Annotated in this window: 103 protein-coding genes (2 of these 103 only partly in view); 49 read left to right on the top strand and 54 right to left on the bottom strand. The window is 48.4% G+C overall.

The genetic code is table 11. The annotated features are described in order from the left end of the window. The 3 genes in view from mobA to ubiU are tightly spaced (at most 18 nt apart) and all read right to left on the bottom strand, a layout consistent with a single transcriptional unit that may run on beyond the window. Positions 1-429: the 5' portion of a molybdenum cofactor guanylyltransferase MobA gene (mobA, locus tag AC0KUT_RS18655; RefSeq protein ID WP_488831913.1), read on the bottom strand. It extends 207 nt beyond the left edge of the window; the window shows 429 of its 636 coding nt (coding positions 1-429); the start codon lies at positions 427-429; the stop codon falls past the left edge of the window. After that, the gene (locus tag AC0KUT_RS18650; protein WP_488831912.1) at positions 429-1,322 is read right to left on the bottom strand and encodes a U32 family peptidase; all 894 of its coding nucleotides are present in this window, start codon (positions 1,320-1,322) and stop codon (positions 429-431) included. Before AC0KUT_RS18650 ends, mobA begins: the two co-directional genes overlap by 1 nt. 18 nt (positions 1,323-1,340) lie before the next feature. Then, entirely contained in the window at positions 1,341-2,348 is a 1,008-nt protein-coding gene (gene ubiU, locus AC0KUT_RS18645) for a ubiquinone anaerobic biosynthesis protein UbiU (protein WP_488831910.1), read from the bottom strand. 99 nt (positions 2,349-2,447) lie between these two features. On the opposite strand from ubiU, the gene ubiT reads away from it, so the two are divergent. Continuing rightward, entirely contained in the window at positions 2,448-2,987 is a 540-nt protein-coding gene (gene ubiT, locus AC0KUT_RS18640; RefSeq protein WP_488831909.1) for a ubiquinone anaerobic biosynthesis accessory factor UbiT, read from the top strand. Positions 2,988-3,071: 84 nt separating this feature from the next. Here the strand turns inward: ubiT and nrdD are convergent, their stop codons facing one another. Together nrdD and nrdG are read right to left on the bottom strand one after the other, a co-directional pair. Next, entirely contained in the window at positions 3,072-4,916 is a 1,845-nt protein-coding gene (gene nrdD, locus AC0KUT_RS18635; protein WP_488831908.1) for an anaerobic ribonucleoside-triphosphate reductase, read from the bottom strand. Beyond that, positions 4,903-5,403: an anaerobic ribonucleoside-triphosphate reductase activating protein gene (gene nrdG / locus AC0KUT_RS18630; RefSeq protein WP_488831907.1), complete on the bottom strand. Its 501-nt coding sequence runs from the start codon at positions 5,401-5,403 to the stop codon at positions 4,903-4,905. The genes nrdD and nrdG overlap by 14 nt, the downstream gene beginning before the upstream one ends. Before the next feature lie 339 nt (positions 5,404-5,742). On the opposite strand from nrdG, the gene AC0KUT_RS18625 reads away from it, so the two are divergent. Continuing rightward, entirely contained in the window at positions 5,743-6,126 is a 384-nt protein-coding gene (locus AC0KUT_RS18625; protein ID WP_488831905.1) for a ribonucleotide reductase subunit alpha, read from the top strand. A 37-nt stretch (positions 6,127-6,163) separates the two neighbouring features. Here AC0KUT_RS18625 and AC0KUT_RS18620 read toward each other — a convergent pair whose 3' ends face one another. The 8 genes from AC0KUT_RS18620 to AC0KUT_RS18585 form a co-directional block, all read right to left on the bottom strand. Further along, complete coding sequence (locus AC0KUT_RS18620) at positions 6,164-6,430, bottom strand: hypothetical protein (RefSeq protein ID WP_488831904.1); 267 nt, start codon at positions 6,428-6,430, stop codon at positions 6,164-6,166. A gap of 3 nt (positions 6,431-6,433) precedes the next feature. Continuing rightward, positions 6,434-7,156 (bottom strand): iron-sulfur cluster repair protein YtfE, encoded by a 723-nt coding sequence (ytfE, locus tag AC0KUT_RS18615; RefSeq protein WP_488831903.1) that lies wholly within the window; start codon positions 7,154-7,156, stop codon positions 6,434-6,436. A 46-nt stretch (positions 7,157-7,202) separates the two neighbouring features. Continuing rightward, positions 7,203-7,970, bottom strand: coding sequence for a peptidylprolyl isomerase (locus AC0KUT_RS18610; protein WP_488831902.1), 768 nt, complete (start codon positions 7,968-7,970; stop codon positions 7,203-7,205). A 72-nt stretch (positions 7,971-8,042) separates the two neighbouring features. Then, positions 8,043-8,732: a respiratory nitrate reductase subunit gamma gene (gene narI, locus AC0KUT_RS18605; protein ID WP_488831900.1), complete on the bottom strand. Its 690-nt coding sequence runs from the start codon at positions 8,730-8,732 to the stop codon at positions 8,043-8,045. Positions 8,733-8,740: 8 nt separating this feature from the next. Next, the gene (gene narJ / locus AC0KUT_RS18600; protein ID WP_488831899.1) at positions 8,741-9,481 is read right to left on the bottom strand and encodes a nitrate reductase molybdenum cofactor assembly chaperone; all 741 of its coding nucleotides are present in this window, start codon (positions 9,479-9,481) and stop codon (positions 8,741-8,743) included. Positions 9,482-9,486: 5 nt separating this feature from the next. Then, entirely contained in the window at positions 9,487-11,022 is a 1,536-nt protein-coding gene (gene narH / locus AC0KUT_RS18595) for a nitrate reductase subunit beta (RefSeq protein ID WP_488831898.1), read from the bottom strand. 51 nt (positions 11,023-11,073) lie between these two features. Continuing rightward, positions 11,074-14,796, bottom strand: a complete 3,723-nt coding sequence (locus AC0KUT_RS18590; RefSeq protein WP_488831896.1) for a nitrate reductase subunit alpha — start codon at positions 14,794-14,796, stop codon at positions 11,074-11,076. Between the two features lie 338 nt (positions 14,797-15,134). After that, the gene (locus AC0KUT_RS18585; protein WP_488831895.1) at positions 15,135-15,623 is read right to left on the bottom strand and encodes a CBS domain-containing protein; all 489 of its coding nucleotides are present in this window, start codon (positions 15,621-15,623) and stop codon (positions 15,135-15,137) included. A gap of 145 nt (positions 15,624-15,768) precedes the next feature. Here AC0KUT_RS18585 and AC0KUT_RS18580 point away from each other — a divergent pair, with 145 nt between their 5' ends. Next, complete coding sequence (locus AC0KUT_RS18580; protein WP_488831893.1) at positions 15,769-17,640, top strand: histidine kinase; 1,872 nt, start codon at positions 15,769-15,771, stop codon at positions 17,638-17,640. 7 nt (positions 17,641-17,647) lie between these two features. On the opposite strand, the gene AC0KUT_RS18575 is transcribed toward AC0KUT_RS18580, so the two are convergent. The 3 genes from AC0KUT_RS18575 to AC0KUT_RS18565 are packed head-to-tail and all read right to left on the bottom strand — an operon-like array spanning position 17,648 to position 19,778. Then, complete coding sequence (locus AC0KUT_RS18575; RefSeq protein WP_488831892.1) at positions 17,648-18,085, bottom strand: Rrf2 family transcriptional regulator; 438 nt, start codon at positions 18,083-18,085, stop codon at positions 17,648-17,650. A gap of 12 nt (positions 18,086-18,097) precedes the next feature. Continuing rightward, complete coding sequence (locus AC0KUT_RS18570; protein WP_488831891.1) at positions 18,098-19,282, bottom strand: NnrS family protein; 1,185 nt, start codon at positions 19,280-19,282, stop codon at positions 18,098-18,100. Further along, positions 19,275-19,778 carry a YbaN family protein gene (locus AC0KUT_RS18565; protein WP_488831889.1) on the bottom strand — a complete coding sequence of 168 codons (504 nt, stop codon included), beginning with the start codon at positions 19,776-19,778 and terminating at the stop codon, positions 19,275-19,277. Before AC0KUT_RS18565 ends, AC0KUT_RS18570 begins: the two co-directional genes overlap by 8 nt. A 162-nt stretch (positions 19,779-19,940) precedes the next feature. On the opposite strand from AC0KUT_RS18565, the gene ytfE (AC0KUT_RS18560) reads away from it, so the two are divergent. Both ytfE (AC0KUT_RS18560) and AC0KUT_RS18555 read left to right on the top strand, forming a co-directional pair. Continuing rightward, a complete protein-coding gene (ytfE, locus tag AC0KUT_RS18560) occupies positions 19,941-20,621 on the top strand; it encodes an iron-sulfur cluster repair protein YtfE (RefSeq protein WP_488831887.1) in 681 nt (226 codons plus the stop codon). Further along, complete coding sequence (locus AC0KUT_RS18555) at positions 20,614-22,932, top strand: nitric-oxide reductase large subunit (protein ID WP_488831885.1); 2,319 nt, start codon at positions 20,614-20,616, stop codon at positions 22,930-22,932. The genes ytfE (AC0KUT_RS18560) and AC0KUT_RS18555 overlap by 8 nt, the downstream gene beginning before the upstream one ends. A gap of 157 nt (positions 22,933-23,089) precedes the next feature. Here the strand turns inward: AC0KUT_RS18555 and AC0KUT_RS18550 are convergent, their stop codons facing one another. After that, complete coding sequence (locus AC0KUT_RS18550) at positions 23,090-23,350, bottom strand: helix-turn-helix domain-containing protein (protein WP_488831884.1); 261 nt, start codon at positions 23,348-23,350, stop codon at positions 23,090-23,092. 63 nt (positions 23,351-23,413) lie between these two features. Here AC0KUT_RS18550 and AC0KUT_RS18545 point away from each other — a divergent pair, with 63 nt between their 5' ends. Beyond that, on the top strand, positions 23,414-23,932 hold the full coding sequence (locus tag AC0KUT_RS18545; RefSeq protein WP_488831883.1) for a hypothetical protein: 519 nt from the start codon (positions 23,414-23,416) through the stop codon (positions 23,930-23,932). A gap of 4 nt (positions 23,933-23,936) precedes the next feature. After that, positions 23,937-25,343 carry a DEAD/DEAH box helicase gene (locus AC0KUT_RS18540; protein WP_488831882.1) on the top strand — a complete coding sequence of 469 codons (1,407 nt, stop codon included), beginning with the start codon at positions 23,937-23,939 and terminating at the stop codon, positions 25,341-25,343. Between the two features lie 213 nt (positions 25,344-25,556). Here the strand turns inward: AC0KUT_RS18540 and AC0KUT_RS18535 are convergent, their stop codons facing one another. The 6 genes from AC0KUT_RS18535 to AC0KUT_RS18510 are packed head-to-tail and all read right to left on the bottom strand — an operon-like array spanning position 25,557 to position 32,712. Further along, positions 25,557-26,549: a serine/threonine protein kinase gene (locus AC0KUT_RS18535; RefSeq protein WP_488831881.1), complete on the bottom strand. Its 993-nt coding sequence runs from the start codon at positions 26,547-26,549 to the stop codon at positions 25,557-25,559. 12 nt (positions 26,550-26,561) lie between these two features. After that, on the bottom strand, positions 26,562-26,987 hold the full coding sequence (locus AC0KUT_RS18530; protein ID WP_488831880.1) for a hypothetical protein: 426 nt from the start codon (positions 26,985-26,987) through the stop codon (positions 26,562-26,564). Further along, positions 26,984-29,083, bottom strand: coding sequence for a hypothetical protein (locus tag AC0KUT_RS18525; protein ID WP_488831879.1), 2,100 nt, complete (start codon positions 29,081-29,083; stop codon positions 26,984-26,986). Before AC0KUT_RS18525 ends, AC0KUT_RS18530 begins: the two co-directional genes overlap by 4 nt. 1 nt (position 29,084) lies before the next feature. Further along, positions 29,085-31,043, bottom strand: a complete 1,959-nt coding sequence (locus AC0KUT_RS18520) for a hypothetical protein (protein ID WP_488831878.1) — start codon at positions 31,041-31,043, stop codon at positions 29,085-29,087. Beyond that, the gene (locus tag AC0KUT_RS18515) at positions 31,040-32,521 is read right to left on the bottom strand and encodes a tyrosine-type recombinase/integrase (RefSeq protein ID WP_488831877.1); all 1,482 of its coding nucleotides are present in this window, start codon (positions 32,519-32,521) and stop codon (positions 31,040-31,042) included. Before AC0KUT_RS18515 ends, AC0KUT_RS18520 begins: the two co-directional genes overlap by 4 nt. A gap of 44 nt (positions 32,522-32,565) precedes the next feature. Continuing rightward, positions 32,566-32,712, bottom strand: coding sequence for a hypothetical protein (locus AC0KUT_RS18510; RefSeq protein ID WP_488831876.1), 147 nt, complete (start codon positions 32,710-32,712; stop codon positions 32,566-32,568). A gap of 188 nt (positions 32,713-32,900) precedes the next feature. Here AC0KUT_RS18510 and AC0KUT_RS18505 point away from each other — a divergent pair, with 188 nt between their 5' ends. Together AC0KUT_RS18505 and AC0KUT_RS18500 are read left to right on the top strand one after the other, a co-directional pair. Beyond that, on the top strand, positions 32,901-33,716 hold the full coding sequence (locus AC0KUT_RS18505) for a ParA family protein (RefSeq protein WP_488831875.1): 816 nt from the start codon (positions 32,901-32,903) through the stop codon (positions 33,714-33,716). Positions 33,717-33,768: 52 nt separating this feature from the next. After that, positions 33,769-34,230, top strand: coding sequence for a tetratricopeptide repeat protein (locus AC0KUT_RS18500; protein ID WP_488831874.1), 462 nt, complete (start codon positions 33,769-33,771; stop codon positions 34,228-34,230). 101 nt (positions 34,231-34,331) lie between these two features. Here the strand turns inward: AC0KUT_RS18500 and AC0KUT_RS18495 are convergent, their stop codons facing one another. The 3 genes from AC0KUT_RS18495 to AC0KUT_RS18485 are packed head-to-tail and all read right to left on the bottom strand — an operon-like array spanning position 34,332 to position 36,042. Next, the gene (locus AC0KUT_RS18495) at positions 34,332-34,997 is read right to left on the bottom strand and encodes a DUF799 domain-containing protein (RefSeq protein WP_488831873.1); all 666 of its coding nucleotides are present in this window, start codon (positions 34,995-34,997) and stop codon (positions 34,332-34,334) included. Then, the gene (locus AC0KUT_RS18490; protein WP_488831872.1) at positions 34,994-35,368 is read right to left on the bottom strand and encodes a DUF4810 domain-containing protein; all 375 of its coding nucleotides are present in this window, start codon (positions 35,366-35,368) and stop codon (positions 34,994-34,996) included. The genes AC0KUT_RS18495 and AC0KUT_RS18490 overlap by 4 nt, the downstream gene beginning before the upstream one ends. 8 nt (positions 35,369-35,376) lie before the next feature. Further along, on the bottom strand, positions 35,377-36,042 hold the full coding sequence (locus tag AC0KUT_RS18485; RefSeq protein ID WP_488831871.1) for a CsgG/HfaB family protein: 666 nt from the start codon (positions 36,040-36,042) through the stop codon (positions 35,377-35,379). Between the two features lie 427 nt (positions 36,043-36,469). On the opposite strand from AC0KUT_RS18485, the gene AC0KUT_RS18480 reads away from it, so the two are divergent. Continuing rightward, positions 36,470-37,081: a PEP-CTERM sorting domain-containing protein gene (locus AC0KUT_RS18480; protein ID WP_488831870.1), complete on the top strand. Its 612-nt coding sequence runs from the start codon at positions 36,470-36,472 to the stop codon at positions 37,079-37,081. Between the two features lie 158 nt (positions 37,082-37,239). On the opposite strand, the gene AC0KUT_RS18475 is transcribed toward AC0KUT_RS18480, so the two are convergent. Continuing rightward, on the bottom strand, positions 37,240-37,638 hold the full coding sequence (locus tag AC0KUT_RS18475; protein WP_488831869.1) for a VOC family protein: 399 nt from the start codon (positions 37,636-37,638) through the stop codon (positions 37,240-37,242). A 109-nt stretch (positions 37,639-37,747) separates the two neighbouring features. Next, positions 37,748-38,749, bottom strand: coding sequence for an adenosine kinase (locus AC0KUT_RS18470; RefSeq protein ID WP_488831868.1), 1,002 nt, complete (start codon positions 38,747-38,749; stop codon positions 37,748-37,750). 271 nt (positions 38,750-39,020) lie between these two features. On the opposite strand from AC0KUT_RS18470, the gene mrcB reads away from it, so the two are divergent. The 9 genes from mrcB to AC0KUT_RS18425 all read left to right on the top strand — a co-directional run bounded on the left by mrcB (position 39,021) and on the right by AC0KUT_RS18425 (position 48,334). Continuing rightward, positions 39,021-41,372, top strand: coding sequence for a penicillin-binding protein 1B (gene mrcB / locus AC0KUT_RS18465; RefSeq protein ID WP_488831867.1), 2,352 nt, complete (start codon positions 39,021-39,023; stop codon positions 41,370-41,372). 338 nt (positions 41,373-41,710) lie between these two features. Then, complete coding sequence (locus tag AC0KUT_RS18460; RefSeq protein ID WP_488831866.1) at positions 41,711-42,406, top strand: DUF6249 domain-containing protein; 696 nt, start codon at positions 41,711-41,713, stop codon at positions 42,404-42,406. A 5-nt stretch (positions 42,407-42,411) separates the two neighbouring features. Next, positions 42,412-42,960, top strand: coding sequence for an RNA polymerase sigma factor (locus tag AC0KUT_RS18455; RefSeq protein WP_488831865.1), 549 nt, complete (start codon positions 42,412-42,414; stop codon positions 42,958-42,960). A 16-nt stretch (positions 42,961-42,976) separates the two neighbouring features. Continuing rightward, on the top strand, positions 42,977-43,345 hold the full coding sequence (locus AC0KUT_RS18450) for a hypothetical protein (RefSeq protein WP_488831864.1): 369 nt from the start codon (positions 42,977-42,979) through the stop codon (positions 43,343-43,345). Between the two features lie 377 nt (positions 43,346-43,722). After that, the gene (locus AC0KUT_RS18445) at positions 43,723-45,333 is read left to right on the top strand and encodes a methyl-accepting chemotaxis protein (RefSeq protein ID WP_488831863.1); all 1,611 of its coding nucleotides are present in this window, start codon (positions 43,723-43,725) and stop codon (positions 45,331-45,333) included. 121 nt (positions 45,334-45,454) lie between these two features. Next, positions 45,455-46,654 carry a DNA topoisomerase IV gene (locus tag AC0KUT_RS18440; RefSeq protein ID WP_488831862.1) on the top strand — a complete coding sequence of 400 codons (1,200 nt, stop codon included), beginning with the start codon at positions 45,455-45,457 and terminating at the stop codon, positions 46,652-46,654. Between the two features lie 14 nt (positions 46,655-46,668). Next, positions 46,669-47,094 carry a type 2 periplasmic-binding domain-containing protein gene (locus AC0KUT_RS18435; RefSeq protein ID WP_488831861.1) on the top strand — a complete coding sequence of 142 codons (426 nt, stop codon included), beginning with the start codon at positions 46,669-46,671 and terminating at the stop codon, positions 47,092-47,094. Between the two features lie 295 nt (positions 47,095-47,389). After that, on the top strand, positions 47,390-48,019 hold the full coding sequence (locus tag AC0KUT_RS18430) for a tetratricopeptide repeat protein (protein ID WP_488831860.1): 630 nt from the start codon (positions 47,390-47,392) through the stop codon (positions 48,017-48,019). Between the two features lie 66 nt (positions 48,020-48,085). Beyond that, a complete protein-coding gene (locus AC0KUT_RS18425) occupies positions 48,086-48,334 on the top strand; it encodes a tetratricopeptide repeat protein (protein ID WP_488831859.1) in 249 nt (82 codons plus the stop codon). A 27-nt stretch (positions 48,335-48,361) separates the two neighbouring features. Here AC0KUT_RS18425 and AC0KUT_RS18420 read toward each other — a convergent pair whose 3' ends face one another. The 3 genes from AC0KUT_RS18420 to AC0KUT_RS18410 form a co-directional block, all read right to left on the bottom strand. Continuing rightward, the gene (locus AC0KUT_RS18420; protein ID WP_488831858.1) at positions 48,362-49,225 is read right to left on the bottom strand and encodes a substrate-binding periplasmic protein; all 864 of its coding nucleotides are present in this window, start codon (positions 49,223-49,225) and stop codon (positions 48,362-48,364) included. Between the two features lie 96 nt (positions 49,226-49,321). After that, positions 49,322-49,663 carry a zinc ribbon domain-containing protein YjdM gene (locus AC0KUT_RS18415; RefSeq protein ID WP_488831857.1) on the bottom strand — a complete coding sequence of 114 codons (342 nt, stop codon included), beginning with the start codon at positions 49,661-49,663 and terminating at the stop codon, positions 49,322-49,324. 114 nt (positions 49,664-49,777) lie between these two features. Further along, positions 49,778-52,117 (bottom strand): Tex family protein, encoded by a 2,340-nt coding sequence (locus AC0KUT_RS18410; RefSeq protein ID WP_488831856.1) that lies wholly within the window; start codon positions 52,115-52,117, stop codon positions 49,778-49,780. 348 nt (positions 52,118-52,465) lie between these two features. On the opposite strand from AC0KUT_RS18410, the gene AC0KUT_RS18405 reads away from it, so the two are divergent. The 12 genes from AC0KUT_RS18405 to AC0KUT_RS18350 all read left to right on the top strand — a co-directional run bounded on the left by AC0KUT_RS18405 (position 52,466) and on the right by AC0KUT_RS18350 (position 64,436). After that, positions 52,466-53,287, top strand: a complete 822-nt coding sequence (locus AC0KUT_RS18405) for a DUF2884 family protein (protein WP_488831855.1) — start codon at positions 52,466-52,468, stop codon at positions 53,285-53,287. A gap of 52 nt (positions 53,288-53,339) precedes the next feature. Beyond that, positions 53,340-54,131, top strand: coding sequence for a GIN domain-containing protein (locus AC0KUT_RS18400; protein WP_488831854.1), 792 nt, complete (start codon positions 53,340-53,342; stop codon positions 54,129-54,131). Between the two features lie 188 nt (positions 54,132-54,319). Beyond that, on the top strand, positions 54,320-54,853 hold the full coding sequence (locus tag AC0KUT_RS18395; protein WP_488831853.1) for an RNA polymerase sigma factor: 534 nt from the start codon (positions 54,320-54,322) through the stop codon (positions 54,851-54,853). Between the two features lie 36 nt (positions 54,854-54,889). Further along, complete coding sequence (locus AC0KUT_RS18390; protein ID WP_488831852.1) at positions 54,890-55,252, top strand: GntR family transcriptional regulator; 363 nt, start codon at positions 54,890-54,892, stop codon at positions 55,250-55,252. 30 nt (positions 55,253-55,282) lie between these two features. After that, positions 55,283-56,167, top strand: coding sequence for an ABC transporter ATP-binding protein (locus AC0KUT_RS18385; protein ID WP_488831851.1), 885 nt, complete (start codon positions 55,283-55,285; stop codon positions 56,165-56,167). 7 nt (positions 56,168-56,174) lie between these two features. Next, a complete protein-coding gene (locus AC0KUT_RS18380; RefSeq protein ID WP_488831850.1) occupies positions 56,175-57,110 on the top strand; it encodes a hypothetical protein in 936 nt (311 codons plus the stop codon). 169 nt (positions 57,111-57,279) lie between these two features. Continuing rightward, a complete protein-coding gene (locus tag AC0KUT_RS18375) occupies positions 57,280-58,089 on the top strand; it encodes a hypothetical protein (protein WP_488831849.1) in 810 nt (269 codons plus the stop codon). Between the two features lie 158 nt (positions 58,090-58,247). Further along, the gene (locus tag AC0KUT_RS18370; RefSeq protein ID WP_488831848.1) at positions 58,248-61,085 is read left to right on the top strand and encodes an insulinase family protein; all 2,838 of its coding nucleotides are present in this window, start codon (positions 58,248-58,250) and stop codon (positions 61,083-61,085) included. Positions 61,086-61,161: 76 nt separating this feature from the next. Continuing rightward, a complete protein-coding gene (lepB, locus tag AC0KUT_RS18365) occupies positions 61,162-61,812 on the top strand; it encodes a signal peptidase I (RefSeq protein ID WP_488831847.1) in 651 nt (216 codons plus the stop codon). 77 nt (positions 61,813-61,889) lie between these two features. Further along, positions 61,890-62,225, top strand: coding sequence for a hypothetical protein (locus AC0KUT_RS18360; protein ID WP_488831846.1), 336 nt, complete (start codon positions 61,890-61,892; stop codon positions 62,223-62,225). 103 nt (positions 62,226-62,328) lie between these two features. Next, on the top strand, positions 62,329-63,102 hold the full coding sequence (locus tag AC0KUT_RS18355; protein ID WP_488831845.1) for an SIMPL domain-containing protein: 774 nt from the start codon (positions 62,329-62,331) through the stop codon (positions 63,100-63,102). A 68-nt stretch (positions 63,103-63,170) separates the two neighbouring features. Next, complete coding sequence (locus tag AC0KUT_RS18350; RefSeq protein ID WP_488831844.1) at positions 63,171-64,436, top strand: cellulase family glycosylhydrolase; 1,266 nt, start codon at positions 63,171-63,173, stop codon at positions 64,434-64,436. A gap of 8 nt (positions 64,437-64,444) precedes the next feature. On the opposite strand, the gene AC0KUT_RS18345 is transcribed toward AC0KUT_RS18350, so the two are convergent. After that, complete coding sequence (locus AC0KUT_RS18345; protein ID WP_488831843.1) at positions 64,445-65,092, bottom strand: sulfotransferase family protein; 648 nt, start codon at positions 65,090-65,092, stop codon at positions 64,445-64,447. Between the two features lie 221 nt (positions 65,093-65,313). On the opposite strand from AC0KUT_RS18345, the gene AC0KUT_RS18340 reads away from it, so the two are divergent. The 6 genes from AC0KUT_RS18340 to AC0KUT_RS18315 all read left to right on the top strand — a co-directional run bounded on the left by AC0KUT_RS18340 (position 65,314) and on the right by AC0KUT_RS18315 (position 74,697). Then, the gene (locus tag AC0KUT_RS18340; RefSeq protein ID WP_488831842.1) at positions 65,314-66,612 is read left to right on the top strand and encodes an efflux RND transporter periplasmic adaptor subunit; all 1,299 of its coding nucleotides are present in this window, start codon (positions 65,314-65,316) and stop codon (positions 66,610-66,612) included. Next, on the top strand, positions 66,609-69,725 hold the full coding sequence (locus AC0KUT_RS18335) for an efflux RND transporter permease subunit (protein WP_488831841.1): 3,117 nt from the start codon (positions 66,609-66,611) through the stop codon (positions 69,723-69,725). Before AC0KUT_RS18340 ends, AC0KUT_RS18335 begins: the two co-directional genes overlap by 4 nt. Positions 69,726-69,727: 2 nt before the next feature. Continuing rightward, a complete protein-coding gene (locus AC0KUT_RS18330) occupies positions 69,728-70,201 on the top strand; it encodes a DUF7684 family protein (RefSeq protein ID WP_488831840.1) in 474 nt (157 codons plus the stop codon). Between the two features lie 116 nt (positions 70,202-70,317). Beyond that, positions 70,318-70,626, top strand: a complete 309-nt coding sequence (locus AC0KUT_RS18325) for a DUF3144 domain-containing protein (RefSeq protein WP_488831839.1) — start codon at positions 70,318-70,320, stop codon at positions 70,624-70,626. Between the two features lie 928 nt (positions 70,627-71,554). After that, positions 71,555-73,705: a cache domain-containing protein gene (locus AC0KUT_RS18320; RefSeq protein WP_488831838.1), complete on the top strand. Its 2,151-nt coding sequence runs from the start codon at positions 71,555-71,557 to the stop codon at positions 73,703-73,705. A 2-nt stretch (positions 73,706-73,707) separates the two neighbouring features. Beyond that, positions 73,708-74,697: a ligand-gated ion channel gene (locus tag AC0KUT_RS18315; RefSeq protein ID WP_488831837.1), complete on the top strand. Its 990-nt coding sequence runs from the start codon at positions 73,708-73,710 to the stop codon at positions 74,695-74,697. Between the two features lie 176 nt (positions 74,698-74,873). Here the strand turns inward: AC0KUT_RS18315 and AC0KUT_RS18310 are convergent, their stop codons facing one another. Together AC0KUT_RS18310 and AC0KUT_RS18305 are read right to left on the bottom strand one after the other, a co-directional pair. Continuing rightward, entirely contained in the window at positions 74,874-75,977 is a 1,104-nt protein-coding gene (locus AC0KUT_RS18310) for an OmpA family protein (protein ID WP_488831836.1), read from the bottom strand. Positions 75,978-76,052: 75 nt separating this feature from the next. Beyond that, positions 76,053-78,335 carry an Ig-like domain-containing protein gene (locus AC0KUT_RS18305; RefSeq protein ID WP_488831835.1) on the bottom strand — a complete coding sequence of 761 codons (2,283 nt, stop codon included), beginning with the start codon at positions 78,333-78,335 and terminating at the stop codon, positions 76,053-76,055. Positions 78,336-78,840: 505 nt separating this feature from the next. On the opposite strand from AC0KUT_RS18305, the gene AC0KUT_RS18300 reads away from it, so the two are divergent. Together AC0KUT_RS18300 and AC0KUT_RS18295 are read left to right on the top strand one after the other, a co-directional pair. Beyond that, positions 78,841-79,263, top strand: a complete 423-nt coding sequence (locus AC0KUT_RS18300; protein ID WP_488831834.1) for a hypothetical protein — start codon at positions 78,841-78,843, stop codon at positions 79,261-79,263. 163 nt (positions 79,264-79,426) lie between these two features. Further along, positions 79,427-79,837 (top strand): VOC family protein, encoded by a 411-nt coding sequence (locus tag AC0KUT_RS18295; protein ID WP_488831833.1) that lies wholly within the window; start codon positions 79,427-79,429, stop codon positions 79,835-79,837. Between the two features lie 60 nt (positions 79,838-79,897). Here AC0KUT_RS18295 and AC0KUT_RS18290 read toward each other — a convergent pair whose 3' ends face one another. From AC0KUT_RS18290 to AC0KUT_RS18280, 3 genes are all read right to left on the bottom strand, one after another. After that, positions 79,898-82,972 (bottom strand): efflux RND transporter permease subunit, encoded by a 3,075-nt coding sequence (locus AC0KUT_RS18290; protein WP_488831832.1) that lies wholly within the window; start codon positions 82,970-82,972, stop codon positions 79,898-79,900. A gap of 209 nt (positions 82,973-83,181) precedes the next feature. Continuing rightward, the gene (locus AC0KUT_RS18285) at positions 83,182-86,265 is read right to left on the bottom strand and encodes a multidrug efflux RND transporter permease subunit (protein WP_488831831.1); all 3,084 of its coding nucleotides are present in this window, start codon (positions 86,263-86,265) and stop codon (positions 83,182-83,184) included. A gap of 132 nt (positions 86,266-86,397) precedes the next feature. Then, positions 86,398-87,657 carry an efflux RND transporter periplasmic adaptor subunit gene (locus AC0KUT_RS18280; RefSeq protein WP_488831830.1) on the bottom strand — a complete coding sequence of 420 codons (1,260 nt, stop codon included), beginning with the start codon at positions 87,655-87,657 and terminating at the stop codon, positions 86,398-86,400. A gap of 411 nt (positions 87,658-88,068) precedes the next feature. Here AC0KUT_RS18280 and ahpC point away from each other — a divergent pair, with 411 nt between their 5' ends. Further along, positions 88,069-88,632 (top strand): alkyl hydroperoxide reductase subunit C, encoded by a 564-nt coding sequence (gene ahpC / locus AC0KUT_RS18275; protein ID WP_488831829.1) that lies wholly within the window; start codon positions 88,069-88,071, stop codon positions 88,630-88,632. 144 nt (positions 88,633-88,776) lie between these two features. Next, entirely contained in the window at positions 88,777-90,333 is a 1,557-nt protein-coding gene (gene ahpF / locus AC0KUT_RS18270) for an alkyl hydroperoxide reductase subunit F (RefSeq protein WP_488831828.1), read from the top strand. 78 nt (positions 90,334-90,411) lie between these two features. Here ahpF and AC0KUT_RS18265 read toward each other — a convergent pair whose 3' ends face one another. Beyond that, positions 90,412-91,026 carry a LysE family translocator gene (locus AC0KUT_RS18265; RefSeq protein ID WP_488831827.1) on the bottom strand — a complete coding sequence of 205 codons (615 nt, stop codon included), beginning with the start codon at positions 91,024-91,026 and terminating at the stop codon, positions 90,412-90,414. Positions 91,027-91,171: 145 nt separating this feature from the next. Here AC0KUT_RS18265 and AC0KUT_RS18260 point away from each other — a divergent pair, with 145 nt between their 5' ends. Continuing rightward, on the top strand, positions 91,172-91,501 hold the full coding sequence (locus AC0KUT_RS18260; RefSeq protein ID WP_488831826.1) for a hypothetical protein: 330 nt from the start codon (positions 91,172-91,174) through the stop codon (positions 91,499-91,501). A gap of 389 nt (positions 91,502-91,890) precedes the next feature. Here the strand turns inward: AC0KUT_RS18260 and panB are convergent, their stop codons facing one another. From panB to dksA, 9 genes are all read right to left on the bottom strand, one after another. After that, complete coding sequence (gene panB / locus AC0KUT_RS18255) at positions 91,891-92,730, bottom strand: 3-methyl-2-oxobutanoate hydroxymethyltransferase (RefSeq protein ID WP_488831825.1); 840 nt, start codon at positions 92,728-92,730, stop codon at positions 91,891-91,893. Between the two features lie 18 nt (positions 92,731-92,748). Then, positions 92,749-93,432 (bottom strand): deoxynucleoside kinase, encoded by a 684-nt coding sequence (locus tag AC0KUT_RS18250; RefSeq protein WP_488831824.1) that lies wholly within the window; start codon positions 93,430-93,432, stop codon positions 92,749-92,751. Positions 93,433-93,481: 49 nt separating this feature from the next. Then, on the bottom strand, positions 93,482-93,967 hold the full coding sequence (gene folK, locus AC0KUT_RS18245) for a 2-amino-4-hydroxy-6-hydroxymethyldihydropteridine diphosphokinase (RefSeq protein WP_488831823.1): 486 nt from the start codon (positions 93,965-93,967) through the stop codon (positions 93,482-93,484). A 4-nt stretch (positions 93,968-93,971) separates the two neighbouring features. Beyond that, entirely contained in the window at positions 93,972-95,345 is a 1,374-nt protein-coding gene (gene pcnB, locus AC0KUT_RS18240; RefSeq protein ID WP_488831822.1) for a polynucleotide adenylyltransferase PcnB, read from the bottom strand. Positions 95,346-96,272: 927 nt separating this feature from the next. After that, positions 96,273-97,694: a sigma-54-dependent transcriptional regulator gene (locus AC0KUT_RS18235; protein WP_488831821.1), complete on the bottom strand. Its 1,422-nt coding sequence runs from the start codon at positions 97,692-97,694 to the stop codon at positions 96,273-96,275. Between the two features lie 94 nt (positions 97,695-97,788). Then, on the bottom strand, positions 97,789-100,761 hold the full coding sequence (locus tag AC0KUT_RS18230) for an ATP-binding protein (protein WP_488831820.1): 2,973 nt from the start codon (positions 100,759-100,761) through the stop codon (positions 97,789-97,791). A gap of 64 nt (positions 100,762-100,825) precedes the next feature. Next, positions 100,826-101,008: a hypothetical protein gene (locus AC0KUT_RS18225; RefSeq protein WP_488831819.1), complete on the bottom strand. Its 183-nt coding sequence runs from the start codon at positions 101,006-101,008 to the stop codon at positions 100,826-100,828. Between the two features lie 130 nt (positions 101,009-101,138). Further along, on the bottom strand, positions 101,139-102,110 hold the full coding sequence (gene gluQRS, locus AC0KUT_RS18220; protein WP_488831818.1) for a tRNA glutamyl-Q(34) synthetase GluQRS: 972 nt from the start codon (positions 102,108-102,110) through the stop codon (positions 101,139-101,141). Positions 102,111-102,154: 44 nt separating this feature from the next. Further along, on the bottom strand, positions 102,155-102,598 hold the full coding sequence (gene dksA / locus AC0KUT_RS18215; protein ID WP_488831817.1) for an RNA polymerase-binding protein DksA: 444 nt from the start codon (positions 102,596-102,598) through the stop codon (positions 102,155-102,157). Between the two features lie 294 nt (positions 102,599-102,892). Here dksA and sfsA point away from each other — a divergent pair, with 294 nt between their 5' ends. Further along, complete coding sequence (gene sfsA, locus AC0KUT_RS18210) at positions 102,893-103,612, top strand: DNA/RNA nuclease SfsA (protein WP_488831816.1); 720 nt, start codon at positions 102,893-102,895, stop codon at positions 103,610-103,612. 16 nt (positions 103,613-103,628) lie between these two features. Here sfsA and AC0KUT_RS18205 read toward each other — a convergent pair whose 3' ends face one another. Then, positions 103,629-104,186, bottom strand: coding sequence for a DUF4136 domain-containing protein (locus AC0KUT_RS18205; protein ID WP_488831815.1), 558 nt, complete (start codon positions 104,184-104,186; stop codon positions 103,629-103,631). A 204-nt stretch (positions 104,187-104,390) separates the two neighbouring features. On the opposite strand from AC0KUT_RS18205, the gene AC0KUT_RS18200 reads away from it, so the two are divergent. From AC0KUT_RS18200 to AC0KUT_RS18190, 3 genes are all read left to right on the top strand, one after another. Further along, complete coding sequence (locus AC0KUT_RS18200) at positions 104,391-104,828, top strand: ion channel (RefSeq protein WP_488831814.1); 438 nt, start codon at positions 104,391-104,393, stop codon at positions 104,826-104,828. Between the two features lie 111 nt (positions 104,829-104,939). After that, on the top strand, positions 104,940-105,764 hold the full coding sequence (locus AC0KUT_RS18195; RefSeq protein WP_488831813.1) for an undecaprenyl-diphosphate phosphatase: 825 nt from the start codon (positions 104,940-104,942) through the stop codon (positions 105,762-105,764). Positions 105,765-105,915: 151 nt separating this feature from the next. Beyond that, positions 105,916-106,527 (top strand): hypothetical protein, encoded by a 612-nt coding sequence (locus AC0KUT_RS18190; RefSeq protein WP_488831812.1) that lies wholly within the window; start codon positions 105,916-105,918, stop codon positions 106,525-106,527. Between the two features lie 36 nt (positions 106,528-106,563). Here AC0KUT_RS18190 and AC0KUT_RS18185 read toward each other — a convergent pair whose 3' ends face one another. The 5 genes from AC0KUT_RS18185 to AC0KUT_RS18165 form a co-directional block, all read right to left on the bottom strand. Next, a complete protein-coding gene (locus AC0KUT_RS18185) occupies positions 106,564-106,947 on the bottom strand; it encodes a gamma-butyrobetaine hydroxylase family protein (protein WP_488831811.1) in 384 nt (127 codons plus the stop codon). A gap of 78 nt (positions 106,948-107,025) precedes the next feature. Further along, positions 107,026-108,348, bottom strand: a complete 1,323-nt coding sequence (gene hslU, locus AC0KUT_RS18180; protein WP_488831810.1) for an ATP-dependent protease ATPase subunit HslU — start codon at positions 108,346-108,348, stop codon at positions 107,026-107,028. 43 nt (positions 108,349-108,391) lie between these two features. Then, entirely contained in the window at positions 108,392-108,916 is a 525-nt protein-coding gene (gene hslV / locus AC0KUT_RS18175; RefSeq protein WP_488831809.1) for an ATP-dependent protease subunit HslV, read from the bottom strand. 254 nt (positions 108,917-109,170) lie between these two features. Next, positions 109,171-109,722, bottom strand: coding sequence for an SPOR domain-containing protein (locus tag AC0KUT_RS18170; RefSeq protein ID WP_488831808.1), 552 nt, complete (start codon positions 109,720-109,722; stop codon positions 109,171-109,173). 72 nt (positions 109,723-109,794) lie between these two features. After that, on the bottom strand, positions 109,795-112,026 hold the full coding sequence (locus AC0KUT_RS18165) for a primosomal protein N' (protein ID WP_488831807.1): 2,232 nt from the start codon (positions 112,024-112,026) through the stop codon (positions 109,795-109,797). A gap of 333 nt (positions 112,027-112,359) precedes the next feature. Between AC0KUT_RS18165 and AC0KUT_RS18160 the strand changes: the two genes are divergently transcribed. The 3 genes from AC0KUT_RS18160 to AC0KUT_RS18150 all read left to right on the top strand — a co-directional run bounded on the left by AC0KUT_RS18160 (position 112,360) and on the right by AC0KUT_RS18150 (position 113,915). Then, positions 112,360-112,647: a high-potential iron-sulfur protein gene (locus AC0KUT_RS18160; protein ID WP_488831806.1), complete on the top strand. Its 288-nt coding sequence runs from the start codon at positions 112,360-112,362 to the stop codon at positions 112,645-112,647. A 178-nt stretch (positions 112,648-112,825) separates the two neighbouring features. Continuing rightward, on the top strand, positions 112,826-113,050 hold the full coding sequence (gene rpmE, locus AC0KUT_RS18155) for a 50S ribosomal protein L31 (protein ID WP_488831805.1): 225 nt from the start codon (positions 112,826-112,828) through the stop codon (positions 113,048-113,050). 13 nt (positions 113,051-113,063) lie between these two features. Beyond that, positions 113,064-113,915 (top strand): thermonuclease family protein, encoded by an 852-nt coding sequence (locus AC0KUT_RS18150; RefSeq protein ID WP_488831804.1) that lies wholly within the window; start codon positions 113,064-113,066, stop codon positions 113,913-113,915. A gap of 8 nt (positions 113,916-113,923) precedes the next feature. On the opposite strand, the gene AC0KUT_RS18145 is transcribed toward AC0KUT_RS18150, so the two are convergent. After that, positions 113,924-115,343, bottom strand: partial view of a penicillin-binding protein 1A gene (locus AC0KUT_RS18145; RefSeq protein WP_488831803.1) — the 3' portion only. 1,007 nt of this gene lie beyond the right edge of the window; the window shows 1,420 of its 2,427 coding nt (coding positions 1,008-2,427); the start codon falls outside the window, past its right edge; it ends in the stop codon at positions 113,924-113,926.

Genomic DNA, 115,343 nt, shown 5'->3' with positions numbered 1-115,343 from the left:
TTGATGGTTGTGTTGCGCGACGTAAATGGAATGTTCGCTGTGTTGTGCTGCGTGTAACAATTGCTTGTATAAATCCGCAGGGATAAATGGCGTATCGGAAGCAACACTGAGCAACCAGCGCGCAGTGGGATAATGCGTGCGCATGTACTGCATGCTACTGGCGATACCCGCAAGTGGCCCCAGAAAATCGCGGTATGTGTCTTCAACGACATGAATTTGCGCAGGATCAATGTGCGATTGGGTAAAAATAGCCTCGCGCAGTGTTGAGCCAGGTGCGACATTTAAAATGATGTCATCCACTTGTGGGGCAAGTCGGGTTAATAGGGCATCGATGATGCGCGCTTTGCCTAAAGGGCAGAGGCATTTCGGTTCGCCACCCATTCTGCTTGAGCGACCACCGGCCAGCACCACGGCAATGGTTTGGTCCATTAATCTGCTCCGCTGCTGGCGATGATTAATGCTTTGCCCGCTTGGTCATGCCAAAAACCATTGCAGTCAGGTTTTTGTAGCGGAAACAGGGTTGGGTTTTGTATTTGCTGTTGAAAACGTTCGAGCCATACAAAAGTGCCATTGGCTTGCGGGCTTAAACGAATAATATCCACGCTATTGTGCAGCGCTGGTAAATCGTTAATGAGATTGTGGCGATAACCGGATTGGGTTTGAATACCATTCAAGGTAAATAATATCTCGCCCTCCTGACTGGTTACGGTGCGCCCCGCCGGATATTTATTGCAGCATAAATCGCATTGGTCTTTGGGTTTTCCCTCGGCGCGCGCGGTAAAACAGCGCGCCGACCAAGCGAGCGGCATGTGGCCAAAGGCAAATAACTCAGTAGTAAAACATTCGCGCACATCGTTTATTTCGCTGCTGGCCAACATGGCATTGATCCAGCGCAGCGGTAACTCCACCGGAATTACCCAGCGCTGCATGCCCATTTTCATTAAGTAGCGCAAACTGTGTTGGTTGTAACAGTTGAGTGTATTGCCTGCTACAAACGGCAGCCCTCGCTCATTTAGCAAACCTACAGCGCCCACATCATTGGCTTCAATTAAAAAATCGCCATTGTCGCAATAGCGGTTCAGCTCGCGTAAATCGGCGGGAGATTCCAGTAGTGTCATGCTGGAGAGTACAACTTCTTTACCGGCCTCGCGCAATTGGTGGGCAATGGCGAGGTAATCTTCCAAACGCAATTCGCGTCGCTTGGGGCATACAGTCTCACCTAAATAAATAATATCCACTGTGGATTCAGCGGCAGAGCGATAAAAATCCAATACGCTATTTTTATCCCAAAAATATAAAATTGGGCCGAGTGAAAATTTCATAATCGCAACCTTTTACTTTTATCGCCACTGCCGCTCATAGGCGCCCAGTGTAGTTTGGCTACCTTCGGCCAGTTGCGCGAGGGCAGCTTGCCATTCTGCTTTCACTAAAAATTTTTCAGGGTCGGCGCGGCAGCAATCAATCGCTGCACGCCATGCACGGGTAACCTGCGCGACATAGGCGGCGCTGCGCTGACGCCCTTCAATTTTTAATGAGCGAATTCCCAGTGCTAACAATTCGGGCAGCAGCTCCATGGTATTTAAACTGGTTGGTTCTTCTAATGCGTGATAAGGCGCTTTTTCGGGTTCATCCGTTAGATTAAAGCGACCTTTACAAAGTGTGGGATAGCCTGCCGTTTCAGTTGTACCAAAACGATCAATTAATACATCGTTCAAACGCGAGGTTAAAACACCGTCAGTATTTTCCCAGCGCACAAATTCAGCCGGTGAGCAGGCGCCAGCCGTATTGGGCGATTGGCCCGTTAAATATGAACTTAAATAGCAGCGCCCCTCGGCCATAATGCACAGGCTACCAAAAGCAAAAACCTCTAAGGGGGTAGTGCAGGAACGAGCAATATTTTTTACTTGCGCGAGTGACAGTACGCGCGGCAAAACCACCCGCTGCACATTAAATTGCTGCGCGTAAAAATCTATCGCGGCGGCATTGGTGGCCGAGGCCTGCACCGACAAGTGTAATTCCGCGTGGGGGTAGCGCTCACTCGCGTAATGTAAAATACTCAGGTCGGCAATAATTAATGCATCAACGCCGCAGGCGATAGCTTCATCCACTGCCGCCGTCCAGTCGTCCCAGCTATCGGGGTGGGCAAAGGTATTAATCGCCACATGGACTTTGCAGCCATGTTGATGCGCATAAATCACCGCTTCTTTTAATTTCAGTGCATCTAAATTGAGCCCCACAAAATGGCGCGCATTAGTATTGTTGCGCAAGCCGACATAAACAGCGTCAGCACCATTTTCGATAGCGGCTTTCAGAGCGGGAATATTTCCGGCGGGGCATAAAAGTTCCATCACCTACCTCCAAAGGTTTATAGCCAGCATTCACCTGCCTTGTCATCATATGAAATGCGAGTTGTGCAATAGCCATATTGTCGATCATGAGGTAACAAAATGTTATACCAACAAAGGGTAAATAAAGAGGTAGAGCGGCTGACACACCAAACCGCAGAAGCATTATCGAAAGTGCTGGTGCATAAGCTGCCATGGGTGATGAGCTGGCTCGCACGCAAGTCGCCGAATGTGTTGCAGCAATATGCGTTACAGCGGTCACTGAACTATGCCTTTAAAAAGAATAGTGCGGCGGGTGAGTTGGATTTCTTTAATGACAAGCATCTAACCATTGCCATTACCGATATAGACCTTGAGTTCACCCTAACTTATCGCGCGCGCACGTTGCTAGTAAGTGCAACACGTCCTCATGTCGATGTGCGTTTTGCAGCCAGCAGTTATGATTTGTTATTAATCGCCACGCAAAAACTCGATCCCGACATGTTGTTTTTTCAGCGCCGTTTAGAAATGAGTGGCGATACAGAATTGGGTTTGGGCATTAAAAATCTCTTGGCGAGCATTGAGTTGCCACAACAAGTGAATGTGCGCCTTGCGCGTGCGCTCTTACAGTTTGCGGACATGGTGGAGCAGTATCGCATTTAGGTTTGATGTAGATATAAAAAACTGCACACCGGCTAAGGGGCGCCGGGTGCAGAAATTGAGGATGAGTTTTTTAGAATTATAGAGTTACGCGCTGAGTGCGACAATTTCGGTATAAGTGCGATTGATTGTGACGGCAGCTTCGACCGGTTTGTTTTTTTGTAAATGATAGTGACGCAGTTTGTGCTCTTTACGGCGCCCAGCGCTAAATGAGGAGATACGTTTTAGGTAGCCAATCACCCGTGTGCCATAGTCAACATCGCTTGAGTTGCAGACTGAACACTGGTGTAGGGTGCGTTTATCGATGTGCTCACAGCTGTTGCAAATAGTAATTTTTACGTTGATACAAAAATAATTGCAGCCGGTTTTAGCGGCAATATTAATCAGACGAGTATAGGCTTCAGCGGTTAAGGCCTCGTCCAAATTCAAGTGCAGGGCGGAGCCACCATCCAAATAATCAATCAGCTCTCTGCCATGTAACTTAAATTTATCCAGTGGGTTGGTCATTTCATCTTCCACTACATAAAAATAGGAGTTGTAACAATCGCGGTTAACCTTATAGCCATCGGCTTTATCCCACTTCGCATTTTTAATGCCGAGGTTCTCGGCAGGTACAAATTCAGTATTAAATAGATAGCCGTATTCTGTTTTTGCGGCGCGGTTGGCGTTGTAGATTACCTTTAAATGCGCTTGTACAAAGGCGATATAGTCGGGGTTGTTGCTCGCTTTAATACCGTGAAATTCAGCGGCCTCGGCCATGCCATTAATGCCGATTGTGAGAAATTGTTTTTCCAAGCTGATAAAACCGGCGGAGTAAACATTTAACATGCCCGCCGCTAAATACTCTTCCATTAGCGTGCGATAGGCCACTTGATAGCAGTGAATTTTTTTCACCTCCGCTAATAAATCGCGCCCATCTTGCACCAGCCGGTTCATATTGATAGTGATGACGTTAATGGAGCCGGTGGCAACTCCGCCTGCGCCGAGGGTGTAAGAAAAGGTGTGGTCGCTAATTTCGTTGCGCAGGCGACAGCAGGAGGCAAGTGAATCGGCGTTGTCGGACAAGTACATAAAAAATGCACTGCCTTGTGATAATTGTGTGCCAATCTCTTCGGCAAAGGCTTGGTCTTTGCACTGCCCTTTATCGGTCAGCATAGCGACTGTCACCACGGGGAAGGTCAATAATGTTTTGCTGCGTTCGGCATTAAACCAACTCATAAAAAATTGTTGCAGCGGCGCCACTGTGTGCCAGTTGGCTTTACTAAAGTCAGGGAAGACAAAGCTGCCAAACATAGAATCAAAATAATGTTGATCGTAAATAGAGATATTCCAAAACACACTTTGATAACCGCGCGCCGCCGCCGGTTGGTTGAGCGCATAAACCACATGCTGCAAATGGTTTTCAATCACTTTGGTATGGGTGGTTAAATAATCATCGCCAAAATCACGCCGCGCAAAATAATCAAAGTAGGTTAAAAACTCTACCGTGGCGATCGCTCCTGCAAACTGCGCGCTCACCGCAAAAACAAAATTGACAAAGGTGCCACAAAAAGATTCTAAATGCTGTGGTGCTTTAGATTCGCCGCCGAGCTTGGTTAATCCATCTAATAAAAACGGGTACATGGTGAGAGAGGCGCAGTAGGGCTTTAAGCTGGTTTCATCGTGCACATAGATTTCGTGCTGTTCAATTTGGCGAATATATTCTCTGCCCATCGGCTCGCCAAATAACTCGCTGATTTTGCGGCTGACTTGCGAGCGATTCACCTGAATAAAAAAGTCTTTCATCATTTCCGCTTCTAGTGTCGCCATATTTTTTTGCGTCACATTGGCGTTGGCATCCATTGCGGAGCCATCGGCGGCGTTTTCAGCCTGCAAGTAATTTTCAATAAATTGTAATTTTGCATCGAGCTGTTCGGGATTAAGTCGTAGCATGAGTTGCTCCTTGTAGTGACGCCTGTGCGGGTTTATGAAACTTATGATTTAATAATTGTTGGTTGCGTAAATCGATAAAGAGTTGATTGGTATTTGGGTTGTCCAAACCGCCGCGTGCCATATCCCATGCTCCGGTTTTTAAATAAGTCAGGTGTGGTAGCAGGCGCGAGTTAACCGATTCAAAACCACTATAAAGGCAGGTGTGCAATTGTTCGGCCCGCGCCATTTCTAAAAAAGGCAGTAATAATTCTGGCTGCCACTCGCCACCTAAAAACAACACACAACTAATTAGCCCGCGATAATCGACCAAACGCTGCGCAAAATACGTTTGGCTTAATTGCTCGCCCACGTTGGCATTGCGGTACTCACTACTATGGCAACCTTCACAGCGCAGCGGGCAACCGGTAATGGTGTAGGCCAAGGCCGTTTCGCCGGGCACCTCTTGCCAGACAATTTGCTCATTAATGTAATTCAGATAATTCTGCATAAACCACCACATGTAGTGTTATTTTTTATATTAAATCTATATGTTGTGTAGGTTAGGCTCTGGAATTAGCCTTGTGAATACCCCTAATGGGGTAATTGGCCGTATTTGTGAACTGCAGCGTAGGTTGTGAGTGGTGTACCAGGGGTGCAGTTGCCATGCTAAGCCTGTAGTAACCAATAACTTTGCAGGAACAACTAGGGCTTAGGTATTGGGTAGGGTTTAGGTATTGGGCTGGTATTACACCTTTGTAGGTATTTAATTCGGCGCAGCGATTGCGTAAATTGCACTTATGTTGAGTAGTTATTAAATAAATACTGGCGATTAATTCAGAGGCAATTTATGGAAACGTTTGATGATTTTTTAGCAGTCGCGCGCGCGCAAACCGATGCGCAGCGTATTTTATTGGTGTTTACCCAAATTGATGATGTGGCAGAAGGTGGGGCAACCGAGGGCGGTTTTTTAACCCCCAAAATGTGCGTCGATAAAACGCCGAACGAAATTACTTCGTTTCAGGATTTAATCGCCGAGGCGAGTAATACTGGGCAGGAATGGTCCATCGTATTTGTTGCGAGCCTCGCAGGAAAAGGCGACCATGTACCCAGCAGTGAAGACGCAAACAAACCGCTCGATGCCATGATCGCCGGTATCAACACTGGCATGGTGCACAATTATTTGGTGTTTGATAAAAGTGGTGACATTCTTAGCTTAACCACGCAGGAATAGATTTTATTGTATGAGCTTTGATAGCTGTCTCCTTGCCTTAGAGGATTTTATTAAGCTGTAATACCTTATAAATTTTTTTACCCGAGCGCGCCAGCTTTTGAATGTCTCCTAAACTGGGCGTTTCACCTAAGGTAAGCTGGGTTTCCCAGTATTCCACTTCTTGTTCCAAATATTCCAATAATTTTTTTGAGCAGCCAATACACAATCCGGCACAGACTCGCACATCATTCATTTCATCAAAAGGGATGGCGCGGCGAATGTCTTGCGTTAAGTTGCGCATTGCATCTACCGTGTTGGCTTTCATGGGTTAGCCACCGCAGCCGCTGGTTTTTCCCTGGGCTTGAATGCGATAGAAATCTTCTTCCAGCTTGCTGAATAACACATTATTTTCCAGATGGATGTGCTCCACCAGTTCTTGTTTTAATTTATCCAACCCTAAATAGAGTGCACGCCAGGTATTGCAGGCGCCGAGTGGCGGTTTGATATTATTGGTTAGACGATCCAGTTCCTGCAGCGCGGCACCATGGTCGTCGTGTTCGTGACGCATCACGCTAATGGGGCCAAGCACGATGGTGCCAGAACCCTGTTTGATCATGGGGAAGAGAATGTTTTCTTCTTTTTGCATGTGCGCTTCTAGTTCTTGCGCCATGTGTGTTAAGTGCGCCGTTAAACCCGTGGGGCATTCTTCTTTGTTGCCGTGTACCCGCTCCACTTTTTCAGCTAAACGAATGAGTTCGGGTAAGTCTAGGCGGTGTACAGCGTGATAATTTTCTAAAATATAATCAATTAGTTCGTGCAGCGGCATGGTTTCAGTGGCAGGCAGTTGTGTACCCGTAACTAAACTTAATAGGCGCTGCTCAAGTTGCTGAGCATTGATATTTTTTTGTTCTGCGGCGGTGCGCAAACTTTTATTGCCGCCACAGCAAAAATCCAACTCCATTTCATGAAACACTGCGGTAGCGCCGGGAATATTGCGTGCTAATTGTCCTAGGCTGCGCTCAAGTAAATCATTGGTGCTGGGTTGAGCCATGATTCTATCCTCGGTGATTATTGCTAAGTGATTACTGCTTCAATGGTTATTGCATCAAGGGTGAAGCGGCGACACTAAAATCATAACCCTCGATTTTTGCATCGCTAATCAGGTTTTGAATATATTGTGCAATCGCTTTGTGACGTACGCGCTCTTGTAAAAAATCGGCAATTTTTTCTTTTACATCATCAAACTGCAGTGCATGCCCTGGAGTGATACGGCCGACTTTAATGATGTGATAACCGTAGCGGCTCTCGATAGGTTGGTGATGTAAACCCACGGGCAACAATAATAATTGCCGTTCAAATTCGGGAACCGTTTGCCCTCGACTGATCACACCTAAATCACCGCCTTCGGCTTTAGACGGGCAGTCGGAGTGCGCAAGTGCTAATTGTGCAAAGTCTTGCCCGAGTTGTAATTTAATCAGCAACGCTTCGGCATCTTGTTTGGCGGTAATGCGCGCGCTTTCATCGGTTGGGTCCGCCGCACATAAAATATGTTGCAGTTCAATTAGGGGTGAGCTGGTGAAGCGTTTTGCATTGGTTAAAAAATAATGCTGACACTCTTGCTCGCCAGCTCTGGGCAGATTCACTTCTTGAGCAAACAACGCTTCTAGAAAGTCATCATCCGAGGCGGCACTGTCATCGCTGCCGACAACTAACCCCAGCTCAGCAGCGCGCTGACGCAGCAATTCGCTAATAATTAAACTCTCGGCCGCTTTCATCATCGCATTTCGCTGGGTATCGGCAGGGTGATATTGCATTTCAGTGAGTATGTGTTGTTCAGTAATGGTGGCTTGATTAACGTTAATCATGCTGTGCTCCGCTGCTATAGGCGCTGGTTATACCGTTATGCAAATTAAATGTTGTGAGTTAAAAGCCGGGCATTAATGCCAAGCTTTTTTGCGCACGATTTGATAATTGCGTCCAAGATATTTAACTGGAACACTAAATACATGCACTAAACGGCTAAACGGAAACACCACAAACAAACTCATGCCTAAAAACACATGCAGTTTATAAATCCAGTGTACCGGTGCAATGGCAGCGCTGGCTTGTGTTGGATCAAAGGTCACAATGTTTTGCGCCCAGCTCATCAACAGCAACATTTCGGCGCCGTCCATATGGTTGGCTGATACAAATATCGAACCTAAACCTAATATTAATTGCACATAAAGCAGCAGCAATACTGCTATGTCCATGCTGCTACTGGTGGCACGCACACGCGGATTAAATAAACGGCGACGCAATAAAATGCTGAGACCGATAAAACAAATAACTCCAAAAATACCGCCGAGCGTCATGGCGATAATTTGTTTATGGTGGGCGTGAATGCCGAGCAAATGCCACAGTTCTACCGGGGTTAATAGGCCGACAAAATGCCCCATTAATACCACTATGACGCCGATATGAAATAAACGGCTGCCGGTTTTTAATTGTTTGCTTTCGAGTAATTGGCTGGAGCTGGCCTTCCAAGTGTACTGCTCACGGTCATAGCGAATCCAACTGGCAATAAAACAAATAACCAGTGCAAGGTATGGATAGAGACCAAACAAAAAGGTGTTGAGATAGTTCATAACGGCTCCTATACCTGTGCGCTTGGTTGTTGGTTAAGTAATTCATCGACGTTGAGAAATTCGACATGATCTTTACTTTGTTGGGCGCTCGGGCGAGCGGTGCTGGTGCCGCAGGCCTCGGCATTTTTTTCTGCACCAAAATTCACCACCTCATCTTCCCAGACTTTATCCAGCGCTTCTGGGGTGTCATCGCGTTTTTCATTTTCTAGTTGGCTGTGCAGTTCATCAAGATTGACTTCGACGCCCGACAATAAAATAAGGCAATGAAATAATCCGGCATAAGGGTTGTCGCGTTTTTCCAAGCGGCAGGCGAGTACCGCTAAAATTGGCGCAACTTCTTCCAAGCCAATGCGCGCATTTTCTTCGCCTTGGGTAGATAGAAATTCCAAGTACAGCGGTAAATAATCGGGTAATTCTTTTACACCTATATCAAGCCCTGCATCGCGATACTGTTGTTGCAGATTTACCATAGCTTGCCCCCGGTCGCGCGATTCGCCGTGAATATGCTCAAATAAATGTAATGACAGAGCGCGACCACGTTCAAACTGGCTGTCATAGTTTGATTGTAAATCGAGCAGCGATTGACAGCTAAAATGCGCGATAAATCGCTGCAACTGTTGTTGGTTTTTTTCCGGTATCTGCAGGTCTTGTGTCGCTTGTTGGATTACCTGTTGCACTTCGGCTATTAATTCAGGCGAATTGTTTTCTGGGTAATCCATTAACAGTGAAAGTACGGATAAAATTTTCATGGCGATTACTCCTGAATTGATACGGGGATGACTTGACGAACCCCTTTAGCTTTAGTGCCGAATAAGCTCACGTCATTATTGCCATCGCCACAACCGTTGCCAAAGCTAAAGCCACAGCTGCTTTTTAAGTCGTAGGCATTTTCGGCGTAAGCGCGATGACTGGTCGGAATCACAAAGCGATCTTCGTAATTGGCAATCGCCATATAGCGATACATTTCTTCAACGGTATTTACATCAAGCCCCACTTGTTTGAGCACTTCTATATCTTGTATGCCATCAACATGTTTACTGCGCATATAAGCGCGCATGGCAATCATGCGTTCGAGTGCATGCACAATCGGTTTTTCATCGCCTGCAGTTAATAAGTTGGCGAGATAACGCAGTGGAATACGCAAGGATTTCAAATCAGGTATTTCACCGTTCATGCCTACATGACCGGCTTGCGCGGCATTTTGAATAGGCGACAGTGGTGGGATATACCAAACCATAGGCAGGGTGCGATATTCCGGATGCAGTGGCAGTGCCACTTGCCATTCCACCGCCATTTTATAAACCGGTGAGCGCTGTGCAGCTTCAATCCACGCTTGTGGTATACCTTCCGCTTGCGCGGCAGCAATCACACCTGGGTCATTAGGGTCGAGGAAAATATCCAATTGCGCTTGATACAAATCTTGTTCGCTCGCCACTGAGGCCGCTTCTTGAATACGATCTGCATCGTATAAAAGCACACCTAAATAACGGATACGACCAACACAGGTTTCTGAACAAACCGTAGGTTGACCCGCTTCAATACGTGGATAACAGAAAGTACATTTTTCTGATTTTCCGCTCTTCCAGTTGTAATAGATTTTTTTGTAAGGGCAGCCAGATACACACATGCGCCAGCCGCGACATTTGTCTTGGTCGATCAATACAATGCCGTCTTCGTCGCGTTTATAAATTGCACCCGATGGGCAAGAAGCCACACAGGCAGGATTCAAACAGTGTTCGCACAGACGTGGCAAATACATCAAAAAGGTTTTTTCAAATTGACCGTAAATATCTTTTTGCACAACATCGTCAAAGTTTTTATCTTTTTTGCGTTTTTCAAATTCGGTGCCTAGAATTTCTTCCCAGTTTGGGCCCCAATTAATTTTTTCCATGCGCTGCCCAGTAATTAATGAGCGCGGGCGCGCGGTGGGTTGGTGCTCGGTATTGCCAGCGGTATGCAGGTGCTGATAATCAAAATCAAAGGGCTCGTAGTAGTCGTCAATTTCCGGTAAATCGGGGTTGGCAAAAATATTCGCGAGTACACGTAACTTGCCACCGATGCGCGGCGTTAGTTTTCCGTCGGCGCTGCGCTGCCAGCCGCCTTTCCATTTGTCTTGGTTTTCCCACTCTTTAGGAAAACCAATGCCGGGTTTGGTTTCAACGTTATTGAACCATGCGTACTCCACGCCTTCGCGTGAAGTCCACACATTTTTGCAAGTGATCGAGCAGGTGTGACAACCAATACATTTGTCTAGATTTAACACCATGCCTATTTGGGCGCGAACTTTCATAGCTATTAGCCTCTTAAAATCTGGTTGTGGTTTGCAAAAAAACGGTTCGGGTTATGGCGTGCCTAACCAATCGACTTCTCTCATTTTGCGCACCACTACAAACTCGTCGCGGTTGCAGCCAACGGTTCCGTAATAGTTAAATCCATATGCTTGTTGTGCGTAACCACCAATCATATGAGTGGGTTTCATAATCGCGCGGGTCACTGAGTTGTGCATTCCGCCACGGGTTTTAGTGAGCGATGAGCCGGGCATATTTATGATCCGCTCCTGCGCGTGGTACATCATGCTCATGCCTTGTGGTACCCGTTGCGATACCACGGCGCGCGCTGAAATTGCACCATTCACGTTGAAGATGTCGATCCAATCGTTGTCTTCAATACCGGCGGTTTTTGCATCAATCTCACTCATCCACACAATCGGGCCACCGCGCGATAAGGTGAGCATTAACAGGTTGTCGCTATAGGTACTGTGAATGCCCCACTTCTGATGCGGTGTAATCCAGTTCAAAATAATTTCTTTATTGCCATTGGGTGTGCGATTCATGACCGGATCAATGGTTTTTAAATTCACCGGCGGTTTGTAACAGCACAGCTGCTCGCCAAAATCGCGCATCCATTCATGGTCTTGATAAAACTGTTGGCGACCGGTAATCGTCCTCCAAGGAATATATTCATGCACATTGGTATAACCGGCGTTGTAAGAAACGTGTTCATCTTCCAGGCCGGACCATGTCGGTGCTGAAATAATTTTGCGCGGTTGCGCGACAATATCGGCAAAGCGAATTTTTTCGTCTTGTTTTGGTTTGGCTAAATGGGTGTGATCGCGCCCGGTAATTTTAGAGAGTGCATCCCACGCTTTTACCGCTACATGGCCATTGGTTTCCGGTGCTAGCGATAAAATAACTTCGCAGGCGTCAATCGCTGTTTCAATTTTTGGGCGGCCTTGGTGCGCGCCTTCTTCATAGTGAATGCGATTTAATTTACCGAGGAATTCCACTTCTTCTTTGGTATCCCACTTAATGCCTTTGCCGCCATTGCCGAGTGATTCGAGCAGCGGGCCAAGTGAAGTAAAACGTTTATAGGTGTTGGGGTAATCGCGCTCTACCACCACCATGTTGGGCATGGTCAGCCCGGGTATGGCCTCACATTCGCCTTTCCACCACTCTTTAACGCCATAGGGCTGCGCCAGTTCGTCGGGTGAATCGTGCATCATCGGTTGCGTAACAAAATCTTGTTCGACACCTAAGTGGCCTTCGCAGAGCGACGAGAATTTTTCGGCGATGCCTTTAAAAATATCCCAGTCGCTGCGTGATTCCCACACCGGATCAATCGCTTTGGTGAGCGGATGAATAAACGGATGCATATCCGACGTATTCATATCGTCTTTTTCATACCAGGTTGCCGTTGGCAGCACTATGTCGGAGTACAAACAGGTGGTGGACATTCTGAAATCCAGAGTGACTAATAAATCCACCTTGCCCTCTGCACCTTCATGATGCCATTTCACGTCTTCCGGTTTTTTGCCATCGGCACCCAAGTCTTTGCCAAGCAAACCGTGTTTGGTGCCGAGTAAATGGTTGAGCATGTATTCGTGGCCTTTGCCACTGGAGCCTAATAAGTTAGAGCGCCAAATAAATAAATTGCGCGGAAAGTTTTCCGGTGCATCAGGATCGACACAGGAGAATTCTATTTCACCCGTTTTTAATTTTTCGACTACATAATCTTTAGGCGATTTACCTTCGGCCTTGGCGGCGGCAACAATCGTTAAGGGATTGGTTTTTAATTGCGGAGCAGAAGGTAGCCAGCCCATACGTTCGGCGCGCGCATTAAAATCGATAATGCTGCCGCTCCATTTTTCTTTATTGGCCAGTGGCGAGAGTACCTCGGTCATGTCCAATTTTTCATAGCGCCATTGGCTGGCGTGATTGTAGAAAAATGAGGTGCCGTTCATTTGGCGTGGTGGGCGTTGCCAATCCAAACCAAACGCTAATGGCAGCCAACCGTTTTGTGGGCGCAATTTTTCTTGGCCAACATAGTGTGCCCAACCGCCGCCGCTTTGGCCGACACAGCCGCACATCATCAGCATGTTGATGAGGCCACGGTAGTTCATATCCATGTTGTACCAGTGGTTAAGTGCTGCGCCGACAATGATCATGGAGCGGCCGTGGGTTTTATCCGCTGTGCGCGCGAACTCGCGTGCAACACGAATCACCGCTTCGGGTTTTACGCCGGTAATTTTTTCTTGCCATGCGGGAGTGTAAGGCACGTCATCATCAAAGGATTTAGCAACGTTTTCATCGCCTAAACCATTGTCAACACCGTAATGCGCAACCATCAAATCAAATACGCTGGCGACCCAGCAAACACTGCCGTTAGCCAATACCACTTTGCGTGCAGGTACTTTGCGTAATTGAGTCGCGCTGTGATTGGTGTGGTGGAAATATTTATGTTCGTGTTCCATGCCGCCAAAATACGGGAAGGCGACATCCACAATTTCATCGCAATGATTTTTGAGGCTTAAATGGGTTTTAACTTCTGCGCCATTTTCGTCAACGCGATTTTCCAAATTCCATTTGCCACTTTGACCCCAGCGATAACCAATGGAACCATTAGGGCTAATGAATTCTTGGGTTTGTGAATTAATCGCGATGGTTTTCCAATCGGGATTATTTTCTTGGCCGAGGTTATCGATTAAATCCGCCGCGCGTAAAAAACGGCCTTGGGTTAAGTTGTCACCCTGTTGTTCCAACATCACCAGCATGGGCATATCGGTGTATTGTCTGACGTATTCGGTGAAATAAGTGCTGGGGTTATCAATGTGAAATTCTTTTAATATCACATGACCAAAGGCCATTCCCAGTGCGGCATCGGTACCTTGTTTGGGTGCTAGCCAAGTATCGCCAAATTTTGATGCCTCTGAATAATCAGAAGTGATGACGCAGGTTTTGGTGCCTTTATAGCGAACTTCGGATAGGAAGTGAGCGTCTGGTGTGCGTGTTTGTGGAACGTTAGAGCCCCACACAATAATGTAATTGGAGTTGTACCAATCGGCGGATTCAGGCACGTCGGTTTGCTCGCCCCACACCTGTGGTGATGAGGGTGGTAAGTCGCAATACCAATCATAAAAGCTTAAACAGTTGCCACCAATCAGCGATAAATAACGTGAGCCTGCTGCATAAGACACCATCGACATGGCGGGGATGGGCGAGAAGCCGCTGATACGATCAGGGCCATATTTTTTTGCGGTGTAGACATTAGAGGCGGCGATAATTTCATTCACTTCGCCCCAATGGGCGCGCACAAATCCACCGAGGCCACGGCGAGATTTATATTTTTTAGCGCGTGCGGGGTCCTCTACAATTGATGCCCATGCATCCACGGGATCGCAATATTCTTGGCGCGCTTCATGCCACAGCTCAATCAAAGCTTGACGCACTTTAGGATATTTCAAACGGTTAGCGCTGTAGATATACCACGAGTAACTGGCGCCGCGAGGGCAGCCGCGTGGTTCATGGTTCGGTAAATCGGGGCGGGTACGAGGGTAATCTGTCTGCTGGGTTTCCCAGGTGATCAAACCGTCTTTTACGTAAATTTTCCAGCTACAAGAACCGGTGCAATTGACTCCGTGGGTTGAGCGCACAATTTTATCGTGCTGCCAGCGTTGACGATAACCTTGTTCCCAAGAGCGATCTTCATCGGTGGTAACACCATGCCCATCAGCAAAGGGTTCTTGACGTTTTTTAAAAAAACGTAATTTGTCGAGTAGATGACTCATTCTTCGGCAGCTCCTAAAAGTGTGCGCGTTAATCCATTACAAGCCCAACGTGGTTATGCTAATGGCGCGCTTTCGGTTCACGGTTGACACTTGAATACTGCGCCATTCATGCGCTACCTGCCAGTGAGTGAAAAGTGCAGGAAAACTGCTCATCTACCACTAAGTGAGTATTTGTATTTGTTAGCTAAACTAATGAATTTATTGAGTTTTTAATTGTTGTGGGCAATGCATATGAGGCTAAAAAATAAGCCTCAATACAGAAGGGGTACTCCAATAAAAAGGCCGCTCCATAATGCTGGTAGCGGCCCGGATAAATCGGCACAGAAAATACAAAAAAATTAACTCTGATTGAGCGCGGCGAGCACATCCATAGCTGTAATAACACCGACCACTTTATTGTTGTCGGTTACAAAAACGCGGTGTATGTGCTGATCAAGGAGTATCTTCGCCACTGACTTTATTGATTCGCCCTGGTCAATAGCAATCACTTCATGATTCATAATTTGATGAACGGTACAGTTTTTATCGGCATCCTTTACCCATGATCGTAGCACTTCCTCATTTATATCCTGACCGCAACTATCCCGATAGTGGTTGCGCAAGGCATTACCTTTGTCGCGCTCGTTGAGATTATTGAATTTAAAAACATCGCTTACGCTGACCACGCCAACTAATTCGTGATCTGAGGCTATAACAGGGGCTGCAGAAATTTTGCGGTTAATAAAAAAGTCTGCCAAACGGCTGATAGTCCAGCCCTCATAAGCAGTTAATAAAGTGCTACTCATAATATCTTTGGCGCAAGAGCTGCTAGTGTTGGTAGTATTCATAGTTAAGCCTCTTGTTGTTTAATTGGCACTAGTTAATAGAGCTTATCGGCTAAAAAGACCTTTTTAGCAATTTCCCTAAATGGCTAGAGGATAGTAATAAAATACCTCCAAATGGGTATTTTTCTCTTTTAAATGAAGCTGTCTTATGAACTCACTTGCACCTAAATCTTCCATTATTGTTCGTGTCAGCGTGGCGCTTGCCGGAATTGTTGTTTTAGGCATGAGCACTATGTTGATTTCCTATTGGTTGTCAGAGCGTGCTGAAAACGATTCTTTGGCGATTAATGTCGCTGGTTCCTTGCGCATGCAAAGTTATCGCTTGGGCTTGCTGGCACTGGATGACATGACTGATACGGCGCAATGGATTGCTGCACAGCAAAAAATTGATGAAACCTGGAGTAACCCGGTATTCATTCCATTTTTACATGAAAAACCAACAATTAGTGAGTTGTACACCCGCGCAGCTAACAACTGGCGCGAGCAGTTATTGCCTGAATTCAACCGGATTAAGCAAAAACAAAGTGCACTGACAGATCAAGAGTTGCAATTGCTGTTGGATGAGCATATCCAGTTGTTGGATGCACTGGTGCAAACTATTCAACAAGATGCAGAACAGAAGGTGCGCAGTTTCCGTTTGGTACAAATTGTCGCGCTCTTCGCAACCTTGTTGGTATCAGCGTTAGTGATGTATTCACTGAGAGTCAATGTCGAGCAGCCACTCAATCAATTGACGGCGATGGCTAAACGAATTTCCCATGGTGATTTCAGTCATCAAATACCTGTAGTTAGCCAAGATGAATTGGGTGTTCTTGCAGCCACGTTTAATCTTATGAGCCGCTCGATTGCCAATAGTTATGATCATCTGGAACAGCAAGTAGATGCAAAAACCCAAGAGTTGCAACGGTCCAACAACGCACTGCAATTTTTATATGACACTTCTAAGCTTATTATCGAACATAACCCACAAGGTATTAATTACGATGAAATAATCTCTCGCTTGGGGGAGACTATCAGTGTGGAAAACCTAGAGCTATGTTTAATGACCACCGAGGGTAATAGCCCTTATCTGCAAATAAAACCGGCGAGTGAAATTAATGCCGAGCTGTGCAAAAAACAAAACTGTTCAAAATGTTTATCCAGCCGGGGTGTGGTAGAAAAGGTGAATGGAACGGCAACCTATCGTTTTCAACTGACGCGTAATGAGAGGCACTATGGATTAATAGTGTGTCGGGTGGATGAGCAAAAGTTATTGTCGCCTTGGCAAGAGCAGCTAATCCAATCCGCTACTGACCAATTGGCGATTGGTATGAGCTTAAAAACCGATGAAGACCAATCGCGCCGCCTGGCGGTGTTGCAGGAGCGCAATGCTATTGCGCGCGAATTGCATGACTCTCTCGCGCAGGCGCTGTCCTACTTAAAAATTCAGGTGACACGCCTCAATAAAGCCATTGATCGCGAAGATAAAACTACTATGGAAGATGTAGCTGGTGAGCTGCGTGAAGGGTTAAATAGCGCGTACCGTCAATTGCGTGAGTTATTAACCACGTTCCGTTTAAAAATCGATGGCAGCGGTTTAAAGGTTGCGCTTGAATCCGGTATTGAACAGTTGCGTGCGCAGAATTCGATGAATATTCATTTTGATTTTGCCTTAAGTAATATTCCCCTCACGCCCAATGAGGAAATTCATTTACTGCAAATTATTCGAGAGGCTAGTCAAAATTCGATAAATCATAGTGGAGGAAAAAATTTGGATATCCGCTTGTGGCAAAATGCAAATCAAGCGATCAGTTTAACTATCGCAGATGATGGTAGTGGCCTTCCGGGTTCGCCGGAAAAAATAAATCATTATGGGTTGGCCATTATGACAGAACGCGCTAAACATCTGGGCGGAGAGTTGACGGTATCGAACCAGGTTACCGGTGGCGTGTTGGTCAGTTTTGATTTTATTCCCGACTTTATAAAAATTCGCCAAAAAAGTGGAATTATTACTTCCGATATACTGCATGGCTTGTCGTAAGCATTGGTTAACTGATGCGCAACAATTTAATCAACGCTGGTTGTTTTTGTTTTGTTAGTAGATCGGCCAGAGTGTATTGATCGAGCACGTTAAAAAAAGCTTCCAATGCCGCCGCAAATACATTTTTAAGGTGGCATGCGGGTGTGATGGTACAGCCCTGAGCGCCCGTGAAGCACTCTACTATTGCTAAATCCTGTTCAGTGTCGCGCACTAGCTTACCGATATTAATATCGTCAGCGCGGCCATTTAAGCGCAGCCCACCATTCTTCCCCCGCACCGCAATTAAATAGCCTTTGGCGTTGAGTTCTTGAACCACTTTCATTAAGTGGTTTTTTGAAATGTCGTAGCTCTCTGCAATTTCGCCAATAGTAGAAATTTCTTCACCCTTGAGTGCTACGTACATGAGTACACGCAGTGAATAATCAGTATAACGGGTTATGTGCATAGATTTCTCTTCTTATCCGGGGCGGCCATCTGCGCGTGGGCGAGTGAGTATTGGCCAATAAATCAAGGTAAATGTGGCAAAGGCGAGCGACCAGCCTGTAGCGGCCACTAACAATCCTACGCGGTAATCCAGTAGTTGTAATGCGGCTAATACACGAGCCAATGCCGCTAGTGTAATAGCCACGTAAATCGCTACTGCAAACCGGGGTAGGGTGAGTGTGCGGCCGGTGTGCCCAAGGGCTACACGGGTCATTACTCCCAGAATCAGGGTACCCATGGCGCCGACGCCCAGTGCATGTTGCCACGCAGTAGGGGCGGCGAGATTAAAGACTGCGGCGCTCTTGAGCAAGAGCGCGACAACAATCCAGCCATAGCCGAGGTGCAGAATCCACAACAGCGGTTCCCGTGCAGTGCGCCAACCTGACCAGCCGATCAAACGCAAGGCATTGAGTGCGCCTGCAATTAACGCCATAACGCCGGTTAACCAGGAGGTGCCGGTGAAAAAGTCGGCGGGAATTAACAACAGCGTGGCGAGGAGTGCAGCGCGATCCAGAGCAGCGAATGATTTTACGCACTCAATTTGAATGCCTTGATTACGCAGCCAGTTGATCGTAAAGAGCGGAAAAATTCGGCCACCAATCACAATCATCATCAAGGCAATTAAACCCAGTGCCATTAATTCACCACGCCGTAACCATTGCGGGTCACTCGTGATAAATCCGATATGCATCATTACATTAGCGAGGCTCAGCAATAGCAAAATTGCCGCAATGGGTAAATTGCGTTTATTTCCATGCCGTAATAATACGCGGATCATATAGATAGCCATCACGGGCATAAATAATAAATCAACCGCTGCTGCTATACCCACTGGCCACCAGCTTGCTGTCCACATGGCAACGCGGCCTGCGAACCAGATTATTATCAGCGCGAGTAATGCTTTGCCCTGTAATGGAGCTGCACCGGTCCAGTTGCATACTGCCGTCAACAAAAAACCGGCGATAGCCAGTGGAATCAAACCAAATAACATTTCATGGCTGTGCCAGTGTACCGGCGACCATCCCAATGGCAGTGAAAGTCCGCCAAACAAAAAGCTCATCCAGGCAATAACAGTAATAACTCCATAAACACCCGTGAGCAAAAAGAATGGGCGGAAAGGATGTGCAAGAATCGATTGTGATTGAAAAAAATTACTCATGAAAAACCTCTGGATCGGCATAGGCGCGAATATCGCTGTAAACCTTGCATCCTTTGTACAGGATAATGTTGTCGGGAGTTATGCAATCTTCATCTTGTGGCGAGGGACGCGTAAAAATAAAAACTGCGATCGCGCCAAATAAACACAAGGTGGCACTGATAATCGCCCAGTGAACTCCCCAAAATATTAATAACAGCCCACTGGAAGCAAGCATCAATATTGCCAACCGTTTAGCAGAGGATGGAATTGCCCGCTCTTGTTGCCATGCGCGCAGGGGCTTACTTAACCGAGGGTGACTTGTTAACCATTGGTGTAGGCGCGGTGAGCCCTTTGCAGCAAACCATGCTGACAATAATAGAAACGGTGTAGTTGGCAATAGTGGAGTCACTATACCAACCACACCGATCAGCAATGATAAGCATGCAAGCGTGAGGTAACCGGCTTTTACAGTCTGCGACAGTGTGGAGTGGGCAGGCATTCTCAGTTCCTCTTTCATCTATAGCGCGAAGTGGACGGTAATAAAATCTTTACCTTTAAACATGCATTCATTTTACATCTTTATAAGATGCATTTACAATGCATCTTAACGAGGTTGTTTGGCAGAGTTGCCGGGTTCCCTTTAATTACCGTCGTTTTATTGCAGCCGGAGAGTGACATTATGACTATTACCGACCAAAGTCTTGGCCAACTTGCACGGAGTATTCCGGGGGCCACCGCGATTTTTCATAAACACCAATTGGACTTTTGTTGCGGCGGAAAGAAAAGCTTGCGCGATGCAGCAAGTGAACGCGATCTGAACTTGGATGCACTTGCTGGTGAGTTACAGGTGCTGCAATCGCAGCAACCAAGGGAACAAGAATGGGTAAATGTGCCGGACATTGAATTGATCGAACACATACTCACGCGGTATCACGATGTGCATCGTCAACAACTTCCGGAACTGATTCGCCTTGCCCAGCGAGTGGAGTTGGTTCATGGCGGGCATACCGAGTGCCCTGCAGGTTTGGCGCAACTTTTGGAAACCATGCTGCAAGAGCTGGAAAACCACATGCAGAAGGAGGAGCAAATTCTGTTTCCGATGATTAGCCGTGGCATTACTGGCATGGCTGTCCAACCCATTGCGATGATGCGCCGCGAACACGACGATCACGGGGCTGCACTCGCGGATATTGCTCACATCACGCACGGTATTGTTATACCCAAGGGGGCATGTAATACCTGGCGCGCACTCTACCTGGGGTTAGAAACTTTAAAGGCGGATCTGATGGATCATATTCATCTTGAAAACAATATTTTATTTGATCGTATTGATGGTGCCCTGGAGGTGAATCATGGGTGAGTATCGCAAGCTGTGGTTTATCTTGATTGGTGTGCTCGCCGTTACCTTTTCACTGCTCGGATATTTTGGTACCGAAGTCTATCGCAACGCACCACCGATCCCGGCACAGGTTGTCAGTGAAGGTGGTGAGGTATTGATGACTCACGATTCTATTCTGGATGGGCAAACTGCGTGGCAATCGGTTGGCGGCATGCAATTGGGTTCGATCTGGGGGCATGGCGCTTATCAGGCACCGGATTGGACTGCGGATTGGTTGCATCGCGAATTGCTGAACTGGCTGGAGCTAGCCGCACAAGCTACTTTTGGTAAAGCCTATGCTGACTTGGATGGCGCGCAACAAAACGCGCTGCAGTATGATTTAAAAGTGGCCTATCGCACAAACACTTACAACGCGGATACCGATCAGGTGGTGCTTTCAGTACGCCGTGTTCAGGCGATTACACAAACCGCCGATTATTATCAGCGGTTATTCAGTGATGCCCCGGAGCTACAAAAAACGCGTGAAAATTATGCAATGAAAGAAAACACGCTGCCTGATTCGGAGCGACGTGAACGCATGACAGAGTTTTTCTTTTGGACCGCATGGGCAGCATCAACCGAGCGCACACCGGGTGAAGCGACTTACACTAATAATTGGCCCCATGAACCGCTGATCGACAACAAGCCCACCGCAGAAAATATCGTGTGGTCAATTGCCAGCGTTGTCTTGTTAGTTTTTGGTGTAGGCGCTCTGGTATGGGCATGGGCGTTTCTGCGCAAAGAAAATGAGGAGGAGACAGTTGCTCCAGATGTCGATCCGATTACAACCTTTGCTGTCACGCCTTCGCAACGCGCATTGGGAAAATATTTATTTGTTGTGGTCGCACTCTTTACCTTCCAGGTTTTTCTGGGCGGGTTCACCGCGCATTACACCGTGGAAGGGCAAACGTTTTACGGCATTAATGTGTCTGAGTGGTTTCCTTATTCGTTGGTGCGTACCTGGCACATTCAGGCAGCCATGTTTTGGATTGCCACGGGTTTTCTCGCGGCTGGATTATTCCTCGCGCCCATTATTAACGGCGGTAAAGATCCCAAGTATCAAAAGCTAGGGGTGGATATTCTCTTCTGGGCTTTGATTGCGGTGGTGGTTGGTTCGTTTATCGGCAATTTTCTTGCCATCGCGCACATCATACCGACCAATCTAAGTTTCTGGTTTGGTCACCAAGGTTATGAATACGTTGACTTGGGTAGGGTGTGGCAAATAGGAAAATTTATTGGAATTGTACTCTGGTTATTTTTAATGATGCGCGGTATTACGTCGGCGTTAAGACAGCCTGGCGATAAAAATTTATTAGCCCTGTTAACCGCATCTGTCGTTGCCATCGGATTATTTTACGGCGCCGGTTTGTTCTATGGTGAACGCACACATCTCTCGGTGATGGAGTATTGGCGCTGGTGGGTTGTGCATCTTTGGGTTGAAGGTTTTTTTGAAGTTTTTGCAACCGCTGCACTCGCGTTTATCTTCTGCAGCATGGGATTGGTATCGCGGCCCATGGCAACGGCGGCCACGCTGGCGTCGGCATCGTTATTTATGTTGGGCGGCGTGCCCGGCACTTTCCACCATCTCTACTTCGCTGGCACCACCACACCGGTAATGGCCGTGGGGGCAACCTTCAGCGCCCTCGAAGTTGTACCGCTCGTGGTGCTGGGTTATGAGGCTTGGGAAAACTGGCGTTTGAAAAATCGTGCGCCTTGGATGCAACAAATAAAATGGCCTTTGATCTTCTTTGTTGCGGTTGCATTTTGGAACATGCTTGGTGCGGGTGTGCTTGGATTCATGATTAACCCACCCATCGCGCTTTACTATGTGCAAGGTTTAAATACTACACCGACACATGCCCATGCGGCTTTGTTTGGCGTGTATGGATTCCTGGCGCTCGGTTTCTCACTATTAATTCTTCGCTATATTCGCCCGCAATTAGTGTTTAGCGATAAATTAATGAAGGTGGCGTTTTGGTGGATGAACATAGGTTTGGCGCTAATGCTTTTCACCAGTTTGTTACCGGTTGGGATTATTCAGTTTGCCGCGAGTGCCTCGGAGGGGCTGTGGTTTGCACGTAGTGAATCGTTTATGCAATCCGATTTACTCGTGACCTTGCGCTGGGTACGTACATTTGGTGACGTGGTTTTTATCGTCGGTGCTTTAGCAGTGAGCTGGCAGGTTGTGTGGGGTTTATTTTCCTCATCAAGAGGTGGTGTGTTAACAATCGATCCAGCTAGGACGCCTGAAAAAAAAGAAACTGTGTGCTGCGGTAATTGTGGCGGTAAATAAGGTGTAACAGCTAAGTCTTAAGCCGGATATTGAGTTTAATGTCCGGTTTAACTTAAGAGCACCTCCGAAAATAAGATTTTAAATTCATAAGCTGAACTCTTTTCGAGTATTTTTTGGGTGAGTACTACGGCAATTGGTAAGCATGCTCGCTACAAGATCAATCTTTTCGCTCGGCTTCTTTAATCGACTGAATGATCACTTCAATCCCTTCGTGAGGATCTGCTCCTATCGCGTGGCAGTACCTCACGAATTCTACAAGCTCTATCTTCTTTCTATCTTGCTCCATTTTCCCAACACTGGTCCAATGGGCTCCAATCATAGGAGCTAGGTCACGCAAAGTTAACGAAGTTGTCGCTCGCTTTTGCTTCAGCCAAAAGCGAAGCTTTTCATAATGAGGTGAGTACGAAGATGTTTTCATTGTAGCGATATTAGATACAAGCTAGAATGTAGCGAAATTCACTACAAGTCCAATGAGCATCAAATGAAGCCAAAACACCTAAAGCATGAAGTATTTAGTGCTTTCCAAGAACTGATAGGGAGCCGTTTTACGGTTGCCCAAGCCGTCTCCGTCTACATGGCAAGCCCATTTTGCTCTCACTCGGACGTAAAGCCCGCACGGCAATTTGTCTATAGAAACATGAAGCGGCTTCTTCAAACTGGTGAGCTGGAAAAAATCGATCCTGACGGCGGTTGGCAAAAATATCATTTTACTGAAAGCTTTAACGCAAGGTTAACTTCTAATGTATCTCCCATTTCAGGTCAGTCGATGGTGCCGGCGGCTTCAAAGATATGTGGGAGCCTTACCGAAAGGCTAAATCAACAAAAGTTGGAATTACTTACCACAATGGGTGAAACTGAAGAGTACGACGCAATTTACAAAGAGCTGCCAGAGATGCGCGGGCAAATTCAATCGCTTTATAACGATTCGCGAGATAGGTGCTCGAAATTATTAGGGAAAGTTAAAGCGCTCGAAAATCTCATCTCATTGAATTCAAGATAAACATATGCAATTAAGACGCTGGCAATCCGATTGTATTTCGAAAGCTCTAAATAAATTCTCAGTACCGGGTAATCACTTTCTCTGCTTGGCTACACCAGGGGCAGGCAAAACTGTTATGGCTTCTGTCTTGGCCTCTAAGCTGCTGGAGCAAAATCTAATAGACCTCGTTCTATGCTTTTCACCCTCAGTGACAGTATCAAGTGACTTTGAGCATGCACTCGCAGATCATACCAATGCCCGAATGGACGGACTGTTAGGCTCTAAAGGACGTTCACTCACCTACCAAGCAATGCTTTATTTAGATGATGCGTTTTGGAAGCTATTTGATACGAACAGGATATTTGTGATATTTGATGAAATTCATCACTGTGCTGGCGATGGATTGGGTAATGCGAATGCATGGGGACAAAAAATCATTCGGCATATTCAAGGTCGTGCTACTTATTCTTTAGCGCTTACGGGCACCCCTTGGCGTTCCGATCAAATTCCTATTGCACTTTCGAGTTATTGCCAACAACATAAAATTCATTGCGACTATGTATATGGTTTGACGCAGGCAGTTGCGGACAACGTGTGTAGAACCCCAAAAATCACGCTGATTGACAATGATAGGGTTTGGATTAAGCACAATAATGAAGTGTTTAAGTTTTCATGTTTTGGTGAGTTACTGAAAAAATCAAAATGCTCCTATCAACAATTGATAGAGAATGAAGCTCTCATTTCCTACTTAATCGATAAGGCGTCAAGAAAATTATCCTCAATTAGAAAGCAGCACTCAAATGCAGGTGGTCTTATTGTCGCTGCCTCGGTAGAGCATGCCAATAAAATTTCTGAGATATTGTATCGCCGAACCGGAGACCAAGCTTATATTGCAACCTATAGAGAAGAAGATCCACTAAACATAATCAACACGTTCAAATTTAATTCTGAAAAATGGATTATTTCTATTGGGATGATTAGCGAGGGAACCAATATACCTAGGTTGCGAGTGTGTTGTCACTTAACCCGAGTTAAAACGGAGCTGCATTTCCGACAAGTTTTGGGCAGGATATTGCGAAGCAGTAATGAAGCAAATGAAGAAGGTTTTCTCTATATGCCTGCTGAGCCCAATCTTCTTGAGTACGCCATTCGTGTTGCAAAAGAAATACCAGATGGTGTTGCTATTAAATTTGACTCTATGTCGAAGGTACAAGATCGTGAATGTGATGCTTTAATTCTAAAGGGGGACGATAATCTCGCCACGAATGTAATCCTGACAGTCGATTGCAGCTCTGCTTACGATTCAGAGCTGGAACTAGATCTTGGTTATCAAGCAGAACAAACTTCACTCGCTAGATCATATGAATCTACAGTTAATATCTTTGGCAGGTTTAAGCAAGAACTCCTGTCGCTACCGATTGCTGCTTGTTGATGCAAGCGTAATACTCACGTATATCATTCTGTTGACTTGCATCGTGGTTTGCCCCACTTTGGTATCCAAAAATGACCCTGAAAAAAGTCCAGGAATCCAAACAAAAATATAGCTTTGCATTTATTAGCAATGGGTCAAAACTGAATGCAAAGATGGGCCAAACTGCGGTGCAAATATACACCCTCGCAATCCAGTTCGGAATGAAAAAATTCTCTAATAATTTCCTGATGACCTCACAAGCGCAGGTTCTTGAAGATTTGCATATTGTTCGCGTAGCTGCAGTATGTGTTCTGCCCAGTAACGTTCGGTGTTAAACCACGTAAACGCTGAAGGAAATGCTGGGTCGGTCCATCGCCGTGCAATCCACGCAGCATAATTCATCATACGCAGCGTTCGGAGTGGCTCGATCAGAATTAGCTCAGAATCGTTGAAGTCATGGAACATCTCATAGCCTTCTAATAGCGAATCGAGTTGTGTAGTTTGGTCTAGGCGATCACCACTTAACAGCATCCACAAATCTTGTACAGCTGGACCCATGCGGCAGTCATCGAAGTCAACAAATACACCTCGGTCTTCTCGCCATAAAATGTTGCCTGGGTGGCAATCGGCATGAATACGAATTGGTGTATACGTACACTCACTGAATCGCTGTTCTATTATTTTAATAATATCTTTGGTCAGTGATTCATAGGCAGGAAGGAGGCTCGGTGGAATAAAATCATTACTCAGGAGAAATTCCCGACTATCGATACCATAACTCTGGATATCAAGCTGTGGCCGACTGCTGAAGGGCTTTACTGATCCAATCGCGTGTAATCTTCCAAGTGAGCGACCGAGTAATTCTAATGTGTCTAAGTTATCTAGCTCTGGCGCATGTCCTCCGACTCGCGGAAATAATGCGAATGTAAATTCTCCGTCCCGATGAGCACTTACTCCGCTTTCATGTACTAACGGTGGAACAATTGGCCACTCTGCTACTGCAAGCTCTCTACAAAAGTCATGCTCCTCACTTATTTGCTCAAACGACCACCGAGATGGTCTGTAAAATTTTGCGATGATTGGGGCGGAGTCGATTATTCCGATTTGAAACACACGGTTTTCGTAAGAATTCAATGCATTTAAACGACCATCACATTGATATCCCAAGCGCTCAACGGCATCAAGAATTCGTTCTGGTGTTAAGGTACTGTAGGGATGGTCTAACATATTTTGAACTCATTAGTAAGGTGCATCGGTGCTATTGGGATCTACTAGTACATCAGTCACTATGCCATACTGAGGAACTTCTCCGCCGAGTTTACGGATAACCTTTGCCATCTCTGCATTAAGATACAGAAGTGACATGTAGCGACTGCGTGCAACATCGAGGTCACGTTTGAGCTGCTCTATCTCAGTAGACTGATTTGGGTTGTTTTGAGTGCGTTTCTTTTTGGCAGGAGGAGATTGCTCGCTTGTTGCGGATTCAATTTCTGCAATAAGTTGTTCAAAGCCTGGACGATTACGAATGGTGCCGCGCTTTCGTCCTGCTTCAAGTGCGACTTGGTCCTTATTGATTGGTGACCCCTTAGGGACGCGAACAGGCGCGTTTTTTTTGAGGCGCTCTAGTGCATCCAAATATTCCTTGACGGTACTGGTTATTTTCATAGCTCAGTTGTCGCAGGTTTCAAGTATGTAGCGTTTATAAAATCAATCTCTTGGTTAATAAGTTGGTAGGGGCGACTCTTTGGTGAAATCGAAGCCAAATCAAAGCGAAGACTCTCAATATAAGTCTCAAGTTTTTCTGGTTTTAAGATTGCATGCTTACAACCACTTGTACAAGGTAAGATTATATCGATAGCGAAATGCGGACAGCTGCCTTTAAGAACACACCCACCCACCGGGGTCTCTTTGAAGTTCAATCGACCCTGCTTCACCGCCTTTTGTGTCTCTGTCCGGCTTTGAAATATTTTAGGTAGACGATTCTTATCCTTTGCGCGCTGAATTTCAGCACCAATAGGCCCGCCTAATTTGGTCTCTGATTGAATTACTTGCTCGTGGAAGCGTACGCTCGTATTGAAGGCAATGGCATCTCGGAATGAATTAAGTACGCTGCTGCCATCAAAAGGTTTGCCGCTCTCATCCAGCAGAAAATTTTGCGCATAGGTGGAGTTCTCTGCGTAAAGCGCTGTCATGACTTCGGACAAGTGCTTAAACTGAGTTTTTAATGTTGGCAGTGACACCATGCCTGAACGACTCGCGTAGACGGCAACTGAACGTCGAAATTGATGTGAAGTAAGCGGCCAAAGTTTTCCCACTTCGAAATTAGGATTTTCATCCCACGCGCGAAATGCGTCGAATGTGCGTAGTTCTTCTATATCTTCGGCTTCAATGATCAGATTTAGGGATTGGCAGGCGGCGCGCCAATAGTTTGGCTCAAAAGGGGTCTTTGCAATCGGCAACGAGTAGTGAATCTCGGGGGCGGAGCTTCTAAACTCATCGCCTATAAAAAGCGGACTATTGTTTGGAAGTAATTCCTCAACAGGATGGTCTAAATACCATTTGAGGAGGCAAAGTTGCTGCGCGAACCGTGCGGCATACAATCCCTCCTCTGAGGTCGCCCATACAAGTGGGCGACTAAAGTTGCCTCTTTGCGTAAACTTTTGAAGATGGGATACGAACACAGGCACATTGCCAAAACTTTTGGCTGTAGAGCACACAGTGGACTCAAAAGGCATCACCTGCACCTCGGATCTTCGCATACCTGAAAAGGAGTGAATCAAGAATACACACAGTAATTGCAGGTGGGTTATATGTGAATCGATCGATGACAAATGAGTGAGCCCTACACGCTTGGCATATTTCGTTAAGCCAAATTGCTTAAGTGTGGCTTCGGTGGTCAGGTTCTGCCCTTGAACGTCGGGCCATTTCTGGTAAGTGCGATCAGGATAGAGTCTCTTCACTCGCTTGAGGTTGCCGTTGTACCGATAGCGTACACCCGCACTCAGTCGTGGGTCGGTGTTCAGTGCTTTGATGTATTCTTCAAGGCGCGGCAAATATGGCTCAGCAGCTTTCAGTTGTTCCTGTGAACCGCTGATTATTTTTCCTAGCAACCGCGTAGGAATTAGCGGGTGTTGCTCCCTTTTATCTAGCCTTAAATGCGCTTTCTTTTGAATGAGACTTAATACATCGTCTAGTTCTGCCTCGGGTACTAGTCGAGGCACAGCGCACGCGATTGATTTTACTTGATTCCAGAATGCAATATCCTGCAGTAGCCCTACTATAACTGGTCCAGTCGCAAATCCTTTATCTACATTTGCGATTGAGCTACGTAAAGAAATCTGAAACTTTGCGCTACTATCTGCCTCAGCTAGCGATAAGTTGAGCGCATGGGCTATTTTGGCAATTGCTCGCAATACGGACATTGAGCTCTCGATAAAGCCCACTCCTCGAGAGCGCCCCGCGTTAGTCGTCGTTTCAAATATGCATAGCCAGCAAATAGTCTTGATCTCGTCTGTAATTCGGCAGGATAACGTATCCATTGGTCCTTGAGCCTTTACATCCCACCAGCTTTTAAAATTTAAGGCGCATTTTGAACCGTAGACACGGAGATCCCATTTGCTATCTTTGAATTTGCTTAGCACCTTGCCCGCCTTATCCCGCGCAACCACATACTCTGGATTTATGCCTAATTTTGATACATGTTCAATAGCATCAGGAGCTTGGAGCGAATTAGGGTTTGCACACCGGATCTGAAAAGCCATACTAGGTCTCCACCGTGTCGAGTATTGCATTGATCTTGGTGCCCCAATATTTATCACGCTCACCGCGCTCAAAACGGACGAATGCGTCTTTCGCATCCTGTGATATTCTGCCATCCATGCTGGAAAGGTCGTCCAGTATTTGCTGGAGGCGATTTATGTAGGGCATGAACTTCTGGAAGTGCTCATCGATATTGATGGAGCTGTGGCGGCTTTGAACTTCGATCCAAAGCTTGATGGTGAGTAAGCGTAAGATTTCCTCACTACCTGCATGCAAGCAGAAATGAGTACAAAATATACACGTGATAGGTGCACTGCAGCGCGGCTCAATCTCAAGCCCTTCAATTAGCGTTGGTCCATCCTCAACTGAGTCGCAAACACCCGTATGTGTCGTTTCACCCCCTTCCATAATTCGCACAGGCTTGACACCAATATGACGAATTTCCGCAGACTTGGCTTGGGCGGCAAAATACTCGCTCATTAGTTTCGCAGCTTCCTCGCGATTTTTAAACGCATAGTGCCTTTCAATAGTTTGGGCCGAGGCGAATTGCATTCCCGCAACCAATGCTGTATTGCCGGCTGAGCTATCCAAAAGATTAACTGTTTTATGTTTGCGCGCAGCGCGGGTCGACAACGTTGGCGCGCTCTTCGGCCATAACCGCAGCTGAGGTAATGAAACGTTTGATAGAAGGGTGTACGGTTCTTTGTCTTCTCGGTCAAGTAAAAGGAATAGGCCGGACTCTGGTGGGGCCTCGAGCTGCCTACACATCCAATCGCGAAGCTTGAGGTATTGCTTCCAAGTGGTTTGAGCAAAACGAAGATCCACGTGCTGTTCCTGTTGCTCATACCCTGCGCGCCCTTTGATGGCTCTCGTTGTTGCCAGTCCCACAACTTTGTCTAAGCGCATTTTCTGGCAGTTTATACTGCCAAGATGCGATGCGTTGCCCCCGGTCTCTGCTAACAATAAGTATCCAAAATGACGTGTAGCGTAATTCGCCAGTTCGCGTAGCGCGCTTTGCGGGAAATAACGATTGTTATTCTGCATGCGCTTAAAGCCCTTGGAGCTGATCGGAGGGATATCATGCTCAGATAGCAGTTTATTGAATTTTTTTGGTTTACCTTCAAATACCCCTTCACGTTGATAAAAGAAAGGCCGCCAATCGGTACGACCTTCTTTCCCTTTTGTTGACCAGCCGTTCGCATTGTTTGCAGTCTTGCTGTAAAAAAGCAGATCTTCAAACCCTAGGTCCATCAATTTGACGATTACTGGAGGGGCAGCATTTTCTAGGATTGCCTGACTGAACGCCTCAAAGAAGCGGTGGTGGAGTGCGCAAGAAAGAGCATGTTCATCAGTGGTAGTCGCCGGTGCTGGCAACTCATTCAATCCGATATGTTTACAAGGAATTCTAATCGCCCAACTTTGCACCACTTTAGTGTCATGGTTGCAGGCCAGAGAACAGACGTACATCAATGCCGTCTGCAGTGCTCGGGCCATGGGGTAGTCTATCGATTTAATTGTAGCGCCCACATTGGATAGGCGCAGGCGGTGGCGAATATGGTCTGTGTATTCCCGATAGAGCCTACGAGTGCCTTCAAGGCTATGTAACTCCGCTGACCGCCCCGGTTGATCGATCCAATCAAATGCAGCCTCAATCCAGCGAAAATCGGGGATACCTAGGTGCCCCTCTAGCAACCCTTTGATGATCTTTCGAATCAGGAATGCTCGTTTGACACAAAAACTTCCAATGTTGACTTTCTTGCGCTCGTTGTTAGAGCGAATGGAGGGATCGAGAGAGCGGCGATCGAGATAACAGATTCGGTAGGTGTTCAAGTAGCGTTGATTCTTACCCGAGCTATTCTCGAGGACTGTCAGTTCAGGCTTGAACTTTGGTGCCACATCGAAGCTGTTTACGGGCAGTATTTTCAGGTCGGGTAGGGAGTACGTTATGGTGCCGTTTGTCATAGGCGAAACTGCTTAACTATACGGTTGATTCTCTCATGGTGAAACGCACTAGCTTTCTTTACGATTTCATTGGCTCCATCATAATTAAGGTATTTTTGAGTTGTATCAAAGTTGGTGTGCCCCATGCGGTGTTTAAGCTCGTCTCGTATATCTTTGGCTCCAGAAGCGTCTGCGTCTCGCACCCAGTTCATACCATATGTCGCACGCAAATCATGGAATCTAAATGTATTGAACTCCGGCTGTTTTTTGCGGATATCGCGTATTAAACGACTGAGGCAGTTTCGTACGGCATTTCCTGTTTGGATTGAAAATGTTACCCGCGCGCGCGCGGAGATCTGATTGCTAAATTGGCCGACTTGACGATCAATAATCTCGGAGCTGCTAGTGTAAAATGGTGACCCATTCGAGGCGAGGAAAACATAATTTTCAGCGTGTTCTCCATAAAAACTTAGCGCACGACGCTCCTGACACTCCCTCGAATCAATGTAGTCGCGGATCATAAGAACCAGCTCGAAAGGTATGTGGAGCCTATAACGCTTCTGGTTTTTAGTATCAATACCAGTGCCATCTCCGACGCGCAGAAGAACTTCGCCATTTTTTGGAGTGCTCTTAATGAGATCGTAGATGTCTTTTACTCTTAAGGTACAGGCGGTTTGGATGCGAGCACCCGTATAAAGCGCCAGCAAACAAATTAATTGGAATGCTCGATTACCATTTAACCTCAACTGCTCGAGCACGAGATTTTGTTCATCTTCTGTCAGGGGTCGTAGGTTCCCCCCGTCTGCTATTACTCCCAATCTTTTTCGCTCTGGGATTGCAATTTTGAAGCTCGTCGTCTCAACCGTTTTCATAAATCGGACTCCTATAGCATTGACTATAGGAATGCCCATTAAATTGCTTTTGTAAGGGGGATTTTTCATGGTGGACTCACTTACCAAGTTCCACGCCAGCAGACCCCGATAGAAACCGATCACTGACTGCATTCGCGCTTTCGCTACGCTAAGTGAAAGCGGTTGAGTGTCTTTCTGGCGTAATAGTCTTTTTAAGTATCGGTAATATGCCCAAGTTACGCGCTTTTCCTCTTCTTCCGGGAAGTGAAGCTCGTGAATATCTTCGCCCTTCGTACAGACATGCTCTATCCACCGTAAATACATAATCAAGTGTTTGGCTATTGATCGAAGTGTTTCGATTTTAGGGGGTGCAAGCTTAGCCATTTCTGTGAGCTTGCCCATCAAATACAGGTTGCCCAAATCCCAGGGGGTGCCGTCTCCGCGAATCATCATTGGGAAGTTACGAATTACTCCATCTGCAACAGGCGATAACTGAAGAGAGAGGTCGGTGCACTTGAACCTTGAGAAGCGGGCATACCTCTGGTTGTGTTGGCTGTCGAACGTGATAAGAGAGGGGACAAATACATCAATATATGAGAGTCGTGCGGCTGAATTTAACTCTTGCTTAGATCTTTTATCGGCTCGCATAAGTGATCCCCTCAGTAGTGCATTTGTACATGCAGTTAAACACGTTAGGGGTATGGTGTATACATGTGCACGTTAAGGGTGTCGTAGCTGTTGAGTGCCAAAATACGCGCATCGCTCAAATAGCCGCAGCTCTCCACCGCATCAAGCACCATATCGGGTGTAAGCAGTTCATAGGGGTGAATGGAGGTCATGGCATTGGCTCGGAAAGAATGTGTGGCGATTGTACCCTCTGGCCTACAGCAGGTGTTGAATCGCACACTGGCGCAGAATTTTGCAGGATATTTTTTGAAGGTTGTGGTTAAAAATGCTACAAGTTAAGGTTCATGCTTGAACGTGCGGTAGACGGGCATCCATATTCATCGCGGTAAACGGGATTTTTATGATCAAAATTGCTTTTTACAACCTCAAGGGTGGCGTGGGCAAAACCACAACCGCCGTCAATATGGCTTATCTCGCGGCAGCGGCCAAAAAAAATACCATACTCTGGGATTTGGACTCCCAAGCGGCGGCCAGTTGGTTTTGTCAGCCTATGGTTGAGCCTGTTGCTCCGGATGAGGCCGCGGACGGAATTGCAAGTGGGACTGCAGGCGCAGTAACCGAGCGCGAAGCTCTAAGCCTTTTTAGTCAGGGCAAAGCTATTGGCGAGCTGGAACTACTCAGCCCCTATCCGCGCCTTATGCTCATTCCCGCCGACCTCAGTTTGCGTGCCCTCGATGCGGAGTTTGACAGCCTTAAACAAGATAAAAAATTCCTCAAGCAACTGCTAAAGCCCTTGGCCGATAAAGCCGATATTTTGATTTTCGATTGCCCGCCCACGCTCTCGGTCAGTGTGGAGTTGCTGTTGCAAGAGGTGGATATACTCCTGATTCCTATGATTCCCAGCCCCTTGTCGATGCGCGCCATGGAACAGGTGGTGAACTTCTTTAAAGATAAAAAAACGGCCCCCAAGCGTATCGTCGGTTTTTTTAATCAGGTCGATATGCGCCGTCGCCTTCACTTTGAGGCAGTAGAGAACAGCAAAAAAATGCCTCTGCCCATGCTCAAGACCTTTATCCCCAATGATGCTGCCGTAGAGCAAATGGGCATTAGGCGCGCGCCCTTAACCAGTTATAATCAGCGCAGCCGCGCGGCGCTCGCCTATCTCGAGATGTGGAAGGAAATCGCGCGGTTACTCAAGGCAGCTGCAAAGGACTAGATGTTCAGGCAGTTGCTAATTTTCGCCCTGAAAATGACAACTGGAATCCGTTATGTTCAATTTGCTCAATCGCCTTAGTTGTGTCGCCTTTGTATTGCTGATGGTGGGTTGTGCCACCCAACCACAACCTAATAATCAGCCGGTGATTACCAGCGCCCCAACGCCCATGGGCACTCAACCTGCTGAGCGGGTGAACCCGGTTGAACCGCCACCCACGCCTGTCGCTGCGCCTGCGTCAGTTCCCATTGGCAATTCGGCGGTTGATAGTCTAATCAAACAAGCTCGCGGCCAATATTCTGCGCAGGACTACCAAAGTGCCATAGCTACCGCTGAGCGCGGCCTGCGCATTGATCGCCGCGCGGCAGAGTTGTATTTGGTGTTAGCGCAAAGTTATATCCAGCTCGCTCTACCACAAAAAGCCAAAATGTTTGTACAGCAGGGGTTGCGCTATGCGCCGCAAGATTCTGAGACGCAGCAAAGTTTGCAGCGCGCGCAAGTATTGGTGGGGAATTAGTCGCTATTCGCGCTCTCAGGTAATAAGTGCGATTTAATCTAGGCGTGACAATCGTTAAGCCTGCAAGTACAGGCTTAACGATTGGTATGTCTTATCTATAATTAATGCTTGCTTGGCTGCCCGTAGAGCGGTGAGCGTGGGCCGGGTAATAAGCCTGCAGGGCGCGGGCTTAGGAGTCGGTCGCTGGCGATGCCCGCATAGGTGTAGGAGTTATCCACAATGCTATTGGCAATTTGCTGAACGGCTGCTTGGATTAATAATCCCGCGAGTCCGCCGCCGCTATTTTGCTGTTGCTCGGCACTGGATGCGCGGGCGTTGCCTTCCCAGAGCACTATGCCCGTGCGTAGATCTACCAAGGTTGCGCGCGCGGCTACCGCAGTTTCAGCGCGAATCACTTTGTAGCTATTACCGTACTCGGTGATCTCGGTATAGAGCGCTGCATCGGCCCCAAAAATATCGAGTAGTTTTGCGGGTGCAATATTTTGTGCATCGTTTGCGCTAAATACGCCATTTTCTTTAAAGGCTGCATCCATTAAGGCTACCGGAATAACGTAGTAACCTGTTTCGCTTAAAGGTGTCGTCATTTGCGCGAGTGTTGCGTAGGTGGCATTAACGTCGGGCGATAAGTTTTTGGGTGGCAACACGAGAATTGAGGCTGGTTTGGCTGCAATTAACGCACTGTAGTTGTAGCTTGGCGGGGCGACACAGGCGCTTAGGCAGAGCATTGTCAGTACGACAGCGCTCAAGCGGGTCAAATAGGTCATCATGGTTTAGCTCCTTGCGCTTTATCCATTTTGGCGAGCAAAAAATCCATGAATTTTGTCGATTCGGGGAAGTATTGCTTCTCTAATAAAAATTGTTCACGCATATCTCCGCTGCGCCCGGCTTCTCCATACAGCAAGCCTAAGTGTGCATGAAAACCTGGCGGCAGCGGCTGGTTGCCCACTTGGGTTTGCAAGTCTTTTTCCATCGCTTGAATTTGCTGCTCTGGGCTGCTGGTTGCTTTGAAGCGCGCATAGACTTGCTCTTCGTAAGACCCCCACGCATAAAGGCTAGGTTTAGTGGCGCAGCCACTCATGAGTAAAATACACATTAATGCACCCAGCAATTTGCTGGGGCTAGGGTAATAAAAGTTCATAACATTCCTTATGGTTTTGTCATCCAAACGCCAGCGTCTGCATCGGTTACTAATTTATTTACTGCATCGCGAATCGCGAGGTCGAGTACCTTGCCGTTGAGGGTGGCATCGTAACTAGAGGTGCCGCCAAAGCCCAAAACTTCACGGTTGTTGAGACTGTATTCCCCTGCACCTTGGGTGGAGTAAACCACTTCTGAGGTGAGGACGTTCACAACGTTAAGGCTAACTTTGGCATAGGCAATTTGGGATTTACCGCGCCCGAGAATGCCGAAAAATTGCTGATCGCCCACTTCTTTGCGGCCAAACTCAGACACATCGCCCGTCACCAAATATTGAGCACCCTTAATACTTTGGGCTTGTTTGGCAAAACCTGCTTCTTGCGCGGCTTCGCTTAAGTTATCGCGTTCTAGTACGCTAAAACGACCGGTTTGCTGCAGGTGGGTGATGAGAATTGTTTTTGCTTGGCCGCCTAAGCGATCCATGCCGTCGGAGAAGATGCCACGCATAAAGCTGGAGCGATTATCAAATTTGCCCACTGCAATTGGGTTTTTAGCGCCTTTATAGGCAGCTTGTACCGATTGAATAGGTTTGGGTGTTTCAATAGTTCTTGATTGCTCGGTGGCACAACCGACCATTGTCAAGCTGAGTACTAGGGCTGTTAAGTGCAGTTTCATGGTAGTTCCTTAGGTTGTTTAACAAGCGGAGTTGTCCGGTGATAGGGTTTTGAGTCTCCAATCTTAGTAGCGCCCGCTTAAGCGCGGCTGAATGTTAGCAGACTTGGTTTAGTTCGGTGGTAGCTCTTTGGCTCGCTAATCGGGTGAAGGAGTGCTCAAGGTAAAAAAAGGGGCTCAATGTTGGCTGATAAAAATGGTCGTTATAGGGAGGGCATGGCTATTGTTATTGCACCTCAAAGGCACACTCATAATGGCGTTATTTATTTGCGGCTCCATCTTGTTTATGTGATCTAGTTCACTATAATGTGTCGATTGAGGTGACGTTTTGGCTTGTGGCATATAGCTGCGATTCTTTTTGTCATAGGTATGAAAGGAGAAGCCGCTCCACTCTTTAGTCGGCATTGAATATAATCCCAAGGAATTTTTTATGTCAGTAAAAGCAATTAGTTTAAAATTTATCGGCGCTGTGATGGGCTTGGTATTGGCTGCATCTGCTAGTGCAAACTTGATCGTTAATGGCGGCTTTGAAGACAATGCCGTAGCGCCCGGTGGCTGGAACTTTTTCAGCTCATCGAATGTAAATGGTTGGGAAGGTAGTAATATCGAAATCTGGAATCACTTGAATGGTGTTGTAGCGCCAGAAGGTAACCAGCATGCTGAGTTAAACGCGCATCCTTACACCGGTGGCGTTTTCTCTATATACCAGAGCTTTGCGACTGCTATTGGTCAGACCTATGATGTGTCTTTCTTTTACAGTGCGCGCACTAGCAGCAATGAATCATTTACCTTTAGCGTAGGTTCTCTAACGTCATTGATTGATGATCATGTGGTTGGTACTTGGAATCAGTATGTAAACAGTTTTGTGGCCAATGCCGCCTCTACCACCATTCGTTTTACTACTACCGATAACGGTACCCTCGGGAACTTCTTAGATGGTATTTCAGTTGTGGGTGCTACGGTTCCTGAGTCTAGTTCGCTTGCCTTGTTGTTAGTAGGCTTGCTGGGCATGGGTGCTATGAGAAGAAAAGCACGCGCATAACTACTGGTTTGCTGTTCGTTAAAAGCCGCTCTTTGGAGCGGCTTTTGCGTTTTTGGGCGTTGAATTCAGCGCAAGATGATGAAGTTATTGATCTTATTGCGAATGCTTCAAGGACCGCAAATTTCTACACTCTCGCTTTACCTCTTCCTCTTTGTGAATTACAGCGGCCAAACGCGGTGTTGTAATACCACTCTGTAGCCATCAACATCTTCAAAGGTTTTGCCGTCTATATCCCAAAACGGATTGTAGGCGGTGACGGCCTTGAAACCTGCGGCGAGCATATCGGCGCAGGCGCTTTGCCATTCACTGCTATTGGGAAGATAGAAAACAATAAGGTTGTCTTGGCTGGGAGCGCCGCCGACCTGAGTGCCTCTGTGGTGGGTGAATTCTAAGTGATAGCTGTGATTTTGATGGCCAATGATGGCGCCATCGAAGCCCTGATGGTCTTTAAACTCAGCTAACAATATAAATCCCAAACCTTGAATGTACATTTGGGTAATAGCAGCAAGCTGATCTGTAGGGCGCGCGATGCGCATAATGGAAGTAGTAGGAATCATGACTGTTTGACAGTTTTTTGGTTTAAGTTGTGCGCCCCGCACGCAGGCCGCTAGACGGTGCAAGTTGATAGTTTAGCTCAACTTTTTGCACTGCCCAGCTTATGGCTTTTTAAACGAGAAACTTGTTCAGCAGCGCTTGATGTTGTTCTGGTTTCAAGCGCGGCCCAAATTGACTAACCACTTGCGCGGCGGCGGCACAGGCAAAATGTCCGGCTGTTTGGAAGTCTTTACCTTGGGTAATTGCAGCCAAGAACGCTCCGGCAAACATATCGCCCGCGCCGTTGGTATCCAATGGTGTTATAGCCTGTGCCGCTACTTTGATGATGTCCTTACCGTCAAACAGCACCGCACCTTCGCCACCGCAGGTAATGGCAAATTGCGTGGTGTAGTTCTGCAGTGCTGTGCAGGCGGCGTCGAGGGTTTCGGTTTGGGTAAAGCCGAGGGCTTCATCGCGGTTGCAGAATATAAAATCTACACCTGAGCCAATCATTTCTAATAGGCCATCGCGGAAAAACTGCACCATGGCCGGGTCTGACAGACTGAGTACGGTGCGGGTATTGCTAGCTTGTGCGAGCTTGCGCAATTCAATAGCGGCGGCGCGACCTGTGGGTGATGTCACCAAATAGCCTTCGATGTAGGCGTAGTGAGATTGCGCAACAGCTGCGGGGTCTAGTTCGGTAACTGACAGTGTTTCGCTGATGCCGAGGTAGGTATTCATGGTTCGTTCAGCGTCTGGCGTTATCATCACCAAGCACTTGCCGGTGATCCCTGCCGGTGGTGCTATGTGTTTCGGGGTGGTGACGCCTGCGGCTTGCATATCTGCTAAATAGAAAGCGCCATTGTCATCATCTGCCACTTTGCATGAGTAGACGTTGTCGCAGCCAAAATAGCTGGCGGCAATAATGGTGTTTGCCGCTGAGCCGCCACTGGCTTTGTGAGAGGCGACGAGGTGATCTTGCAGGTAATCCATTAAAACCGCTTGGCGTGCTTCGTCGACCAGTGTCATGACACCCTTATCTACTTGCATGGCGATTAAGTCTTCATCGCGAAGGGTGATTTCTGTATCGACCAGTGCCGCGCCTATGCCGTAGATGTGATATTGCTTGCTCATACTGTTTCGCCCCTGAAGGATCCTGCGTCAATTGTGGGGCGCATTATGCAAAATTCACTCGGCTCTATAAAGGAAGGATTGCCTTTTTCTCTCAGTCGCCAAGAGTGACTGTGCTTCGGTTGTTGAAAACGGTATTTTTTAGCACCGATATTTTAATTATTACTGCAACTGATTCATTTATTTCTTATTCATTAGGTACACTTGCGCCTGTTTTTCCATTTCTCGCCAAATCATTAGGTTTGGCCACATGACTGAAAGATTCTAATTGCCTATGACCAGACGCCGCTCCACTAATCGCCCGCGCCAACCTTCATCACGTTCGACTTCAGGTTCGCGCCATGGTTGGGCGTTGCTCCGTATTTGGGGGTTTTATGCGCTGCTATTGATATTTTTGGGTGGATTGATTTGGTCGTTTTATCTCGATGTGGTGGTGCGCGATAAGTTTGAAGGAAAAAAGTGGTCGCTACCGGCGCGTGTTTACGCTCGCCCACTCGAACTGTATGAGGGGTTGTCATTAACGCCGCAATTGCTGGAGCAGGAACTGAAGTCCCTCGGCTACAGATTTGAAGCGCAGCTTAAAGCCCCTGGTCAGGTAGTTAAAAAGGTGAGTGCAAGTTCAGTTGGCGCAAGCTATTGGGTGCACAGCCGTGGGTTTGAGTTTTGGGATAAACGCGAACCCGCACGCAGTTTTGTGGTTGCGGTAAATAATAGTGGTGTGGCGTCGCTGCGCGATATGGCGGGCGCTGATTTACCTTTGGTGCGGTTAGAGCCAGAGGAGATTGGCGGTTTTTATCCTGCCGATCGAGAAGATCGCCTCTTGGTGCAGCTGGGAGATTTGCCCCCTTTGCTCGGTGAAACTCTGCTCGCGGTTGAAGATAAGCACTTTCTTGAACATCACGGTGTATCGCCCACGGCGATTTTACGTGCAGCTTGGGTTAATGCGCGCAGCGGTGATGTGGTGCAGGGCGGCAGTACGCTGACTCAGCAGCTGGTGAAGAACTTTTACCTCACTAATGAACAAAAGTTTTTCGCGCGTAAAATTCCCGAAGCAATAATGTCAGTGCTCCTCGAGCTGCATTACAGTAAGTCAGAAATTCTCGAAACCTATGTCAATGAAGTGTTTCTCGGGCAGAGTGGTGCGCGTGCGATCCACGGTTTCGCATTGGCCTCCCAACATTATTTTCGCCAGCCATTGGCGGAGTTAGATACCCAAGAAGTTGCGCTGCTCGTGGGCTTGGTAAAAGGGGCGTCTTACTACAATCCTTGGCGTCACCCAGAGCGCGCGAAAGAGCGCCGCAATGTGGTGCTTGGGGTAATGCAAAAAGAGGGTTTAATCAGTGAGCAGCAATTAAAACTTGCTCAGGCTGCGCCTTTGGGTGTGGTGCCGCCCGGCCAGTCTAGCTCCACTAACTATCCCGCGTTTATGGATTTAGTGAAACGTCAATTGCGCCAAGACTACAAGGAATCGGATTTGCGCAGCGAAGGTTTGCGCATATTTACGACCCTATCGCCGATGGTGCAGCACCAAGCGGAGGCCTCGCTAACCGATCAGGTGGGGCGTTTGGAGCGTCAATATAATGTTAAGGATATGCAGGGCGGGATGGTGATCACCTCCGTGGGCGGCGGTGAAATTCTAGCGTTAATTGGTGATAGTAATCCGCGCTTTGAAGGGTTTAACCGCGCCTTGGATGCGAAGCGCCCGATCGGATCTTTGGTGAAGCCGTTTGTGTTTCTCACTGCTTTAGCCATTCCGCAAAAGTTTAATTTAGCGACCGCTATCAGCGATGAGCCGGTGAGTTACAAAGCGGGTGGCACCTGGTGGGCGCCGTTGAATTACGACAAGCAAAATCATGGTAATCCACCGCTTTATCAAGCCTTGGCGCATTCCTACAATCAGGCGACTGCGCGGTTGGGAATGACCTTGAGTTTGCGCTCGGTGATCAAAACCTTACAGGCAGCGGGCTACTCGGGCGATATTCCTGAGTTGCCGTCGATGCTCTTGGGCTCCGTGGATATGTCGCCTTTGGAAGTCGCTGGTATCTATCACACGCTAGCAGCGGAAGGTGTATTTACGCCGCTGCATGCGATTCGCGAAGTGCAAACCGCAGAAGGCAAGCCGCTTAAGCGCTATCCGTTAGAGCTGGAACAGCGCTTTGGAGTGGAGGAAACCTTTGCCCTGCAATACGCCCTGCAGCGCGTCATGCGCGAAGGCACGGGTCGCAGTGCCTATAACACTATTAACAGCAGCCTAGATTTGGCGGGTAAAACCGGTACTACCAATGATCAGCGCGACAGTTGGTTTGCCGGCTTTAGCGGCGAGCATTTAGCAGTGGTTTGGTTGGGGCGTGATGACAATAAAGCGACATCCTTTACCGGGGCTACTGGCGCCTTGCGAATTTGGACCGATTTTATGAGCCATATTCCGACCCGTAGTCTCAACCAAGATCCGCCCCCCGGTGTGAGTTTTGATTGGCTTGATAGCACTACGGGCAAGCTGAGTGCTGAGGGGTGTAGTGGTGCAGTATGGCTGCCAGTGCGCGATGACTTCCGGCCTTTACAGTCGGTGGATTGCAAGTTAGCGCAAAACCCTATTAAAAGTTTTTGGCAAAAGTTAGTGCAATAAGCCTGTTCATTGGTGTCATTTTCGAGACTCGGTCATCTTAGTGTGATCGAGTTTTTTTGTTTTTAGCGGTCTTAAATTATCTTCGCGATAAAGCTCGCCGCAAACTATCGCTCAAGTTCTGTTAGGCTCCCTCGTTCTCTGATAAGCACCTCGCGCTAGCGGGGTGCTGAATTGGTGTAGCTTGTGATCGAGTATCGGTAAGCAGCAGTGCAGTATCCCGCCGCCAAAATAAAAATAAATGTGCAGTATGAATCCACGCAGGCGCTAACTGTGTCTTACTTAATAACGAGAATAGATGCTTAGTGCCTATCCCCATTTAAGAGAACGAGGAATCTGCGATGAACCCCTTACTGCGTCATGCTAAAAGCCTGTTGCTGGCAGCTGTTGCCAGCTTATTAATTGTTAATCCGGTCGCATTGCAGGCGGTTGAATTGGTTGGGGTACCCGTAGGTACCGATACTGACGTTGTTTTGCAGCAAGAGCATCAAACTGCGCCAGCGGCTTTGGTTGCTCCTGTCCCTGCGGCGCCATCCGCATTGAGTGCTGATGAAAATAAGTATCAGAATAGCGCTGCGAAGAACGAACCCGCTTGGGTGAAAGGTATGGCGCAGGGCTGGGGTGGTGGGCAGCGTGAGGCAACTGCTGAATTGCTAATTCCCATATTCGCAATCGTCTTTTTATTTGGCGGCCCTATCTTTCTTATCGGCTTATTTGTGGTGATGCACTTTCGCGCCCAGTCGCGCCGCCAGCAAGCAATAGATATCAATATAGACAAACTACTGGCGGCAGGGCGCGATATACCGGTAGAACTTTTGCGTGGCATAGACCATGGTGAAGTAGATGCTAAAACCAACTTGCACAAAGGGATTAAAAATCTGTGCTTGGGCGTGGGCTGGCTATTATTTCTTACCCTGATGTTCGGCATTAAAATTGGGGCCATTGGTTTTATTATTATCGGTCTTGGTTTATCGCGCATTATCATCTGGAAATTGTCATCGCCTCAGCCGACTGCGCCAACTGAACAGCAAGGCTAGAGGTCATGTCAATTTCCGATCAAGATCTCATAGCGCGAACGCTTAAGCGCAACGACCAGCATGCCTTTGGGCAGCTGGTGTTGCGCTATCAAGCGCAAGTGCGCACTTGGGCGCGGCGGCTGTGTAATGGCGACTCACATTTAGCCGATGATTTGGCACAGGAAACTTTTATCAAAGCCTATGGTGCTTTAAGCGCGTTTAGAGCTGATGCCAAGTTTTCTACCTGGCTTTACCGTATCGCATTTAATATTGCCGCCAATCGTTGGCGCGCGAAAAAAATAGAATGGTGTGAATTGGATGAACAACAAGAAGCTGTGTTGGAGCACTGCGAGATGCACCAGTTTGATGCAAAAAAAGATATAGCGGCAGCCTTGCTTCAACTAAGTGAAGGCCAGCAGTTGGCGATAAAGCTTTGTTATGAAGATGGTTTTTCTCACGATGAAGCAGCCACGATTATGGGCTTGCCGCTCGGCACCTTAAAAACACATGTGGCGCGCGGCAAAATAAAGTTACAGCAGCTGCTAGCATCATGGGATCAAACAGCAAATGAATAAGCAAAAGGTGGTAGCTATGCAAATCACTCAGTCAGAACAAAACTCCAATGTTGCGCATGCGGATCTATTTGATCGTTTTCTAACAGCGCAGCTGCAGAATACGCAACACTACCTCGATGATGATGGTTTTAGCGCAGGTGTCATGTCGAGCATAGTCAAACGCCCTAGTGTGAATGTATGGCTTAAATGGAGTTTGCTTCTTATGCCCATGTTAATTATTAGCGCGGTAGTTTTTCATTATTTTCCTTGGCGGCAAGTGCTACAGGAAGGTTACGGCTTATTACTGCAGTTGAATATGACGACAATTTTTCAGCTTGGTATTGGTTGTGTGTTGGGGGTTTTATGCTGGATTCTGTGGTTGTGTCGAACGGAATTGAGCGTATAAGCAGTGTTTTAAATCTATAAAGCGACGGTATAAACTATTTTTTAATTCAAGCATCTAAAAAAATATTTTTTTAGATGCTTTTTGTTTTAGCCCATCACCTAATCTGTTTTTTTAGTCCGCACTTATACTAGTTTCACCCCTTGTCAAATTCCTCTTCAATTATTTTTTCATAATGTATTTCTTCCTTGAAAGTTTGGCATGAATTTTCTTGTGAAAATTTGCGCAACTAATAGGCGAGTGCTATACCCATAAGGCTATTTAACGCTTTTTCTCGCCATGACTTAATCGTCCTCTGCTTAGTTGTAGGCATCAGCGTTTTTATTAAGCGCAGCATCTCGATAGGTGATGTTGTTTTTTCGATTTTAGAGGCGTGGATAATGCTCCGTTTGACCATCGCAAAAAAACTCATGTTATTAGTGACCATAGCCCTGTTGGGGTTCGTCATTAGTCAAGGCTATTCCATGCGCGTTGAAGGTGAAAATACTGGGCGCTTGACGGAAGTTGAGCAACGGCTTTATCCCACGCTTGAATTGACGACGATAAATCTGGGTTCACTGTTATTGATGGAGCAGCAAATAAACAGTTCGGTGACAACGGGTGATGAGCAGCCACTGCAAGAGGCGGAAAAACATTTTGAAGAGATTCGCAGTAACTTACAGAAATTGGCAGAGCTGAGCGTAGATCTCTCTGTCCAAGTAAGGGCAATTGATTCTCAATTGCAGACCTGGCACCAAACATCCGTGCGCATCGCAAAGAGTTTTATTGCGGGCACAGTAGACTTTGAAACTGTGGGCGTAGAAGCCGCTGAAAATGCTGAACGATTAAAATCGTTGCGGAAGTCTTTAGCGACCATGAAGAAAGCAACAGGCGAACATTTTACCGACTCAATTCGTACCACTATAGAGTCCTCCCAGCGTGCTGGGCGTATCGCATTTATCATCGCGTTAATTATAGCAACAGGCTTGATTATTATTAGCCTTTTTATCAGTCGTTCAATTACATCCAGCATAAATGCTGTTACCTCATCGCTCAGAGAAATGTCGTCGGGTGAGGGGGATCTCACTAAGCGAATTCATTATGCGGGGCAAGATGAGGTGCTCTATCTTGTTAAATATTTCAATGCATTCGTTGAGAAGTTACACGGTTCATTTGGTGATGTGAGTCACGATGTAAAAAGTTTATCGCAGGTAGCTTCGCGCTTGACCAATTCCAGTAGCGACAATTTGCAGCGTATTAATGATCAAGCGTCGGCTATTTCATTAATGCGCGGTTCAATTGAGGAGTTAGTCAAAACAGTTAATGAAATTGCCCAGTTTGCAAGTAATGCATCAGTGCAGGCGCAGGATGCCAGTAGTGCAGCAGCGCGAGGTAAGGCTACATTGGCAACAAATGTAGCCACCATTAGCACCTTAGCAGATGAAGTTCGCAGTGCTGCTGCAGTGGTTAATCGCTTTGAAGAGTTTTCATCGGACGTAGGGAAGTTGCTCAATACTATCCAAAATGTAGCGGAGCAAACTAATTTGCTCGCACTTAATGCAGCTATTGAAGCAGCTCGTGCGGGTGAGCATGGCCGCGGCTTTGCCGTGGTGGCCGATGAGGTGCGCGGTCTAGCGGTACGCACGCGTCAAGCGACGGAAGAAATCCACAAGGTCATTGGTGAGTTGCGCAATGTGTCGGCCAGCGCTGTAACGGCAATGCAGGGCAGCGTGGAGCGTGCCAATCGCGGTGTAGAGGCTACCACTGCATCGGGTGAAGTATTAAATTCCATTTTAAATAATGTAGAAACTATTAGTAGTATCAATGAGCAAATTGCTGCAGCAACTCATGAGCAGTCACACACCTTTAGCGATGTGTCTGAACATGTGAATGGTATTTATCGCAATACACAATTGGTCACAGCAAGCACCAATGAGCTTGATGAAATTAGTCGTGACATACAAAAAATAAGTCAGGGTTTGGGAAAAATATCAAATCAGTTTCGCGTGTAGTTTTTTAGTGGATGGTCTTTCGGTTGCAGCCAAGGTGCTGTGTGCTCGAGGGTTTTTATGTGAGTTGTACATTAAGGAAATCAGGTGCAGGAGCGCACTTATTTTTGAGGAGTTAAAGCTTATGAAGTATACGTATGGTAAAAGTAAAAAAACCTTGTTAGCGCTTGCGATAACATCATTAGTAACATCGCCTTTGGTATTTGCGAGTGATTTGAATATCTCTGGCTTTATTTCAGTGGGTGGCGGTTTTGTTGATGATGCAGATAGCTTAGCCTACAGCGGATTTAGCGATGAGGAGCTGACCATAAAGAATAATCTTTTAGGTCTGCAAGTGACGGGAAAAGTTTCAGATAAGCTCACGGCTACCGCCCAGCTTATTGCGCGCAGTAGCGGTGATTATAGCGTTAATACTGAATGGGCTTATTTAACCTGGCAGGCGACTGATAGTACTAAGGTTCGTTTTGGACGCTTAAGAACTCCTTTTTATAATTACTCAGACTCGCTCGATGTAGGCTACACCTATCCGTGGATCCGTCCACCGCAAGAAGTATATAGTCTCCCTTTTAATAATGTAGATGGTATAGATGTCTATACCACTCATACTCTCGGTATGTTTGATACCTCATTTCAGGCCTATTTTGGTAGCTTTGACGATGAGGTGAATTTTAGTGGTGTTATGGCGCCTACCAAAACACGCAATCAAATAGGTATGGCGGCAACATTGGGTAAGGATTGGTGGACGCTGCGCGGAGCTTTTCACCAAGCAGACTTGACGGTTGATGTGCGCAATGCACCCTTAACCGAGACACTTACAATGGGGGGGTTCGCCGATACCCTAACGGCATTTAATTTTCCGGAAAATAGCCAAAAATTATTATTAGAGGAAGATACAACTACATTTGCTCAAGTGGGTATCAATATAGATACAGGTACATTCGTTGCGGCATTAGAGCATACGGAATTAGAGGCGAAAGACAGTCTTTTGGCCAAGCGTGTTAGAGAGTATGTCATGGGTGGCGTACGTTTTGGGGACTGGCTTGTGCATTTAACGTTTGCTAAATCTGCTGACGAAACCTCTCATCCTGAAGCTGGAATTCCTGCTGGTGTTGCATTGCCGCAAGTGGGCAGCACTAACTTCTTAATTGGCGTTTTACAGGGTGTGGCGCAATCGCAAGTTGAAGAGCGCGACGTCATTACGCTAGGTACTCGCTGGGATATTACTTCAGGTACCGCATTGAAGTTTCAAATTGATGATGTGGATGATATTGCGGGTAATAGACAGCAAAAAGTGTTCTCATTTGCTTTGCAATCTGTATTTTAAGAGGAGTTGCCACTATGAAATTAACAAGTAAGTCGTTGGCGGCAGCAGTACTCTTGTGTGTCGCGAGTTTTGCCTATGCAGAGGTGTCTGTCATAGTTCATCCGTCATCGCCTGTAGGTTCGCTCACCGAGGATGATATATCTCGGTTGTTTTTAGGTAAGGGAAAAAATTTCCCCGATGGCTCACAGGCTGTACCTATTAATCAGGATGAGGGCAGTACAGCGCGCGATAAGTTTAACGATGCGATTTGTAAGAAAAACGCTAGTCAATATAAAGCCTATTGGTCGCAACTGGTGTTTACGGGTAAGGGTACTCCGCCAAAAGATGCAGGGGATGATGCGGCAGTAAAAGCTTTAATATCCGCAAACCCCAGCATGATTGGCTACATAGATAGCGGGTCTGTGGATGGTTCAGTAAAAGTTGTATTTAAAGTACCTTAGATAAAGCGCCTTAGATAAAGTGCCTTACTTGAAGGTGCCAAAAAAGGTTTTTTTGAGTGTTGATTGTAGGTGCCTGCTTCAGTGGGCACTTACATGATATTCAGTAAAGAGTTAGAACGTTCGTAGAACGGAAAGTTAAGTGTCAGTTAATCAAGTCTCCCGCCAAGCACAGCATCAATCTTTTCCATAAGTTAATAATGTTTAATCGCATGGCGTTTATGGGCTTAATTTTTCGTCTTTATAAAAATGCTTTTTTTGAAGTTAAGAAAATCATTAGGTGTCAGGAATTTATAATATGAAATGGCTGCTTATCTTTTTTGGATGTCTTTTTAGCGCTACTGCATTTGCTGGTTTAAGTGATGGTATCAAGGCCTATAAGAAGCAAAAGTACGAAGTGGCGCTCACTGAGTTTCGTCAGATGGCGGATATAGGAAATGCAGAGGCGAGATACTATTTGGGGGTCATGCAGCGAGATGGATTAGCCATGCCTAAGGATGCCCCGCGTGCTATTTCTTGGTTTAAAAAATCGGCTAGTCAAGGCTATGCCGAAGCGAGCTATCAGCTTGGAAAAATGTACTTTGCAGGTGATGGGGTTGCGCAGGACGTTGAGGAAGCAAGAAATTGGTTGGTTAAAGCTGCTGAGCAAGGTTCTATGCCTGCCCAATATGAAGTGGCTCAGTTCTATTTTGACGGTAAACAGCAAGAAAAAGATATAGTTCGCGCCGTTACCTGGTTTGAGGCTGCGGCTGCGCAAGAAAATATAGATGCCCAATATCAGTTGGGAAATATTTATTTTAGCGGTGCGCTCGGGGCGCAAGATGTAGATGCGGCCTTGCGCTGGTATCGCAAAGCCGCCGCTGCAGGCCATCAAGATGCGCGCTATGTTCTTGCCCATTTTTATATGGAGGGAAAAGTTCTCACGTAAAACTATTCGCTTGCGTTTGCGATGTTTGAGGGGGTTGCTCAAGCAGGAAAGCGCAACGGGCAATACATGTTGGGCTATATGTATGATTACGGTCTGGGCGTCGCTAAAAATCCAAACTCGGCATTTGAATGGTATTTAAAAGCCGCGAATCAGGGCTATGACGAGGCGCAGTTGATTGTGGGTTATATGTATTTTGCAGGGCAGGGTGTGAAGAGGGACGTTATAGCCGCGCAACAGTGGCTAAAAAAAGCGGCCGATCAAGGTAACATCAAGGCAGAAAAAATGCTGAAAGATATTGCTAACTCAACACCATAGCAGCGTGGACCTGTACCTTTCGGTATGTTAATGAGGTTCGAATAAATTCAACCAAAGCTCCTTGCGTTCTAAAGGGGCAGATTTTGGCAGTAATGGATTCTTTAATACGATTATATTTCGCTTTTCTTTTCTTATTTTGGTGATTATCTCTCCAAAGTGTCGATAAAAAATCTCATCAAACTTTCCATTGCGGATAATCGCCTCTAGCCCTTTTGTTAAGTCACGTGCCAGTTCTGTATTGCTTTCTTTTACGTAAAAGTAAAATGCGGTTGGATAATAAATCAATATATTGGGTTCAATTACCACATCAATACGTTCCGTTTGTGAAAGTGACTTTACTTCGTGGTCAATTTCTAGGATTGAACGCGGTAAGTAGTCAAAACGTTTTTTGTTTAGCATATGGTAGAGGCCGATAAAATCGGAGCCCTTGACGGGCTGGAGTCCATTCGCCATTAAAATTTTGCTGTCTGTCCAAGCGTGAAATTGACCTACTTTAAATTTTTTGAGATCAGCTAGGTTTGCTACATTTTTAAGTATGTCTATGTTGTCTTTATGTACGACAGATAAGCGCCAGCCATTCAAACCTTTGAGTATGGGAATGGGAACGGCAAGATATTTTTGATCGCGTTCTTCGGTGGCGTAGGCAATAACTATATCAATGCCTTTATTTTCGTCTAAAAAAATAAAGGAGCGGTGATGTGGGAGGTCTTCGCTGTAGCGGTTGATCTGGTAATTTTGTGTTGGGCTGTATTTAAAGATTTCTGTTAGTAGCTCGGTATGATAGGCATCTCGATCACCGCCCAGGCCCATATAGGTAATGTTTTTGGCCCCGCTCATATTGCTGCTTAGAGCGGCAGTAAAAACCATCAATCTTATAAAAATACTAAGCATATAAGTGACTCGATATCTTGTGACGGCAGCAAAAGGCGAGGTATTAATTGGTGTGTTGAATAGGTTGCCGGATAGGATGGTGTTATCCCGCGGCTATTAGGCTTTTTTTACAAACTCTGACTTCAGCATCATTTCACCGTGCCCATCTACTTTACAGTCGATGTTGTGGTCGCCGTCAACTAAACGATTGATCTTAGATTTGGTGCCTATTTTAATGGTGGTCGATGTGCCTTTTACTTTTAAATCCTTAATCAGTGTAACGGTATCGCCTTCGACCAATGGATTGCCATTGGCATCGCGAATCAGCAAGGTGTCATCCTCAGCTGAGGCCGCTGCGCTTGGGTTCCACTCGTGAGCGCATTCTGGGCAAATTAGAAGTGCGCCATCTTCATAGCTGTATTCAGAGCTACATTTGGGGCAGGGTGGAAGAGTGCTCATAGTGAGTGCCTTTTAGTCGTTAGGTAGTTAAGAATAGATCGGTATCAAAAGATCTGCATGAAATAAACAGCGGATAGAGAGTTCAATTGAGTTCTCTATCCGTTGCGAAGCGTTTTATTTCTTTTTAAGTGCCTGTTGTAAGAGCGCGCCCATGCTGCCCATCGCATTAGGTGCAGGGTTGTTCTTTTGTGCATTGCGGTTTTGATTTTGTGATTGCGGGCGATTGCCACCTTTTCCGCCTGCGCTGCTTTCGGTTTTTTCTCCGGGGGCATCATCAAGGCGCAGTGAAAGCGCAATGCGTTTACGTGCTACATCAACCTCCATAACCTTGGCTTTAACAATGTCGCCCGCCTTCACCGCTTCGCGTGGGTCTTTAATAAAGGTGTGAGATAGCGCTGAGATGTGCACTAAGCCATCTTGATGTACGCCGACATCTACAAAGGCCCCGAAGTTAGTCACGTTGGTAACTGTGCCTTCCAGAATCATACCGGGCACAAGGTCATTGATGGTTTCGACGCCCTCTTGAAATTGCGCGGTTTTAAATTCTGGGCGCGGATCGCGGCCAGGTTTGTCCAATTCTTTAATAATGTCGGTAACCGTAGGAAGACCAAATTTTTCATCAATGTAGTCGGCTGCTTTTATGCCGCGTAAAAAACTGGAATCGCCGATAAGTCCTTTCATGTCACGGTTGTTTTTTACCGCAATTTTTTCGACCACTGAATAGGATTCAGGGTGAACTGCAGAGGCGTCAAGCGGATTGTCACCACCGGCAACGCGCAAAAACCCTGCGGCTAATTCAAAGGTTTTTTCTCCAAAGCGCGGTACTTTTTTCAAGGCAGCACGGGAGTTAAATACACCGTTTTGATTGCGAAATTCTACAATGTTGTTGGCGAGTGTCGTATTTAAACCGGATACTCGCGCGAGCAGAGCGGCAGACGCGGTGTTCACTTCTACGCCAACGGCATTCACACAGTCCTCCACCACCGCATCGAGTGAGCGCGCTAATTGCGATTGGGATACATCGTGCTGATATTGGCCGACACCGATTGATTTTGGATCAATTTTTACCAGCTCGGCCAATGGGTCCTGCAGGCGGCGAGCAATCGAAATTGCGCCGCGAATAGTCACATCTAAATCGGGGAATTCTTTGGCGGCAAATTCAGAGGCTGAATAAACCGACGCGCCAGCTTCGCTGACAATCACAGTGCTAGCCGTAATTTCTTTGTGGGTTTTTAGTACGTCTTTTGCGAACTTTTCTGTTTCACGCGAGGCGGTGCCGTTGCCAATGGCGATGAGGCCAACATTATGTTTTTTGCACAGGTGAACCAGCATGGCTTCAGACTCGGCAATTTTATTCAGCGGCGGTGTTGGGTACATAACGCCGTGATCCAATACTTTACCGGTAGCATCTACCACGGCAACTTTCACTCCAGTGCGCATGCCGGGGTCGAGGCCAATAGTGGCTTTTTGGCCTGCAGGTGCGGCGAGTAATAAATCTTTAAGGTTGGAAGCAAAAACCTTAATGGCGCCGTCTTCTGCTTTCTCGCGCAGCTCGCTGAGTAAATCGGTTTCCAAATGGGTTAAGAGTTTAACGCGCCAGGTCCAGCGCACGACTTCGCCGAGCCAGGTGTCGGCAGGGCGGCCTTGATCCTTGATACGCCAGTGCTCAGCAATAGTCGCTTCGCACGGGTGAGCCGCGCCGGGAATGTCTTCACCGACTTTAATGGCGATGGTGAGGATGCCTTCATTGCGGCCGCGGAACATGGCGAGCGCGCGATGGGATGGTGTGCTTTTGAGTGGCTCATCGTGCTCAAAGTAATCGCGAAACTTTTGTACTTCTTGCGAGCTGTCGGTGTCTTTGCCGGTGGCAACGCGAGCGCTGATATGTGCTTCTTGCTGCAAAAAATTACGCAGGCCGCCAAGCAGTTCTGCATCTTCGCTGAACTTTTCCATCAAAATATATTTGGCACCATCAAGCGCGGCTTTAATGTCGTCAATTTTATGTTCGGGGTTTAGGTATTTAATTGCCTCTGCCTCGGGCGCTAGGCCTGGGTCGGCTAACAAGGCTTCGGCTAGGGGTTCAAGGCCCGCTTCTTTAGCGATTTGGCCTTTAGTGCGGCGTTTGGGCTTGTAGGGCAGGTAGAGATCTTCAAGGCGATTTTTGGTATCGGCCTGTTGAATGTCACGCTCCAGCTCAGGAGTGAGTTTTTCTTGTTCCGTGATTGACTTCAAAATAGCGGCGCGTCGTTCTTCTAGTTCGCGCAAATAGCGTAGGCGCTCTTCAAGGTTGCGCATTTGAGTATCGTCGAGGCCGCCGGTCACCTCTTTGCGGTAGCGGGAGATAAAGGGCACAGTTGCGCCTTCATCGAGCAGCCCCACAGCGGCGCTAACTTGTTGTTCTTTCACGTTTAATTCGGCGGCAATGCGCTGGGCGATACTGGGTAGTGTGGTCATGATGGCGTAGCTCTAGTGATGCAAAAAGAATAAAAAAAGCGCAACAAGGGTGAAAAATGGGCAGCCCAAATGGGCTTGTTGCGGTTGTAGCCAGTGGATGGTGGCTGGAGTTGCTCAAATAAGGGCCCCATTATCGCCAAATATCCCCCTTCTGCCAGACTTGTATTTACGGGCTAGTTGTGAACGGAAAATGCTGCAGTGGAACCGCTAATTATTTTTTTTAAAAAAATGTAGATCATTTGAATCCAAACGGCTCAATAAATACGTCTGAATGAATAAGCGGCTTAATGCCAAGGCTACACAAAAAGTTAGCGTGCAATAAGTAAATCTATAATTGAGGGAAACAAGATGAACAAATTATTATCCAGCGTAATCTTGGTGGTTTCATTCGGTGCTAATGCGGGCAGTGCCAGTGCAGGCGATATCAACTCAAACGATACTCATATAAAAAATGCCAGCGCGAGCCATGGCTGCAATATCAAACTCGATAATCAGGTTAGCATCAGTCGTCATTCAATAGCTGTATTGGAGCATGACAGGGTTCGCTACGAGATTAAGAACAATAAAACATTATTTGTAGATGGCAAGGCGGTAGAACTGAATAATACCCAACAACAATTGGTGAGTGATTATGCGCAGCAGGTGCGTGCGATTCTTCCGGTTGCACAGAGTTTGGCATTGGATGGTGTCGATATGGCGATAGTGGGTGTGCAATCTGCATTTGATGAGCTGCTAGGTGAAAATAATACTGCAACCACAGAGTTGCTTGCTGTATTGCAAGATAGTAAACAGGAAGTGAATCGCTACTTTGATCTTGAACAGCAGCCCATGCTAATTAACGGCAATGAAAATGTAGCGGATAAGTTTTTTGGCGAGGCTTTTGAGCAGCGCATGGAGGCGGCGGTTGAGTCCTCTTTGGAGCAAATAGCAAGCACAGTATTCATGACTCTCGGGAAAGAAATTATCTTTGGGGGTGGTATAGATGTATTCCAGCAGCGCATGAATAACTTTGGGCGGCATATAACAACGGCAATGAAAGATAAAGGCAGCCACCTGGAGGCGCGCGGTAATAAGCTCTGCCAGTCAGTATTGGCTTTAGATTCGCTTGAGGGAACAATGCGCAATAGCATCGTTGCCTTAGCCGGTTTTGATGTATTGCAAGTGCCTTAGTTTTGCTTGGTGTGTCAGGTTTACGATAAATAAATTTTTATAGGAATAAGTTATGAAATATCCCCTCGTAAAATTAGTCTTAATTGCCACCCCTTTATTGCTGGCAAGCTTTAATCTCAATGCGCAGGCTGTGGCTAAGGTCTACCCGATTAAAGGTGTGAGTGAGCTGGTGGTCGATGGCGATACGCAGGTTGAATTAGTGCAAGACGGCACCGAGTATTTGCGGATTGATGCGGATGCGGACATTTTAGCTCGTGTGCGTGTCGACCAAACAGGAAGAAAACTTACGATAGATGTTAAAAATGAAGGTGGTTTTTTTGGTTGGTTTAGTCAGCAAAATAAACGTATTCGCGTGACTTTACGCCTAAAAGACTTGAGCTATCTGGAACTCTCGGGCGCGGCACAATTGAATGCGGGCACGTTGCGGGGCGAGCAGTTAACCTTGGAAGCAAGTGGTGCGGGCGAGGCAAAAATTTCCGCCTTGGAATACCCTGTGCTTAAGCTGGGCTTGTCGGGTGCGAGTAATGCGCATGTGGAGCAAATTAATGGACGAGAACTTGTCTGTGATATTTCCGGCGCGAGTAATCTAGAGATAAGGTCAGCCAGCCAAGTTGAGTACTTAAGGGCAGATGCCAGCGGGGCGAGCAATTTACAGGCTAAAAAAATGCAGGTTGTTAAGGCTCATGTTGAGGCCAGTGGCGCTTCTTATATCGCGGTGTCGGTAAGTGGCGAGTTGAAAGCCAAGGCCAGCGGAGCCTCTACCGTCGATTACTATGGAGCTCCTAAGGCGGATACCGATACCAGTGGTGCGTCCAGTGTAAATGCACACTCTGCGCAAGATTAGTTGGTATAAAGCCGGTGCTTATCTAGTTCCGGCTCGTTTCCTCGTTTGGTGTCGCCTTTTCTCTCTTTCCTGTCTAAATCCTCCCAGCACATAAATCGTTTAAATGGTAAGCGAGGGGTTTACAGTTTTGTTATAGGTGTTATAGTTAACCATAACACTATATCAATGTAAGTCTGTAAGGAGTCGTAATGGATAAGTTGCTCTTAGCCTTAGCCTTGGAAGGTGAAAGTCACGCAGCATTTGCGGAGTTGGTACTGCGTCATCAGCGCCTCGTGCGCGCTTTGTTACTGCGTTGGTGTGGCGGTGATACGCAACTCCTTGAAGATTTAACACAAGAAACGTTTTTGCGCGCATTTCGCAAGCTGAACAGTTTTAAAGGGGACGCACAGTTTTCCACTTGGCTGTATCGCATTGCTCTTAATCAGGCGAAGGATCACTGGCGTCGCAAGCACCTCGATTGGGTTAGTATCGATGAATTATTGGAGCCCCTTATTGCTCCCTGTGCATTGCAGCAAGATGAATTGCGCTGTGATCTACAGCAGGCGATGGCAGCTATTAGTGCCGAGCAACAGATGGCGATTCAGCTCTGCCTTGAGCAAGGTTATTCCCACACGCAGGCCGCGCAACAGATGCAAATTCCCTTGGGTACTTTAAAAACCCACGTAGCGCGCGGAAAGCTCGCACTGCAAAAACAATTACTGCATTGGCGCGCGGCGGCCTAGCCCCGCGCTATGTGCGCAAACATCAAAAGGCACAGCATGAATATACCGTGGAATGATGAACAGCCAATCTACCGGCAGCTGCGCGAGCGGATTGTCAGTTTGATATTGGCGGGCACCTTTAAAGAGGGCGATGCACTGCCCTCGGTACGCCAAGTGGCGGGGGATTACCAAATAAATCACATTACCGTAAGCAAGGCTTATCAGGAGTTGGTGGATATGCAACTAGTAGAAGCGCGGCGCGGCATGGGTATGTATGTACTCAGCGGGGCACAAAATCGGCTACATATTATTGAAAAAGAAAAATTTTTATCTGTTGAATTGCCTGCATTGTTGGAGCGCATCAAGGATCTGGGCATAGGTGTTGATGAGTTGTGCGCCGCACTGCAGAAAACCAAATAGAAAATAACAAGCGCAACAAAGGAAAAACATATGACCGCTATCATAAGCGCAAAAAATGTCAGTAAAAAATTTGGTACTAAACTGGCGTTGAACAATATTAACTTCACCGTTCCTGAAGGTAGCGTACTCGGCTTAATCGGCCCCAATGGTGCGGGTAAAACTACCTTGCTTAAAGGCGTTTTAGGCTTGGCCGACGTTGAGGGTGATCTACAGGTGCTGGGCATGAATCCACACAAAGAGCGAGTTGCCTTGTTAGAACAGGTTTCATTTATCGCCGACACCGCAACCTTGCCGCGTTGGATGCGGGTAGAAAACTTGCTGGACTATGTGGCTGGTGTGCATGCGCGCTTTAATCGTGAAAAGTGCCGTGGCTTTTTGGCAAAAACAAATATCGACCCTAAAAGCAAAGTGAAAGAGCTGTCCAAAGGCATGGTCACGCAACTACACCTCGCTTTAATCATGGCGATTGACAGCAAGCTTTTGGTGTTGGATGAACCGACCTTGGGTTTAGATATTATCTATCGCAAGCAATTTTATGAATCTCTGCTCAATGATTATTACGATGAGAAAAAAACCATTGTCATCACCACCCATCAAATTGAGGAAATAGAAGGCGTATTGACCGATTTGATGTTTATCAATAAGGGAGAGATTGTCCTGGATGTGAGTATGGAGGCAATCTTGGATCAATTTGTTGAGTTGCAAGTGGATGCTGATAAAAAGGCAGAGGCGCTGGCCTTAGGGCCTATCCATATTCGCAATCGTTTAGGCGGGTGTAGCCTGATTTACGAAAATCCTGATCGCACAAAATTACAGACATTAGGGAAAATGTTAACGCCTAGCCTCGCTGATTTATTTGTGGCAAAAATACAACCGCAAACGGCACAGGCCGCTAAAGACACCCAAGGTGAGTGAGTTGACTATGAACAGTAAAAAAATTATTGCGCAAATAAAGCGCGAGTATTGGGAAAATAAAATTGGTTTTGTTTATGTTCCACTAATAATTACCGCTCTCTTTATGTTGGCCTTTATATTTACCGTAAGTTACGGCCTAAGTGACGCCGGAGTGCCACCTTTGAGTGAGGTGGGTGCCCAATGTTTTGGTGTTTCATGCGAGGAGAATCTAGAAAAATTTAGCAGCTATGTTGCTAATACCCCAGAGGGGTTTGACAATATTATACTTGCCATAATGTACACCAATTGTATTTTGGTCAGTGCGGCCTTAGCGTTGGTGCTTATTGCCTTCTTGCACCGCTGCTTATTTGATGATCGTAAAGAGCGCGACATACTGTTTTGGCGCTCATTGCCCGTTAGTGAAACCACTAATGTATTAGTTAAACTGGGTGTGGTGGTTATAGGTGCTCCGCTCATCATTTTAATTACCAATATTATATCGAGTCTGCTTTTAATTATATTGGGGGTCGCAGTGTCGGCGACTCAGGGAATTGCCGTGGGTTATCTAACTAGTTCACTCTGGAATGGAGGGCATCTGAGCGTTCCTTTTATTGTTTTTTATGAAAACATTTACTGGATGCTACTGTTGTTACCAGTGCTTGGTTTCTTTCTTATGGCATCCGCATTTGCTAAACGTTCGCCCTTTATAACTGCATCACTGGTGCCTATGCTACTGCTGTTGGCCGACTACTTACTCAATAAATACATGGGGTTTTCGCTAGGTATTACTCACTTTATGAGCGGTTATTTTGCCATTCTCTTGGAGGCAAAAAATGCCATAGTGGTCGGGCAGTTATTGAAAGTAAATGATGCCATGCTGCAGGATTTATTGATGTTAATATTAATCGGTGGTGTTTTTGTCACAGCGGCTATTTGGCTGCGCAATAACCGTTACGAAATTTAGCTGCGTGAGTGCTGGCTAGAATGCAGTGATTTTTAAGGATGATCGAAAATATCAAAAAAAAGGGTACTCAAATTAGCCAGTAATAAGTTTGGGCGCGAGCACAGGGGGGCGTGTGTATAGTCTGAGGCCGCTAAACGTTATTCGTGTTGTTAAAGAGAAGGAGGCAATAATGGTTGGGCGGTTTTTTGTGCATGATGCTATCTGTGTGCTGCTCATTACATGTGTAATGAGCTTTTCATTTGGTGCTATGGCGGACGGATTAGCCGACTTTCGCAATAGCTTAACGCAGTTGCAGTCTACGGCACCTATTGCACTGAATGCACAGTTTAAACTATTTGGTCGCAGCGGTGAGAGCGATGAATTAATTGAGCGCGAAGGTTTGATCAATTTACGCTTAGAGGATGGGGCGAATGGCTTGCGCGCTGTTTACTCTCCTGCATTAATTGCACAGCTACATGCCGAGGAATTGGCAAAAATTGACAATGAGAATGTAAAAAACTCAGCGCTGAATGCCGTCGGGCAGTTTCAATATTGGGAGTGGCGCGAACTATTGTACCCTGCCGCACAAATGGAGCTGATGTTGGGGCGTTATAACTTTGTTGGCGAAAAAAGGGTTGAGTTAAATGGTGTTTCAGTCAGGTTACTTACCTTTAGTCTGTCGAAAGAAAAGATAGACAGAGATTTTCGTAAATACGTACGCAAATACAAAAATCGCTTTCAAGTGTGGATTGATGAAAAAGGGGTGCCCCTTGCCAGCCAGTTTTTTGAAAAAGGTTCAGGGCGAATATTTATTGTCATTGGTTTTAACTTCAAGACTGAAGTTAAAACCAAATATCAACAGCTGGGTAGACGTTTGATTGCGGCAAAGCGCGAAGTGAAAGATGAAAGTTCAGGCGCGACTATGCAGCGTCAGCGACATTTTGTTGCAACCTTAAGTTCTGATTTGTCACCTTTACCGGGAACCCCCAATTACCATTGAAGTCCTATTGATCGGTGGCAGCTTCGAAGGCAGTACTTTACGGTTAAATCCCCCTGAACTTGTTGTTGCACCTGGTGTGCATAGCGCCGTGCGAGCGGTTCCAAAGTCTGCTAGGCTTGCGCGCTAACTCTATAGAACTCACTCAAAGGAACTACGCTATGTTAAAGCGCTACTCGGCTTATGCCTTCAGTTTTCTGTTGCTAGGCGGAATTGGTTTGGTGAGCTGTGAATCTACCAACAGCACTAAACCTACCGCCCAAAACCTTGAACAAGTCACTATCGTTAAAAGCCCTAACGACGATCGCCAATATTCGGCCCTTATGTTGCCTAATGGCTTGCAGGTGGTATTGGTGTCTGATCCCAGCTTGGAAAATTCAGCGGCTTCTATAGCCGTTGGGGTAGGCAGCGCCCATAATCCGCCCGAGCAGCTGGGGCTGGCTCACTATTTAGAACACATGCTGTTTTTGGGGACAGATAAATACCCAGAGCCCGATGGTTTTATGAAATACACCGCGGCCAATGGCGGTATGACCAACGCCTACACCGCCTACGACAAGACTAACTATTTATTTCAAATAAATGCGGGCAAGTTTGATGAGGCGCTCGATCGTTTCAGTGATTACTTTAAAAGCCCCACGTTTGACCCGCACTTTAGCGATAAAGAACGCAACGCCGTAAACAACGAATGGTCGCTGCAAAAAGCCCAGGATGGTTGGAATCTTTTCGCGCTGCAAGGCTTTACCGCAAATCCAAAAAACCCCAGTTCAAAATTCAATATAGGTAATTTAGATACGCTGCAAGATAAGCCCAGCTCTAATTTGCAGGAAGCGCTGAAGCATTTTTATGATCGCTACTATTCCGCTAACATCATGAAGTTGACCCTAGTGGGCAAACAATCATTACCCGAGCTGAAAGCGCTCGCGGAAAAACATTTCGCCAGTATTCCCAACAAAGAAGTTGTTGTGCCTGAAATTATCGCGCCAGGTTTAACCAAGGCGGAAATGGGTAAGTCAATTCACTATAAGCCAATGAAAGATGTAAAGCTGCTCTATGTGGATTACCCCGTAAAGTCTAATAAGAGTGAATGGCGATTAAAGCCCAATGAATATGTGCGTAATCTTTTGACGTCAGAGGAACCGGGTACTCTCGGTGAACAGCTGCGTGCGAAAGGCCTAGTGAAAATGGTGACGGCCTATATAGACGCAGAAGGCTACGGCCCTGATGGTGTCTTACGGGTACAGGCAGAATTGACCGATAAGGGTTTGCAGCAGCAAGATGATGTTATAGCCGCAATTTTTTCCTATGTTGATTTAATTAAGCGCGAGGGACTTAACCCTAATTATTATCGCGAACTGCAAGCTATGCGTAGCAAAGATTTTGTCAATGCGGCTAAGCCGGAGCCGCTGGATCAAGCGGTAGAGTTAACCGAAGCGCAATTCGATTTACCTGTAGCGAACTTGCTCAATGCGAGCTACATCTATGATCGCTACGATGCTAAATCAATAAAAAAATTACTCGCGCAATTAGATGAGCGTAAAGCGCGTATTTGGTATGTGAACCCTATGGAGCAGGTAGATACACCGGTGCCTTTTTTTGATGGAAGCTATGCACTGCGCACTATCAGTAAGGCAGACTATGCCCGTTGGGATAAGCTCCAAGCCCAACAACAATTTAATTTACCCCCACTCAATGATTTGTTTACAGATGAGCCAGCGCCAATTGTTGATAACAAATACTTAAAGCCACATCAGGTGCTGAGCCAAGCGGGTGTCGAAGCCTACTTGACCCACTCCGAGTTCTATCGCGAAGACAAAGGGCAGTTGGGTGTGCAAATCAATGTGGACTTCGCTCGTTCAGCCCCTAAGCAAATTGTGCTATCGCACGTAGTAAATAGTATTTATGGCAAGCAGACTATGACCCTGTCGGATCGCGCTTCACGCGCCTCCCTAGGTGTTACTACAACGGTGATGGATGCAAACTCTCAAGGCTTATTTATTTCGGGCTATACCAGTAAACACGAGTTGCTATTAGAAAAAATGCTCAATGCTTTCGTGTCCTTGGATATCAATGAAAAAGTGTTTCATGAGGCTTTGGATAGCTACCAACAAGATATCGCCAATAAAAATAAAAACCATGTGTTTCGTCAGCTTTATGGGCACACCGGGCGTTTAACAAGCAAGGTGCAATATCAAGATGATGAGCTTTTAGCCGCTGCGGCAAAAATTACTCTTGCAGATGTTAAGGCCTATCACGCTGCTATTAAGGCGAATCCATTGTTGCGTATTTTTGCTGTAGGCAACTATACCGAAGAGCAAGTAAAAACCATGGCGCTTGCCGCCGCCGCCATATTGCCCGGCACACGCATGCCCGTCACGCGTGCGCTTAATGGTTACAGCACACCAAAGTCTAACCAAGTTGTAGGCTTTAGTGAGTCAGTAGACTTGGCCGACAGCGCGGTATTGCAAGCTTGGTTTAGTGACAAGAAATCTGACGATGAGCAGGCGCAATTGGCAGTGTTAAATGCGCTGTTTGGCAATGCATTTTTTATGCAGTTGCGCACTCACGAGCAGCTCGGTTATGTCGTTACCAGTTTCAACTACGCAGTGGATGATGTTCCTGGCTTTATTATGCTAGTGCAAAGCTCGAATACCGATTTGCCCGGTATAAAAGCTCGAATGGATAAATTCCGTATGGACTATCTCGCACTACTAAAAGCAACTGATGCGGCCGAAGTTGAACAAGCTAAACAATCTCTCATTGCCAACATATTGCAAAAACCGACAGATTTTTATGCAGAAGCGGGGCGCTACACCAGTGAATTTTGGAATGGAAAGTACGCCTTTGATGATCGCGATCGATACTTAGCTGCCTTGCAAAAAGTGACGAAAGAAGATTTGGTGCGAATATATGAGCAACTATTGCTCAACAAAAATAGCGGAAAAATGCTTTTGCAATTGCGTGGCACCAATTTTAAAGACAAACCTTTTGCAAAGTAGTTGCTTTGGTTGCTTGTTGGCTTAATACCTTAATCCTCCTTGCCGCGAGGGGGATTATTCTATAAAGGAGATAGTAATGAAACATACATTATTGGGTGCGTGGAATGACAATAAAGTTTTTATTATTGGCATTGCGTTAATGTTTGTGTTTCGCAGTGCATTCGCTGACTGGAATGAAGTTCCTACAGGGTCAATGAAACCCACAATTCTTGAAGGCGATAGAATACTGGTGAATAAAATGGCCTACGATCTACGCGTACCATTTACCCATATCTCTTTGTATAAAAGAGCAGACCCTGAACGCGGCGATATCATAGTGTTTGATTCAAAAGTGTCGGATAAGCGTTTGGTTAAGCGTGTTATTGGGCTCCCTGGTGATAGCGTAGCCTTGGAGAATAATGTTCTATCGATTAATGGCACTTTGCTAAATTATAAAGTGTTGGGTGCTACTGCGATGGAAGTTGATAAATTAGAAAATCTCTTGGTTGTAGAGCATAGCGTAAGGCTCAATAAAGCCGGCTCTCGTTTGTCGAGTTTTGGTGCTGTAACAGTGCCTGCTGGATTTTATTTGGCGATGGGTGACAACAGAGATATCAGCGCGGATTCCCGTGTGATCGGCTTTGTGCCGCGCGATGAGCTGGTGGGTAGATCGAGAAGTGTCGTTATGTCTTTCAATTACGATAATTATTACATCCCTCGTGCAGATAGGTTTTTTCATCAGCTTTGATATTTACTGTAAGGCGCGCGATAAGCTTTAGCTTTATAAAATGGATAATCACCGCGCGATCATATTAGGAGAAGACTATGCGTAGTTATGTGTTGGCCTTAGCGGTGTTAAGTTTGTCTGGTTGTAAGTATGATTTTGATACGGGTTCATCTGCTTTCACCACTGGCTTTGGAAAACATATTCAGCTCAGCTGTCTTCTCGATAATATGAATGCACTGCCTGAATATAGCCTTGTGGAAAAATCGAGTACAGAGTATCTGTTGGACAAGCCGGGTGTATTACTATCGCTTGATATTGAGCTAACTGGAAACGAGGTGACTAGCTATACGTTTAAATCAAAAATGGAGAAGAGCAAAGATGGCTATATCCATAATGATGTGCATGGATTTTTGATGAAGGGTTGTGAGCATTAGATAATCGCTAATGGGATGGGGCTAAGCGTTTTCTATACTTGTAGGTTCTGTAGATTAAGACGGGTATAGCTTGTTAGTAAAATAATGAATAGAAGGTAATCCTATGAAGTTAGTAATGATCGTTCTGGCTGTATTTATTTCTTGCGGTGCTCTCGCTGAGCCTGAAATCAAAGGTAGCCCTGAGGATGTAAGAAGTATTATCTATCCCCGCGATAACCTAGTCACTATAAATGAGTCTGCAGAGGAGACTGCCTATTCTGATACCGCTATTGTGACCCTGTTGGTGGAGACAGAGTCAAAACTTTTGTCCGAGTCTATGAAGCGAAACTCAGAGATACGCGCCGCTATAGTGCAGAAAATTATTGCCTTCGGTATTAGCCCTGCGAGTATAAAAAATTCGAAGTTTTCATCCTCTCCTCAATATGGCTGGTTTGGTAAAAAAGTAGATACCTTTAAAGTGGTTAATCGAATCTCGATTAAAATCGCGGAGGAGCCGCAATTGCAGTATTTGTCAGAAGTGTCTGATAGCTATCCAGAATCCTCTATTTCTAGCACTGTATTTGAACACTCCAAAAAAGATGAGTATCAACAGAAAGTCAAGGAAAAGGCGCTGGCCAAGGTAATGGAGCGCAAAGTGTTTTATGAAAAATCCCTAGGAGTAAAGTTGATGGCACAGTCGTTCGTTGAAAAAGTCAATGCCATTCAAGCTACTGAAGGTGCCGGTGATGTGGAGGAGATTATAGTTACAGGTATACGCGCTGGCGGCAGTGGCGGATACAAAAAACAATATGCGCCAGAAGTTCAAACACCGGAAAACTCCTTTGATGAAATAAAATACTCCTCCTCGGTAGCTGTTGAGTTTAAGGTGTTGCAGTAGTCAATAGCTGGTCGCCAGCAAGATGGTTGATGGGGGCTTTGTCAAGATAAAATCTATGTGAAAATATTATGAATACAAATCTAGCTAAAGGATTCTTGTTTGCCTCAATGTTTGTTTTTTCCGCATGGGCTTGTGCTGATAGAGACACCCTGTATGTTGACAGGGGGGCACTCTTTACCGCGGCGAATGAGCCACTGGTTATGCGCGGCTTTAATGAGATGTTCGTTTGGTCTAAGGATAAAACTGGTAAGCATTTACTTTCTGAAATAAGTAAAACAGGTGCTAATACGGTGCGTTTGGTTTGGGATAAAAACACAGCCAAAGCAGACCTTATAACCCTTATTGACAACACGCTTGTACAAAAAATGGTGGCGATACCTGAGTGCCATAGCGCTACCGGAAAGTGGGGGCGTGCATTAAAGGCCTGTATCGATTTTTGGCATGATCCTCAGCTTATTGCGGCTATAGAGCGCAATCGTCAGTGGACTATTGTAAATATAGCTAATGAGGCGGGCGACCAAAACATCAGTGACGAAGATTTTTTCACTACCTATCAAGCGGCAATTAAATCGTTGCGCACCTGGGGCTACACAGTGCCTCTGATGATCGATGCATCACTTTGGGGCCAAAATCTGGATCAGCTGTTGCGTGTTGGGCCTAGATTATTAAAAGAAGACCCTTTGGCTAATATTATTTTTTCTGTGCACTCCTATTGGCCTGCGGCTGTGTCAATTGAGAATTATGAAAAAGTTGCTCAAAAAGCCAAGGCGCTAGGTATTACAATGATTGTGGGGGAAGGCCCTTCAGTCACTCGCGTTGGTCAGTGTGATCTAGAGCAGCCTTTACCCTATTTAGAGGGCATGAAAATATTACATGAACATAACGTTGGTTGGCTTAATTGGTCTTGGGGCGGCATGAAAAATGGCGATTGCGATAACTTCCGCTATTTTGATATCACTCAGGCTGGCAGCTTTGGGCTCTGGACCCACACGCCTGGGGCGAATATTGTTGCGCTAAGTCCTTACAGTGTTATGCAAACATCTGAGCGACCTTCCTCTTTTTATACCGACGGTGTGGTGAAAGTTTCAGGTGTGTATCTCTACAGTGAAAAACGTGAATTGACCGTGGGTGAAGTACAAAGCTTTAAGGTGCTCGTTGCACCGTTAAATGCGGCAAACAAAAATTATTTATTAACTCTTGATGGCGACACGGCGAGCATCAAAATCGATGAGAAAAATTCACGGCTCATTGCGATAAAAGCAGGTGCAGTAAAGCTCAAGGTAACAACACAAGACCAAGGCTTGCAGTGGATGCTTGATTTGAGGGTTAAATAACGCTGTATTTATTGATAATCAAAAAACTTTTTATGCTCTTTGCCTGCGCTGAGAGCATTAATTTTATTAGGGTGTTTAAAATTCTTCCAGCCGTCCACTTGTTTGCCGATATTGAAGTGGGGGAAATCGTTCTCTACATCGCCTCCTATGGTGTCACACCCTGTTAAGGTTAAAAAATCTGCGAGCTTGCGTAGGCTTCTTGCCTGACTAATATCCAATTCAAGTAAATCATTTCTATTCGAGAAATAATCCATAACGCTCAACTGATGTGTTCTATAGCAATTGATAAGGTGCTCTTCATCCAGTGGGTTTAAACAGCTGTCTAGTTGAAATGTCTGTTTAAGGCTGCGTTTGAGCACGGGGTGGAGATAGCCTATTTTTTCATTTAACTGTGGCAGCATTTTTTTGAGCAGGCGCTGCATAGAGGGCGCCCAAATCTCTGGTGTTCTATGCAGGTAAACAAACCTAGAGCCGGGGAATAGTTTATCTAGCTGCGCATAGTCACTAAAGCAGGGCGCGTCAGCGATGGCGTCAGCGAGCTCAAAGGCGCGCTTGGTATAGGCGGTGTGCGCAACCTTGAGGCCAAGTTGTAGCAGGGCCACACTGATACTGGTAGTGCCCGTGCGCGGTAGGCCAATAATGAAAACTTTGTTCATAGGGTAGAATTAACGGCTCGTTGTTAGAGAATTAGGTTATTTTTACGGGCGAGTAAATTTGTCACAGTTGGTCGAATGCATCGCTGGCGCCTGTTAGCGATGCTTATTAAGCCCCTTTACCCCCTAAACCGCAAATATGTGTAAGTGGGCTTCGCTATTTTTCTGTGAGCCGCCACAATAGCTCTACGATTATTTAAATGAATTAATGAGATGGACGCGTTATGAAGCAGTGGATTGGGCGTGTGCCCGTTATTTTAGTGGTATTGGTTATTGGCTTGGTGCTTATAGCGGTGACCATTTTGTTCAAGCCTGTTCCCAAGCTGCGCGCTGCTAAGGTTCCTTCACTTCCGCGCGTAGAGGTGGTGTTGGCAGAGCCTAGTACCATGGCAGTGAATGTGGCGGCGCAAGGCACCTTAGAGCCGCGCCGCCAAATTGATTTGGTCGCTCAGGTATCGGGCGTGATTACGGAGGTCGCCCCAGAGTTTATTAGCGGCGGTTTTTTTGCACAGGGTAATACCATCGTGCAAATAGACCCGCGCGACTATCAGGTGGTATTAGCGCGCGCTAACGCTGCGCTCAAACAGGCGGAGCAACAGCTTGCAACCGAGCGCGGTATGGTTCGCCAAGCAAAGCGTCAATGGCGCGATCTGGGCGATGCTGCGGCCAATCAGTTGTCGCTGCGTAAACCGCAATTGGCTGCTGCTGAGGCGCATTTGGCCGCCGCTCAGGCGGAGCGCGACCAAGCCCAATTAAATTTGGAGCGCACGCGTATTCGCTTGCCATTTAATGGTCGTATTAAAAATACTTGGGTGGATCTCGGGCAGTTCGTCGGCATGGGCGCAAAAATTGCGACGGTCTATGACGATGCGGTTGCGCTGGTGCGTCTATCGCTTACGGATCAACAAGCGGCGTTAATCGATTTGCCACTGACTGGACGCACCGATAAAGATAAGAGCCAATGGCCAGTGGTAGATCTGCGTGGCATGGTGGCGGGTGTTGAGCATGAATGGCGTGGCCAGATTACTCACACAGAAGCGAGCCTTGATCCGCAATCGCGCATGTACTACGCCGTAGTAGAAATTGCCCAGCCATTTTCTGCCAAAGATACGTCACCCATGATGATGGGTATGTATTTAAACGCAGAGATTCACGGTAAACCCTTACCGCAGGTGACGCGCTTACCGAAAAGCGCGCTCTTTCGTCGCGATAAAATTTATAGCCTTAATGCTGAGCAACAAGTGCAAGAAAAAACGGTAAAAATATTGCGCTTAGATGAAGACTGGGTGTGGATACAGGCAGACATAGCGCAGGGCGAGGCCATAGTCCTTACGCGTCAGGGCTATCTCAACCCGGGGGCAAAAGTTGCGATTGATACGGACCGAAAAAGTGCAGCAGCTTCAAGTCAGGCTGCACTTGAGGCATCTGAAAAAAGCACAAGCGATGCGCGCGTTAATGCGGCGGCCACTAACGCTATTGTTGTATCAACAAAGAAATCCCATGAAAAAGGAGCTGCTGAATGAATCGCCTTATTCAGTGGTTTGTCGAAAATAGGGTGGCCGCTAATTTACTCATGGTGCTCATTTTTGTGGGCTGTTTTTTTAGTTTTTCTAATTTAAGCAAAGAAGTATTCCCCGTTGTTGCGCGCAATTTTATTGAAGTGCAAATGAACTACCCTGGTGCTGGCCCTGCAGAAGTTGAGCAGCAATTGGCAATTCGAATCGAGGAATCGATTGCCGACTTAGAAGGTATTTATGCGATTAGCTCTAAATCCCGTCAGGGCTTTGTCGTAGTCAGTATTGAGGTGGCCAAGGGTTATGATCCGCAACAAATTTTGGGTGATGTAAAAACTCGCGTTGATGCTATCAATACTTTTCCGGGCAATGTAGAGCGCCCTGTCGTGCGGCGGCAAATGGGGCGCAGTCAACTTATGAGCATAGCGCTCTATGGTGATGTAGATGAAGCCGCGTTAAAAGAAACCGGTATGCGCATTCGCAATGAGCTGGCGCTGCTGCCCGGTATCTCGCAGGTGCAACTCAACGGTACGCGCCCTTATGAAATGGGTATAGAAATTTCGGAAGAAAACCTGCGTCGCTACCAACTAACCTTTGATCAAGTCGCGCAGGCAATTCGTCAAAGTTCATTAGACTTACCCGCCGGTACTATTCGCACCCGCGATGGCGATATTCAAATTCAAACCCGCAGCCAAGCAGATAGTGCCGACGAGTTTGGCCGCATTCCGGTGATTACCCGTGCCGATGGCAGCAAGCTTTTATTGCGCGATATAGCCGAGATTGACGACGGCTTTTCCGATTGGACCTTAGTCGCCCAATACAACGGCAAACGCGCCGTGTTTTTAGAGTTGTCTATTTCAGAAGACCCGGACATTCTCGCCGCTGCGCGCGCTGTGAGTGACTATATCGACAACATTAAACCTATATTACCGGCGGGTATTGAAATAGATATTTGGCGCGATATGTCCAAGCTCTTTGGTGCGCGTTTAAATTTATTGGCCAGCAATGCTTTTGGCGGTTTGATATTGGTGTTTGTAGTGCTCATGTTATTTTTGCGTCCGCTCATTGCCATCTGGGTATGTGTGGGCATTGCTACTGCCTTCGCGGGTGCAATTTGGATGCTGCCCTATTTGGGCGTCAGCATTAATATGGTGTCACTCTTTGCATTTCTATTGGTGTTGGGGATTGTGGTGGACGATGCCATCATCGTTGGTGAAAGTATTTATACGCGGCAGCAACACGGTCTTAAGGGCTCAGCCAGTGCTGCCAGCGGTGCCAAACTGGTGAGTGCACCGGTATTCTTCTCGGTAGCTAGCACCATGATCTTTTTTATGCCGATGCTCGATGTACCTGGCGCTATGGGGCCAGTAGCTGCACCTATCGCTGTAGTTGTAATCCTCTGTTTGATTTTTTCCCTTATAGAGTCGCTGTTAATTTTGCCGTCGCATTTGGCACACATGAAGCCGGAGCGAGAGCCGCGCAACATTGCCCTTAAAAAATTATCGGTCCTGCGCCATAAAGTGGCGGCAGGTTTGGATTATTTTGCCAGTGCACTCTACCAACCTTTTTTGGCAAAGCTTCTACGGCATAAGGGTGCAACTATTCTTGGTTTTGTCATGGCCTTTGCGCTCTCGTTAACACTCTTTAGTACAGGCTGGCTTAAAAGTAGTTTTATGCCGCAAGTGCCAGGCGACTCGGTAGAGGCACGCCTAACCTTGCCTGAAGGCAGTTCATTTGATGAAACGCAGCGCATTATGCGCAAGGTGCAAGATGCCGCCTTAGCGCTGCGCGACGATAAAACACTGCAAGACATTAATGGCGGTGAATTTGTTCGCGGCATTCAAACTTGGGCCAATGGTGTCAATATTTATATGGCGGTCGCCTTGCAAGATGCTGAGTTGCGCAAGGTTGGTGTGGACGCCGTTACCAAGCGCTGGCGCGAGTTAATAGGTGAAGTACCCGAAGCAAAAGTATTTAGTTTGGATTTCACCATCAATGGCTCTAACGATGACATCAAATTAAATTTAAGTATCGACAGTAATTCCACAGAAGACCAGCAAGCTATTGCTGATGAAGTCACCGCAGCCTTAGCGCTCTATCCCAGCGTATACAATGTCAAAACTAGTCTTGAGGCATCGCGTCCCGAAATTGAATTGCGCTTAAAGCCCAACGCTGAAATGCTCAATATAAATTTAAATCAAATCGCGCGTCAGGTACGCCAAGCATTTTATGGCGAAGAGGCGCAGCGTATTCCTCGCGGTAGTGAAGATGTACGTGTTTTGGTGCGCTACCCGCAAGCAGCGCGCGAGTCACTACAGCAGATAAATCACATGCGTGTACGTACCGCTGAAGGGGTGGAGATTCCTCTTCTGGAAGTGGCTGAGGTGGTATTTGTCCCCGGATATACGGTGATCAATAGGCGTGACCGCAAGCGCAACATCAGTGTAACAGCACGTGTGACCACAGAGGGTGATGCGCAAGCCATCGTCAAGGCGATGAAGGCGCAACACTACCAAGACTGGCAGCGGCGCTATGCAGGTTTTGGGTTGCAGCCCGACGGCAATATGCGCGATCAGGCGGATTTTCAAACAGCTATGTTGCAAAGCTTTTTATTGGCGCTCTTTGTTATCTACATCATGATGGCGGTAGCCTTTCGCTCCTACTCCCAGCCTTTAATTATTTTAACAGCAGTGCCTTTTGGGTTTATGGGGGCTGTTATCGGCCATATGCTGATGGGGCGCGAAATCAGCATGCTCTCTATGCTTGGCTTTATCGCCTGCGCCGGCGTTGTGGTGAATGACAATTTGGTGCTCTTGGATCGTATTAAACAATTGCGACAGCAGGGGGAGGCCGTTTATGATGCCGTTGTGCAAGCAGGGCGCGACAGATTTCGCGCGATCTTGCTCACCTCACTCACGACGTTTATAGGGCTAGTGCCGATTATGATGGAGCAGAGTGTGCAGGCGCGCTTTCTTATCCCCATGGTTATTTCACTTGCATTTGGGGTGCTCTTTGCCACGTTGGTCACGCTAATATTGGTGCCCTGCCTGTTCTTGTCGGGAGATGAGCTAGGGGCCAAGCTCAAAAAAATATTACCTAATGGAGATCTAGAGGAAAATTAAATATGGAAATGGAATACCTTCAGTTAAGGAATAATGATGTTGTACCGGCGCTAGATCATTTGCGCCCATTCAAATGTGTACTGCTAATCGACAGTGATTTTTCGACCGCTTGGCAAAAGAAGATTAGTGAGCGATTGGTGAAATCGGGCTGCTATTATCTGATGCCCTGGGGTAAAAATGCCAGTTCATGGAATGATGCGATAGATAGTGCGCTACTGGCCCAGTTTAATTATCAAACCATTCCGGCAGAGTCATCGATCATGACCTCTTGGTATGATTATGGCTCAACCATGGATTTATTTGCATTTTGTAAAGGCATGGCGAAACATGAAGTGCAGCAGTTGGATAACACCTTAGTGTTGCACATATCCGAAACAGATAGAGCTGAGTCAATTCTGCGCAACTACTGCGCAGCGGGAAGTCTTCATGTTGGAGGCAAAGCTACGCTAAGAGAGCGGGCGTTAGCTTGGGGCTAGTTAATCTGTTGTGAATGCAACCTAACTTTCTACAAATGCAACACCGAGAGGCCGTGCGATAAAACGCACGGCCTTATTCATTGTGAAATTCAATTCATTTATATAAAGAGATTTTTATGACCGACACTAACGATGAAACAATCTTTTGGGATCAGGTAGATGCTTTTATTCAGCAGGCCAATGATGCTTGCGACAATACAGATTCCGGCATAGTAGGTGCTGCGCTGCTAAATGCATCTGCGCGCTTCAATGCCTTTGTGGTCGCCTCCAGCTCGCTGGACCGCATTGAGTTTGCAGCAGACATAGATGAGACTCTGAATTATTTGACAGGTCGCTATCGGGATTTTCTGCGCGAGCACTTGGAAGACTACCGCGATAATTATAAAACGTTGATTCGTGCAGATGAAGATGTTACTGGCGAGTAATAATTGGCAGTGCTTTCGCTGCGATTCCCATATTTATATTTGATGCATGCCATCATATATTTTTACGCTTGCTCAACTGATTAATATAAAAAGGCCCATATGAAATATTGGCTGTATATTACGTCATACATCTACTGGCTGTTGATGCTAGTGTTTATATTTATAGCAGTAAATATGTCCATATTGCTATATGTCGGCGACATAGGCACGCATGGTAGTACGCCAGAGCCTCGAGATATCTTTGACACGGCGAAGCTTCTTGGTGAGAGTGTAATAATGGTATTGATGTCTGGATTGTGTTATTTCGCAGGGAGGCAGATGTTGTATCCACAAATCATAGTGAATATTGGGCTTTTATTTGTTCTTTTTCAAATTAATGCGTTTTCCTGGCTCTATTTAATTAGCATGGTATTACTGTTGCAAATAGCTGTATTGTTTTTTCGGATTTACGTAAAAAAATAGAAATTGGCACTCAGCCCATATGTTCTCCCCTCTTGCCATGCTCGCTGCTATTTTTAAGCTTCTGCAATTTCTTGAAAAAGCGCCCCAATATTGGGCGTGATGGTTGGGCGAAATTTCTACTATCTTTGTTGTATACCAATTTGGCGTATCAAAGAGATTGCGCACAATTTAGTTTGCATTATGTATCTGTACGTAGGATTCTTGCCCAAAAGCACCGCTTAGTTGCTGACGGCACATGCCTGCGTGAAACCTTGGGTTATAGGCGGTAATTGGCAGCGCTTCGTTAATGGTTTAGCTTGCAAGCGCGCTATGAGTCACTCTGATACCTTCGTATCAATAATAAATAGGCTTAAATGATATGGAAAAATTCGAAGCTCGTCAGTTTACGGCTCGATATAACAAGATAATGCTGTATACGTTTTTGGCGGTGTTATTAGTTTCCGCGCTGCTTATTAGTATCCAAACGATGAGCGAGACCAAATATGAAAATAATCAACTCGTAGAGCAGTTTAAAACGGAATCTATTGCAATAGACAACCTCATTGTGCGCGTTACGCTCTTGTTGGATGTAATGCAAAATAATGCGCAGGATTATTTTCTCAGCCCCAATTCCAAACCCAGTATTTATTTGAATGGCCTCTCTGCAATTGATGCTGATGAATACGGCTTGGATCATGTTCCACCGCCTTATGTAACTAAAGATGCGGGTAACTTGACTGGAAAAGGGAATGTAACAGCGCTCACTGAAAATGTAAAAAATGAAATAGAGATGGCATTTGGCCTTAATAGTGCGTTCAAGTCTACCCTTAGCAGCTTGCCTAATGCGGCTTGGGTGTATTACACCTCTAAAAACAATTTTATCAATATTTATCCTTGGGTGCCTTCGTCGGAGTTTAAGTTTACTGATCACCTCTACGAAAAAGAGTTTTATACGCTCGGTGGGCCAGAGGCTAACCCGAGTAGAGGTATATTTTGGACGGCGGTATATCTTGATGAGGCGGGCAAGGGCACTATGGTTACCGCAGCGAAGCCTATTTATCGCAACAATGAGTTTTTAGGCACAGTTGCAATTGATTTTACCCTGGAGGAATTGGGTAATTACGTTAAAGAGTTTAGGCCTGGATTAGGTGAGCTGGCAATTACCAATGCTGCAGGTCAACTCTTGGCTCATCCTCGTGTTCCGCTTTCCGATAGTTCTACTTTCAGTAGTGCTTTGCCGCAAGGCATAAGTGTCGAGGCGATTTCCCGTCCGTGCAGTGACCTTAATTTGGTTCAGCACAGTCAGGGTTATCAATCTATTTGTTATCAATTAAAAAATGCACCATGGCGTGTTGTATATGTAGAAAAGACGCAGTTTTTTATTAGCCGTATATTTTCATCTATAGGTACGGTATTTATTGTGTTGCTGACTTCCCTCGGCGTCTTATTGTATTTGATGAAAAAAATCACGTTCCGGGAGTTTATCTATCCAGCTGAATCCTTGGTGCAACATATTTCACGCCAGGGCGTTACTGAAAAGGCGGTAACCAGTAGTGTTGTGCCTGTAGCTTGGGTGCCTTGGTTTACTAAGATTAGCGAAACGTTTCAGCAGAATAAAAACCTTATCGATGAGATTAAACAAAAAAATACAGAATTAACGGATCTTAATATTTCGCTTGAGCGCTATATGCCTAAATTCATTTTAGTCGTGAGTGCAGAGCAGGGGTGTGGTGCTACCACGATCGGAAGTTATTTTGCGGGAAGTTTAGCGAAAAACAATAGCGATAAAAAAACAGTTTATATGGAGTACCCCGCTAATAGCCATATGAGCGCTGAGTTAGGCTATGAAAGCAGTGAGCGCGTTCACAAACATCCCAATGGCTTTGATATCTGGAATGATTTCGATCTTGGCGAGGTGCCAGAGGGGGCGGAGTCCTCTTTGTTAATGACAAAAATATTAAATCAATACGCGAATATTGTTATGAATGTTACGGTTAAGGGTGATCTTGATCACTTTATAGACGTGTATCTTGAACCCTTATTTCGCTATACAAAAGCCATAGTGGTCATGGCACCGAATGCCGACAGCTCGGGTGAAAAAACGGCGTCTGTAGTTAAAAGTATTCGGCGTCATGTTCATCAATATCAAACTACGCTCTATACTATTTTAAACAGAGTGGAGAAAAATACTAACCTTGAGATGAGTGTAGATTTTGATATTCCACATATCACCAATTTACCTGCATTCACCAAAACTGTATTTAAAATACCCGAGCCAGCAGTAAAGGTAATTAATGATATTGTTGAGCGTATAGAGCGTGTACATCAAATCTGTATATTCATTCCAACCACTATTAATATTGATCAGCCTTTTGACTCTTCTATTTATGTTGATAGAACTATGGTTTTTTTAGGCGAAAAATTTGGCGGAGCCACCTCTTCTCAGGCTAAGGGTGTGTGGAATAGCGATAACTCGGGCATTGTGAATGAAGTGGTTCATTTGGTGGTTTCCTATACCACCGAGGATGATCTAAATAAGTTCGCCAATGAGGTGATTGAATTTATAAAATTACTTAAAAAGGAGCTACAGCAGGAAGCCATGGCGCTCGAAATTAACAAGAAAATGATATTGGTGTAATTATGCGTATGATTGAGCGAGTGATTTTTTTAACCCTTACCCTGCTGCTCTCTTTTTCGGTGAAGGCAGAAGAGATTGACCTTACCCGTGAGAATCGTATCGAAATCCCGGTTGGGGTTTATGTTACATCCCTATATGCGCTCGATATTCTTGAAAAGAAATTTACCGTTACCGCATGGATTTGGTCAACCTACGACCCTGCGGTTCTGCCTGAAGATTATAAGTTCTACAATAAAATTGAAATCACCAATGCGCGCAGCTGGGAGATTATAGAGAATGAAAACTTCACCGTAAAAAATGATGATGGCACCTTGCATACCATGGCTAAGTTTACGGCAGAGATAAATCAAAACTGGGATATAAAATACTTTCCCTTCGATCAGCAGAAGGTAACCATTAATATTGAGAGCATTGAACTCGACTCAACGCAAATAACCTTTGTGCCTGATATGGCCAACAGCCTCGTCAGCGATGATTTAGATTTGTCTGGGTGGCATATTTCACCGATTCAAATTAGGAGTTTTGATTACAAATACCCCACCACCTTTGGACTAAAAAGTGGTGCAAAGGGCATATATCCAAGAATGTCTATTGTTATTCCCATTGAACGCTACGGGGATCGAATTTTTTGGACCTATTTCTTAGGCTTCTTTGTTTCTTACATCATTATCTGCATATTGTATTTTTTCAATGGAGAGATGATTGAGAGTCGTGTGGGTTTGATCATGACGGCGTTATTTGCTTGTGTAGGTAATAAATACACGATTGATTTAATGCTGCCATCCAACAATTTATTTACTCTGTCTGACTTGGTACAAGTTGCGTCATTCATTATTGTAGGTGTTGGGCTACTGAGCAGTGTCATGATTGTGTACTTGATGAAAAAGGGGGCTGAGGAAATTGCCTATAGAATCGATTTGCTCATTACTTTTGCGGTGCTTATTGGTTACCCAGCGGTTATTTTTTATGGCGTACTAATGGCGCCGCGCTAAAGTTACTGCGCTAGTTTGCTTAATGATCGCTTGTCCTTAATGTGAAACGCCCCTGCAGCCTATTGCATGTTATAGGACTCTAGGGGCGCAAAATTTCTCTGCTATTTTTTTTAGAACACGTCTATAAATTCAGTTTTACAATTAAACGCTTATTTCTTTTCGCCTTAGGCGCGCAATTACGGCGTGACTTCGCGCACTATTGTCATTTTTTCAATTTCGACGCGGCGATTTGGGCTTAAGCAGTTAATTAACGCCGCTTTATTTTTTTGCTCACAGCTTACAACCGGATCAGTTTCGCCGTGGCCTTCTGCGCGCAGGCGGTTTGATTCAATTCCTTTATTCATCAGATAGTTTTTTACCGCAAGTGCGCGGCGTTCAGACAATTTTTGATTGTAACTTTCGGAACCTAAGCGATCGGTGTAACCGACTATCACTATTTCATCGGGTGAGCCATCGCTTTTCAGTGCGCTTGCTATTTCATCGAGCTTTGCGTGTGGTAGACGTACCGCAGAGCTGTCAAAGCTAAATAGCTCATTGGCTGACAAGGTGTATTTTTCAATACGCGGCGCAGGTGCTGGCAGCGGAGCTGGTGCGGGAATCGGTTTTGGTTTTTGCACTACAGCGACGGGTGCTGGTGCTGCACCGAAACGATAACGCAAACCGATTGATACCAAGTCCACATCGCCTTTGTTGCCCACCGCATCATTAATGCGATAGCGCTCAGTTTCAACACGTAAAGCGAGCGCATCGGTAAAGGCGTATTGCACACCGGCGCCGAGTTTTAGGTTGGCCGCGCGTTCATCGGCGCGCGGGCTTAGCACATTCACGGCACCTGTTCCGCTAAATTGATCTTTTGCTTCAGCGTAGTTAACACCTAGGCGACCGAATGCAGAAAATTTGCTGCCGAGCGGAATAAAGCCCAGCACATCTACATTCATGCCGCGCAGTTTCATGCGGCCATCCAAAGTGCCTGCGGGCTGGGTGGTGGCACTGTAACTGAATTCGCCTAAGTCGAAATAGCCAGCTTCTAGGGCGACATAGCGATTAAATTGATAGCCGCCAAACAGTTTATAGCCGCTATCGCGGTCGTCATTTTCCAAGATGATTTCAGAGAACCCCCCCGCTAATAAATCGCGGGTAATTTGTTCATTGTCGATGTCGGCAGTGGACTGGCCAATATTGGCGCCCATATACCAGCCGGAATCATCTGCTTGAACGAGGGACGTGGTAACAGCAAGTGCCATTAACCCCAACATCCCTGATGCTTTAATAAATTTCATAGTCTATGCCTCGCAATTTTATGATGCCTAGGCGCCGGCAGTGCTAGGCACTTGCCGCCGCCATAGGCTGATCGATTAGGGGTTGGGTACATTGATGACGGTATTGACCATAGTCACAGAGGCATTGAGTGAGATGACTCGGCCATTAATGGTGACTACTGCAACATTGCCATCGGTCGAAATTGCCGCACCTGCTTGTGAGATCAGTGTTCCCACCATGGTTCCGCCGCCAGCGGCATTAATGGTTGCGGCGGTGCCGACTTGCCAAAATACGTTCTTCGCCTGAGCGCCATTTACCAGCAGAATACTTTGCGGGGCCGCAGCGCCAGGGCCGCCGACTCTTAAAGTGCTTGCCATTTGGAATACCCAGGTCGCGTTAGCATCGCCTTGGGCATCAAGGGTTAGGTCGCCGCCTTCAACCATAAAGGAACCGGCCGCGGCGGTATAAACGCCGGGTACCAACACCAAATTAGCGAGGTTACCCGCACCTTGGTCTGGTCCACCCGGTTGGGCAACGAGGGCGTTGTAGGCGGTAAGCGCATCGGCGCGTGCCGCTTCTGCTACCGCGGCGGTAACCGCAGTGCCTTCGGTGGGACACTCAACCGTGGGTGGCGGTGCCGAGGTGTAAATTTTACCGTTGACTGTGCCAGTGTTCAGCGGTGTTTCGGTGTAGGTGCAACCTATGCCGTTATCGTGAAAGCCAGTCACCATGGTCGATACGGCGGTGGTGCCTATATCGCCATTAATAATGGTCAGGGTGCCCTGATTAGTTGTGCCTGCCGAGCCGCCAAAAGTCCCGAAAGTGGCGATTGAGCCGAGCGGTATTAAAACCGACGGCATGGTTGAGCAGCTCACCGCGGTAAAATCCCAGCTGTAGTCAGCTGCTAGGGTGTTGGCGGGCAGGGCTAGGTCGGTAACGCCGGTGGCACCCGCTTTCAGAGTTGCGGTGTAAGTTGTGCCGGCAACCAAGTCATTGAGTGGATCAAAGCTGGCTATGCTGCCGGTTGCTGCATCAATCACGACTGCCGCAGCCAGCACTTGTGTCTTGGCAGCGTTAGCTTCGGCAAGCGAAAAGTTCGAAGCGTTAACGCTGTTTGGATCCAGCCTTGTACCCGATGGCACCATAAAGGTGGCGTTGATAAGTGCATCTGTGCAGACATTGCCCATATTGTCGGCGGGGTTAGTTTGGGTAACGGAGATATTTTTGGCGAGGGTTGCAGTGGCGGAGGTGGTAAAGGTCCACAGATAATTGCTCGCCGCAGGCAGTGCCGCTTGATTGCCTGCTAAGGCATTGCCCGCTAGGTCCGTCGCCCCGGTGCTAATTTGTGCGCTGTAAGTGGTATTTGCCATAAGCGCCATGCTTGGCGTAAACACCAGGGTTTTGGAGCCTAGGGCATAACTCAGGGTGCCGGTGGGATTGATACAGGGAGCAGCGCAGCTGAGGCTAAAATTAGCTGCTGAAATACTCGCCGGAGCCATATTTTCAGAGAACACGGCATTGATCGCCATATTGGTTGCTACATCGGTTGTGGCGCCGGAGGTGGCTGTCGCAGGTACAGTAAAACTCACACGGGGGCGAGTCGTATCGATTGTGTCTCCGGTCATAAATGTCCAGACAAAGGGTGCTGCCAAGGGCGCATTGGTCACCAAGCTCCGAATGCCGCTCAGAGTCGCGGTATAAGTTGTCATAGGCTCAAGCTGCAATCCCGCTGTAAGCTTAAAGGTGGCAACGCGATTACGTGAGTCGCGTGCAACTGTGCCAGTCGGGTTAATGCAGGGCAGTGCACAGGTCAGGGTAAAGCTTGCTGCGCCGGTAATAGGTGCTATAGCTTCGTTGAAGTCGGCGCTGATAATAGTGTTATTTGTTGGCACACCCGAACTATTCGCGCCGGGCGCAACCGCGGTTACTGTAACGTTGGTCGCCGCTGCGCCAGTCGTAAAATTCCAACTGTAGGGGCTTGGTAGCACTAAGCCAGTTGCAAGACTTTTAACGTCGCTGACGGTCACCGTGTATTGCGTCATTGCCATTAAATCGGCATTAGGTGTGAAGGTGACGACAGTATTAGTGCTATCCACACTTAATGTGCCCTGCGGATTCGTGCAGGGCGTCGCACAGCTCACAACAACACTATCCGCCACTGTCACCGCTTCATTAAAGGTAGCGGTAATCATTGGGCTGTAGACCAGAACATTGCTGGCAGCTCTAACAGGTGTCATATAGGTGACCGAAGGCGCCAGTGCCGCGCCGCCGCTTGATCCAAGTACATCACCCTTGCCGCCACAAGCGCTCAATAAAGTGATAGCGAAAAGTGGGATTATCCATTTAAGTCGCGTGCAGTAACTCTGTAAATTATTCATTGTTTGCCGTCCTGATTAAGATGTTTGCTGCTGAACCGACTCATGACGGTGTAGATAAAATTGTCGCTGAACGGGCTATTGGTGGGTAATAAGTAGGTAATCGGTGCTAAAAAAAATGGAAGGGCCGCATGCTGGGCGTGAGCAACGCGGTAATGGGCATATGTTACCGAGGGGATTCTTGTTGGTCTGTTCGCCGCCGCACCGAGTGGGTAATGTGGGCGAGTTGTAGGTTTAGGCCCCAAGCTCGAGCTACTTTCGCCTCTCAAGAAAAACCGTTAGAGTCGGCTCTTTAAGGCTCTGGTTTTTCAATCAACAATATCTTAATTAGAGTTACGCGAACGGGACTTGAATGGGCAATGCTGATTGCGGTGGGCAGGTATAGTTGAGTCTCATCGATATTTAGCTGTTTTATTTCACAAAAGTGTATTTGCGTTGCATTTTTTGGAATCGAGCAATGGTATTCCTGTCGACTGACAATAACGGCTATGCACGTAAGGAGTTAGGCATGAAGTTAGTCTTACTGTTGGCATTTTTGGCTGTTACCTTAAGTAGTTGCACAACACAGTATTCCTACATATTGGAAGAGGCTGTACTAGAGTTTCAGTTTTTAACGGAAGAAAACATTCCAGTAGAGAATATCCGCGCTTCCTGCTCAAGTGCCGGTGGAAAAGAGTACTTGAGTAAGGCATTGGCTGAAGACTTAAGTGAAGAGGGTAATACCTCTAATACAGAGGGGCTATTGGTGCTGCGCCACAAAAACTATCGAGATGGTGGGGCTGTTACCTCCTTCGGTGGTTTTGAGTGGGGGCAAACATCTGGGCCGGAAGTAATATGTCAGTTTTATAAGGGGGATAACTTTGTTCACAGTGTGAAAGTTGATTTTTTTAATAATTTCACGCGAGAAATAATACGCGTTAAAAATATGTAAGAGACACAGTGCTATGCCTTAAGTTGTATGAGCCAAGATTAACTTTTGGATTATGTGCAATAAAAAGTTTTGTAATTAGGTAAGAACTCGCTCAGCATTTACAACCCTAAAATTTTAGGAAATACGAGCTTTACCTTTAATTATTTTTTTGGAGTAAATGCCCATGTCAAAAATGATTTTTATTAATCTGCCAGTTACTAACCTATCCGCCTCAATGGATTTTTATAAAGCGCTTGGTTTTACCAACGAGCCAAAATTTACCGCTGCTACCGCTGCCTGCATGGTGTGGAGTGAAACAATACATGTCATGTTGCTCACTCACGAAAAATGGCGAACCTTCACCAGTCGCCCCATCCCGCCCACAGGTTCCAGCGAGGTTATGCTGGCCTTGTCATTTGATTCGCGTGAGGCTGTGGATGCCATAAATGAAGCAGCAACTGCACATGGCGGCATAGCCGACATCAATCCACCCCAAGACTTAGGTTTTATGTACAACCGCAATCTCGCCGACCTAGATGGTCATGTGTGGGAGGCATTTTGGATGGATGCGGCGGCAATGCCTAAAGATAGTTGAGGGGTTTTTTCGACGTAGGCTGGAAGGGTGCTAGGCTCTTACAGCTGTCTTTTTTTAGCGTTATTGGTGCCGCCAATTCCTCACCTTCTCCATATACAAATACACCACTGGCGTTGTGAACAGTGTAAGAAATTGGCTTACGGCTAGGCCGCCGATGATGGTGATGCCGAGTGGGGTGCGCAGTTCGGAGCCTTCGTGAAAGCCCATGATTAGGGGCACGGCGCCGAGTAGCCCAGCGAGGTTGGTCATCATGATGGGGCGCAGGCGCAGCAGTGCGGCTTGGTAGATGGAGTCGCGCGATGAGAGGCCTTCGCGGCGTTCTAGTTCGAGTGCAAAGTCGATCATCAATATCGCATTCTTCATGACGATGCCGATCAGCAAAAATAAGCCGAGCATGGCGATTAAGCTGAAGGGCGTATCGCTTAGGCGCAGTGCCAACAGCGCGCCGATTCCCGCCGAGGGCAGGGTGGATAAAATCGTGAGCGGGTGGATGGTGCTCTCATACAAAATCCCTAAAATTAAATAAACCGCGAGCAGCACGCAGGCGATGAGTACGGCTGGGTCTTGCGCCATGCCGGGGGTGCTTGGCCCCCAGCCGGGGCGAGTGCTGCCGGCGGGTGCCATATAGACTTCTTTGGGTACCAATAGCTCGCCGACTTTGGCTTCTATGGCGAGGCGCGCCTGCTCATCGGTGAAGCCTTCGGCGACGCCATAACCAATACTTTCGGAGACAAATTGGTTGCTGCGCCGCACGCGGTCTTCGGCTAGGCCATAGGTAAAGCTGGAGAAGGTTGAGAGCGGCACGCGCGCGCCGCTGCGAGTGATGACTTGTATTTGGTCGAGTACTTGCGGGCTGGCGGTGTAGCCGGGGGCGAGTTCCATGACCACGCGATACTGATTCATTTGGTCGTACATGGTGGCGACTTGGCGCTGGGAAAACGAGTTGTTGAGCAGGGTGGCGACGGTAGCCATGTCTACCCCTAAGCGCTGGGCGGCGGTGCGGTCGATATTGAGTACCACTTGGCGCGTGCCTTCATCGCGCACGCCGTCGATGCTGGTGAGTTCGGGCATGGTTTGCATGGCGCGAGTGATTTTGGCGGCCCAAGTGTGCAACAGCGGCAGGTTGTCGGAGAGCAGCATGAGTTCTTGATCGCTGCGACTAAAGGGCGAGCTGAGGCGAATGTCTTGATCGGAGCCGACCATGAGCATGGCGCCGGGAATACTGGGCATATTGCGGCGCAGGCGATCGACTACGGCATCGACCGATTCGCCGCGCTCAGCGCGTGGTTTCAGGCTGATGCGCATCCACGCATTGCTTACACCATTGCCGCCACCGCTCGCGCCAAACACATCTTCTACGGCGGGGTCGGCGAGCAGCAGTTCGCGAAACTGTTGAATTTTAGGCTGCATGAGTTTGAAGGAGAAGCCGTCATCGCCGCGCACCCAGCCGGTCATTTGGCCGGTGTCTTGGTCGGGTAACATGGTTTTGGGAATGTCGATATAGAGATAGATATTGATGCCAATCGTACCCATTAACAGCAGCATGACGATGCGACTGTGGCGCAGCGCCCAGTCTAAGGCGATGCCGTAGCCCTGTTTGATATCCCCAAATAAACTAGGTTTTTTGACGTTGCTGGATTCGGCTTTGAGCAGCTGGCCGCAGAGCGCGGGGGTGAGGCTGAGAGAGACCAGCAGCGAGATAATCATGGCGCCCGCGAGGGTGATGGAGAATTCGCGGAAGAGTTTTTCGACCACGCCGCCCATGATAAGAATCGAGACAAAGATAACCACCAAGGTGATGTTCATCGCCAAGAGCGTAAAGCCCACTTCTTTGGCGCCCAGCAGCGCTGCTTCGAGCGGGGCTAGGCCGCGCTCTATGTGGCGCTTGATGTTTTCCAGCACCACTATGGCGTCGTCTACCACCAGCCCTGTCGCGACTATAAGCGCCATCAACGAGAGGTTGTTGAGCGAAAAGCCATAGCTATACATCACCGCAAAGGCGCCAATAATGGCCACGGGGATTGCAAGGCTGGGAATGAGGGCACTGCGCGCGCTGCCGAGGAACATCCACACCACGCCCACGACCAGCAGCACAGAGATGGCGAGGGTGATTTGCGCTTCCCAGAGGGTGGCGCGAATACCGGGGGAGCGATCCATCACCACTTTGAGTTGGGTGTCGGCGGGCATAAGGGCGCGCAGTATGGGTAGCTGCGCATTGATGGCGTCGATAGTTTCAACAATGTTGGCACCGGTCTGGCGGCTAACGGTGAGGGTGACCGCCGAGTGTTGGTTGTGAAAACCATCGGTGTAGCGGTTTTCCACCGAGTCGGTCACCTTCGCCACATCTTGCAGGCGCACAAGGCCATGGCTTTCTCCCGCTGTTCCACTGGCATAGCGAATCACCAGCTGTTGGTATTCTTTGGCGGTGCGCAGGTTTTCGCTGGTGTTCACCTGCCAGCGCTGGTCGTCATTCTCCGTGATGCCTAGAGGGCGTAAGGGGTTGGCGTTGGAGATAGCATTGCGTACCTCGTCGAGGGCTATGCCGTAGCTGGCGAGTGCATTGGGGTTTAGTTGAATGCGCACAGCGGGCAGCGAGGCGCCGTCGATACCCACGGCGCCAACGCCCTGAATTTGCGCGATTTTTTGCGCGAGAATACTGGAGGCCGCGTCATAAAGTGCGCTGGGGGCGAGGTTGGGTGAGCTGAGTGCGAGCGCCATAATGGGCGCTTGTGACGGGCTAATTTTGCGATAGCTGGGGTTGCCGGGCATACCCGCTGGCAGTTGGCCGCGCGCGGTGTTGAGCGCGGCCTGCACATCCCGTGCGGCGGAGTTGAGGTCGCGATCGAGGGTGAACTCCACCCAAATAAAGGTAGAGCCTTGGGTAGAGTTGGAGTTGATAGCAGTCACCCCGGGAATGCTGCCGAGGGCGCGTTCCAGCGGTGTGGCCACAGTTGCGGCCATACTCTCGGGGCTGGCACCGGGCAGCTGGGCAAAAATTTGCACAGCGGGAAAGTCAATTTGCGGTAGGGGAGCCACCGGCAGCATGCGCCACGCCAAGAGCCCGAGCAGCACTATGCCTGCGGCTAATAGGCAGGAGGCGACGGGGCGTTTGATGAAGGGTTCGGCAATGTTCATGGTTGTCTCATGCGTGGCTCATGTATGTCATATGTTTCTCTTATATGTATATCTGGCGTATATGTGTCTATCTGGCGTAGCTTGGCGGTGATCTTGCGAACCCCAACAGGCCCATGTTGTCGCGCCAACCAAAAATCAACAGGAGCCTCAAGTGGGTTTCGGTGTATGCCGGTAAATGGTCGTGTTGGGGTTCGTTCCTCACCGCCAACCTACAGTTGCAACTCGTTAGGCGTTGGTTCCGGGTTGGGCTCTTTGCTTACCCAGCGATCAAAAAACAGATACACCACGGGGGTGGTGAAGAGGGTGAGTACTTGGCTCACCAGCAGCCCACCGACCATCACTAATCCAAGTGGTTGGCGCAACTCTGCGCCGGAGCCGCTGGCAAACATTAGCGGCAGGGCGCCAAAGAGCGCGGCCAAGGTAGTCATTAAAATGGGGCGAAAGCGCATAAGCGCTGCGCGGTGAATGGCGGCGCGCGGGCTAAGGCCGAGGTTGCGCTGAGCGTCGAGGGCGAAGTCCACCATCATGATGCCGTTCTTTTTCACCAAGCCAATCAACAGCACTATGCCAATAACCGCGATCAAATCCAGCGGTTGCCCCGTGAGTAACAGTGCGAGCAGTGCACCCACGGTTGCCGAGGGCAGGGTGGAGAGAATGGTGATGGGGTGAATAAAGCTCTCGTAGAGAATCCCCAGCACAATATACATAGTCACAATTGCCGCCAGCATCAACCAGAGCGTATTGCTGAGCGAGGCGCGAAAGGCTTCGGCGGCGCCCTGAAAGCGCAGCTCCACTTCTTCCGGCATATGGATTTGCGTAGCGGCATAGTCCACCGCGTCTATAGCTTCGCCCAAGGATGCACCTTCGGCCAAGTTGAAGGAGATAGTGGTGGAGGGGAATTGACTTTGATGGCTGATAAGCAGCGGCGCTGGGCGCTGACTGATAGTCGCCACATTGGACAGCAACACCGGCTTGCCAGAATTGCTGGCGACATAGGTGTTGGCCAGTGCCTGTATGCCTTGGGCGTAATCTGGGTCCACTTCCAACACCACGCGGTATTGGTTGGCTTGGGTGAATAGGGTGGCAATTTGGCGCTGGCCATAGGCAGTTTGCAGGGCGCCGGCGATATCGCTGACCTTAACGCCTAGGCGCGCGGCGGCGTCGCGGTCTATGTCGATAAAGGCCTGCAGGCCATTGCTTTGCAGGTCGGTGGCAATGTCCGCGAGGGCGGGCGAAAGGCGCAATTGTTCCAGTAAATTGGGTACCAAGGTATCGAGGGTGCTGGCTTCGGGGCTGGTAAGGCTGAATTGGTACTGAGTGCGGCTGACGCGATCCTCAATACTCAGCTCTTGCACGGGTTGAAACCAAGCGGTGATGCCGCTCACGGGCTGAATCGCCTGCCGTAGGCGCGCTATGACCTCCAGCGCATGGCCATCGCGCTCGCTATGGGGTTTAAGGTTTATCTGTAATCGACCTGAATTAAGGGTGATATTGCTGCCATCTACGCCGATAAAGGAGGAAAGACTCTCTACCTCTGGGTCTTGCAATATGACTGCCGCTAACTCTTGTTGTTTTTTGGTCATAGCCGCGAAGGAAATATCCTGCGGCGCCTCGGTCACGGCTTGTATCGCACCGCTGTCTTGCACGGGGAAGAAGCCTTTGGGCACCGCGAGATAGAGCCCGGCGGTGAGTAGCACAGTTGCGGCCATCACCAAGAGAGTGGCGGTTTGGTGTTGCAGCACCCAGTCCAACCCGCGCCCATAGCGGCTGATAATGCGCTCTAAAAAGTCTGGGGCGTCATGGTTGTGTAGGGGGGCGGTTTTGAGCATGCGCGCGCACATCATGGGGGTGAGGGTGAGCGAGACCAGCAGCGATATACCTATGGCTATCGCCAGCGTAAGCGCAAATTCTTGAAATAAACGACCGACTAAATCGCCCATAAACAACAGTGGAATAAGCACGGCGATGAGTGAAATGGTGAGGGATACCAAGGTAAAACCAATTTCCCCTGCGCCCTTAAGCGCGGCATTGAGCGGGGTTTCGCCCTGCTCGCGGTGACGCGCGATGTTTTCCAGCATCACTATGGCATCGTCCACCACAAAGCCGGTGGCGATGGTGAGCGCCATGAGGGTGAGGTTGTTGATGGAGAAATCCAAAAAGTACATGGCCGCGAAGGTGCCCAGCAGCGAGAGGGGCACCGCGAGGCTGGGGATAATGGTGGCGGGTACAGAGCGCAAAAAAATGAAGGTCACGGCTACTACCAAGCCAATCGCAAACAGCAGCTCTTTTTGCACATCGCGAATGGAGGCGCGAATACTGTGGGTGCGGTCGGTGAGCACGGCAACATCCACGGCGGCGGGCAGGGTGGCGGTGAGTTTGGGTAAGAGTGCGGCTATATCATCGGCTACTTCAATCACGTTAGCGCCGGGCTGGCGCTGAATATTCACGAGGACGGCGGGCTGTTCGTTGGCCCAAGCCGCGAGGAAGCGATCTTCGGCGCCGTTTTCCACGGTGGCTATATCGCCTAAGCGCAGGGGTGCGCCATTGCGCCAGTTGATAATGAGATCCAGATATTCCTGCACTGAGCGCATCTGGTCATTGGCATCGAGCATGGTGGATCTGTAGTCCCCATCGAAACTGCCCTTGGGCTGATTAGTGTTGGCGGTGGTGATGGTGTTGCGCAGCTGTTCCAAGTTCATTTGGGTGCTGGCCAGCGCTTGCGGGTTGACCTTAATGCGAATAGCGGGCCGTTGGCCGCCCGCGAGGGTTACCATGCCGACGCCGGGTAGCTGCGCCAGTTTTTGTGCCATGCGCGTGTTGACCAAGTCATATACCTCGGGCAGCGGGCGGCTGGCAGAGGTGATGGCAAGGGTGACTATGGGTGCATCGGCGGGGTTTACCTTGCGGTAGATCGGCGGTGTGGGTAGATCGTACGGCAGCAAGTTTTCGGCGCTGTTGAGTGCGGCTTGCACTTCCTGCTCCGCGACACCTAGGTCAATTTCCAGTGAGAACTGCAGGGTGATAATGGAGGCGCCGTTGGTGCTGGTGGAGGACATTTGTTTCATGCCCGGAATCTGCCCTAGGCTGCGCTCCAGCGGTGCGGTAATGGAGCGGCCCATCACATCGGGGCTGGCACCGGGATTAAAGGTGAATACTTGAATAATGGGGTAATCAACCTGTGGCAGTGCCGCTACCGGCAGCAGCCGAAAGCCGAGCAGGCCAGCGAGGAGCAGCGCAAACATCACCAGCGAAGTGGCTACGGGGCGCAAAATAAAAGGGCGGGAAATACTCATGTCTTATTCCGGTCTGGGTGCACGGCCCTGTTGTCGGGCGCTTTTGCGTGTTGGGCTAGCGCTTGCATACATGCGGTGCGAGTGGGGGCACGAAGAGGGTGCGCGGCTACCGACACTCATGCAGGCATAGGTTTACTTGCGCTCTTGTTTGCCCGCTTTTTGCCCTTGCTTCTTATCATCTTTTTGGCCTTGTTTGCGCCAGCGTGGTTGCTGTTCAGGCACTGGCTCTGCTTGCGCAGCATTAGGGTCAATAAGCTTGACCTCTTTGCCTTCCCAGAGGCGATCTAAGCCTTCCAATATCACCTGTTCGCCACCGCTTAAACCGGTTTTCACTTCAATGCGATCGCCTTCCAATGCGCCTAGGCCGAGCATGCGCATCTTGGCTTTGCCTTCTTCAACGATGTACACATAGGTGCCTTTGGCGCCGTATTGCACGGCGTCGCCGGGCACTGTGATCGCATCTTTTAAGGTGAGCAGCTGTAAACGCGCATTGATGAATTGGTTGGGGAAAAGTTGGTCGTTGCTATTGGCGAACTGTGCCTTGAGTTTGAGGCTGCCAGTGCTGGTGTCTATTTGGTTGTCGAGGGTGGTGAGTTGGCCGGTGGAAAGTAACTGTTGTTCGCTGCTGTCCCACGCCTCTACCGCGAGCGGCGTATTGGCACCTTGGTAGGCGCGACGCACGGCGACCAATTGGTTCTCAGGAATGCTAAAAATGACCGCGATGGGCTGCGTTTGGGTGATTGTCATCAAGCCATTGCTGTCGCCGCTGCTGACCAAGTTGCCGACATCCACGCGGCGCAGGCCGGTGCGCCCGCTGATGGGGGCGGTAATTTTGGTGTAAGAAAGTTGCAGGCGCGCATCATCGCGCTGCGCTTGTTGGCTTTTAAGGGTGCCGCGCCATTGTGCAACGAGCGATTCCTGCTTGTCGTATTGTTGCTGGGCGATAGACTTTTGCACTAGCAGACGCTTATAGAGGTTGAGATCATCTTCTGCACTTTTGAGCTGTGCTTGGGTCTGCTGCAGTGTGCCTTCCGCTTGCGCGAGGCGCACCTCGTAGCTGGCGGGGTCAATTTCGGCGAGCAAGTCGCCCTGCTTTACTTCTTGCCCTTCCGCAACATTTAACTTGAGTAAGCGACCATTCACTTGGCTGCGCACTGTGACGGTATTGAGTGGCGTCACGCTGCCAATGGCTTTGATGTGTACCTTTAAATCTTCTTTCGTGGCTGTTACCACATGCACAGGCGTTGGGCCCATCCACGGGTTAGGTGGCGGCGGCAGGCTGGGTTCAGTGCTGCGCAGGCCGAAAAACCATATCAAAAATAAAACCAGAACTATGAGGCTGCCTAAGGCCCAGCGTTTGCCGCGCGAGAGGTTGGAGAGTAATGAAGGCATGAGCGAGTCCATAGTTGATAGGCTTGGGGTAAATAGATCTGGGCTGAATCTAGGTTATTGTTTTTATTGAAAAATCACTAACCGAGTTAAGCCGATAATACAGACTAGGCGGCACTCATGTGCACCGCAACTGCTTTTACATTTCCCGACGATTGTTAAAAAATCGTGATTTCTAACACTTCATTGCACATCTCCTTGCGCATGTTTGCCCCTCGATCGATAGCAATTATCGCTCTATTTGGCCTTGGGCTGTTTGTATTTATAGTTTTTAGGTATCGATTTCATGGTGATACTTAATTATACCTATCGATGTGAGTCACTTACTCTGTCCCTCGTTGAGCTTGCTGCGCCATCGCAAGCGCCTTGTAAACACCAACCCAGAAACCCAATAGCATCCTAGGAGTTTTACCCATGGCTACGATTAATTCCGAGATTAAACCCTTTAACGCTCAAGCTTTTCATAAAGGCCAATTTGTTGCCGTGAGCGAGGCCGACCTTAAAGGCAAATGGGCGGTAGTATTTTTCTACCCCGCCGACTTTACTTTTGTATGTCCCACTGAACTGGGCGATTTGGCTGATAACTACGCTGAATTCCAACGCATGGGTGTTGAGATCTACTCAGTGTCCACCGACACCCACTTTACGCACAAAGCCTGGCACGACAGCTCTGAAACCATTGGCAAAATTCAATACCCCATGATCGGCGACCCAACCGGCACCATCACCCGTAATTTCGGGGTAATGATTGAAGAAGCTGGCTTGGCGGATCGCGGTACATTTGTGATCGACCCAGAAGGAAAAATTCAAATCATTGAAGTGAATGCTGGCGGTATTGGCCGCGATGCCTCTGAATTGCTGCGCAAAGTAAAAGCCGCACAATACGTTGCTGCGCACCCAGGCGAAGTATGCCCAGCTAAATGGAAAGAAGGTGAAGCGACCTTAGCGCCGTCTTTGGATTTGGTCGGCAAAATTTAAATCATAGTGTTTCAGTTCGCGTGCCCGCTGTTTTTTTGACGTGTTTTTTAATGTGCACAGTTGAATCGAAAAGCCAGCGGGTCAGATAACAGAAAAAGCGCCGCGCCATTTAAAACTTGTTTATTACTTTTTGGGGAATCCAGCATGTTAGATGCGAATATTAAAGGCCAACTCAATGCCTATTTAGAAAAACTGCAAGCGCCGATTGAATTAATCGCAACGCTTGATAGCAGCGCCAAAAGTGCCGAGCTATCCAGTTTGTTGGAGGATATCGCCAGCCTTTCGCCCAAGGTAAGTTTGCGCACTGACGGCAATGCGCGCTTCGCGCCTTCTTTCAGTGTGGGCAAACACGATCAGCCCGCGCGCATCGAATTTGCTGGCATTCCAATGGGTCACGAGTTTACCTCCTTGGTATTGGCGCTCTTGCACAGCGGCGATCATCCGCCAAAACAAGAGCCCAGTACGCTCGAACAAATTAAAGCGATCGAGGGAGAATTTCATTTTGAAGTCTTTGTGTCGCTCTCTTGCCACAACTGCCCAGATGTTGTTCAGGCCGTGAATTTAATGGCGGCACTTAATCCCAATATTTCAACCACTATGATTGATGGCGCGCTCTTTCAAACGGAAGTCGATACGCGTCAAATTATGGCGGTGCCCAGCGTTTATTTAAATGGTGAGCACTTTGGCCAAGGGCGCATGACTCTCGAAGAAATTATTGCCAAAATCGATACAGGTGCAGAGGCGCGCGCTGCACAAAGTCTCAATGAAAAAGCGCCCTTTGATGTGTTGGTTGTGGGCGGTGGCCCTGCCGGTGCAGCGGCCGCTATTTACGCCGCGCGCAAGGGTATTCGCACCGGTGTCGTCGCCGAGCGGTTTGGCGGGCAAGTATTGGATACGGTAGGAATTGAAAATTTCATTTCCGTCAAAGCGACCGAAGGCCCCAAGCTTGCAATGGCGCTGGAGCAACACGTCAAAGATTACGAAGTCGATATTATGAATTTGCAGCGCGCTGCAGCGCTTGTTGCACAGGACGACTGGGTTGAAGTTAAACTCGCCAGCGGTGCCAGTGTGAAAAGTAAAAGTGTCATTATTGCGACAGGAGCGCGCTGGCGTGAAATGAATGTGCCCGGTGAGCAAGAGTACAAGGGTAAGGGAGTTGCTTACTGCCCGCATTGCGACGGCCCCTTGTTTAAAGGCAAGCGCGTAGCGGTCATTGGCGGCGGTAACTCCGGTGTGGAAGCGGCGATAGATTTAGCGGGCATAGTTGCCGAGGTTACGCTGATTGAATTTGATTCTGTGTTGCGTGCCGATGCGGTCTTGCAGCGCAAATTGTTGAGCTTGCCCAATGTGAAAGTGGTAACCCGTGCGCTCACCACAGAGGTGTTGGGCGATGGGAAAAAAGTGACGGGCTTGCGCTACCAAGATAGAACCACCGAGGAAATTCACAGCCTCGAATTGGATGGTATCTTCGTGCAGATTGGTTTGTTGCCCAATACCGATTGGCTCAAAGGCAGCATTGATTTGACGGCGCGCGGAGAAATTGAAATCGATAGTCGCGGCCAGACTTCCATGCCGGGCGTATTTGCCGCGGGGGATTGCACCAATGTGCCCTACAAGCAAATCATTATCGCTATGGGCGCAGGCTCTACTGCATCACTGAGCGCATTTGATCACTTGATTCGCAGCAGCGTGGCTGCATAGATTTTTTGCGTGAACACAATAAGCCCAAGGCAATGACAGTATTGCCTTGGGCTTATTTGTTGTTGGGCAATTAGATCTTTACAGCCGACTAAAAGACAGCGCAACGCCCGCGAGCACTAAAGCTCCGCCCGATATACGATTAAACCAGCGCTGGTGTTGCGGCGCATCGAGCCAGCGCATGATCATGCTGCCACCCTGGGCATAGAGCGCCATCCAGATTAAATCCATGACTAAAAAGATACCGCTGAGCAGCGCAAACTGCGGTGGTAAATGTTGCGTGGTATCAATGAATTGAGGAAAGAGTGCTCCGAAATAAATTAATCCTTTGGGGTTGGTGAGCGCCACCATAAAAGATTTGCGCAGGAGATGTGTGCTGGATACTTGTGCCTGAGTTGCATCGAGTTGTTGTGCCGGTGCGCAAAAAAGTTGAATGCCGATATAAATAAGATAGGCCGAACCGAGCCATTTGATAACGTGAAAAATCCATTGCGATTGTTCGACGAGTAAACCCAGTCCCAGTGCGGAGAACAGCATAAGCAATAGATTGCCAAGGCTGGCGCCCAGCATGGAGTGAAGTGACTTTGCAAAACCAAAACGGCCCGCATCGGCCATGCAGCTTAGCATTACCGGCCCAGGGCTTGCAGAGACTAAGAGCGTGAGCATTATAAAAACAAAGAGCTGATCGAGCGGCATGATACTAATTTCTCAACCTAGGGCGCGCCAGTGTAGCCTAAAGGTGAGCAGGGGTTCAGCGCAGGCGCGAAAATCTCTTCTATACTCAATGTCATTGTGGCCGCGTGCCCGATTTTTTTTACCTTTAATGTTGAGTAGGTTATTTATGAGCAGCAAGACTATCGCCCATGCAATTCAAGTATTGGAAGGCCTATTGAAAGGCTTAGATCAGGCTTTTTGGGAGGCCAACAGCGTTGACCGCAAAGATTTTATTTATGACCTCATCGGTGCAGTACACGGTGAGTTATCTGAGCTGAATAAGTTGAGTGTGCAAGATCATGATTTACAGTACGAACCCATAAGTGAGGAAATTCAGCTGATTGGTGCAAAGTTAGCGCGATTGCAGTCTCTCTCTGCTGAGTTTTTATTGCGCGCAACTACCACTAAGCGTCTTGACGCTTTAATTAATGATGTTAAGGGGCTGATGACGTTCTAGGTTGGGCGATCTAGAAATAGTCTATATAACTATTTCTGCTCAGCTGGACTTTATTATCGCTAATCAATTTAACTTGGGACATAAAAAAACTGGCGCTGTGTGAATATTGAGCAATACTGAAGTTACCGGTAGCTGCTGCTTCCTGTAAGAAGAATGAAAACTAAGTGTTTTTAGTTAAGTGTCTTAGGTTTAGTTTTTCTGTTTAAGCGTTTCGCTCTGTAGTGTTCAGTTAGACGTTTTAAGTCTTCTTATCGATGTAGGAATTTGTGTGGCGTTAACGGTGTAAGTTTTATGCCAGTATGGATCTCCCCTTTATTTGTAATCTAGTATGGTCTTGGCCGGTACCTTTGGTACCGGTTTTTTTATGCCTGCAATTTGCGTTGGGGAACTTAGTTAAAAATATTGTCGTCGCCGGGAAATTGGCCGGTTTTTACATCTGCTACATATTTTTGCATAGCGCCGGGAATATCTTTGGTTTCGAGTAAGAAGTTTTTAGAGAATTTAGGCGGCTGCTCTGTTAAGCCTAAAATATCGTTTATCACTAATACTTGCGCATCGGTATCGCGCCCAGCGCCAATGCCTACAGTCGGTATACTTATCTCGCGCGTAATACGCGCGCCCAATTCGGCAGGTACACATTCTAATACTAATAAGTCCGCGCCCGCTTCAGCGAGCAGTTTGGCATCAGCCAATATTTTGTCGGCGCTCTCTCGATCTCGCCCTTGTACTCTAAAACCGCCAAATTTGTTGACAGACTGCGGTGTTAAACCGAGGTGTGCGCATACGGGTACACCGCGCTCGGCAAGCATGCGTACAGTGTCAGCGAGCCAGGCGCCGCCTTCGAGTTTTACCATCTGCGCCCCCGCTTGCATGATGCGGGTGCAATTGCGCATGGCCTGTTCCGGTGTGGTGTAGGTCATAAAGGGCAGGTCGCCGATAATGAGCGATTTTTTATTGCCGCGCGCTACCGCCTCTACGTGATAAATCATTTGTTCCATGGTGACGGGAATGGTGCTGTCGTAACCTAATACTGTCATGCCGAGGGAGTCACCCACTAATACTACTTCTACGCCGCAGCGCTGGGCCATAGCGGCCATGTGTGCATCGTAAAGGGCGATGACCACAAACTTTTCCTGCGCGGTTTTTAGCTTGTGCAGGGTATTGATGGTTACCGCTTTGGTGAGTGCGGTGGTGGCGGTGGAGGTGCTATCAAGGGTTGCATAGGGCATGGTGATTCTCGCGGCTAATTAGAGCGCTGGCGTGGGGTTGTAATAATGACGGCCACTTTTGATGGTGAGAATATATTCCACCAATTGTTTAAAGTGATCGCGATTGCTGGCCAAGTTTAGATCTTTGGCGTTAACAATAAGCAGCGGAGCGCCATCATAAAAATGGAAAAACTCAGTATAGGCATCATTTAAGACGGAGAGATATTCAGTGCTGATGTGCTGTTCAGCATTGTTGCCGCGCTGGCGAATTCGCTCGCTTAAGACATCGAGCGGCGCCTGCAAATAAATCACTAAATCTGGGCGCGGCGAATTAATCACCAGTCGATCGTAAACTTGGCGATAGATATTCAGCTCATCGTCATCGAGGGTTACCTTGGCAAAGAGCTGGTCTTTTTCAATAAGAAAATCGGCGACGCGCACCGGCTCAAATATATCGTCTTGGCGAATATTCTGCAGTTGGTTGGCGCGCTGGAATAAAAAGAATAGCTGGGTCGGCAGTGCGGTGGATTTAGGGTCGCGATAAAAACGCTCTAGAAAAGGGTTTTCTTCGGGCTGCTCAAGCAGCATATCGTAGTTGAATAGGCTGGCAATATTGCGCGCTAGGGTCGTTTTGCCCACGCCGATACAGCCTTCGACCGCGATATAGCGGGGTAGCTGGATATTGCTTAAATCCAAACCAAGTTCTTCAAAAACGGGGTTCACGGTCAACTCCTTAGTGAGTGTGTGTAGGTGTCATGCTGGCGGCGGCAGGCTAGGTTGCGGCGAGCGGTGTCAGGCCATCGGCAGGGCACTGGGCAACGAGTTCGGCCACTGAGGTGCCGCAGGGGAGAATGAGGTGCGGATTAATAGCGGCGAGTGGATAGAGTACAAAGTTACGCGCTTTTAAGTATGGGTGCGGCACCTTGAGTCGCGCTGAGTCTATGTAAGTTTGGTCGATCAGCAATATATCCAAATCTAAGGTGCGCGGGCCCCAACGCTCCAGGCGAACGCGTCTGTGCGCTTGTTCCAGTGCTTGTAATTCATCGAGTAGTGCCAGCGGTTCCAGCTGGGTATCAAGTAGCGCTACAGCGTTCACATAATCGGGTTGCTCGCCGGGGCCAACAGCGCGGCTGCTGTAGAGCGGCGATTGGGCTAGTAATTGCGTCCCAGGCAGCTGTGCTAATTCTTGCAGCGCCTGCGTAATTTGCACCAGCGGCTGCGCCAGATTGCTGCCGAGCCCTATATAAACCTGCGCCATTACGCTACTGGTTTCCGCCCGTTGGTTGATCGCTTTTAGGTTTGCGCGGGCCGCGACGACGGCGCGGTTTAGCGCCCCCACTTGCAGGGCGACCCAGATCTTTTACCATCTTCTCGCGCATCTCATCATCGGCGGTTTGATAGTGTGTCCACCAGCTGCCGAGACCATCGAGCTGCTCGCCTGCTGCTTCGCGCATTAACAAAAAGTCATAGGCGGCGCGAAAGCGAGGGTGATCTAGGGTGCGCAAGGCACGCATGCCCAAACGGCTGGGTAGGCGCTGCTGTAGATCCCAGATTTCGCGCATAGGAATTAAAAAGCGCTTGGGGATAGATGTGCGTGTTAGTTGTTGGCTGATAGCATTTGAGCCTGCTTGTGCCCAAGCCGCCGCAGGTGGCATGTGCTCGCTCAGCTCTTTAAATTGTTGTTGCATTGCAGGCCAGAGTAGCGCCGCGTAAATGAATGCTGGGGTGACGGTTTTGTCTGAGCGAATGCGCTTGTCGGTACTCAGCATGCATTGTTCGATTAGGGCTGCGCTTATTTCGTCGCCGCGTTTGAAGGCTGCGTCGGTGCCAGGGAATAGGTGTGGCAGTACATCATAGTCGCGCATCAGCTGAAAGGTTGCGGTAGCCGAACCCGCCAAAAACAGTTTAAGCACTTCTTCAAATAAACGCGCTTCAGATACGTTATTCAGCAGACTGCTGAGTTCAGGAATGGGTTTGGCCGTGGCGGGTGCTATTTCAAAGCCGAGTTTGGCGGCGAAACGCAGTGCGCGCAGTATGCGCACTGGGTCTTCTTTGTAGCGTGTTGCTGGGTCGCCGATCATACGCAGGGTGCGCGCTTTAAGATCGGCCATACCGTTGCAGTGATCAATTACCGAAAAATCTTTCAGGGTGTAGTAAAGCGCATTGACGGTGAAGTCGCGGCGCATAGCATCGGTTTCGAGCGTGCCATAGACGTTATCGCGCAGCAGCATGCCTTCATCGGAACGGGCTTCATCGTGATGGCCACGAAAGGTCGTGACCTCGATCATTTCGCGGCCCATGCGCACATGCACAATCTGGAAGCGGCGCCCTATGATGCGCGCACCGCGGAAGAGATGTTTTACTTGCTCTGGGGTGGCATCGGTGGCTACGTCGAAGTCTTTGGGGTTGCTATTGAGTAGCAAGTCGCGCACGCCACCGCCAACCAAATAAGCGGCATAGCCAGCGTCGTTAAGCTGTTTGATGATTTTGATGGCCGCAGAGCTGATATTTTTGCGCGAAATATTGTGCAGATCGCGCGGAATAATGACGGGGCTATGGCTGCCCGATGTTGGCCGCGGAGCAGAGTTTGAATCCTTGGTGCGCGGCGAGATAAGATTTAACAAGCGTTTAAGCATGAGGTTTTCGCAGATGATGGATTGCTGTTAAGGGCGTATTCGGGCGAGTTTAGCAGATGAAGGATGCTTTGTACGACTGCCCATGATGCCAAGCTAGACATTTGGCGGCTCATAATTGCACAGCTTATGGTTTTGTTGGCTTTTTTTATTGAGATGGTTGAGATAAGCGCCTTAGAAAGTGTCACGGCTAGGTGCGCTTAGCTAAGGTGCTGGGATCTCTTCGCTAAATGAGTACGCCAGAAAAGCAAAACGGGAAAGCTTTCACTTTCCCGTTGGAGGGGAGCACCTAGGTGCTGCAAACGGCATTTTGTGGGTCGCCTCCATGGCTGAACTTCCAAACCTTCGTGCATCCCATCCTGTGCCTAGTCGGTATTTCCGCTTTATTTTAGTCTCTTATTGCTCTTATCTTCTAGCGTGGTCAATCTTCGTTATTATTATAATTTTCTCTTCTTATTGTTTATTGTTCTTATTATTAGTTTCTCTTTCTTATTGTCTATTGTTCTTATTATGTGCAGTTAGTTCTTATTATCTATTGTTGTTATTTTTAAGTTCATTTCGTTTCTTATTATTTGTTGTTGTTATTAGAGTTTGTTATTTAATTCTTATTGTTTGTTGTTGTTATGGCGCTAATAGAGCAGGTCTTGTGCCACTTTTTAAAATTCCTTATTTTTCAATGGCTTAATGTTTTTTGTCGCTTCCTTATTCCTTTTCGTTATGTCGAACAGTTACATATTCCGCTTGGAGTTGTTACTAAAACTGTTTCGGGTAACAGTTTTAGCCCGGTAACACTCTCGTGTTTCGGGGTAACAGCCTGGCGCCGATAGTCGCAAAAATGAACAAAGAGCGGGAACAAATGTCACCAAAACGAAAAACCCCCAAGTCCGTACAGGGCTTGGGGGTTTTGTTTTTGCTTGAGCGGTTGATGTGCTATTTGGCGGTTGATGCTGCCGCTGTCGCTTTGGAGCGAGGTATGCCAAGGCGCTGACGGCGCTCCCACAGACATTTTCTGCTGACGCCAAGTTTACGGGCTAGCTCGGTTTCGCTCATGCTGTCTTGGTGTTCCAGCACAAAGCGCTGGAAGTAGTCCTCAAGGGAGAGGTCATCCTGCTCGTGGCTGCGACTTTGGCCGTTACTTCGCCCTGCAAGACGCTGGGGTTCTAATACGGAGCTACCGGTGTCGTCATCGAGATCTTCATGATCTAAATCTATTGAGAGGAGGTGGCCGCCAATTTCGTTGCTGTCTTCACACAGAATGACGGCGCGCTGCATAGCATTTTCCAACTCGCGTACATTACCGGGCCAGTTGTAGCTCATGACGCTGTCCATCGCTGCTGACGACAGTTTGAGTAGAGGTTTGCCAAATTGTGTGCAGTAGCGTTGCAGTAGCGCTTCGGCGATGTTGATGATGTCGCGTCCGCGTTCGCGTAGCGGTGGCAACTCAAGCTGAACCACATTGATCCGGAAATAGAGATCTTCGCGGAACTTGCCCTCTTTGGCGAGTTTGCGTAAATCGCGGTGCGTTGCAGCAACAAGGCGTACATTTACTTTGCGCGATTCTACCGCGCCTAGTGGGCGAACTTCGCCTTCTTGCAGAACGCGCAAAAGGCGCGCTTGCGCTTCCAGTGGCAGTTCGCCGATTTCGTCGAGGAACAGGGTGCCGCCATCGGCTGCGGCAACTAGACCTTCGCGATTGGTGGAGGCGCCCGTAAAGGCACCTTTTTCGTAGCCAAAAAGCTCTGATTCTATAAGAGTCTCAGGAATAGCGGCGCAGTTTACGGAGATCATCAAGTGATTGTTGCGCGAGCTTTCCTCGTGGAGGGCGCGCGCAACAAGTTCTTTGCCGGTACCGGTTTCACCATGAATTAACACGGTTGCCGCGGTAGGGGCGACTTTGTGAATACGGTTATAAAGCTCTTTCATGACGTCGCTGCTGCCAATCATGCCGGCGATAGTGTTGCTCGCGGTGAGGCTGGCGGCGGCTACTTTGCTGGCGGCCGCTTTGGCTTTGCCTATGACTCGCTTAACGGCGGTAACCATCTCATCGTGGTCAAAGGGTTTAGCGATATAGTCCACCGCACCCATACGCATAGAGTCTACCGCTGAGCGCAGGCTGGCGTAGCTGGTCATAATCAGTACAGGCGTTTCGCCCGCGAGTTTGATCAGATCGGTTCCGGGTGCGCCGGGTAAGCGCAAGTCACTGATAATCAGATCAAAGTCTTTTAATTGAAATTTAGAGGTGGCCTCTTTGACGGAGGGGGCTTCGCTAACGTCGTATTGGTTGCGCTCTAAAAGCTTGCGCAGGGCGTTGCGAATAATGGTTTCGTCTTCAACTATCAGAATCTTACTCATAGCGATATTTCATCTTGCGGTTAAGCGATTAAGCTATTGCTAATGGCGATGGGTGGCAACTCGCGCTGCTACCCCCCAGGGTTCAGGTGTTGACTTATATATCCATAAAGGAATCTAGGTGGCGCGGGAGCGTAAAGATAAACTGCGCGCCGCGGTTATGCACCTTGTCTGCCGGGCTGATAATGTCCAAGTGCCCGCTGTGGTCTTCGATAATGCTGTAGACCATGGCCAGGCCTAAGCCTGTGCCCTCGCCCGTATCCTTGGTGGTGAAGAAGGGTTCCAAAATACGTTCAATGATCTCGGCAGGGATACCGTGACCCTCATCGGTAACAGAGACTGTTACCGAATTCTCATCTTCGTTACTTTCTAGCATAACACGCCCTTGCTCTGGGCTGGCATCCCGCGCGTTAGATAAAAGATTTATAAAAACTTGAATCATCCGTTGAACATCGCCAGCGACTATGGCGGTTTTGGGTATGTCGTTAATAAAGTTGACCTGATTTTTTTCTTTTTGCAGGGACAGCAGCTGGATGGCCTCCTCGGCGCATACCCGCAAAGACACGGCTTCAAACTCCCCTTTACTGGCAGCGTGGCCCGTGTGCGCAAAGCCTACGAGGGATTGCACTATGCGGCTGACGCGGTCTGTTTGGCTGAGAATTTGAGTGGCTGTTTCGAGAATTTCTTCGGGATTGTCGGACTCGTAGCGCAAGTTTTGCGCGAGGCAGGCTATGCCCGTAATAGGGTTGCCAATTTCATGCGCGACACCGGCTGCCAGACGGCCGACAGAAGCTAGGCGTTCTGAGTGAACTAATTCCTGCTCCAGCAGCTGGGTTTCGGTCACATCTTCAAGCAGCATGACCTGATCGAAGACGCCAGCTGTGATGGTGCCTTCGATATTGGCTTTGTGCAGGCTAATCCAATGGGGGCGGTTATTCAGTTGTATTTCGCGGCGATAGAAGTGGGGCTCATTGCTGCTGCTGAAGTCTATTAGCAGGCTGCACCAAGGTTCGGGAATGTCTTCCAAATAGGAGCCGGTTACTGTTTCGCTGGGCGTTTGAGTGAGTTCCGCCATGGCGCGGTTCCACATCAGAATCTCCATGTCGCGCCCGAGGGAGCAGACGGCCATGGGCAGTTCTTCTAGCGTTTTACGATGATAAAGGCGCAGATTGTTCAGCTCGGCCGCCATACCAGTGAGGTGGTCGCGATACTCGGTAAGGCGGTTTTCAATCAGGTTGATGTCCACGGTGTTCTGTGTCTCGGCAGCCTGATGGGGGATATGCTTGTCCATAATTTCGCTGGCGACGTGAATCCCCATCAGGCTGGAGAGGTTGCCTTCAATTTGGTCGCGTAAACGGCGCAGCGCATAGGGACGACGCTCGTTAATGGTAAGGTTGAGCTCGTGCAGTGCTATGTCGACTTCGCGGCTGGCGGTAACCTTGCCTAGGGGTTTAGATAGACGCGTTTTAAATTCAGCGGCTGAATGCACGTCGAGCGCCTGGCGCACGGGGTGACTGAGCTGATCGGCGGCACAGACATCGGCGCTGTACTGTTCATCTTCGGTCTGTTCGGTAAAGAGCGAAATGACCACAAAGCAAAAGGTGTTGATGCCGAGGGAGATCAGGGTCACTTCACTCCAGTATTCAATACCCACGGGAATGTTGATGTTGAGCAGTGGAACGGCGATATATTGAAGACCAGTAAATACCGGCAGCAATAGCCCTATGCCCCAAACACTCATACCTAGGCTTAAGCCTGCGAGTAGGCCACGGCGGTTGCCTCTGCCCCAAAATACAATGGCAAAGGTGCTGGGTAGGAATTGTAGGGTGGCGATAAAGGCGGTCATCGCCAGATGGGTCAGGCTGTAGCGGTTGTCGAGTAGCCAGTAGAACAGGTAGCCGCCGCAAAAAATGGCGCCGATAAGTATGCGGCGCAGCCAAATCAATTGGCTGTAAAGGTTGGAGCGGGTGCGCAATTTAAGGCTAGGTAGAAGCCAGTGGTTCATCACCATGGTCGAGAGTGCGAGAGAAATAACCACCATCGCTCCCGTAGCCGCGGATAACCCACCAATAAACGCCAATAAGGTTAAACCGGGCGAGCCAAATAAAATCGGCACCCCGAGGGTGTAGTACTGGGGGGGTAGCGGCACGGCCAATTCAGAGCCAGCCCACAGAATCGGGAAGATAGGGAGCGCCAGCAGCAATAAAAACAGTGGAAACGCCCAGGTCACAGTATGGGAGTTGCGCATCAGTGGGTTTTCGGCCAAGCCCAAATGGAAAATATGCGGCATGGTCACAGCGGTGGCGACAAAGACCAACAGCAGGGTGTGCGCAGAATCGGTGTGAATGGGGGTGTGCAATAGCGACAGGTTTTCGGGGTGATCCAGCAGCCATTGATCGAGGCCATCTAAGCCATCAAACACGCCAAATACCGATACCAAACCTATAGCGCAGAGTGCGCATACCTTGAGCAGCGATTCAAATGCCATGGCGGTAATTAAGCCGCGATGCTGTTCGCGGTTGGCACCGAAGGAAATGGTAAAGAGTGCCAAGATAACGCAGTAGCAAAGTGCCATCACATCTTTAAAGGAGAGACCGGTGCCTGCCAATGGTAGCGATGGATTTTTGCTCACGGTGAGAATGTGCATGGTGTCGGCAATGGCCTGAATCTGTAGGGCCATGAGCGGCAGTATCCCGCAAAGCATACACAGAGTGGTTAGCGCGCCCACGCTGTGACTGTGGTAGCGGAACACCAATAGGTCAGCGAGTGAGTGCACTTGATGGCGGCGCGCCAGCTCTGCCAAGGGCGCGAGGGCAATAGGTGCAAACAGAAAGAGTGCGCCTGTGCCTAGGTAATAAGCGAGCGCGCCATAGCCGTATTGAAAGGCTAAATCGACCACACCATAAAATGCCCAGGCGCTGGCAAAAATACCCAGCGACAAAATATAGGTAATGGGGTGGGCGGTAATGGCATCGGGAATCCAGCCCCGCTCGGTGATATAGGCGATGCCGAAGAGGAGCAGTAGATAACAAATGCCGATAAGAGCAACTTGGCTTAAATCAAAGGTCATGGCGTAGTTCTAATAATTATGGGTGTAAGTGTGCGGCGGCCGTTTTTGTCGTGCTAGCGATGAGCTAATCAAATTCGTGATAATTTTTGCGGCGTATCTGCATCACAAAAGCAACGATGATTACCGCTATCCACACAATAAATGGCCTATACCAAGCCCCCTCTGGATTGATGATCCAATTAAACAGGGTCGGTGAAAAAATATAGGCAACGACGAGCAATAAGATTACCAAGCGTTGGTTGTTCATAGTCAGGTCATTCCTATAAAGCGAAAGCGAGTTTGGCGATAATTCAGTTCTGGTGAAAGTTTGGGTTGTGCAGCTGTGTTGTTATTCTTTTTAGTGTTGCTCTTTTGAGATTTGTAAGTGACATCTAGGCTTAGGCTAGGTGCGACGTTTCAGGGGTATACAGGTGCCCTAAACCTTTCACTCGTGCGCGACACCAATGCGCCTGTGCCCAGCTGAGTATAGTCGCTGGCGCGGCGCCCCAAATATCCTGAGGGGGATTCTGCCCTAAAAAGGCTAGAGCGTGCCAGAGATTAATTCCCGCGCGCTGGTTATCCAGTGGCGCCGCTTGATTTTGCTTGCTGAGTTTCTGCCCATTTTCCTGCAGGGCGAGGGGTACATGGCCAAAGATCGGCAGTGGCGCTGCGAGCAGTTTAAACAGAAAAAGTTGGCGTGCGCTGACCTCGAGCAAATCGCTGCCGCGAATAATATGAGTGATGCCTTGGGTTATGTCATCGACCACCACGGCTAATTGGTAAGCGTAAAAGCCGTCGCGCCGTTTTAAAATTTGGTCGCCGGCGTGAGTGCGCAGGTTTTGCTGCTGCTCGCCTTGAAAGATATCCTTAAAGTGCCAGATGTCGGGGCTTGTCGCTCGGGGTAGATCGTACAGCTTAAGGCGCAGGGCGCAGGCTTGATCAGGCTTGAGCGGCCCGTTGCGGCAGCGGCCATCATAGATGCCGCCCATGGTATTTAATTCTTGACGGCTGCAGCTGCAGGCATAGGCCAATTGCTGCTGCTGTAGGGAATTGAGGCAATCTTCGTAGGCTGCATGACGCTGGCTTTGGTAGGTTACCGCGCCATCCCAATGCAAATGGTGTGCGTCTAGGCTGCGTAGAATAAGTTCCGTAGCGCCGAGTTGTTCGCGCGGTGGATCAAGGTCTTCGATACGCACTAGCCATTGGCCTTGGTGAGCCTTGGCATCGAGAAAACTGGCGAGGGCGCTGATAAGCGAACCAAAATGTAAGGGGCCGGTGGGTGATGGGGCGAAGCGGCCAGTATAGGTGGAGTATCCCTGAGTGGGTGGCGTGAAGGTGGTGCTTGCGGAGGTAGTCGGTGTGTTAGGCATGAAACGCTGAGCGAGGCGGCGAGCACTGCTCGCCGCCTATCGGCTTAGCCGCCGATTTGCTTCTCTTTGATTTCAGCGAGGGTTTTGCAATCCACGCAGAGTGTTGCGGTAGGGCGCGCTTCTAAACGACGTATACCAATCTCAACACCGCAGGCATCGCAGTAACCGTAATCGTCATTTTCGATCAGCTCAAGGGTAGAGTCGATTTTTTTGATGAGCTTGCGCTCGCGGTCGCGGGTGCGCAGTTCGAGACTAAACTCTTCTTCCTGACTGGCGCGGTCGGCCGGGTCGGGGAAGTTAGCAGCTTCATCTTTCATGTGGGTCACAGTGCGATCCACTTCCTCCATCAGCTCCGAACGCCAGTTCAAAAGCAATTGTCTAAAGTGAACCTTCTGATTGTCATTCATATACTCTTCGCCTTTTTTCTCCACGTAGGGAGTGAAAGGGCGGAGTGCGAAGGTTTCAGTAGAAGGAGATTTTTTCGCCATGTTAGCGCCTCGTAGGACATCCTGGATCAGCTTTTATCTGACGCCACAATGACGGCAGAAATTGAAGGGGGAGCAAGCTATCAGATAACAAAAAGGAGTGCTAGCACTTTTTGGCCCCAGTGCAGCCCAAGTCAAAAAATGTTCGTCTTCGGCGGCACCAAATAAAAACTATAACGGCAAAACCGGTGAATTGTGCTGCAAATTGCACCAAAAGAACCCTTTTTAGGTAGATTTGTGGAGAATGATCTTGTGGTTTTATTTGTTGAGTTTTACCTGTGGACGCGAGCCTTATTTATGAATACCCCTCTGATTTTTCACTCCGGCGTACTTTTGCGGCGTTACAAGCGCTTTTTAGCGGATATTCGTCTGCCCAGTGGCGAAGAAATTACCTTGCATTGCCCTAACACGGGCTCCATGAAAAACTGTGTGCAGCCCGATAGCCCTTGTTGGTTCTCAACCAGTGACAGCAAAACCCGTAAATACCCGCACACCTTAGAAATTGTCACAGTGCCGGGCGGCCATTGGGCGGGCATCAATACTGGGCGCGCCAACGGCTTGGTCGCTGCCGCACTTGATGCTGGGCTAATAAAGGAATTGCAGGGCTATACCGCTCGGCGCCCTGAGGTGCGCTATGGGCAGGAGCAGTCGCGCATTGATTTTTTGCTCAGCGGCAACCTCGCGGATGCGCGCGACTGCTATCTAGAAGTTAAAAGCGTTACCTTAATGGAGGCCGAGGGTCAGGGCTACTTTCCTGATGCGGTGAGCGCGCGTGGTGCTAAACACCTGCGCGAACTCATGCAAATGGTGCAGGAAGGTCAGCGCGCAGTCTTGTGCTTTTGCGTGCAGCATACGGGGATAACGCAGGTCAGCCCTGCTGATCATATCGATAAGGTTTATGGCATTACCCTGCGCGAAGCTTTGGCGGCAGGGGTTGAGGTGATCGCCTATGGTGCGCACATAGCGCCGGAGGCTGGCTCACTGGCGTTGCGCGCTTCGATCCCAGTCGTCTTATAGTGCGCGGCAGCCCATGCTATTTATCGAGCGCGGCGGGTGGGAATTGAATCAGCAGCTGCTTGAAGGTTTCCCGCAGTTTTTGCTCGGCTTTCAATTTGAACTGAATCAAAGGAATCCCTTCGGCGTTGCCGCGCCACACAAGGGTATTGCTCGCCGCTTGGGTGATATCGATAACGATCACTGCCTCCTGCTTGCCCTTGCCCAGCATTTGGCTAGAGCCTAAGCCGATACTGCCATTGCGCCCTATAGGCATACCAAGACCAATGCCGATACTGGTATTGCCGCCAGTGCTGGCGCGGGTAAAACCTTGCAAGTCGATCAAGAGATCGGGCTTGTCGGTAACGGGGATAAAGCCCTGTGCTTGCAGTTGGTCATCGGCCAATTGCTGCAAGTAAGCCGCGCCAATGTCTGGTATGTCGATGGTGGCGGCGCGCCAGCTATAGGTTTTTAGCGGGCTAAAGTCGGTGCCGGCTTTAAAATCTTGCACATAGCGAGTGTTGGCGCAGGCAGCCAGACAGAGCGCGAATGCAAGCAAAGCGAGTTGCCCCTGGCGGAGGCTGGATAATGTAAACATGGTTTGCTCCAAAGTGACGGTTGCAATGCAGTTACGCGTGCTTGAAAACACTGAACTTAAGTGGCTTGCAGATTACCCCTGTCGAGTAAAAATTAATAGAAGTCGCGGTTTTTTAATAAGCTGCAATAGTAGGGCGTTATATTGCGGTGCTAAATAGTGTCGTTTCGTTATAGTGTCGTCTCATTGTGGAGAGAATCTTGCTGTATGAATATCGCGCTGGTAGAAATTTTTCTGGTTAACGCATTCTTGGTTGCTGTTGTGGTCTTGATTCATTTTGAAGCGCTTAATCTTTTAACACAGTGGATTCCGCGGTTACCTGGGCGCGCGCGGGTAAAAATATTAGCGGGTGTTTTAGGTGCACTTTTTGCGCACATGATAGAAGTTTGGGTATTTGCCTTGGGGCTTTATGTCTTGATTTTACATAGGGATTTAGGCGAATTGGTAGGCGGGAGCGGCGAATTGTTATTGGATTGTGTCTACCTCTCGTTCACTAGCTTCACTTCCTTGGGCGTGGGGGATATTTATCTCGTCGGCCCCGTTCGCTTTCTGGGTGGCATAGAGGCGTTAACCGGCTTGGTGCTCATCGCTTGGACTGCTTCTTTTATGTACATCGAAATGCAGAAGCTGTGGCGTGTGCATTAAGTCTTGCTGACGCGCTAAGCCGCGCTGAAGGTTTTTTGCTTTTTAATGGGTGTTACTGCAGACTGCGCCGCAATTATGGCTGGCCCTTTTTCTTTTCCTCAAGGAGTTAACGTGGAACTTATTATCATTATTAAAGCAATTGTTATGGGGTTGGTGGAAGGCGTCACCGAGTTGCTGCCTATTTCCAGTACGGGGCATTTAATTCTTGCTGGCGAGCTCATGAATTTTATGGATAAAGACAAGCGCGTGGTGTTTGAAGTGTTCATTCAGATGGGCGCGCTTATGGCCATTGTGTGGGAGTACCGCAGTAAAATATTTGGCAGCTTGTTCGCTATTGGCCATCCGGGCGCGGGGCGCAATCTCTACCTTAATTTAATGATTGGCTTTTTACCGGCTGCGCTTTTAGGTTTTATCCTCAGCGATTTTATTACCGAGGTACTGTTCAGCCCCTATGTGGTCGCAGGAGGATTTATTGTTGGCGGTTTTATTATTATTTGGGTAGAGAAACGCGCCTATGCCCCAACCCTAGATGACATGGATAAGGTAACTTACAGCACCGCGTTAAAAATTGGTTTATGCCAATGCCTCGCGCTAATTCCCGGCACTTCGCGCTCAGGTTCTACGATTATCGGCGGTATGTTTTTTGGCATGTCGCGCACGGCTGCTACAGAATTTTCGTTCTTTCTCGCACTGCCGATGATTTCCGCCGCGTCACTTTACAGTTTATTTAAAGCGCGGGATCTTTTGGTGATGGAAGACGTAGGTGTTTTGGCGATTGGCTTCATCACCTCATTTATCAGTGCTTTTATTGTGATGCGAGCGCTGTTGCGTTTTATTAGCAATCACACCTTTATGGCGTTTGCCTGGTATCGCATTGTGTTTGGTTTGCTCATCGCCGCTACGGCTTATACTGGTGTGATTAATTGGGCTGCATAAACATGCCACGGTTATTTTAATTGTTTAAGGCTTTTGGATTAGCAGAAAAATTAATTTGCGCTTTTGCTGTGCTTAGACATAATGTCGCCGTGCCGCTTGGGGATGTTGTCATCAGGGCGAGCTAATTATATTGTCGATAGGAGATCTAGGAATGAAAAAGTTATTGTTGGCTATTGCGGTCACGCTCACGGCCTGTGGTGGTTCGGGCGGTTCCAGTGAGACGGATGGTTCTGGCAGCTTGCAGGGGCTTATAAGTAATGGAGGCGGAAGTGGAGGCGGAGGCGGAGGCGGTAAAATTGCTGGTGTCTGGGATAGCAGTTATGACGACCCTGACTATGGCTTTGACGAGAGCTATTTCGTTATAGATTCCAAGGGCAATCTTAGCGGTTATGACTATGCGGGCGATCCAGCTGATAACTGGGGCAACTGTTATTGGATCAACAAGAATGCTGGTAAGATCACCTCTTTGGGAGGTGGAAAGTATCTTATGAGTGATTTTGATGGCCAAGAAGCAGCTGAAGAGGTGGAGATCAATGTGTCGGGCAATACCATGTCGTTTTCATTTCGAGATATTGACGACGAGGATGAAGATGGTAATACCACCGAGTTTCTTCCCGACGAAGACACTTTTACGCGCTCTACGCGCACAGTCGCCAGCTTTACCCCAGAATGTGTGGACTCAGCTGCCGCTGCGCATGCGCTTATTCCAACGATGAAACAAAAAACGTCGGTGCTCTCACGGGCCCCTGCCGCTAAGCCCTAGTAGCGGTGTAATGGCGCTCTGCAGTAGCGGGCGCCATTACACAAACTTCACCACGCTCGTATCCTTTAGTCTGCTTTTTCCAGCGCCATGAAGTGCGCTGAGATACTCGTCCCATAGCTTTGTTTGATTCGCGCCTAGCTCGTAAAAATATTCCCAAGTATAAATTCCCGTTTCATGGCCGTCGTCGAAGATGAGCTTTAAGGCATAGTTGCCCGCGCGCTCAATTTTAGTGATTTGCACTGCTTGTTTGCCGTGTTGCAGAATCGCTTGGTTGGGGCCGTGGCCTTTTACTTCGGCACTGGGTGAATGAACGCGCAGAAATTCGGCGGGCAATAAAAAGTGTTCGCTACCGAAGTGCAATTCCAGCTGTTGGGACTGTTTGTGTAGTTGAATTTTGGTGGGAATTTTTGGGTTGTTCATGAGGGCGTCGGCTTGAAAGAAAAAAGTGTGAGTAGGTGAAAAGTGAAAGGGCGCAGTTGCGCCCTTGTTATTGACTCACTAGAGTATGTAGCGACTTAGATCTTCATTTTTAGCCAGTTCGCCCAATTGTTTTTCAACATAGGCTGCATTAATTTCGATTTGCTTGTTGTTGTCGCCCGCATCGAACGAAACATCTTCTAGCAGTCGCTCCAAAATAGTGTGTAAGCGGCGCGCGCCTATGTTTTCAGTGCGTTCGTTTACCTCGAAGGCCGTTTCGGCAATGCGGCGAATACCGTCTTTGGTGAAGTGTATTTCCACACCTTCGGTTTTAAGTAGCGCAATTTGCTGCTCTGACAGTGACGCTTTGGGTTCGGTGAGTATGCGTTCAAAATCGTCGGGCGTAAGTGCTTGCAGCTCTACGCGAATAGGCAGACGGCCTTGTAATTCAGGGATTAAATCGGAGGGTTTACTCAGGTGAAATGCGCCTGAGGTGATAAATAAAATGTGATCAGTTTTAATCATGCCGTGTTTGGTTGAAACGGTACAGCCTTCAATCAAGGGCAGTAAATCGCGCTGTACACCTTCGCGTGATACATCGGCACCGCTGGTTTGGCCGCGGCGCGCTACCTTGTCGATTTCGTCGATAAAGACTATGCCATTTTGCTCAACTGCTTCGATGGCTTGCGCTTTAATATCTTCTTCGCTGACCAGCTTGGCGGCTTCATCATCTTGCACTTGTTTGAAGGCTTTTTTCACCGTGAGCTTGGCTTTTTTGGTTTTATCGCGACCTATGTTAGAGAACATACTTTGTAATTGATTGGTCATGTCCTCCATGCCCGGTGGAGCCATAATTTCTACGCCCACAGGCGTTGCGGCTATGTCGATTTCAATTTCTTTATCGTCCAGCTCACCTTCACGCAACTTCTTGCGGAAAATTTGGCGGGTACTGGAGGCGTGTTTGGCTTCTTCGCTGGCCTGATCGCGTGCAGGCGGTAAAAGTACATCGAGAATGCGCTCTTCTGCGGCTTCTGCGGCGCGAAATTGCACGCTCTGCATGGCTTGTTCGCGGAGCATCTTTATGGCCACATCAACCAAGTCGCGAATAATAGATTCTACGTCGCGGCCCACATAGCCAACTTCCGTAAACTTCGTCGCTTCGACTTTGATAAAGGGCGCGTTGGCGAGTTTGGCGAGGCGGCGTGCAATTTCTGTTTTGCCCACGCCAGTCGGGCCAATCATTAAAATATTTTTGGGCGTAATTTCGCCGCGCATATCCACATCGACTTGCATGCGGCGCCAGCGGTTGCGCAGGGCGATGGCCACGGCGCGCTTGGCGTCTTGTTGGCCGATAATGTGTTTGTCGAGTTCGTGCACGATTTCGCGCGGAGTCATGGAAGACATAAAAATGGGTTACCAATAATGAGCAATCTACTGTTGCTCGGAATTAATATTCGAGGGTTTCAATGGTGTGACTTTGATTGGTGAAGACGCAGATGTTGCCCGCAATCGTCAGACCTTTTTCCACAATACTACGCGCATCGAGCTGGGTGTTGTCGAGCAGCGCGCGCGCGGCGGCTTGGGCGTAGTTGCCGCCGGAACCTATGGCAATAAGATCGTCTTCCGGCTGAATGACATCGCCATTGCCGGTAATGATGAGTGAGGCTTCTTTATCGGCGACGGCGAGCAATGCTTCCAGTCGGCGCAGGCTGCGGTCGGTGCGCCAATCTTTCGCGAGTTCCACGGCGGCGCGCACCAGTTGGCCGTTGTGGGCTTCGAGTTTGGCTTCAAAGCGTTCAAATAAGGTGAAGGCATCGGCGGTGCCACCTGCGAAGCCGGCGATGACTTGATTTTTGTAGAGACGGCGAACTTTGCGTGCATTGCCTTTCATGATGGTATTGCCGAGGGAGACTTGGCCGTCGCCGCCGATAACCACTTGGCCATCGCGTCTTACCGAAAGAATTGTAGTCACTGGACTTCCTATTAGTGTATTGGCTGTAAATGATCTTGTGCGTGGGGCCGAGTACTGCTTAACAGTGGTTCGACCTTTCGTGTCGCTGATCTTAAAAAGTGCTGCTCTTAAATAGAATTTAGCTTAGGTGCCGTTCGAGCTTGAGCGCTGTTTGGCCTTAAGTGCAGCTACGATGAGGAAAGGATGGGGGCGGGGGGGAATATTTCAAGGCGCAGCCTCTAAGCTGCGCCTTGAAAGTAGAGCGAAGCGTACGCTTAGCGCTTGGTTTTGGCGCGTTTGAGCACCAGCGCATTGTATTGATTGTTCACCAATTGGCTGCGGGCGCTGGCGAGGTTGGTTTGGGTGTCGAAGGGGCCGACTACCACGCGATGCCAGAGTTCGCCTTTGCGGATTTCAACTTTTTCGATGTGGGCATCGAGGTTGAGCAATATCAACTGGGCGCGCAGTTTGTCGGCATCGATACTGCTGGGGAAGGATCCCACTTGGAGTATGTATTCAATTTTTTCTTGCGGCACTTCTGGCGTGTCGGCGCGCGGTGTTTCGCTCGCGGGCACTATGGTTTCGCTCTCTTGCAGTAGCTTGTAAAAGTCGAAGCGAGGCTTGGGCGTTTTATTCTCGCTCACTTTGGGTTTGGGTTCTGCTTTGGGCGCAGGGGCGGTAACCGGATTTTTGATGAAATAGAAGCTGGCGGCAAAAGCACCTAGCACAAGGCCTGCAACAAACCACGTCCAACCGGGGGTTGGGCTGCTCTTAGCGGGGCTGCGGCGATTGGTGGTGCGCGTTTTTTTGGCGAAGTCTCTACTCATGGAATGGGCGTTTCACTGCTGGGGGTTGGTGTATCAAGGGCGCGATTCTACTGCTTGAGCGGAGGCGCGTCACTAGCTCATATCCTGAGGGTCGACATCAATCGACCAGCGCACGCGTTTACCGAGTGCTTCGGCTTCTAATTGTAGGGCGAGTTGCGTGAGCAATTGCTGCAGCGGCTTGCGCTGCGCGCAGTTGAGTTGCAGCTGATAGCGAAAGCGATCGCCGCGCTTTTCCATCATGGCGGGTAGCGGGCCCAAGTAGCTAATAAAAGGGCTGGGCGCTTGCAGTTGCTCAGCCATGGCGCGCGCCATTTTAAGAAATTCGATGACCAATTCAGGACGTTTACTTTCGGCACGCAAGAGCGCCAAGTGGCGATAGGGCGGCATTTGAGTGATCTGGCGCTCGGGCAAAATAAGCGCGGCGAGCGCGTGGTAACCCTGCAGCATGAGCGTTTGCACCAGCGGGTGTTCCGTGTGATGGCTTTGCAGTATCACTTGCCCAGGTTTTTCGGCGCGCCCAGAGCGCCCAGCAACTTGTAATAAGAGCTGGCCCATGCGTTCGGGGCCGCGAAAGTCAGTGCTAAACAGGCCCGCATCCGCATCGATAATGACGACTAATGTGACATCGGCAAAGTGGTGGCCTTTGGCAAGCATTTGGGTGCCCACCAAAATACAGGGCGCGCCGCTATGAACATCCACCAGTAATTTTTCCATGCCGTTTTTATTGCGCGTGGAATCGCGATCCACGCGAATGACCTTGGTGTTGGGGAAAAGTTGCTGCAGGGTGTTTTCACTGCGCTCTGTACCCATGCCTAAAGGGAAAATGTTGGGGCTGTTGCAGCTGGGGCAGCGCCGCGGTACGGGGCGTTGGTGATCGCAGTGGTGGCAGTGTAGGTGACGCGGGGTTTGGTGCACCGTCATGCGCGCATCGCAGTGATTGCAGTTGGCGAGCCAGCCGCAGTCGTGGCACTCAAGTGCGGGTGCGTAGCCGCGACGATTGAGGAATACCAATACTTGGTTGCCTGCCTGCAGCTGTGCATCTATGGCTTGCAGGCTGGCGGCGGCAAAGCCTTCGTGCAGCTGTTCGCCGCGAATATCGAGCAGCTGAATACTGGGCGCCTGCGCATCGCCCGCGCGCTGAGTAAGGCGCAAGTTGTGGTAACGCCCCTGCTGAGCATTGTGCAGGGTTTCAAACGAAGGTGTGGCAGAGCCGAGAATCAGGGGGATTCCTAGTCGATTGGCGCGCACTGCCGCTAAATCCCGTGCGGAATAGCGAAAGCCATCCTGCTGTTTGAAGGAGTTATCGTGCTCTTCATCGACAATAATGATCCCTGGGTTTTGCAATGGCGTAAAAATAGCCGAGCGGGTGCCAATGACGATGCGCGCCAAGCCATCGCGGGCTTGCAGCCAAGCATCGAGTCGCTCGCGATCATTTAAGCCAGAGTGAAGAGCGACCACAGACACGGCAAAACGGCGCTGAAAACGCAGCAGTGTTTGGGGCGTAAGGCCGATTTCCGGCACCAAAACCAGCGCTTGCTTGTGTTGGATCAACACCTCGGCAATGGCTTGCAGGTATATTTCAGTTTTACCGCTGCCTGTGGCGCCATCGAGCAAATAGCTGTTAAAGCTGTCGTAGTGAATTTGTGCGAAGGCGGTGGCCTGTTCAGCGCTGAGCTCCAAATGTGCTGTGCGCAAGACGGATGCGGGTTGTACAAAAGCGTGGGGTGCAAATTCGCGCTCGCGCGCCAAGCCTTTGTCGATAAGAGTTTTTACCACACTGCGCGGAATTTCTAACAGGGCGATATCTGTTTTACTGAGCGGCTGCTCGGTTTCATGGGCTTGTTGCAAAGCACTTAATAGCGCGGCTTGTTTGGGGGCGCGTTTTAAGGCTCCAGCGGGCAAGCCTTTGCCCTCGGTGGTAAGCTCAAGGCCAATGTCACCGCGTAATTGTGCAGCTTCGCCTTGTCGCAACAGTGTGGGTAGTGCGGTTTGGAGCGCTTCGCCAATGGGCGTTTGATAGTAATCAGCGGCCCATAGGCAAAGCTCAAGCAGTTCGCCCTGCAGTGCGGGTTGGCTATCGATAATCGCCAGTGCAGGGCGCAGCTTGGCGAGATCTTGCTCGCTGGTAGTCTTGGTTGCCAAAAGCACACCAGTTAGCTCTTGATGGCCAAAGGGCACGCGCACCAAGCTGCCCGCGGCGAGTGTGCGGGCTTCCTGCTCGCTCATGGCGAGCGGCGCGAGGTAATCAAAGCGGCGGCGCAAAGGTACGGGTAAGGCGATTTCGAGTAAAACAGGGTTTGGCATAGCAGTAAGGCTTGAGCTGGTGTGAGTCAGGGCTGGCAGGATAGCGCATCTGGTGCGGCAATAGTCTGGGTTTTGTTGGTGAATAAAGGTCGCTTGGCTTGGTGAGGTTGTCAGGTCTGATGCTCGAACTATACTCTTTCAAGGCTCCGTATTTGATGTTTGGTGCAGGGGGCGTTAATTCAGTTGGTTTAACGTGTGTCGATTTGCTAACTTGATTTGATGGTGTTGCTTTAGTCTGGAGCAACCGACAATGAATAGGTGGCCTAATAAAATTTTTATCGGCTAGAAATGCTCTAGCTTAATGCTCGTGAATCTACCATTAAGGTGATAAGAATGAATCGCAGAGACTTTATTAAACTTTCAGGGGCCGCCACAGGCCTAGCGCTAATTCCCGCCGTGAATCTTGCCCATGGCGAGGCTGCAGCTAAATTGGACGCAGCTAATCCTCAGGCGCAGGCATTGGGTTATGTTGAGCAAACCCCGAACGCGGGCAGTGACTGCGCAAATTGCGCCCAGTCGCATGGTACGGCTGGTGCGGAATGGATCGGGTGCAATATTTTCCCAGGTAAAGAAGTGAAGGCGACTGGCTGGTGTAAGGTCTGGGCCCCGCGTCCCGCGTAAGAGTGAACTTGGCTTCGATGATAAATGTTCAAAAAATAGCCCCATCTGGGGCTTTTTACTTGCCTTGATGTTTTTTTCTGATAGTATCCCCGCTCCCTAAATCAGCCGTTCCATTTAACCGTTGTGCGGTGCTCGACGAAGTTCGGGTGGCGGCACAAAAAACGACAAGGCAATTATCATGAAAGCAGATATTCATCCAAATTACGTAGCTATGGCTGTGACTTGCAGCTGTGGCAATGCATTTACTACCGCTTCAACCATGGGCAAAGAGCTTCATGTTGACGTATGCGGCGAATGCCATCCGTTCTACACCGGTAAGCAAAAAACCGTTGATACTGGTGGTCGTATCGATCGCTTCACCAAGCGTTTCGGCAGCCGTATTGGTGCAAAAAAAGAAGCCTAAGGGATTCTTTGAGGTGCTAAGTAACTTAGTGCTCCATAAAAAAACGTCGCACGCCTTTGGCTGCGGCGTTTTTTTATGGCTGCTTTTTGGCTCAGCGCTTCTTGCTGCTGAATGCGGCCGTGGTGAGGGTGCGGTAGTTGTCGTAAAAAAGGTTATTGATGGTGACACTCTGCGCCTTCAGGATGGTCGGTCGGTGCGGTTGTTGGGGGTTAATGCGCCTGAAGTTACCCATGGTGCTAATGCAGGTCAGCCTTTTGGGGTGGAGTCGCGCGCAGCGGTGGTGGCCTTTATCGCGCGCGCAAATAACAAGGTGCGTTTGACTGCCGAGGCGCAAGCTCTGGATGCTTATGGCCGGAGCCTAGCGCATGTTTATGATCTGCAGGGGCGCAGCCTTGCGGTGAATTTGTTGGCACAGGGGATGGCTTTGCAAATCGCTGTGCCGCCCAATACCGATCAAGCAGCTTGCCTGTTGGCGGTTGAGCGAAAAGCGCGCCAGTCACGTTTAGGCTTGTGGCGCAGTGATTTTTGGGCGGCAAAGAGTGCGACCGGTTTGGGCGTTAAGGATAAGGGCTTTCGCTTGGTGCGCGCTAAGGTGGCTGCGGTGACGATCAATAAGTCGGTTTGGTTGGAGTTAGACGGCAACTTGGCGGTACAAATACCGCGCCGGTATTGGCGTGATTTCACCCTTGCCAATGGCGAGCCATATAAGCAAAAAGATTGGCTTGCACTGCGGGGTATAACTATTGAGGTGCGCGGTTGGATTAATCCGCGCACGGGGCGCTCGACGTCAGGTGCTGGAAAGCGCTATAAGCCTTTGATTATGCAGTTGAAATCTTCTGCATCCTTGCAGATTCATGGTTTCTAATTCGTGTCTTAAAACAACTCTTCCGGTAAATTAGTTTGCTCTGTCTCAAGCTGTTGATTACCAGCGGCCGAGGTTCGGCTGGTATCCTCGCCTAAAAACACTTCAAAAATAGCATCAGGATCACCCGGTTGGGCAGGTTTGCCTGTTTCTGGGTTGATGCGCACGGTCACTATGCCATTGGGTTGGCGTGGAAGGCGGTCGGGCACACCTTCGAGCGCGGCGCGCATAAAGTTTATCCAGATGGGCAAGGCTGCCGAACTGCCGAACTCGCGTCGGCCGAGCAGGGTATTTTGATCAAAACCAACCCAAACGGTGGTGACCACATTGGGATTGTAGCCGGAGAACCAGGTGTCGCGCGGGCCGTTGGTGGTGCCGGTTTTGCCGCCTAGGTCGCTGCGGCCCAACTGCTTAGCGAGGCGTGCTGTGCCCTTATCTACCACATCTTTTAGCATTGAATCTATCAGGTAGGCAATGCGCTCATCGATGATGCGCGGTGCTCGTTCGCTAGCGTCCATCATAGGGATTGCAGGTAGTTCGGTGCCATCTTGCGCGAATCTGGCCTGAGTTTCATTGGTTTCGCAGGTTTTGCACACACGCTTAGGTTTGGCTTCAAAAACGATATTACCTTTAGGGTCCTCAATGCGCGTCACCAAATAAGGCGATATTTTGAACCCTCCATTGGCAAATGTCGCGTAAGCCGTCGCCATTTGCATGGGGGTGAGCGCGTGAGTACCCAGTGCAAGCGTTAGGTCGCGGGGGAACTCTTTAGTGTTAAAACCAAAGCGAACCAAGCTGTCGAGTACCGTTTGCATACCTAGGCTGCGCAGCAGGCGAATAGAGACGAGGTTGCGGGAGCGATAAAGCGCTTGGCGCATACGCATAGGGCCGAGGAACTTGCCGTCGTCATTTTCTGGGCGCCATGCAATACCGGTACTGGTATTTTCGATCACAATGGGCGCATCGTTAATGATCGACGCGGGGGTAAAACCGTTCTCCAGTGCTGCAGTGTATAAAAAAGGTTTAAAACTAGAGCCGGGCTGGCGTTCGCTTTGAATCGCGCGATTGAAATGACTTTGATTGAAATCGTAGCCGCCTACCAAGGAGCGGATAGCGCCATCTAATGGGTCCAGTGATACGAGTGTTGCCTGAACGGCGGGCACTTGGCTTAATTGCCACTGGTCATCATCATTTTTGTCTATGCGCACAACATCGCCCACCTTGAGGAAATCATTGGCAGACTTGTAGGCCGCACCGCGATTATCTTCATTGATATAGGGACGTTGGCTTGAGAGCCCTTGTTCCCAGCTCAGGTTGATGATGTCGCTATTACTGAGTATGACGCTAATGGATTTGTCGGCGACTGAGATGACGGCGGCAGCTTGTTGGCTGCCGAGGGTGGGAATTGTTTGTAGTTTATCTTGCCAGTCG

The organism is Cellvibrio sp. 25HG11W-0, assembly GCF_057815475.1.
The sequence above is the reverse complement of the archived record's forward strand: the minus strand, read 5'-3'. Positions and strand labels throughout refer to the sequence as shown.

Excerpts from the sequence above, each read along its gene's own strand:
- AC0KUT_RS18380 (WP_488831850.1), top strand. The coding sequence starts at position 56,175 with ATGAACAGTAAAAAAATTATTGCGCAAATAAAGCGCGAGTATTGGGAA.
- AC0KUT_RS18400 (WP_488831854.1), top strand. The coding sequence starts at position 53,340 with ATGAAATATCCCCTCGTAAAATTAGTCTTAATTGCCACCCCTTTATTG.
- AC0KUT_RS18440 (WP_488831862.1), top strand. The coding sequence starts at position 45,455 with ATGAAGTATACGTATGGTAAAAGTAAAAAAACCTTGTTAGCGCTTGCG.
- AC0KUT_RS18295 (WP_488831833.1), top strand. The coding sequence starts at position 79,427 with ATGTCAAAAATGATTTTTATTAATCTGCCAGTTACTAACCTATCCGCC.
- AC0KUT_RS18395 (WP_488831853.1), top strand. The coding sequence starts at position 54,320 with ATGGATAAGTTGCTCTTAGCCTTAGCCTTGGAAGGTGAAAGTCACGCA.
- AC0KUT_RS18495 (WP_488831873.1), bottom strand. The coding sequence starts at position 34,997 with ATGATGACCTATTTGACCCGCTTGAGCGCTGTCGTACTGACAATGCTC.
- nrdD (WP_488831908.1), bottom strand. The coding sequence starts at position 4,916 with ATGCTACGACTTAATCCCGAACAGCTCGATGCAAAATTACAATTTATT.
- hslU (WP_488831810.1), bottom strand. The coding sequence starts at position 108,348 with ATGTCTTCCATGACTCCGCGCGAAATCGTGCACGAACTCGACAAACAC.
- AC0KUT_RS18460 (WP_488831866.1), top strand. The coding sequence starts at position 41,711 with ATGAACCCCTTACTGCGTCATGCTAAAAGCCTGTTGCTGGCAGCTGTT.
- AC0KUT_RS18420 (WP_488831858.1), bottom strand. The coding sequence starts at position 49,225 with ATGCTTAGTATTTTTATAAGATTGATGGTTTTTACTGCCGCTCTAAGC.
- AC0KUT_RS18340 (WP_488831842.1), top strand. The coding sequence starts at position 65,314 with ATGAAGCAGTGGATTGGGCGTGTGCCCGTTATTTTAGTGGTATTGGTT.
- AC0KUT_RS18375 (WP_488831849.1), top strand. The coding sequence starts at position 57,280 with ATGGTTGGGCGGTTTTTTGTGCATGATGCTATCTGTGTGCTGCTCATT.
- AC0KUT_RS18470 (WP_488831868.1), bottom strand. The coding sequence starts at position 38,749 with ATGAGCAAGCAATATCACATCTACGGCATAGGCGCGGCACTGGTCGAT.
- narI (WP_488831900.1), bottom strand. The coding sequence starts at position 8,732 with ATGAACTATCTCAACACCTTTTTGTTTGGTCTCTATCCATACCTTGCA.
- AC0KUT_RS18450 (WP_488831864.1), top strand. The coding sequence starts at position 42,977 with ATGCAAATCACTCAGTCAGAACAAAACTCCAATGTTGCGCATGCGGAT.
- AC0KUT_RS18160 (WP_488831806.1), top strand. The coding sequence starts at position 112,360 with ATGAATCGCAGAGACTTTATTAAACTTTCAGGGGCCGCCACAGGCCTA.
- AC0KUT_RS18315 (WP_488831837.1), top strand. The coding sequence starts at position 73,708 with ATGCGTATGATTGAGCGAGTGATTTTTTTAACCCTTACCCTGCTGCTC.
- AC0KUT_RS18285 (WP_488831831.1), bottom strand. The coding sequence starts at position 86,265 with ATGAGTATTTCCCGCCCTTTTATTTTGCGCCCCGTAGCCACTTCGCTG.
- ubiU (WP_488831910.1), bottom strand. The coding sequence starts at position 2,348 with ATGGAACTTTTATGCCCCGCCGGAAATATTCCCGCTCTGAAAGCCGCT.
- AC0KUT_RS18565 (WP_488831889.1), bottom strand. The coding sequence starts at position 19,778 with ATGAAAGAGGAACTGAGAATGCCTGCCCACTCCACACTGTCGCAGACT.
- AC0KUT_RS18185 (WP_488831811.1), bottom strand. The coding sequence starts at position 106,947 with ATGAACAACCCAAAAATTCCCACCAAAATTCAACTACACAAACAGTCC.
- AC0KUT_RS18490 (WP_488831872.1), bottom strand. The coding sequence starts at position 35,368 with ATGAACTTTTATTACCCTAGCCCCAGCAAATTGCTGGGTGCATTAATG.
- AC0KUT_RS18290 (WP_488831832.1), bottom strand. The coding sequence starts at position 82,972 with ATGAACATTGCCGAACCCTTCATCAAACGCCCCGTCGCCTCCTGCCTA.
- AC0KUT_RS18190 (WP_488831812.1), top strand. The coding sequence starts at position 105,916 with ATGAAAAAGTTATTGTTGGCTATTGCGGTCACGCTCACGGCCTGTGGT.
- mrcB (WP_488831867.1), top strand. The coding sequence starts at position 39,021 with ATGACCAGACGCCGCTCCACTAATCGCCCGCGCCAACCTTCATCACGT.
- AC0KUT_RS18575 (WP_488831892.1), bottom strand. The coding sequence starts at position 18,085 with ATGCACATAACCCGTTATACTGATTATTCACTGCGTGTACTCATGTAC.
- AC0KUT_RS18310 (WP_488831836.1), bottom strand. The coding sequence starts at position 75,977 with ATGAAATTTATTAAAGCATCAGGGATGTTGGGGTTAATGGCACTTGCT.
- AC0KUT_RS18570 (WP_488831891.1), bottom strand. The coding sequence starts at position 19,282 with ATGAGTAATTTTTTTCAATCACAATCGATTCTTGCACATCCTTTCCGC.
- AC0KUT_RS18625 (WP_488831905.1), top strand. The coding sequence starts at position 5,743 with ATGGAAACGTTTGATGATTTTTTAGCAGTCGCGCGCGCGCAAACCGAT.
- AC0KUT_RS18165 (WP_488831807.1), bottom strand. The coding sequence starts at position 112,026 with ATGCCAAACCCTGTTTTACTCGAAATCGCCTTACCCGTACCTTTGCGC.
- AC0KUT_RS18235 (WP_488831821.1), bottom strand. The coding sequence starts at position 97,694 with ATGAGTAAGATTCTGATAGTTGAAGACGAAACCATTATTCGCAACGCC.
- lepB (WP_488831847.1), top strand. The coding sequence starts at position 61,162 with ATGAAACATACATTATTGGGTGCGTGGAATGACAATAAAGTTTTTATT.
- ahpC (WP_488831829.1), top strand. The coding sequence starts at position 88,069 with ATGGCTACGATTAATTCCGAGATTAAACCCTTTAACGCTCAAGCTTTT.
- ytfE (WP_488831903.1), bottom strand. The coding sequence starts at position 7,156 with ATGGCTCAACCCAGCACCAATGATTTACTTGAGCGCAGCCTAGGACAA.
- AC0KUT_RS18265 (WP_488831827.1), bottom strand. The coding sequence starts at position 91,026 with ATGCCGCTCGATCAGCTCTTTGTTTTTATAATGCTCACGCTCTTAGTC.
- AC0KUT_RS18305 (WP_488831835.1), bottom strand. The coding sequence starts at position 78,335 with ATGAATAATTTACAGAGTTACTGCACGCGACTTAAATGGATAATCCCA.
- pcnB (WP_488831822.1), bottom strand. The coding sequence starts at position 95,345 with ATGCTTAAACGCTTGTTAAATCTTATCTCGCCGCGCACCAAGGATTCA.
- AC0KUT_RS18385 (WP_488831851.1), top strand. The coding sequence starts at position 55,283 with ATGACCGCTATCATAAGCGCAAAAAATGTCAGTAAAAAATTTGGTACT.
- AC0KUT_RS18350 (WP_488831844.1), top strand. The coding sequence starts at position 63,171 with ATGAATACAAATCTAGCTAAAGGATTCTTGTTTGCCTCAATGTTTGTT.
- AC0KUT_RS18170 (WP_488831808.1), bottom strand. The coding sequence starts at position 109,722 with ATGAGTAGAGACTTCGCCAAAAAAACGCGCACCACCAATCGCCGCAGC.
- panB (WP_488831825.1), bottom strand. The coding sequence starts at position 92,730 with ATGCCCTATGCAACCCTTGATAGCACCTCCACCGCCACCACCGCACTC.
- AC0KUT_RS18205 (WP_488831815.1), bottom strand. The coding sequence starts at position 104,186 with ATGTTTACATTATCCAGCCTCCGCCAGGGGCAACTCGCTTTGCTTGCA.
- AC0KUT_RS18520 (WP_488831878.1), bottom strand. The coding sequence starts at position 31,043 with ATGACAAACGGCACCATAACGTACTCCCTACCCGACCTGAAAATACTG.
- AC0KUT_RS18585 (WP_488831895.1), bottom strand. The coding sequence starts at position 15,623 with ATGAATACTACCAACACTAGCAGCTCTTGCGCCAAAGATATTATGAGT.
- gluQRS (WP_488831818.1), bottom strand. The coding sequence starts at position 102,110 with ATGCCTAACACACCGACTACCTCCGCAAGCACCACCTTCACGCCACCC.
- AC0KUT_RS18355 (WP_488831845.1), top strand. The coding sequence starts at position 62,329 with ATGAAGTTAGTAATGATCGTTCTGGCTGTATTTATTTCTTGCGGTGCT.
- AC0KUT_RS18525 (WP_488831879.1), bottom strand. The coding sequence starts at position 29,083 with ATGGCTTTTCAGATCCGGTGTGCAAACCCTAATTCGCTCCAAGCTCCT.
- AC0KUT_RS18480 (WP_488831870.1), top strand. The coding sequence starts at position 36,470 with ATGTCAGTAAAAGCAATTAGTTTAAAATTTATCGGCGCTGTGATGGGC.
- AC0KUT_RS18500 (WP_488831874.1), top strand. The coding sequence starts at position 33,769 with ATGTTCAATTTGCTCAATCGCCTTAGTTGTGTCGCCTTTGTATTGCTG.
- AC0KUT_RS18410 (WP_488831856.1), bottom strand. The coding sequence starts at position 52,117 with ATGACCACACTACCCAGTATCGCCCAGCGCATTGCCGCCGAATTAAAC.
- AC0KUT_RS18535 (WP_488831881.1), bottom strand. The coding sequence starts at position 26,549 with ATGTTAGACCATCCCTACAGTACCTTAACACCAGAACGAATTCTTGAT.
- AC0KUT_RS18320 (WP_488831838.1), top strand. The coding sequence starts at position 71,555 with ATGAGCGAGACCAAATATGAAAATAATCAACTCGTAGAGCAGTTTAAA.
- nrdG (WP_488831907.1), bottom strand. The coding sequence starts at position 5,403 with ATGCAGAATTATCTGAATTACATTAATGAGCAAATTGTCTGGCAAGAG.
- AC0KUT_RS18345 (WP_488831843.1), bottom strand. The coding sequence starts at position 65,092 with ATGAACAAAGTTTTCATTATTGGCCTACCGCGCACGGGCACTACCAGT.
- ubiT (WP_488831909.1), top strand. The coding sequence starts at position 2,448 with ATGTTATACCAACAAAGGGTAAATAAAGAGGTAGAGCGGCTGACACAC.
- sfsA (WP_488831816.1), top strand. The coding sequence starts at position 102,893 with ATGAATACCCCTCTGATTTTTCACTCCGGCGTACTTTTGCGGCGTTAC.
- AC0KUT_RS18610 (WP_488831902.1), bottom strand. The coding sequence starts at position 7,970 with ATGATTAACGTTAATCAAGCCACCATTACTGAACAACACATACTCACT.
- AC0KUT_RS18390 (WP_488831852.1), top strand. The coding sequence starts at position 54,890 with ATGAATATACCGTGGAATGATGAACAGCCAATCTACCGGCAGCTGCGC.
- AC0KUT_RS18430 (WP_488831860.1), top strand. The coding sequence starts at position 47,390 with ATGAAATGGCTGCTTATCTTTTTTGGATGTCTTTTTAGCGCTACTGCA.
- AC0KUT_RS18300 (WP_488831834.1), top strand. The coding sequence starts at position 78,841 with ATGAAGTTAGTCTTACTGTTGGCATTTTTGGCTGTTACCTTAAGTAGT.
- ahpF (WP_488831828.1), top strand. The coding sequence starts at position 88,777 with ATGTTAGATGCGAATATTAAAGGCCAACTCAATGCCTATTTAGAAAAA.
- rpmE (WP_488831805.1), top strand. The coding sequence starts at position 112,826 with ATGAAAGCAGATATTCATCCAAATTACGTAGCTATGGCTGTGACTTGC.
- ytfE (WP_488831887.1), top strand. The coding sequence starts at position 19,941 with ATGACTATTACCGACCAAAGTCTTGGCCAACTTGCACGGAGTATTCCG.
- AC0KUT_RS18445 (WP_488831863.1), top strand. The coding sequence starts at position 43,723 with ATGCTCCGTTTGACCATCGCAAAAAAACTCATGTTATTAGTGACCATA.
- AC0KUT_RS18555 (WP_488831885.1), top strand. The coding sequence starts at position 20,614 with ATGGGTGAGTATCGCAAGCTGTGGTTTATCTTGATTGGTGTGCTCGCC.
- AC0KUT_RS18590 (WP_488831896.1), bottom strand. The coding sequence starts at position 14,796 with ATGAGTCATCTACTCGACAAATTACGTTTTTTTAAAAAACGTCAAGAA.
- AC0KUT_RS18475 (WP_488831869.1), bottom strand. The coding sequence starts at position 37,638 with ATGATTCCTACTACTTCCATTATGCGCATCGCGCGCCCTACAGATCAG.
- AC0KUT_RS18515 (WP_488831877.1), bottom strand. The coding sequence starts at position 32,521 with ATGCGAGCCGATAAAAGATCTAAGCAAGAGTTAAATTCAGCCGCACGA.
- AC0KUT_RS18435 (WP_488831861.1), top strand. The coding sequence starts at position 46,669 with ATGAAATTAACAAGTAAGTCGTTGGCGGCAGCAGTACTCTTGTGTGTC.
- AC0KUT_RS18540 (WP_488831882.1), top strand. The coding sequence starts at position 23,937 with ATGCAATTAAGACGCTGGCAATCCGATTGTATTTCGAAAGCTCTAAAT.
- AC0KUT_RS18620 (WP_488831904.1), bottom strand. The coding sequence starts at position 6,430 with ATGAAAGCCAACACGGTAGATGCAATGCGCAACTTAACGCAAGACATT.
- AC0KUT_RS18510 (WP_488831876.1), bottom strand. The coding sequence starts at position 32,712 with ATGACCTCCATTCACCCCTATGAACTGCTTACACCCGATATGGTGCTT.
- AC0KUT_RS18200 (WP_488831814.1), top strand. The coding sequence starts at position 104,391 with ATGAATATCGCGCTGGTAGAAATTTTTCTGGTTAACGCATTCTTGGTT.
- AC0KUT_RS18280 (WP_488831830.1), bottom strand. The coding sequence starts at position 87,657 with ATGCCTTCATTACTCTCCAACCTCTCGCGCGGCAAACGCTGGGCCTTA.
- AC0KUT_RS18225 (WP_488831819.1), bottom strand. The coding sequence starts at position 101,008 with ATGAACAACCAACGCTTGGTAATCTTATTGCTCGTCGTTGCCTATATT.
- AC0KUT_RS18550 (WP_488831884.1), bottom strand. The coding sequence starts at position 23,350 with ATGAAAACATCTTCGTACTCACCTCATTATGAAAAGCTTCGCTTTTGG.
- AC0KUT_RS18530 (WP_488831880.1), bottom strand. The coding sequence starts at position 26,987 with ATGAAAATAACCAGTACCGTCAAGGAATATTTGGATGCACTAGAGCGC.
- AC0KUT_RS18335 (WP_488831841.1), top strand. The coding sequence starts at position 66,609 with ATGAATCGCCTTATTCAGTGGTTTGTCGAAAATAGGGTGGCCGCTAAT.
- AC0KUT_RS18260 (WP_488831826.1), top strand. The coding sequence starts at position 91,172 with ATGAGCAGCAAGACTATCGCCCATGCAATTCAAGTATTGGAAGGCCTA.
- AC0KUT_RS18545 (WP_488831883.1), top strand. The coding sequence starts at position 23,414 with ATGAAGCCAAAACACCTAAAGCATGAAGTATTTAGTGCTTTCCAAGAA.
- AC0KUT_RS18405 (WP_488831855.1), top strand. The coding sequence starts at position 52,466 with ATGAACAAATTATTATCCAGCGTAATCTTGGTGGTTTCATTCGGTGCT.
- dksA (WP_488831817.1), bottom strand. The coding sequence starts at position 102,598 with ATGGCGAAAAAATCTCCTTCTACTGAAACCTTCGCACTCCGCCCTTTC.
- AC0KUT_RS18415 (WP_488831857.1), bottom strand. The coding sequence starts at position 49,663 with ATGAGCACTCTTCCACCCTGCCCCAAATGTAGCTCTGAATACAGCTAT.
- AC0KUT_RS18330 (WP_488831840.1), top strand. The coding sequence starts at position 69,728 with ATGGAAATGGAATACCTTCAGTTAAGGAATAATGATGTTGTACCGGCG.
- AC0KUT_RS18370 (WP_488831848.1), top strand. The coding sequence starts at position 58,248 with ATGTTAAAGCGCTACTCGGCTTATGCCTTCAGTTTTCTGTTGCTAGGC.
- folK (WP_488831823.1), bottom strand. The coding sequence starts at position 93,967 with ATGGCGCAGGTTTATATAGGGCTCGGCAGCAATCTGGCGCAGCCGCTG.
- AC0KUT_RS18425 (WP_488831859.1), top strand. The coding sequence starts at position 48,086 with ATGTTGGGCTATATGTATGATTACGGTCTGGGCGTCGCTAAAAATCCA.
- AC0KUT_RS18230 (WP_488831820.1), bottom strand. The coding sequence starts at position 100,761 with ATGACCTTTGATTTAAGCCAAGTTGCTCTTATCGGCATTTGTTATCTA.
- narJ (WP_488831899.1), bottom strand. The coding sequence starts at position 9,481 with ATGAAAATTTTATCCGTACTTTCACTGTTAATGGATTACCCAGAAAAC.
- AC0KUT_RS18505 (WP_488831875.1), top strand. The coding sequence starts at position 32,901 with ATGATCAAAATTGCTTTTTACAACCTCAAGGGTGGCGTGGGCAAAACC.
- AC0KUT_RS18580 (WP_488831893.1), top strand. The coding sequence starts at position 15,769 with ATGAACTCACTTGCACCTAAATCTTCCATTATTGTTCGTGTCAGCGTG.
- AC0KUT_RS18455 (WP_488831865.1), top strand. The coding sequence starts at position 42,412 with ATGTCAATTTCCGATCAAGATCTCATAGCGCGAACGCTTAAGCGCAAC.
- AC0KUT_RS18360 (WP_488831846.1), top strand. The coding sequence starts at position 61,890 with ATGCGTAGTTATGTGTTGGCCTTAGCGGTGTTAAGTTTGTCTGGTTGT.
- AC0KUT_RS18325 (WP_488831839.1), top strand. The coding sequence starts at position 70,318 with ATGACCGACACTAACGATGAAACAATCTTTTGGGATCAGGTAGATGCT.
- AC0KUT_RS18485 (WP_488831871.1), bottom strand. The coding sequence starts at position 36,042 with ATGAAACTGCACTTAACAGCCCTAGTACTCAGCTTGACAATGGTCGGT.
- AC0KUT_RS18650 (WP_488831912.1), bottom strand. The coding sequence starts at position 1,322 with ATGAAATTTTCACTCGGCCCAATTTTATATTTTTGGGATAAAAATAGC.
- narH (WP_488831898.1), bottom strand. The coding sequence starts at position 11,022 with ATGAAAGTTCGCGCCCAAATAGGCATGGTGTTAAATCTAGACAAATGT.